99 protein-coding genes (2 of these 99 only partly in view) are annotated in these 113,908 nt (G+C 67.1%); 58 read left to right on the forward strand and 41 right to left on the reverse strand.

From position 1 onward, the window contains the following. The 9 genes in view from ACEN9G_RS09025 to ACEN9G_RS09065 are tightly spaced (at most 51 nt apart) and all read left to right on the forward strand, a layout consistent with a single transcriptional unit that may run on beyond the window. A protein-coding gene (locus tag ACEN9G_RS09025; RefSeq protein ID WP_483126585.1) for a WxcM-like domain-containing protein crosses the window boundary here: on the forward strand, positions 1-296 show its 3' portion. It extends 601 nt beyond the left edge of the window; 296 of the gene's 897 nt are visible here — the last part of the coding sequence; its start codon lies off the left edge, out of view; the stop codon is at positions 294-296. Further along, entirely contained in the window at positions 293-1,402 is a 1,110-nt protein-coding gene (locus ACEN9G_RS09030) for a DegT/DnrJ/EryC1/StrS family aminotransferase (RefSeq protein WP_413339397.1), read from the forward strand. The genes ACEN9G_RS09025 and ACEN9G_RS09030 overlap by 4 nt, the downstream gene beginning before the upstream one ends. 51 nt (positions 1,403-1,453) lie before the next feature. Continuing rightward, a complete protein-coding gene (locus tag ACEN9G_RS09035) occupies positions 1,454-2,332 on the forward strand; it encodes a glycosyltransferase family 2 protein (protein ID WP_413339399.1) in 879 nt (292 codons plus the stop codon). Continuing rightward, positions 2,329-3,093, forward strand: a complete 765-nt coding sequence (locus ACEN9G_RS09040; RefSeq protein WP_413339401.1) for a hypothetical protein — start codon at positions 2,329-2,331, stop codon at positions 3,091-3,093. Before ACEN9G_RS09035 ends, ACEN9G_RS09040 begins: the two co-directional genes overlap by 4 nt. A gap of 17 nt (positions 3,094-3,110) precedes the next feature. Continuing rightward, the gene (rfbF, locus tag ACEN9G_RS09045) at positions 3,111-3,884 is read left to right on the forward strand and encodes a glucose-1-phosphate cytidylyltransferase (RefSeq protein ID WP_413339402.1); all 774 of its coding nucleotides are present in this window, start codon (positions 3,111-3,113) and stop codon (positions 3,882-3,884) included. Continuing rightward, on the forward strand, positions 3,845-4,987 hold the full coding sequence (gene rfbG / locus ACEN9G_RS09050; protein ID WP_413386427.1) for a CDP-glucose 4,6-dehydratase: 1,143 nt from the start codon (positions 3,845-3,847) through the stop codon (positions 4,985-4,987). Before rfbF ends, rfbG begins: the two co-directional genes overlap by 40 nt. Then, positions 4,975-5,391: a polysaccharide biosynthesis C-terminal domain-containing protein gene (locus tag ACEN9G_RS09055; protein WP_413339406.1), complete on the forward strand. Its 417-nt coding sequence runs from the start codon at positions 4,975-4,977 to the stop codon at positions 5,389-5,391. Before rfbG ends, ACEN9G_RS09055 begins: the two co-directional genes overlap by 13 nt. Beyond that, positions 5,388-6,266, forward strand: a complete 879-nt coding sequence (locus tag ACEN9G_RS09060; protein WP_413339409.1) for an SDR family oxidoreductase — start codon at positions 5,388-5,390, stop codon at positions 6,264-6,266. The genes ACEN9G_RS09055 and ACEN9G_RS09060 overlap by 4 nt, the downstream gene beginning before the upstream one ends. A 1-nt stretch (position 6,267) precedes the next feature. Next, positions 6,268-7,530: a protoporphyrinogen/coproporphyrinogen oxidase gene (locus ACEN9G_RS09065; protein ID WP_413339411.1), complete on the forward strand. Its 1,263-nt coding sequence runs from the start codon at positions 6,268-6,270 to the stop codon at positions 7,528-7,530. A gap of 24 nt (positions 7,531-7,554) precedes the next feature. Here ACEN9G_RS09065 and ACEN9G_RS09070 read toward each other — a convergent pair whose 3' ends face one another. From ACEN9G_RS09070 to ACEN9G_RS09080, 3 genes are all read right to left on the reverse strand, one after another. Beyond that, on the reverse strand, positions 7,555-8,886 hold the full coding sequence (locus ACEN9G_RS09070) for an HlyD family type I secretion periplasmic adaptor subunit (protein ID WP_413339413.1): 1,332 nt from the start codon (positions 8,884-8,886) through the stop codon (positions 7,555-7,557). Further along, a complete protein-coding gene (locus tag ACEN9G_RS09075; protein ID WP_413339415.1) occupies positions 8,883-11,018 on the reverse strand; it encodes a peptidase domain-containing ABC transporter in 2,136 nt (711 codons plus the stop codon). Before ACEN9G_RS09075 ends, ACEN9G_RS09070 begins: the two co-directional genes overlap by 4 nt. Positions 11,019-11,226: 208 nt before the next feature. Beyond that, positions 11,227-18,597 carry a beta strand repeat-containing protein gene (locus ACEN9G_RS09080; RefSeq protein WP_483126586.1) on the reverse strand — a complete coding sequence of 2,457 codons (7,371 nt, stop codon included), beginning with the start codon at positions 18,595-18,597 and terminating at the stop codon, positions 11,227-11,229. Between the two features lie 520 nt (positions 18,598-19,117). Between ACEN9G_RS09080 and ACEN9G_RS09085 the strand changes: the two genes are divergently transcribed. After that, entirely contained in the window at positions 19,118-19,687 is a 570-nt protein-coding gene (locus ACEN9G_RS09085; protein WP_413344374.1) for a lipocalin family protein, read from the forward strand. Positions 19,688-19,780: 93 nt separating this feature from the next. Next, positions 19,781-20,686 carry a helix-turn-helix domain-containing protein gene (locus ACEN9G_RS09090; RefSeq protein WP_413344376.1) on the forward strand — a complete coding sequence of 302 codons (906 nt, stop codon included), beginning with the start codon at positions 19,781-19,783 and terminating at the stop codon, positions 20,684-20,686. Here ACEN9G_RS09090 and ACEN9G_RS09095 read toward each other — a convergent pair whose 3' ends face one another. The 3 genes from ACEN9G_RS09095 to ACEN9G_RS09105 form a co-directional block, all read right to left on the reverse strand. Next, positions 20,687-21,235 (reverse strand): DUF2058 domain-containing protein, encoded by a 549-nt coding sequence (locus ACEN9G_RS09095; RefSeq protein ID WP_413344378.1) that lies wholly within the window; start codon positions 21,233-21,235, stop codon positions 20,687-20,689. Positions 21,236-21,305: 70 nt separating this feature from the next. Then, positions 21,306-22,469, reverse strand: a complete 1,164-nt coding sequence (locus tag ACEN9G_RS09100; protein WP_483126587.1) for an extracellular catalytic domain type 1 short-chain-length polyhydroxyalkanoate depolymerase — start codon at positions 22,467-22,469, stop codon at positions 21,306-21,308. A gap of 8 nt (positions 22,470-22,477) precedes the next feature. Next, entirely contained in the window at positions 22,478-22,894 is a 417-nt protein-coding gene (locus ACEN9G_RS09105; protein ID WP_413346532.1) for a CopG family transcriptional regulator, read from the reverse strand. 174 nt (positions 22,895-23,068) lie between these two features. On the opposite strand from ACEN9G_RS09105, the gene infA reads away from it, so the two are divergent. Beyond that, positions 23,069-23,332, forward strand: coding sequence for a translation initiation factor IF-1 (gene infA / locus ACEN9G_RS09110; RefSeq protein WP_413345493.1), 264 nt, complete (start codon positions 23,069-23,071; stop codon positions 23,330-23,332). 2 nt (positions 23,333-23,334) lie between these two features. Here the strand turns inward: infA and ACEN9G_RS09115 are convergent, their stop codons facing one another. The 4 genes from ACEN9G_RS09115 to ACEN9G_RS09130 form a co-directional block, all read right to left on the reverse strand. Continuing rightward, the gene (locus tag ACEN9G_RS09115; RefSeq protein WP_413345494.1) at positions 23,335-24,621 is read right to left on the reverse strand and encodes an MFS transporter; all 1,287 of its coding nucleotides are present in this window, start codon (positions 24,619-24,621) and stop codon (positions 23,335-23,337) included. Further along, the gene (locus tag ACEN9G_RS09120) at positions 24,614-27,025 is read right to left on the reverse strand and encodes a family 20 glycosylhydrolase (protein WP_483126588.1); all 2,412 of its coding nucleotides are present in this window, start codon (positions 27,023-27,025) and stop codon (positions 24,614-24,616) included. Before ACEN9G_RS09120 ends, ACEN9G_RS09115 begins: the two co-directional genes overlap by 8 nt. Before the next feature lie 2 nt (positions 27,026-27,027). Then, the gene (locus tag ACEN9G_RS09125; protein ID WP_413342776.1) at positions 27,028-29,661 is read right to left on the reverse strand and encodes a TonB-dependent receptor; all 2,634 of its coding nucleotides are present in this window, start codon (positions 29,659-29,661) and stop codon (positions 27,028-27,030) included. A gap of 132 nt (positions 29,662-29,793) precedes the next feature. Next, positions 29,794-29,994: a DUF2905 domain-containing protein gene (locus tag ACEN9G_RS09130; RefSeq protein WP_371765055.1), complete on the reverse strand. Its 201-nt coding sequence runs from the start codon at positions 29,992-29,994 to the stop codon at positions 29,794-29,796. A 115-nt stretch (positions 29,995-30,109) separates the two neighbouring features. On the opposite strand from ACEN9G_RS09130, the gene ACEN9G_RS09135 reads away from it, so the two are divergent. Next, a complete protein-coding gene (locus ACEN9G_RS09135; protein WP_413342779.1) occupies positions 30,110-30,577 on the forward strand; it encodes a host attachment protein in 468 nt (155 codons plus the stop codon). A 1-nt stretch (position 30,578) separates the two neighbouring features. On the opposite strand, the gene ACEN9G_RS09140 is transcribed toward ACEN9G_RS09135, so the two are convergent. Together ACEN9G_RS09140 and ACEN9G_RS09145 are read right to left on the reverse strand one after the other, a co-directional pair. After that, the gene (locus ACEN9G_RS09140; protein ID WP_413342781.1) at positions 30,579-32,186 is read right to left on the reverse strand and encodes a methyl-accepting chemotaxis protein; all 1,608 of its coding nucleotides are present in this window, start codon (positions 32,184-32,186) and stop codon (positions 30,579-30,581) included. A 260-nt stretch (positions 32,187-32,446) separates the two neighbouring features. Beyond that, complete coding sequence (locus tag ACEN9G_RS09145) at positions 32,447-34,084, reverse strand: methyl-accepting chemotaxis protein (RefSeq protein WP_483126589.1); 1,638 nt, start codon at positions 34,082-34,084, stop codon at positions 32,447-32,449. A 264-nt stretch (positions 34,085-34,348) separates the two neighbouring features. Here ACEN9G_RS09145 and ACEN9G_RS09150 point away from each other — a divergent pair, with 264 nt between their 5' ends. The 3 genes from ACEN9G_RS09150 (at position 34,349) to uvsE (ending at position 39,018) form a co-directional block, all read left to right on the forward strand. Continuing rightward, positions 34,349-35,554 carry an ABC transporter substrate-binding protein gene (locus ACEN9G_RS09150; protein ID WP_413345329.1) on the forward strand — a complete coding sequence of 402 codons (1,206 nt, stop codon included), beginning with the start codon at positions 34,349-34,351 and terminating at the stop codon, positions 35,552-35,554. A 1-nt stretch (position 35,555) separates the two neighbouring features. Beyond that, positions 35,556-38,015, forward strand: a complete 2,460-nt coding sequence (locus tag ACEN9G_RS09155) for an ATP-binding protein (RefSeq protein ID WP_483126590.1) — start codon at positions 35,556-35,558, stop codon at positions 38,013-38,015. Positions 38,016-38,100: 85 nt separating this feature from the next. Further along, entirely contained in the window at positions 38,101-39,018 is a 918-nt protein-coding gene (gene uvsE / locus ACEN9G_RS09160) for a UV DNA damage repair endonuclease UvsE (RefSeq protein WP_413340896.1), read from the forward strand. A 68-nt stretch (positions 39,019-39,086) separates the two neighbouring features. On the opposite strand, the gene ACEN9G_RS09165 is transcribed toward uvsE, so the two are convergent. Beyond that, positions 39,087-40,076, reverse strand: coding sequence for an aldo/keto reductase (locus ACEN9G_RS09165; protein WP_413340897.1), 990 nt, complete (start codon positions 40,074-40,076; stop codon positions 39,087-39,089). A gap of 202 nt (positions 40,077-40,278) precedes the next feature. Between ACEN9G_RS09165 and ACEN9G_RS09170 the strand changes: the two genes are divergently transcribed. Further along, entirely contained in the window at positions 40,279-41,208 is a 930-nt protein-coding gene (locus tag ACEN9G_RS09170) for a bestrophin family protein (RefSeq protein ID WP_413340898.1), read from the forward strand. A gap of 29 nt (positions 41,209-41,237) precedes the next feature. Continuing rightward, positions 41,238-42,740, forward strand: coding sequence for a succinyl-CoA:acetate CoA-transferase ScpC (scpC, locus tag ACEN9G_RS09175; RefSeq protein WP_413340900.1), 1,503 nt, complete (start codon positions 41,238-41,240; stop codon positions 42,738-42,740). Positions 42,741-42,744: 4 nt separating this feature from the next. On the opposite strand, the gene ACEN9G_RS09180 is transcribed toward scpC, so the two are convergent. The 3 genes from ACEN9G_RS09180 to ACEN9G_RS09190 form a co-directional block, all read right to left on the reverse strand. Further along, entirely contained in the window at positions 42,745-44,712 is a 1,968-nt protein-coding gene (locus ACEN9G_RS09180; protein WP_413340902.1) for a sialate O-acetylesterase, read from the reverse strand. A gap of 139 nt (positions 44,713-44,851) precedes the next feature. Further along, positions 44,852-45,496, reverse strand: coding sequence for a hypothetical protein (locus ACEN9G_RS09185; RefSeq protein ID WP_483126591.1), 645 nt, complete (start codon positions 45,494-45,496; stop codon positions 44,852-44,854). A gap of 131 nt (positions 45,497-45,627) precedes the next feature. Continuing rightward, positions 45,628-46,827 (reverse strand): serine hydrolase domain-containing protein, encoded by a 1,200-nt coding sequence (locus ACEN9G_RS09190; protein WP_413340905.1) that lies wholly within the window; start codon positions 46,825-46,827, stop codon positions 45,628-45,630. 115 nt (positions 46,828-46,942) lie between these two features. Here ACEN9G_RS09190 and ACEN9G_RS09195 point away from each other — a divergent pair, with 115 nt between their 5' ends. Together ACEN9G_RS09195 and ACEN9G_RS09200 are read left to right on the forward strand one after the other, a co-directional pair. Then, entirely contained in the window at positions 46,943-47,959 is a 1,017-nt protein-coding gene (locus ACEN9G_RS09195) for an LLM class flavin-dependent oxidoreductase (protein ID WP_413340907.1), read from the forward strand. Between the two features lie 58 nt (positions 47,960-48,017). After that, on the forward strand, positions 48,018-48,284 hold the full coding sequence (locus ACEN9G_RS09200) for a hypothetical protein (protein ID WP_413340909.1): 267 nt from the start codon (positions 48,018-48,020) through the stop codon (positions 48,282-48,284). Positions 48,285-48,391: 107 nt separating this feature from the next. On the opposite strand, the gene ACEN9G_RS09205 is transcribed toward ACEN9G_RS09200, so the two are convergent. Further along, positions 48,392-48,982, reverse strand: coding sequence for an isochorismatase family protein (locus tag ACEN9G_RS09205; protein ID WP_413338860.1), 591 nt, complete (start codon positions 48,980-48,982; stop codon positions 48,392-48,394). Between the two features lie 81 nt (positions 48,983-49,063). On the opposite strand from ACEN9G_RS09205, the gene ACEN9G_RS09210 reads away from it, so the two are divergent. Continuing rightward, on the forward strand, positions 49,064-50,770 hold the full coding sequence (locus ACEN9G_RS09210) for a M1 family metallopeptidase (protein WP_413338862.1): 1,707 nt from the start codon (positions 49,064-49,066) through the stop codon (positions 50,768-50,770). Here ACEN9G_RS09210 and ACEN9G_RS09215 read toward each other — a convergent pair. Beyond that, complete coding sequence (locus ACEN9G_RS09215) at positions 50,762-53,521, reverse strand: M16 family metallopeptidase (protein WP_413338864.1); 2,760 nt, start codon at positions 53,519-53,521, stop codon at positions 50,762-50,764. The genes ACEN9G_RS09210 and ACEN9G_RS09215 overlap by 9 nt on opposite strands. A 155-nt stretch (positions 53,522-53,676) precedes the next feature. Between ACEN9G_RS09215 and mepK the strand changes: the two genes are divergently transcribed. The 21 genes from mepK (at position 53,677) to ACEN9G_RS09320 (ending at position 70,567) form a co-directional block, all read left to right on the forward strand. Then, complete coding sequence (gene mepK / locus ACEN9G_RS09220) at positions 53,677-54,240, forward strand: peptidoglycan L,D-endopeptidase MepK (RefSeq protein WP_413338866.1); 564 nt, start codon at positions 53,677-53,679, stop codon at positions 54,238-54,240. A gap of 2 nt (positions 54,241-54,242) precedes the next feature. Beyond that, complete coding sequence (locus tag ACEN9G_RS09225) at positions 54,243-55,055, forward strand: hypothetical protein (protein WP_413338868.1); 813 nt, start codon at positions 54,243-54,245, stop codon at positions 55,053-55,055. Then, positions 55,052-55,363 (forward strand): hypothetical protein, encoded by a 312-nt coding sequence (locus ACEN9G_RS09230; protein ID WP_413338870.1) that lies wholly within the window; start codon positions 55,052-55,054, stop codon positions 55,361-55,363. Before ACEN9G_RS09225 ends, ACEN9G_RS09230 begins: the two co-directional genes overlap by 4 nt. 66 nt (positions 55,364-55,429) lie before the next feature. Beyond that, positions 55,430-56,164: a GntR family transcriptional regulator gene (locus tag ACEN9G_RS09235; RefSeq protein ID WP_413338872.1), complete on the forward strand. Its 735-nt coding sequence runs from the start codon at positions 55,430-55,432 to the stop codon at positions 56,162-56,164. 243 nt (positions 56,165-56,407) lie between these two features. Next, on the forward strand, positions 56,408-58,144 hold the full coding sequence (locus ACEN9G_RS09240) for a fumarate reductase/succinate dehydrogenase flavoprotein subunit (protein WP_413338874.1): 1,737 nt from the start codon (positions 56,408-56,410) through the stop codon (positions 58,142-58,144). Positions 58,145-58,165: 21 nt separating this feature from the next. Beyond that, entirely contained in the window at positions 58,166-58,399 is a 234-nt protein-coding gene (locus ACEN9G_RS09245; protein ID WP_056448502.1) for a 4Fe-4S dicluster domain-containing protein, read from the forward strand. Between the two features lie 10 nt (positions 58,400-58,409). After that, positions 58,410-59,360 (forward strand): HEAT repeat domain-containing protein, encoded by a 951-nt coding sequence (locus ACEN9G_RS09250; RefSeq protein ID WP_483126592.1) that lies wholly within the window; start codon positions 58,410-58,412, stop codon positions 59,358-59,360. Continuing rightward, positions 59,357-59,686 carry a ferredoxin FdxA gene (gene fdxA, locus ACEN9G_RS09255; protein WP_413338879.1) on the forward strand — a complete coding sequence of 110 codons (330 nt, stop codon included), beginning with the start codon at positions 59,357-59,359 and terminating at the stop codon, positions 59,684-59,686. The genes ACEN9G_RS09250 and fdxA overlap by 4 nt, the downstream gene beginning before the upstream one ends. 53 nt (positions 59,687-59,739) lie before the next feature. Further along, a complete protein-coding gene (locus ACEN9G_RS09260; RefSeq protein WP_413338881.1) occupies positions 59,740-61,155 on the forward strand; it encodes an ABC transporter substrate-binding protein in 1,416 nt (471 codons plus the stop codon). Positions 61,156-61,157: 2 nt separating this feature from the next. Beyond that, complete coding sequence (locus tag ACEN9G_RS09265) at positions 61,158-62,102, forward strand: ABC transporter permease (protein WP_413338883.1); 945 nt, start codon at positions 61,158-61,160, stop codon at positions 62,100-62,102. Beyond that, a complete protein-coding gene (locus tag ACEN9G_RS09270; RefSeq protein ID WP_413338886.1) occupies positions 62,099-62,971 on the forward strand; it encodes an ABC transporter ATP-binding protein in 873 nt (290 codons plus the stop codon). The genes ACEN9G_RS09265 and ACEN9G_RS09270 overlap by 4 nt, the downstream gene beginning before the upstream one ends. Then, positions 62,961-63,311, forward strand: coding sequence for a DUF971 domain-containing protein (locus tag ACEN9G_RS09275; RefSeq protein ID WP_413338888.1), 351 nt, complete (start codon positions 62,961-62,963; stop codon positions 63,309-63,311). The genes ACEN9G_RS09270 and ACEN9G_RS09275 overlap by 11 nt, the downstream gene beginning before the upstream one ends. Continuing rightward, on the forward strand, positions 63,304-64,077 hold the full coding sequence (locus tag ACEN9G_RS09280; RefSeq protein ID WP_413338890.1) for a ferredoxin--NADP reductase: 774 nt from the start codon (positions 63,304-63,306) through the stop codon (positions 64,075-64,077). Before ACEN9G_RS09275 ends, ACEN9G_RS09280 begins: the two co-directional genes overlap by 8 nt. A gap of 11 nt (positions 64,078-64,088) precedes the next feature. After that, positions 64,089-64,838: an electron transfer flavoprotein subunit beta/FixA family protein gene (locus tag ACEN9G_RS09285; RefSeq protein WP_413338892.1), complete on the forward strand. Its 750-nt coding sequence runs from the start codon at positions 64,089-64,091 to the stop codon at positions 64,836-64,838. 17 nt (positions 64,839-64,855) lie between these two features. After that, positions 64,856-65,821: an electron transfer flavoprotein subunit alpha/FixB family protein gene (locus tag ACEN9G_RS09290; RefSeq protein ID WP_483126593.1), complete on the forward strand. Its 966-nt coding sequence runs from the start codon at positions 64,856-64,858 to the stop codon at positions 65,819-65,821. 13 nt (positions 65,822-65,834) lie between these two features. Further along, complete coding sequence (locus ACEN9G_RS09295) at positions 65,835-66,587, forward strand: sulfite exporter TauE/SafE family protein (RefSeq protein WP_413344601.1); 753 nt, start codon at positions 65,835-65,837, stop codon at positions 66,585-66,587. A gap of 43 nt (positions 66,588-66,630) precedes the next feature. After that, complete coding sequence (locus ACEN9G_RS09300; RefSeq protein WP_413344602.1) at positions 66,631-67,932, forward strand: M20/M25/M40 family metallo-hydrolase; 1,302 nt, start codon at positions 66,631-66,633, stop codon at positions 67,930-67,932. Positions 67,933-67,987: 55 nt separating this feature from the next. Beyond that, positions 67,988-68,431 carry a thioesterase family protein gene (locus ACEN9G_RS09305; RefSeq protein ID WP_413344604.1) on the forward strand — a complete coding sequence of 148 codons (444 nt, stop codon included), beginning with the start codon at positions 67,988-67,990 and terminating at the stop codon, positions 68,429-68,431. Positions 68,432-68,495: 64 nt separating this feature from the next. Further along, positions 68,496-69,071 carry an RNA polymerase sigma factor gene (locus ACEN9G_RS09310; protein WP_483126594.1) on the forward strand — a complete coding sequence of 192 codons (576 nt, stop codon included), beginning with the start codon at positions 68,496-68,498 and terminating at the stop codon, positions 69,069-69,071. A gap of 13 nt (positions 69,072-69,084) precedes the next feature. Further along, positions 69,085-69,567: a hypothetical protein gene (locus tag ACEN9G_RS09315; RefSeq protein WP_483126595.1), complete on the forward strand. Its 483-nt coding sequence runs from the start codon at positions 69,085-69,087 to the stop codon at positions 69,565-69,567. Between the two features lie 13 nt (positions 69,568-69,580). Continuing rightward, positions 69,581-70,567, forward strand: coding sequence for a hypothetical protein (locus tag ACEN9G_RS09320; protein ID WP_413343827.1), 987 nt, complete (start codon positions 69,581-69,583; stop codon positions 70,565-70,567). A gap of 31 nt (positions 70,568-70,598) precedes the next feature. Here ACEN9G_RS09320 and ACEN9G_RS09325 read toward each other — a convergent pair whose 3' ends face one another. Further along, on the reverse strand, positions 70,599-71,096 hold the full coding sequence (locus ACEN9G_RS09325; RefSeq protein WP_413343828.1) for a DUF3016 domain-containing protein: 498 nt from the start codon (positions 71,094-71,096) through the stop codon (positions 70,599-70,601). 182 nt (positions 71,097-71,278) lie between these two features. Here ACEN9G_RS09325 and ACEN9G_RS09330 point away from each other — a divergent pair, with 182 nt between their 5' ends. From ACEN9G_RS09330 to ACEN9G_RS09340, 3 genes are all read left to right on the forward strand, one after another. Further along, positions 71,279-72,016, forward strand: a complete 738-nt coding sequence (locus ACEN9G_RS09330) for a DNA-formamidopyrimidine glycosylase family protein (protein ID WP_413343830.1) — start codon at positions 71,279-71,281, stop codon at positions 72,014-72,016. A 146-nt stretch (positions 72,017-72,162) separates the two neighbouring features. Then, complete coding sequence (locus tag ACEN9G_RS09335; protein ID WP_413343832.1) at positions 72,163-73,668, forward strand: HD domain-containing phosphohydrolase; 1,506 nt, start codon at positions 72,163-72,165, stop codon at positions 73,666-73,668. Positions 73,669-73,756: 88 nt separating this feature from the next. Then, on the forward strand, positions 73,757-75,961 hold the full coding sequence (locus tag ACEN9G_RS09340) for a hybrid sensor histidine kinase/response regulator (RefSeq protein WP_483126596.1): 2,205 nt from the start codon (positions 73,757-73,759) through the stop codon (positions 75,959-75,961). A 3-nt stretch (positions 75,962-75,964) separates the two neighbouring features. Here ACEN9G_RS09340 and ACEN9G_RS09345 read toward each other — a convergent pair whose 3' ends face one another. Then, on the reverse strand, positions 75,965-76,297 hold the full coding sequence (locus ACEN9G_RS09345; protein WP_413338774.1) for a hypothetical protein: 333 nt from the start codon (positions 76,295-76,297) through the stop codon (positions 75,965-75,967). A gap of 212 nt (positions 76,298-76,509) precedes the next feature. On the opposite strand from ACEN9G_RS09345, the gene ACEN9G_RS09350 reads away from it, so the two are divergent. Both ACEN9G_RS09350 and ACEN9G_RS09355 read left to right on the forward strand, forming a co-directional pair. Next, positions 76,510-76,902: a PPC domain-containing DNA-binding protein gene (locus ACEN9G_RS09350; RefSeq protein WP_413338775.1), complete on the forward strand. Its 393-nt coding sequence runs from the start codon at positions 76,510-76,512 to the stop codon at positions 76,900-76,902. Positions 76,903-76,974: 72 nt separating this feature from the next. After that, positions 76,975-78,783, forward strand: coding sequence for an ABC transporter ATP-binding protein/permease (locus ACEN9G_RS09355; RefSeq protein ID WP_413338777.1), 1,809 nt, complete (start codon positions 76,975-76,977; stop codon positions 78,781-78,783). A gap of 3 nt (positions 78,784-78,786) precedes the next feature. On the opposite strand, the gene ACEN9G_RS09360 is transcribed toward ACEN9G_RS09355, so the two are convergent. Then, entirely contained in the window at positions 78,787-80,187 is a 1,401-nt protein-coding gene (locus ACEN9G_RS09360; RefSeq protein WP_413338779.1) for an aminotransferase-like domain-containing protein, read from the reverse strand. Between the two features lie 71 nt (positions 80,188-80,258). Here ACEN9G_RS09360 and ACEN9G_RS09365 point away from each other — a divergent pair, with 71 nt between their 5' ends. Together ACEN9G_RS09365 and ACEN9G_RS09370 are read left to right on the forward strand one after the other, a co-directional pair. Continuing rightward, entirely contained in the window at positions 80,259-80,495 is a 237-nt protein-coding gene (locus ACEN9G_RS09365; protein ID WP_413338781.1) for a hypothetical protein, read from the forward strand. Between the two features lie 57 nt (positions 80,496-80,552). Beyond that, positions 80,553-81,665 (forward strand): DegT/DnrJ/EryC1/StrS family aminotransferase, encoded by a 1,113-nt coding sequence (locus tag ACEN9G_RS09370; protein WP_413338782.1) that lies wholly within the window; start codon positions 80,553-80,555, stop codon positions 81,663-81,665. Here the strand turns inward: ACEN9G_RS09370 and ACEN9G_RS09375 are convergent, their stop codons facing one another. From ACEN9G_RS09375 to ACEN9G_RS09420, 10 genes are all read right to left on the reverse strand, one after another. After that, complete coding sequence (locus ACEN9G_RS09375) at positions 81,666-83,621, reverse strand: GAF domain-containing sensor histidine kinase (RefSeq protein WP_413338784.1); 1,956 nt, start codon at positions 83,619-83,621, stop codon at positions 81,666-81,668. Between the two features lie 86 nt (positions 83,622-83,707). Then, a complete protein-coding gene (locus ACEN9G_RS09380) occupies positions 83,708-84,199 on the reverse strand; it encodes a hypothetical protein (protein WP_056126817.1) in 492 nt (163 codons plus the stop codon). 87 nt (positions 84,200-84,286) lie between these two features. Then, positions 84,287-84,466, reverse strand: coding sequence for a hypothetical protein (locus ACEN9G_RS09385; RefSeq protein ID WP_413338786.1), 180 nt, complete (start codon positions 84,464-84,466; stop codon positions 84,287-84,289). An 85-nt stretch (positions 84,467-84,551) separates the two neighbouring features. Then, entirely contained in the window at positions 84,552-85,778 is a 1,227-nt protein-coding gene (gene glcF / locus ACEN9G_RS09390; protein WP_413338788.1) for a glycolate oxidase subunit GlcF, read from the reverse strand. A 2-nt stretch (positions 85,779-85,780) separates the two neighbouring features. Beyond that, positions 85,781-86,839 (reverse strand): glycolate oxidase subunit GlcE, encoded by a 1,059-nt coding sequence (gene glcE, locus ACEN9G_RS09395; protein ID WP_483126597.1) that lies wholly within the window; start codon positions 86,837-86,839, stop codon positions 85,781-85,783. A 12-nt stretch (positions 86,840-86,851) separates the two neighbouring features. Then, positions 86,852-88,351, reverse strand: coding sequence for an FAD-linked oxidase C-terminal domain-containing protein (locus tag ACEN9G_RS09400; protein ID WP_413338790.1), 1,500 nt, complete (start codon positions 88,349-88,351; stop codon positions 86,852-86,854). Continuing rightward, positions 88,348-90,003 carry an L-lactate permease gene (locus ACEN9G_RS09405; RefSeq protein ID WP_413338792.1) on the reverse strand — a complete coding sequence of 552 codons (1,656 nt, stop codon included), beginning with the start codon at positions 90,001-90,003 and terminating at the stop codon, positions 88,348-88,350. The genes ACEN9G_RS09400 and ACEN9G_RS09405 overlap by 4 nt, the downstream gene beginning before the upstream one ends. A 26-nt stretch (positions 90,004-90,029) precedes the next feature. After that, positions 90,030-91,475 (reverse strand): LutB/LldF family L-lactate oxidation iron-sulfur protein, encoded by a 1,446-nt coding sequence (locus tag ACEN9G_RS09410; protein ID WP_413338794.1) that lies wholly within the window; start codon positions 91,473-91,475, stop codon positions 90,030-90,032. Next, positions 91,472-92,149 (reverse strand): LutC/YkgG family protein, encoded by a 678-nt coding sequence (locus tag ACEN9G_RS09415; RefSeq protein WP_483126598.1) that lies wholly within the window; start codon positions 92,147-92,149, stop codon positions 91,472-91,474. Before ACEN9G_RS09415 ends, ACEN9G_RS09410 begins: the two co-directional genes overlap by 4 nt. After that, entirely contained in the window at positions 92,146-92,901 is a 756-nt protein-coding gene (locus ACEN9G_RS09420; protein ID WP_413342199.1) for a (Fe-S)-binding protein, read from the reverse strand. Before ACEN9G_RS09420 ends, ACEN9G_RS09415 begins: the two co-directional genes overlap by 4 nt. A 100-nt stretch (positions 92,902-93,001) precedes the next feature. Here ACEN9G_RS09420 and ACEN9G_RS09425 point away from each other — a divergent pair, with 100 nt between their 5' ends. Continuing rightward, positions 93,002-93,694, forward strand: a complete 693-nt coding sequence (locus ACEN9G_RS09425; protein WP_413342197.1) for a FadR/GntR family transcriptional regulator — start codon at positions 93,002-93,004, stop codon at positions 93,692-93,694. 145 nt (positions 93,695-93,839) lie between these two features. Then, positions 93,840-94,211: a hypothetical protein gene (locus ACEN9G_RS09430; RefSeq protein WP_413342195.1), complete on the forward strand. Its 372-nt coding sequence runs from the start codon at positions 93,840-93,842 to the stop codon at positions 94,209-94,211. Here the strand turns inward: ACEN9G_RS09430 and ACEN9G_RS09435 are convergent, their stop codons facing one another. Further along, positions 94,212-94,955 (reverse strand): metallophosphoesterase family protein, encoded by a 744-nt coding sequence (locus ACEN9G_RS09435; RefSeq protein ID WP_413342194.1) that lies wholly within the window; start codon positions 94,953-94,955, stop codon positions 94,212-94,214. It abuts the gene before it with no gap. Position 94,956: 1 nt separating this feature from the next. Beyond that, positions 94,957-95,670, reverse strand: coding sequence for a 7-cyano-7-deazaguanine synthase QueC (queC, locus tag ACEN9G_RS09440; RefSeq protein WP_413342192.1), 714 nt, complete (start codon positions 95,668-95,670; stop codon positions 94,957-94,959). A gap of 94 nt (positions 95,671-95,764) precedes the next feature. Here queC and ACEN9G_RS09445 point away from each other — a divergent pair, with 94 nt between their 5' ends. From ACEN9G_RS09445 to ACEN9G_RS09455, 3 genes are all read left to right on the forward strand, one after another. Then, positions 95,765-97,657, forward strand: coding sequence for an autotransporter assembly complex protein TamA (locus ACEN9G_RS09445; RefSeq protein WP_413342190.1), 1,893 nt, complete (start codon positions 95,765-95,767; stop codon positions 97,655-97,657). After that, positions 97,657-102,129: a translocation/assembly module TamB domain-containing protein gene (locus ACEN9G_RS09450; RefSeq protein WP_483126599.1), complete on the forward strand. Its 4,473-nt coding sequence runs from the start codon at positions 97,657-97,659 to the stop codon at positions 102,127-102,129. Before ACEN9G_RS09445 ends, ACEN9G_RS09450 begins: the two co-directional genes overlap by 1 nt. A 200-nt stretch (positions 102,130-102,329) precedes the next feature. After that, positions 102,330-103,469: an IS4 family transposase gene (locus tag ACEN9G_RS09455; RefSeq protein ID WP_413346176.1), complete on the forward strand. Its 1,140-nt coding sequence runs from the start codon at positions 102,330-102,332 to the stop codon at positions 103,467-103,469. 90 nt (positions 103,470-103,559) lie between these two features. On the opposite strand, the gene ACEN9G_RS09460 is transcribed toward ACEN9G_RS09455, so the two are convergent. The 4 genes from ACEN9G_RS09460 to ACEN9G_RS09475 all read right to left on the reverse strand — a co-directional run bounded on the left by ACEN9G_RS09460 (position 103,560) and on the right by ACEN9G_RS09475 (position 105,778). After that, the gene (locus ACEN9G_RS09460) at positions 103,560-103,976 is read right to left on the reverse strand and encodes a DUF1801 domain-containing protein (protein WP_413346082.1); all 417 of its coding nucleotides are present in this window, start codon (positions 103,974-103,976) and stop codon (positions 103,560-103,562) included. A gap of 15 nt (positions 103,977-103,991) precedes the next feature. After that, positions 103,992-104,405 (reverse strand): SRPBCC family protein, encoded by a 414-nt coding sequence (locus ACEN9G_RS09465; RefSeq protein ID WP_056126802.1) that lies wholly within the window; start codon positions 104,403-104,405, stop codon positions 103,992-103,994. Further along, positions 104,402-104,725 (reverse strand): ArsR/SmtB family transcription factor, encoded by a 324-nt coding sequence (locus tag ACEN9G_RS09470; RefSeq protein ID WP_025511203.1) that lies wholly within the window; start codon positions 104,723-104,725, stop codon positions 104,402-104,404. Before ACEN9G_RS09470 ends, ACEN9G_RS09465 begins: the two co-directional genes overlap by 4 nt. A gap of 69 nt (positions 104,726-104,794) precedes the next feature. Continuing rightward, positions 104,795-105,778 (reverse strand): quinone oxidoreductase family protein, encoded by a 984-nt coding sequence (locus tag ACEN9G_RS09475; RefSeq protein ID WP_483126600.1) that lies wholly within the window; start codon positions 105,776-105,778, stop codon positions 104,795-104,797. Between the two features lie 77 nt (positions 105,779-105,855). Here ACEN9G_RS09475 and ACEN9G_RS09480 point away from each other — a divergent pair, with 77 nt between their 5' ends. Beyond that, complete coding sequence (locus ACEN9G_RS09480) at positions 105,856-106,737, forward strand: LysR family transcriptional regulator (protein WP_413341094.1); 882 nt, start codon at positions 105,856-105,858, stop codon at positions 106,735-106,737. On the opposite strand, the gene ACEN9G_RS09485 is transcribed toward ACEN9G_RS09480, so the two are convergent. Next, positions 106,734-106,922 carry a hypothetical protein gene (locus ACEN9G_RS09485; RefSeq protein WP_413341096.1) on the reverse strand — a complete coding sequence of 63 codons (189 nt, stop codon included), beginning with the start codon at positions 106,920-106,922 and terminating at the stop codon, positions 106,734-106,736. The two genes, ACEN9G_RS09480 and ACEN9G_RS09485, sit on opposite strands and share 4 nt — an antisense overlap. Positions 106,923-107,026: 104 nt before the next feature. Here ACEN9G_RS09485 and ACEN9G_RS09490 point away from each other — a divergent pair, with 104 nt between their 5' ends. From ACEN9G_RS09490 to ACEN9G_RS09500, 3 genes are all read left to right on the forward strand, one after another. Further along, positions 107,027-107,530 (forward strand): CcdC protein domain-containing protein, encoded by a 504-nt coding sequence (locus ACEN9G_RS09490; RefSeq protein ID WP_413341097.1) that lies wholly within the window; start codon positions 107,027-107,029, stop codon positions 107,528-107,530. 10 nt (positions 107,531-107,540) lie between these two features. Continuing rightward, positions 107,541-108,053, forward strand: a complete 513-nt coding sequence (locus ACEN9G_RS09495) for a CcdC protein domain-containing protein (RefSeq protein ID WP_413341098.1) — start codon at positions 107,541-107,543, stop codon at positions 108,051-108,053. Between the two features lie 112 nt (positions 108,054-108,165). Continuing rightward, on the forward strand, positions 108,166-109,152 hold the full coding sequence (locus tag ACEN9G_RS09500) for a DUF535 family protein (protein WP_413341100.1): 987 nt from the start codon (positions 108,166-108,168) through the stop codon (positions 109,150-109,152). A gap of 8 nt (positions 109,153-109,160) precedes the next feature. Here the strand turns inward: ACEN9G_RS09500 and ACEN9G_RS09505 are convergent, their stop codons facing one another. The 3 genes in view from ACEN9G_RS09505 to ACEN9G_RS09515 are tightly spaced (at most 9 nt apart) and all read right to left on the reverse strand, a layout consistent with a single transcriptional unit that may run on beyond the window. Beyond that, complete coding sequence (locus ACEN9G_RS09505) at positions 109,161-111,989, reverse strand: ATP-binding protein (protein ID WP_413341102.1); 2,829 nt, start codon at positions 111,987-111,989, stop codon at positions 109,161-109,163. Positions 111,990-111,998: 9 nt separating this feature from the next. Next, on the reverse strand, positions 111,999-112,700 hold the full coding sequence (locus tag ACEN9G_RS09510) for a hypothetical protein (RefSeq protein ID WP_413341104.1): 702 nt from the start codon (positions 112,698-112,700) through the stop codon (positions 111,999-112,001). Then, positions 112,693-113,908: the 3' portion of a hypothetical protein gene (locus ACEN9G_RS09515; RefSeq protein ID WP_413341106.1), read on the reverse strand. Its footprint extends 170 nt past the window's final position; 1,216 of the gene's 1,386 nt are visible here — the last part of the coding sequence; its start codon lies off the right edge, out of view; it ends in the stop codon at positions 112,693-112,695. The genes ACEN9G_RS09510 and ACEN9G_RS09515 overlap by 8 nt, the downstream gene beginning before the upstream one ends.

A 113,908-nucleotide genomic window follows, 5' to 3' on the forward strand; every position in this document is an offset into this window, starting at 1 on the left:
GCGAACACGCGCACTACAAGTGCCACCAGTTCCTGGTCTGCGTTAAAGGCAGCTGTTCGGTGGTCGTCGACGACGTGGCATCCCGCTGCGAAGTGCGCCTCGACGCGCCGGACATCGGCCTGTACCTGCCGCCGATGACCTGGGGCATCCAGTACAAGTATTCGAGCGACGCCGTGATGATGGTGTTCGCGTCGGATTATTACGAAGCGGAAGACTACATCCGCGACTATGACGAATTCGTCGCCGCCAAACGCCGCATGGGCGACAGCGGCGCCCTTCCTGTGGAGCACGCATGAGTATTCCCTTCCTCGACCTGAAGGCCATCAACCTCGAGCAGGAAGACGCCATCGAACAGGCCATGCGGCGCGTGCTGCGGTCCGGCTGGTACGTCCTCGGCAAGGAAGTGGAAGCGTTCGAGCAAGCCTATGCCGCCTGGTGCGGTACGCGCCATGCCATCGGCGTGGCCAACGGGCTGGATGCGATCTTCCTCGTGCTCAAGGCATGGGGGGTGGGCCCGGGCGATGAAGTCATCGTTCCCAGCAATACCTATATCGCCACCTGGCTGGCCGCCTCGCATTGCGGCGCCACGCCGGTCCCGGTGGAGCCGGTGGCGGGCACGTACAACCTCGATCCGGCCCGCGTGGAAGCGGCCATCACGGCGCGTACCAGGGCCATCGTGCCGGTCCACCTGTACGGCCAGTGCGCCGACATGGAGCCGCTGATGGACATCGCACGCCGTCACCACCTGAAGGTCGTCGAGGACGGCGCCCAGGCGCACGGCGCGCGCTATCGCGGCCGGCGCGCCGGTACGCTGGCGCACGCCGCCGCGTTCAGCTTCTATCCCGGCAAGAACCTGGGCGCGCTGGGCGACGGCGGCGCGATCACGACCGACGACGACGCACTGGCACGGCAACTGCGCGCGCTGCGCAACTACGGCTCCCAGAAGAAATACCACAACGAATCCATCGGCTTCAATTCGCGCCTGGACGAGCTGCAGGCGGCGATCCTGTCGGCCAAGTTGCCCGTGCTGGACGACCAGAACGCCCGGCGGCGCGCGCTGGCGGCGATCTACGATGCCGAGCTGGCCGGCATCCCCGGCCTCGTCCTTCCCGTCGTGCCCGAGTGGGCCGAACCGGTGTGGCACCTGTACGTCGTGCGCCATGCACAGCGCGACGCGCTGGCCAAGGGGCTGGCCGAGGCCGGCATCGGCACGCTGGTGCATTACCCGATCGCACCGCACCTGCAGCCCGCCTACGCCGATCTCGGCATGACCGAGGGCCGGTTCCCGATCGCCGAGGCCATCCATCGCGAGGTGCTCAGCCTCCCGATGGGCCCGACGATGACGGCGGCGCAGGCGGTCGAGGTCGCGCAGGCGGTACGGCGCATCGCCGCGGCGCTGTGAACGGCGCCATCCCGTACTTTTTCTCACGAACGACAACGAACTCCGATCTCCATGACGCTTCCCAAAGTCAGCATCGTCATCCCGTCGTACAAGCCGGAGCACTTCGAACAATGCCTGCGCTCGGCCGTCGGCCAGACCTACCCGAATATCGAAATCCTCGTCAGCGACAATTGCCCGACCGAGCAAATCCGCGATATCTGCGCACGCTTTCCCGAAGTAATCTACCAGCGCTGCTCGGTGATCCGCGGCGATAACATCCACGCCGCCTTCTTCTCGGGCAAGGGCACGTACATCAAGCCGCTGTTCGACGACGACATCCTGCATCCGTTCTGCGTCGAGCGCATGGTGGCCGCGATGACTGCGCATCCGCGCGTGCAGATGACGTTCTCGGCCTCGCAGGTCATCGACGCCAACAACCTGCGCGTGGAAACCCGCCGTGCGTTCGAGGCCAGCGGTTCGATGACGGGCCTGGAACTGCACCGCAGCATGGTCCTCGGCATGCGTAATTTCGTCGGCGAATTCTCCACGGTGATGTTCACCCGTCAGAAGCTGTGGGAAATCGGCCACCACCGGCTGTTCGCGCTGGCCGGCCACGACTGCACCCGCGGGCTGTCCGACGTGTCCGCGTACTGCAACCTGGTCGAGGGCGGCGACGTGTTCTACCTCGACGAGGAACTGAGCTACTTCCGCCGCGATCCGCGCCTGCAGTCGGAATCGAATCCGGCCGTGAACAAGAATTTCGGCTACTGCTTCTCCGACTACTTCGACCTGCTGCTCGCGTCGCATCGCCTGGGCGTCGTCGGCACGCAGGAGCTGCTGGACAAGCGCGACCAGGTGCACACCGCCTACCTGCAGCTGCGCGGGGTCTTCTTCCAGATCGAGGAAGCCTGGCAGCGCTACGCCGCCTACACGGAGAGCCTGACCGCATGACGTCCCTGCCCCCCTTCTATTGCATCAGCCACAAGGACCCGGGCTGGCCCCTGCCGCCGTTCCTGACGCTCGTCGGCACCGGGGGCTACGTGCCGGAGCGCGGCATCGGCATGAGCGTGCACGCGCCGCAGCTGGCCTACAAGAACATGAAGCTGGGCGAATACGCGGCACTCTTCATGATCCGCCGCCTGCTGGAAGAAGCGCATGCCGACGGCTTCGTCGGCGTCTGCCATTACCGCCGCTACGCCCTGGTCGCCGAGATCGGCGAGCTGCGCGGTTTCAACTACCACGCGCACCCGAGCGAACTGCAGGACCTGCCCATCGAAGCGTTCATCGGCGACGGCACGACCCCGATCATCTCGGCGCCCATCAATTTTCCCGGCACGGTCATGCAGCAGTACTCGGCGAACGCGGTCGGGCGCGACCTGCTGATGTTCTTCGGCGACGCGGTCGACTGCGGCGTGATCGACAGCGACGAGGCGATCAACTTCCTGTCCGGCACCAGCTTCATCACGGCGGGCAACGTGGGCTACATGCCGGTCGCGTGGTTCGTCGAGACCATGCGCCAGCTCGAAGGCGTCGTGGCACGCTTCGCCCACAACCATTACGTCCGGCGCGAAGGCTACGAAGAACGTACGATGGGCTTGTGCTGCGAACGGCTGCATGGCCTGCTGCTGCGCAAGAAGGCATTGGAATACGGTGCGGACAAGGTGATCACGCGTCCCCTGACGGTGCTGACCGAGACCGGTCGGCTGAACTGAAACGGCAAGGAGATCGGATGAAAGCAGTCATCCTCGCGGGCGGCCTCGGCACCCGCATCAGCGAAGAAACCTCGGTCAAACCGAAACCGATGGTGGAGATCGGCGGCAAGCCCATCCTCTGGCACATCATGAAGGGCTATTCCACGCACGGCGTGAACGATTTCGTGATCTGCTGCGGCTACAAGGGCTACGTGATCAAGGAATACTTCGCCAACTATTTCCTGCACACGTCCGACGTCACCTTCGACATGCAGAACAACCGCATGGAAGTGCACACGCGCAGCGCCGAGCCGTGGAAGGTGACCCTGGTGGACACCGGCGACGACACCCTGACCGGCGGCCGCCTGAAGCGCGTGCGCGACTACGTGCGCGACGAAGAGGCGTTCTGCTTCACTTACGGCGACGGCGTCTCGAACGTAAACATCACGGAACTGATCGATTTCCACCGCGCCCACGGCAAGCTGGCCACGCTGACGTCCGTCCAGCCGCCGGGCCGCTTCGGTGCCCTCAACCTGCAGGGCGACGAGATCACCAGCTTCCAGGAAAAACCGCAGGGCGACGGCGCCTGGATCAACGGCGGCTTCTTCGTGCTCTCGCCGCAGGCCATCGACTACATCGACGGCGACGCCACCACGTGGGAGAAGCAGCCGATGGAAGGACTGGCGCGCGACGGCCAGATGCGGGCCTTCTTCCACCACGATTTCTGGCAGCCGATGGACACCTTGCGCGACAAGATGCACCTCGAAGAGCTGTGGAAATCCGGCCGCGCGCCCTGGAAGACCTGGGAGTGATCATGTTCGGCGACATCTACCGCAACAAGAAGGTCCTGGTCACGGGCCATACGGGCTTCAAGGGTTCCTGGCTCGTCATGTGGCTGCTCAAGCTGGGCGCGCGCGTCGCCGGCCTGTCCGACGGCATCCCGACCCAGCCGTCCATCTTCGAGGAGACCGGCCTGGCCGGGCATATCGAGCACCACCTGGGCGACGTGCGCGACCTGGCCGCCGTCCGGCGGGTCCTCGCCGATTTCCAGCCCGACTTCGTGTTCCACCTGGCCGCGCAGCCGATCGTCTCGACGTCGTACAGCGATCCCGTGGACACGATCACGACCAACGTCATCGGCACCACCAACGTGCTGGAAGCCCTGCGCCTGCACGACCGCCCCTGCGTCGCCGTGATGATCACGTCCGACAAGTGCTACGAGAACGTCGAGTGGCTGTGGGGCTACCGCGAGACCGACCATATCGGCGGGCGCGACATCTACAGCGGCTCGAAGGGCGCGGCCGAGGTGGTCATCCACGCGTACTACTGGTCGTTCTTCCGCGCGCCCGATTGCAAGGTGAGGCTGGCCAGCGGCCGCGCGGGCAACGTGATCGGCGGCGGCGACTGGGCCAAGGACCGCATCGTCGTCGACTGCATGCGCAACTGGTCGGAAGGCCGCAAGGTCGAGATCCGCAGCCCGCAGGCGACGCGGCCATGGCAGCACGTGCTGGAGCCGCTGTCGGGCTATCTCGCCCTGGGCGCGGCGCTGCACGAACGCCCGGAACTGTCGGGCGAAGCCTTCAACTTCGGACCGCGCGCGGAACAGAACCGCACCGTGCTGGAGCTGCTGGGCGACCTGTCGCGCCACTGGCAGTTCGCGAGTCCCGAACAGGCGTACGAGGTCACCGGCAATATCCCGTTCCACGAGGCGGGGCTGCTCAAGCTGAACTGCGACAAGGCCCTGTTCCACCTGCGCTGGGAAGCGAACCTGAACTACGAGACCTGCGTGCGCCTCGTCAGCGAATGGTATTACCGCTACTACCGCGAGCAGGCCGACATGCACGCGCTGACGCTCGCCCAGATCGGCGAATACGAAGCGCTGGCCGCGGCGCGGGGGCTGGCATGGACGCGCTGACGCCCTGCACGCTCACGCCGCTGGCGCGTATCGCCCACCCCAAAGGCGACGTGTACCACGCGATGAAGGCGACCGACCCGGGCTTCGCCGGCTTCGGCGAGGTCTATTTCACCACCGTGCATCCGGGCGTGACGAAAGGCTGGAAGCAGCATACGCGCATGACCATGAACCTCGTCGTCGTCGCGGGCAGCGTCACGTTCCACCTGCACGATGCCGGCACCGGCCGCACGGCCTCGCACACGCTGGGCGACGCCAGCTATGGCAGGCTCACGGTGCCGCCGGGCTGGTGGATGGCGTTCACCGGCACCGGGGACGGGACGAACCTGGTCTGCAACATGGCCAGCATCCCACACGATCCGGCCGAGGCAGTCAACGTCGACCTGGCCGCGTACCCGCTCGCATGAAGATCCTGCTGACCGGCGCCCGCGGACTCCTGGGAACGGCCATCGGCAAGGCGGCCGCCGCGCGCGGCTGGCACTGCGCGCCGCTGGCACGTCCCGCGCTGCCGGACGCCCCGGCCTACCTGCCCGCCGAACTCGCCGCCGGCTGGGATCTCGTGATCCATGCCGCCGCCAACACGAACGTCGAGCAGTGCGAGCTCGACCCGTCCACCTGCTACCGCGACAACCTGCTGCTGACCGAACTGATCGCCACCGCGTGCGCGCGCGCCGGCACGAAGCTGCTGTTCGTCTCCAGCACCGGCGTGTACGGCGCCCACGGCACCGCGCCCTGGCGCGAATACGACGCCGTGCGGCCGACCACGCACCACCACCGCAGCAAGATGCTGGCCGAGGAACGCGTGCTGGCCGCGAGCCCGGACAACCTCGTCGTCCGCACCGGCTGGCTGTTCGGCGGCGCGCCGGACATCCCGAAGAATTTCGTCGCCCGCCGCATCGACGAGGCCCGCGCCGCGCTGGCGAACGGCGCGACGATGCGTTCGAACGTCCAGCAGCGGGGCGTGCCCTGCTTCAGCGGCGACGTCGCGGCGCGCATGCTCGACCTGGGCGCGAGCGGCCTCGCGGGCGTCTTCAATTGCGTGAACGGCGGCTCGGCGTCGCGCCACGAGTACGTGCAGGCGATCGTGCGCCTGGCCGGCTTCGATCTCGAGGTCGGTCCCGCCGACGCCGCATCGTTCAACCGCAAGGCCAACGTCTCCGACAACGAAATGGCGGACAACTGGAAATGCGACCAGCTGGACTGGCCGGCCATGCGCGACTGGCGCGCCGCCCTCGCCGCCTATCTCGAGGGCGAACTCGCCCCTTACCTCGCAGCGAACTGACATGGAAACCATCGATATCGTCATCCTGGGCGCGGGCATCGCGGGCCTGGGCGCCGCGCTGCGCGCGCGCGAATTGAACCGCCAGGCCGTCGTCTTCGAGGCGCGCGACCGCGCCGGCGGCCTGCTCGACAACTTCACGGTCGACGGCTTCCGTTTCGACCACGCCGTGCACCTGTCGTTCGCGAACGAACCGGAAGTACGCGCGATCTTCGACCGCACGCCGTATCTCACGCACCCGGCCGATTCGTATTGCTGGGATGACGGCTACTGGCTCAAGCACCCGGTGCAGAACAACCTGTATCCGCTGCCGCCGGAACAGCGCGTGGCCCTGATCAAGTCCTTCCTCGCGCGTCCCGACACGCTCGCGCACGACGATTACGAAAGCTGGCTGCGCCACCAGTACGGCGACGCGATCGCCGAACGGTACCCGCTGCGCTACACGCAGAAATACTGGGCGGTGCCGGCCCGCGCATTGTCCACGACGTGGATCGGCAACCGCATGCGCCGCGCGGAACTGGACGAGATCCTGTTCGGCGCCCTGACGGGCGATACGCCGAACACGTATTACACCAAGGAGATGCGCTACCCCGTCGCGGGAGGCTACAAGGCGTTCATCCAGCCGCTGCTCGATGCCGCCGAGATCCGCACGGGCCACGCCGCGACAGGCATCGACACCGCGGCGCGCACCGTGACGTTCGCGAACGGCGCGACGGTGCGTTACCGGCAGCTCGTCAGCACGCTGCCGCTGCCGGTGCTCGTGCGCCTGGCCGGTGACGTCCCGGACGACGTGCGCGCGGCCGGCGCCGGCCTGCACGCCACGTCGATCGACCTGGTCTCCGTCGGGTTCGACAAGCCGCTCGTGAAGGACCTGTGGTTCTACATCTACGACGAGGACATCGCCGCCAGCCGCGCCTATTCGCCGTCCGTGAAATCGCCGGACAACGCGCCGCCCGGCTGCAGCTCGCTCCAGTTCGAGATCTACAACTACGACACGGGCAGCGCCCATGCGCCCGACGCGCTCAAGGAGAACACGGTCTACGCGCTGCGCAAGATGGGCATCGCGACGGCGGACGACATCGTCGTGCTCGACCATCGCCGCCTCGCCTACGGCAACGTCATCTTCGAGCAGGGAATGGAAGAACGGCGCGCCCGTGTGCGCGCCTGGGCGGGCGCGGCGGGCATCGCCACGTGCGGCCGGTTCGGCGAGTGGGATTATTTGTGGAGCAACCAGTCGCTCCTGAGCGGCTACCGCGCCCTGCCTTGAGGACAGGCGCGCGGCGCCGGGCGATCACGGTTCCCGGATCGCTTCGTCCAGCCCCTTCGTCAGGGGCCACAGCAGATACGACAACACGGTCCGCTTGCCGACCACGATCTCCGCGGTCAGGGTCATGCCCGGCAGCAGGCGCGCGTGCGGGTCCATGTTCTTCAGCTTCCCGCCGCCCAGGTCGATGCGGCTGACGTAGTAGGCATCCGTGCCCGATTCCGCGTTCGCCGTGTCGCGCTTGAACGCGTCCTCGGACAGGGTGCGCACCTTGGCTTCCAGGGTGCCGTGCTTCTGGAACGGGAACGCGTCGAGCTTGATGTGGGCGACGTCGCCCGGCTTCACGTGGCCGACGTCGAGCGAATCGATCTGCACTTCGGCGTCCAGCGCGGTCCCCAGCGGCACGAGCGTGAACATCTTTTCGGCGGCCTGCGCGACGGAACCCTGCGACAGCTTGGCGATGTCCTGCACCATGGCATCGGCCGGCGCGGTCAGGATCACCTTGTCGCGGCGCAGCGTGCCCTTCTTGATCTGCTCGGCCGTCGCGTCGCGCTCGCGCGTTAGGTTCAGCAGGTCTTCCATGATCTTCTGGCGCCAGCCGTTCACGAACGCGCGCTTCTCCGCCTCCAGGCCGGCCAGCGCGCGGCGGATCTCCGGCTCCTGGTTCTTCGCGAGCGTGTAGTCGCGCTCCACTTCCATGCGCTTGTTGCGTGCGTCCAGCAGGTTGACCTTGGCGCCGAATTTCTGGTCGACGAGGCGTTCCTGCATCGTCTCCACCTCGCGCAGCGATTTCGTCCTGTCGCCCAGCACCTGCTGGTCGCGCACGTTCGTGTCGAGCGAGGCGCGCGTCTTGGCGATGTTCTCGTCCAGGCGCGCCATCTGCGCGGCGAAGTTGGCGCGGCGTTCTCCCGCCAGCTTGTCCTGCAGTTGCGTGTCGGCCGACACCTTGCCCGTCTCGGCCAGGGTCCCGCGGCCGGCCAGTTCGGCCTCGAGGCGTTTCACCTGCGTGTCCAGGCTGTCGAACTTCAGGCGGAGTTGCGCCTGGTCGGCGTCGGCGTCCGTCGGGTCCAGGGTGGCGAGGCGCTCGCCCTTCTTGACGACCTGGCCGATGCGCACGTCGATCGAGCGGATGATCGACGTCTCGATCGGCTGCACCACGATATTCGACAACGGGGTGGTCAGCCTGCCCTGCGCCTTCACCACCTCGTCGATCTCGGCGATGCTGGCCCAGCCGAGGAAGCACACGAGCATCGCCGCCAGTGCGTGCACGGTGATGCGCGCGTACGGCGGCAGCGGACGGCGCTCGATCTCGTCGGCGTCCGGCAGGAACTCGATGTCGGTCGGATCGAGCGCGGTCACAGATGACTTGTTTGCTGGTTCCATAATTGAATGTAAGTAGAGCAGCGCGTCAGGAGTTCTTCATGGCGGCCCGCGTCCATCAGCTGGCCGCGCTGCATGACCAGGATCGAATCGGCGTTGACGAGCGTCGACAGGCGGTGCGACACCATGATCACGGTGCGGCCGACGGCGATGCGCGACAGGTTGTTGATGAAGATCGCTTCGCTTTCGGGGTCGAGCGCGCTCGCGGCTTCGTCCAGCACGAGGATGCGCGGCTTGGCCAGCAGCGCTCTAGCGATCGACAGGCGCTGTTTCTGGCCGCCGGACAGGTTCGACGCATTCTCTTCCAGCATCGTGTCGTAGCCCTGCGGCATGCGCTCGATGAATTCGTCGGCGCCGGCAGCACGTGCCGCCTCGACGATGTCCTCGAAGCTGGCCTCGGGCATCGTCGCGGCGATGTTCTCGCGCACCGTGCCGTGGAACAGGAAGTTCTCCTGCAGGACGACGCCCACCTGGCGGCGCAGGTGCGGCAGGTCGATCTCGCGGGCGTCGTAGCCGTCGAAGCGGACGAGGCCCTCCTGGATGCGGTACAGGCCGTGGATGACCTTCGTGATCGTCGTCTTGCCCGAGCCGCTGCGGCCCACGATGCCGATCACGCTGCCTTCCTTGATCTCGAAGGTGGCGCGGTCGAGCGCGTTGTTCTGCGCGCCGGGATAGCGGAACACGACGCCGTCGAATGTGATGTTGCCGCGCAGTTCGGGACGCAGGCCGCCGGTGCGGCCTTCCGGCGCGCGGTTCATGACCTCGCCCAGCATGCGGATCGACAGCGCCGTTTCCTGGTATTCGTTGACGAGGCCCACCAGGGCGATCAGCGGCCCGCTGACGCGGCCGGACAGCATCTGGAAGGCGATCAGGGCGCCGACGGACAGCGTCTGGTCGAACACGTCCTGGGCGCCGATCACGATGATCACGACGGGCAGCAGCTTGCCGAGGAAGTCGGTGATGGCATTGCCCGTGATGGAGATCTGGCCCACGCGGAAGTGCTGGTTCAGCGCATTGGCCGAGCGCTGGTCCCAGGCGCGGCGCTGCATCGGCTCGATGGCCAGCGCCTTCACCGTGCGCATGCCGTGGATCGTTTCCACCATCAGCGCCTGGCGCTGGCCTTCGGCCGTGTACAGATCGTTCAGGCGGCGCTGGAACGTGGGCACGAGCACCGCGACGATGCCGCTGATGAGCAGCGTAAACAGCAGCACGATCATCGCCAGCTTGACGGAATAGCTGAACAGGATCGGCAGCAGGATGAACAGCGCGGTCAGGTCGAGCGCCGTGAAGAACATGCGGCCCGTGAGGAAGCCGCGGATCTTTTCCATCTGCTGCATGTGGCGCACGACCACGCCCGCGGACGTGGTCTCGAAATAATCGATGGGCAGCGACAGCAGGTGCGCGAACGTGCGCCGCGTGAGGCGGATGTCGATCTTGTTCGTGGCCCACAGGGTCAGGATCTGGCGCATGAAGCCGAACGTCGATTCGAACAGCAGCGCGATGCCGATGCCGGCCGCCAGCACCCACAGGGTCGAGACGCTATGGTGCACGAGCACCTTGTCGATCACGAGCTGGAAGAAGATCGGCGACGCGAGGCCGAGGATGTTCATGGCCATCGCGGCGATGGCGATGTCGCGGAACGCGGCCTTCTGCTGCAGGATCTCGGGAATGAACCAGCGCAGGCCGAACGGCTGGCGCGTGTCGGACAGCTTCGACGTGCGCTTGAGGAACAGGACTTCGCCGCTCCACAGCGACTGGAATGCGGCCGGATCGAGCATCTTGACGGTCCCGAGGTCGCCCAGCGGATCGAGTACCGCGAGCACGCCGCCGTCGTCGCTGCGCGCGCCCACGACGATCATGCTGTTGCCGTCTTTCAGACGCGCGAGCAGCGGGAACACGCCCTTCTGCCCCAGCAGCTTGTCGACCGTCAGCTGGCGCAGCTTGGCCTTCAGCCCGATGCTCGAGGCCATCCCCAGCAGCATGGACGACGAGGGCTCCTCCGCGTTCAACGCGTAGTCGTGGATCAGGCGCTCCGGATTCACTTGCAGGCCGTGATGCTGCGCGATGGCAGTCAGGCATTGCAGAGTTGTATGAGGGAATTTGTCGGCCATTAGGGAACTAATAGAAGCGAAGTGCGGCAGACCGAGAGATTACCTTGTTGTTGACCAGAATTGTTGCTGAACAGCACTGTGTTACGCCCCTTATTCTTGGTTTGTCGCAATTTGGACGCAAAAAAAGGCAAGACCGATAACGGTCTTGCCTTTTTGCTGTCAAAGCGGGCCGGCGCGAACCGGCCCCATGCTAGCGCGTTACGGCTCTTTATTTGCGGCTGCCGGTGGTGAGGAAGCCCGAGTCGTGCGGCGTCGTCACCGACTTGGCCAGCGATTCGGCCGTCGACGTCATCGCCGCGTTCGCACCGCTCACCTTGTTGCCGTTGGCGTCGAACTGCTTCATCACGTCGACCATCGTGCCGACCGAAGCCAGCAGGCCGGTCTGCGCGCCCGCCAGGTTCGGCAGGGTCAGGCCGCCGGCCGCCACGCCCGCATCGCCGGCGTTGAAGGCCGTCATCGCCTGGACCATGCTGCCGACCTTGCTGCTCAGCGAGGTCGCGGTCGCCGCGGCTTCCGCGGCCGACTTGTCGGTCGTGAACCACACGTCGCCCGTGGCGGCCGTGGAGCCGTCGGTCTTCGTGAAGGTCGACTGCATGCCGATCCAGTTGCCGTTGTCCTTCGCCGCGGTCTTGTCGCCGTTGACGTTGATGCTTGCCACGTTCAGCGATGCCAGGCTCTTCAGCTCGCCCGATTCGCTGACGCCGTCGCCGTTCGCGTCGACCCACACCTTCAGGTTGCTGTAAGCAGCATCCTTCGAGTCGATCACGCCGTCGCCGTTCGCGTCCAGCTGGGCCAGTGCTTCGTAGCCGTTGGAGGCGTTCTGGCCGCTCGCCAGCTTCGTCGACGTACCGAACAGCTCGCTACCGTCGTCGATCGAACCGTTGCCGTTGCGATCCAGTGCCAGCAGGCCGTCGGTCGCATCCGCCCAGCCCGTCGTGACCTTGCTGCCGGTCGCGAACAGGTCGAACTGCACGCCCTGGGCGATGCTCTTCGTGTGGATGCCGTCGCCGTTCAGGTCCAGCACGATCGGGCTGCCGACCTTGAGCTGCTGGATCTGTGCCGTCGTCATCGAGCCCACCTGGGCCGACGTCAGCGCATGCACCTGGCCGGTCGTCAGCGCGGCAACCTGCGTCGTCGTCAGACCGTTCTGGATCTGGTTCGTCGTCAGTGCCTGGATCTGGTTCGTCTTCAGCACGGCGATGTCGCGGGTTTCGAGCGTCGAGATCTGGCTGGTCGTCAGCGACGACAACTGGCCGGTCGTCAGCGCCTGCACCTGGCTGGTGGACAGCGCGACGATCTGGTTCGTCGTCAGGCCGTTTGCCACCTGGCTCGTCGTCAGCGCGCCGATCTGCGCCGTCGTCAGCGAGGACAGCTGGTTCGTCGACAGGCCGGCCGAGATCTGCGCGGTGGTCAGCGCCGAGATCTGGCTGGTCTTCAGCGCGATCAGGTCGCGGGTCTCCAGCGCGGCGACCTGGTTCGTCGTCAGCGCACCCAGCTGGGCCGTCGTCAGGGCGGCGGCATCGGCCGACGTCAGGGCGACGATCTGGTTCGTCGTCAGGCCTGCCTGCACCTGGGTCGTCGTCAGCGCGGCGATCTGGTTCGTCTTCAGCGCGGCGACGTCGGCGGTTTCCATCGCGGCGACCTGGTTCGTCGTCAGCGCGGCGACCTGGGCCGTCGTCAGCGCGCTGGCCTGGACCGTCGTCAGCGCGACGATCTGGTTCGTCGTCAGGCCTGCCTGCACCTGGCTGGTCGTCAGGGCCGCGATCTGGGCGGTCGTCAGCGAAGCCAGTTGCGAGGTCTTCAGACCGGCCGAGATCTGGTTCGTCGTCAGTGCCTGGACCTGGTTGGTCTTCAGCGCGGCGAGGTCGGCGGTTTCCATCGCAGCCACCTGGTTCGTCGTCAGGTTACCGACCTGGGCCGTCGTCAGCGCGGCAGCCTGGGACGTCGTCAGCGCGACGATCTGGTTCGTCGTCAGGCCTGCCGAGATCTGGTTCGTCGTCAGCGCGGCGATCTGGCTCGTCTTGAACGCGGCGAGGTCACGGGTTTCCAGCGCGGCGACCTGGTTCGTGCTCAAGGCGGCGGACTGCGCGGTGGTCAGCGCGCCAGCCTGGGCCGTGGTCAGGGCAACGATCTGGTTCGTGGTCAGGCCTGCGGACACCTGGTTCGTCGACAGCGCGGCGATCTGGGCCGTCGTCATCGACGACAGTTGTGCCGTGGTCAGGCCGGCCGAGATCTGGTTCGTCGTCAGCGCCTGCACCTGGCTCGTCTTGAACGCGGCGAGGTCGCGGGTTTCCAGCGCGGCGACCTGGTTGGTCGTCAGCGCGGCGGTCTGGCCGTTGGTCAGTGCGGCGGCTTGGGCCGTGGTCAGGGCGACGATCTGGTTCGTCGTCAGGCCGGCGGACACCTGGTTCGTCGTCAGGGCGGCGATCTGGCTCGTCTTCATGGCGGCCAGGTCGTTCGTTTCCATCGCGGCCACCTGGTTCGTGGTCAACGCGGCGGTCTGGGCCGTCGTCAGGGCACCTGCCTGGTTCGTGGTCAGGGCGACGATCTGGTTCGTCGTCAGGCCAGCCGACACCTGGTTCGTCGTCAGCGCGGCGATCTGGGCGGTCGTCATCGACGACAGTTGTGCCGTGGTCAGGCCGGCCGAGATCTGGTTCGTCGTCAGCGCGGCAACCTGGTTCGTCTTGAATGCGGCGAGGTCGGCGGTCTGCAGTGCGGCGACCTGGTTCGTCGTCAGCGCGGCGGACTGCGCAGTCGTCAGCGCGCCAGCCTGGGACGTGGTCAGGGCGACGATCTGGTTCGTCGTCAGGCCAGCCGACACCTGGTTCGTCGTCAGCGCGGCGATCTGGTTCGTCTTCATGGCGGCCAGGTCGGCCGTTTCCAGCGCGACGATCTGGTTCGTCGTAAGCGCTGCCATCTGGCCGGTCGTCAGGGCACCCGCCTGGTTCGTGGTCAGGGCGACGATCTGGTTCGTCGTCAGGCCGGCGGCCACCTGGCTCGTCGTCAGCGCGGCGACCTGGGCCGTCGTCATCGACGACAGTTGTGCCGTGGTCAGGCCGGCCGAGATCTGGTTCGTCGTCAGGGCGGCAATCTGGCTCGTCTTGAACGCGGCGAGGTCGGCGGTTTGCAGCGCGGCGACCTGGTTGGTCGTCAGGGCGGCGGACTGCGCGGTCGTCAGCGCGGCAGCCTGCGACGTGGTCAGCGCGACGATCTGGTTCGTCGTCAGGCCGGCGGCAACCTGGCTCGTCTTCAGGGCGGCGATCTGGCTGGTCTTCAGCGAAGCGAGATCGGTCGTTTCGATCGCGGCGACCTGGTTCGTCGTCAGCGCGCCGATCTGGCCGGTCGTCAGGGCACCTGCCTGGTTCGTGGTCAGGGCAACGATCTGGTTCGTCGTCAGGCCGGCGGCCACCTGGTTCGTCGTCAGCGCGGCGATCTGGGCCGTCGTCATCGACGACAGTTGTGCCGTGGTCAGGCCGGCCGAGATCTGGTTCGTCGTCAGCGCGGCGACCTGGCTCGTCTTGAACGCGGCGAGGTCAGCGGTTTGCAGCGCGGCGACCTGGTTGGTCGTCAGTGCGGCGGACTGCGCGGTGGTCAGCGCGCCAGCCTGGGCCGTGGTCAGGGCGACGATCTGGTTCGTCGTCAGGCCTGCGGACACCTGGTTCGTCGACAGCGCGGCGATCTGGGCCGTCGTCATCGACGACAGTTGTGCCGTGGTCAGGCCGGCCGAGATCTGGTTCGTCGTCAGCGCGGCGACCTGGCTCGTCTTGAACGCGGCGAGGTCGGCGGTTTGCAGCGCGGCGACCTGGTTGGTCGTCAGTGCGGCGGTCTGCGCGGTGGTCAGCGCGCCTGCCTGCGAGGTGGTCAGGGCGACGATCTGGTTCGTCGTCAGGCCGGCCGACACCTGGTTCGTCGTCAGCGCGGCGATCTGGTTCGTCTTCATGGCGGCCAGATCGGCCGTCTCGATCGCGGCGACCTGATTCGTCGTCAGTGCGCCCATCTGGCCGGTCGTCAGGGCACCCGCCTGGTTCGTGGTCAGGGCAACGATCTGGTTCGTCGTCAGGCCCGCGGCCACCTGGCTCGTCGAGAACGCGGCGATCTGGGCCGTCGTCATCGACGACAGTTGTGCCGTGGTCAGGCCGGCCGAGATCTGGTTCGTCGTCAGCGCCTGCACCTGGCTCGTCTTGAACGCGGCGAGGTCGGCGGTTTGCAGAGCTGCAACCTGGTTCGTCGTCAGCGCGGCGGTCTGCGCGGTCGTCAGCGCGCCTGCCTGCGAGGTGGTCAGCGCGACGATCTGGTTCGTCGTCAGGCCGGCGGACACCTGGTTAGTCGTCAGCGCGGCGATCTGGTTCGTCTTCATGGCGGCCAGGTCGGCCGTCTCGATCGCGGCGACCTGGTTCGTCGTCAGTGCGCCCATCTGGCCGGTCGTCAGGGCACCCGCCTGGTTCGTGGTCAGGGCAACGATCTGGTTCGTCGTCAGGCCGGCGGCCACCTGGCTCGTCGTCAGCGCGGCGATCTGGGCCGTCGTCATCGACGACAGTTGTGCCGTGGTCAGGCCGGCCGAGATCTGGTTCGTCGTCAGCGCGGCGACCTGGTTCGTCTTGAATGCGGCGAGGTCACGGGTTTCCAGCGCGGCGACCTGGTTGGTCGTCAGGGCGGCGGACTGCGCGGTCGTCAGCGCGCCTGCCTGCGAGGTGGTCAGCGCGACGATCTGGTTCGTCGTCAGGCCGGCGGCAACCTGGCTCGTCTTCAGGGCGGCGATCTGGCTGGTCTTCAGCGAAGCGAGATCGGTCGTTTCGATCGCGGCGACCTGGTTCGTCGTCAGCGCGCCGATCTGGCCGGTCGTCAGGGCACCCGCCTGGTTCGTGGTCAGGGCAACGATCTGGTTCGTCGTCAGGCCGGCGGCCACCTGGTTCGTCGTCAGCGCGGCGATCTGGGCCGTCGTCATCGACGACAGTTGTGCCGTGGTCAGGCCGGCCGAGATCTGGTTCGTCGTCAGCGCGGCGACCTGGCTCGTCTTGAACGCCGCGAGGTCAGCGGTTTGCAGCGCGGCGACCTGGTTGGTCGTCAGTGCGGCGGACTGCGCGGTGGTCAGCGCGCCAGCCTGGGCCGTGGTCAGTGCAACGATCTGGTTCGTCGTCAGGCCGGCGGACACCTGGTTCGTCGACAGCGCGGCGATCTGGGCCGTCGTCATCGACGACAGTTGTGCCGTGGTCAGGCCGGCCGAGATCTGGTTCGTCGTCAGCGCCTGCACCTGGCTCGTCTTGAACGCGGCGAGGTCGGCGGTTTGCAGCGCGGCGACCTGGTTGGTCGTCAGTGCGGCGGTCTGCGCGGTGGTCAGCGCGCCTGCCTGCGAGGTGGTCAGCGCGACGATCTGGTTCGTCGTCAGGCCGGCCGACACCTGGTTCGTCGTCAGCGCGGCGATCTGGTTCGTCTTCATGGCGGCCAGATCGGCCGTCTCGATCGCGGCGACCTGATTCGTCGTCAGTGCGCCCATCTGGCCGGTCGTCAGGGCACCCGCCTGGTTCGTGGTCAGGGCGACGATCTGGTTCGTCGTCAAGCCCGCGGCCACCTGGCTCGTCGAGAACGCGGCGATCTGGGCCGTCGTCATCGACGACAGTTGTGCCGTGGTCAGGCCGGCCGAGATCTGGTTCGTCGTCAGGGCGGCAACCTGGCTCGTCTTGAATGCGGCGAGGTCACGGGTTTCCAGCGCGGCGACCTGGTTCGTCGTCAGCGCGGCGGTCTGCGCGGTCGTCAGCGCGCCAGCCTGCGAGGTGGTCAGCGCGACGATCTGGTTCGTCGTCAGGCCGGCCGACACCTGGTTCGTCGTCAGCGCGGCGATCTGGTTCGTCTTCATGGCGGCCAGGTCGGCCGTCTCGATCGCGGCGACCTGGTTCGTCGTCAGTGCGCCCATCTGGCCGGTCGTCAGGGCACCCGCCTGGTTCGTGGTCAGGGCGACGATCTGGTTCGTCGTCAGGCCGGCGGCCACCTGGCTCGTCGTCAGCGCGGCGATCTGGGCCGTCGTCATCGACGACAGTTGTGCCGTGGTCAGGCCGGCCGAGATCTGGTTCGTCGTCAGCGCGGCGACCTGGTTCGTCTTGAATGCGGCGAGGTCACGGGTTTCCAGCGCGGCGACCTGGTTCGTGCTCAAGGCGGCGGACTGCGCCGTGGTCAGCGCGCCTGCCTGGGCCGTGGTCAGGGCAACGATCTGGTTCGTCGTCAGGCCTGCGGACACCTGGTTCGTCGACAGCGCGGCGATCTGGGCCGTCGTCATCGACGACAGCTGGTTCGTCGTCAGGCCGGCCGAGATCTGGTTCGTCGTCAGCGCCTGCACCTGGCTCGTCTTGAACGCGGCGAGGTCGCGGGTTTCCAGCGCGGCGACCTGGTTGGTCGTCAGCGCGGCGGTCTGGCCGTTGGTCAGTGCGGCGGCTTGGGCCGTGGTCAGGGCGACGATCTGGTTCGTCGTCAGGCCGGCGGACACCTGGTTCGTCGTCAGGGCGGCGATCTGGCTCGTCTTCATGGCGGCCAGGTCGGCCGTCTGCAGCGCGGCGACCTGGTTCGTGGTCAGCGCGGCGGTCTGGGCCGTCGTCAGGGCACCTGCCTGGTTCGTGGTCAGGGCGACGATCTGGTTCGTCGTCAGGCCAGCCGACACCTGGTTCGTCGACAGCGCGGCGATCTGGGCCGTCGTCATCGACGACAGCTGGTTCGTCGTCAGGCCGGCCGAGATCTGGTTCGTCGTCAGGGCGGCAACCTGGCTCGTCTTGAATGCGGCGAGGTCACGGGTTTCCAGCGCGGCGACCTGGTTCGTCGTCAGCGCGGCGGACTGCGCGGTCGTCAGCGCGCCTGCCTGCGAGGTGGTCAGCGCGACGATCTGGTTCGTCGTCAGGCCGGCCGACACCTGGTTCGTCGTCAGCGCGGCGATCTGGTTCGTCTTCATGGCGGCCAGATCGGCCGTCTCGATCGCGGCGACCTGGTTCGTCGTCAGTGCGCCCATCTGGCCGGTCGTCAGCGCGCCTGCCTGAGCCGTGGTCAGGGCGACGATCTGGTTCGTCGTCAGGCCAGCGGACACCTGGGCGGTCGTCAGCGCGGCGATCTGCGTGGTCACCATCGACGCCAGCTGGTTCGTGGACAGGCCGGCCGAGATCTGGTTCGTGGTCAGCGCGGCAACCTGGCTCGTCTTGAACGCGGCGAGGTCGGCGGTCTGCAGTGCGGCAACCTGGTTCGTGGTCAGCGCGGCGGTCTGCGCGGTGCTCAGTGCGCCTGCCTGCGAGGTGGTCAGCGCGACGATCTGGTTCGTCGTCAGGCCGGCGGACACCTGGTTCGTCGTCAGCGCGGCGATCTGGTTCGTCTTCATGGCGGCCAGATCGGCCGTCTCGATCGCGGCGACCTGGTTCGTCGTCAGGGCGCCGACCTGGCCGGTCGTCAGGGCGCCCGCCTGGTTCGTCGTCAGGGCGGCGATCTGCGTGGTCGTGAGGCCGGCCGAGATCTGGGTCGTGGTCAGGACAGCCAGGTCACGGGTTTCGATGGCCTGCAATTGGTTGGTCGTCAACGCACCAAGCTGCGTCGTCGAAAACGCAGTCATGTCGGAGGTCGCGAGAGCGACGATTTGGGAAGTAGTCAGCGCCTGTATCTGGGCGGTGCTCATTCCGGTGATAACTGATGCCATGGTCGATGAACCTTTAATATATTGAACGTTGTCCGAATGATCGCCGCCCGATGCGCGATATCAGTGAAAGACTATTTCCCTAAGGATACATTTTATTGGTGCGCTTACGAATGCTTTACGGCAACAAACCGGCCAACTTGAGGCATTTTCGGTTGTTTTTTCTCCACAACGCTCTCTCAACCACGCTTTTTATCCCTTCGATAATTCATCCGGATCGGCTTTTCCAGCCAAGCGGCGCTTGACGTTTCTTGCGTTGCCGTTAGGAAATTGCTTTCGGCAGAAGAGAAAGGCGACAGCCGAACGCCTGCCATTAAGTCCGCAGGGCAACTTTCTTGCAATTCAATGGAGTTGGCAAATTAATAATCGATTGGCGACGGGCGACGGCTCGGGCGAGGTTGTCGTACGATAGACACAGTCCCGTTCAACCACGTATCCCATGCTCCCGAATACTCGCCTGATCCTCTTGCTGCTCGGCCTGCTCGGCGCCAGTGCGACGCTGCTCGCCGCCGAACGCGGCGCCCGTTCCGCGCCCGTGACGCCGGTTCCCAGCCTCGACGTGCCGCGCTACATGGGCGCCTGGTATGAAATTGCAAAATACCCGAACAGGTTTCAGAAACAATGTGCCAGTAACACGACGGCGCATTACAGCCTGCAGCCGGACAAGACCGTGCAAGTCATCAACCGCTGCCGCCGCGCGGACGGCACCATCGACGAGGCGGTGGGCACGGCGCGCCAGCTGGGCGGCCCCACGTCGCCCACGCTGAAGGTCCGGTTCGCGCCCGCCTGGCTGTCGTTCCTGCCGATGGTGTGGGGCGACTACTGGGTGATCGACCTCGACCCGAACTACCAGCTCGCCGCCGTCAGCGAGCCGGGGCGGGACTATCTGTGGATCCTGGCGCGCACCCCGACCGTGTCGCGCCAGGCGTACGGCGCCCTGCTCGAGCGGCTGGAGCGGCAGGGGTTCGATTTGAGCAAGCTGGAGATGACGCCCCAGGCGGCGTACTGACAACACTCGGCGGCGGCAGCAGCGGTAAACGCTTGCCAACGGCATGTTATTTACGGAAACTAGTTATTTCAATTTTGTAAATGACTGCCGTTGATGTCGAAGACCGCCGCGCGCGTGTCGCGCCTGTATGAAGTGATGGACCTGATGCTGGACTCGGTCGGCGATCCGCTCGCACTGAAATCGCTGGCGGCGTCGGCCAGTTATTCGTCGTTCCACTTCGACCGCATCTTCCGCGAGCTGACGGGTTTCTCGGCCGTCGAATACCAGCGCAAGCGCCGCCTGCGCCGCGCCGCCCACCTGCTGCGTCACGAGCCGGACGTCCCGATCGTGCGCATCGCCCAGGATTGCGGCTTCCCGTCGAACGCGGCGTTCGCCAAGGCGTTCAGGCAGCAGTTCGCGATGTCGGCCAAGGCGTGGCGCGAGGGAGGATGGCGCGACTACATGGACCAGCAGGTCGGCCGCGAGAGCGACGTCAGCTTCTTCGTCGCCGAGCCGGACGACCTGGAAGCGATCCTGGCGCCGTACTGCCCACCCGAACCGGGCACGATCGCCGCGCGCATCGCCGTGCGTAACCTGCCGGCGCTGACCTTGCGCTACCAGCGCTTCTTCGGCCAGTCCGGCGCGGCGCTGTCGTTCGCCTGCCACGACTTCATCCAGGAACGCGAGAAGGCCGACGGCCTGCCCGCCAGCACCCCGTGGTACGGCGTGTTCGACGAAGACCCGGGTTTTACGGGCGAACGGGAATACTGCTACGACTTCGGGTGCGCGGACGATACCGTGCTCGATCCCGGCCTGGGATTACGCGTCCTGCCGGCCGGCACCTACGCCTGCCTCGACTTCGACGACGAATGGCCGCGCTTCCGCTCCATGTACGAGGACTGGCTCGACAAGCAGGCCGTCTGGCGCCTGGACAGCACCCGGCCGCACATCCAGAAGGTCGAACGCACGCCCGAGGGCCGCTGGCGCGGCTGGCTGGCGCTCCCGGTCAAGAAACGCTGATCACCAGTCGAAGTCGTCGGGGATCTTGAAGTCTTTATACGGATCGTCCTCGCCCGCCGCGACGGCTTCGGCCGCCTTGTTGACGCGCACGACGCGCTCCGGCGCACGTTCCGCGATCTTGTCCGCGATCACGCGCGGCACCAGCTCGAAGCCGCCCGCGTGGGCGACGATGGACAGGCGCCCCGCCACCAGGTGGTCGCGCACGAGGCTGGAGACGTGGATGCGCTCGATCTTGGTGCCGATCGTGAAGTTGTAGACGACGTCCAGGTTGCCCTTGCCCTTGGGCTGGCGGTTCACCTGGATCATCTGCGCGATCTGCGCTTCCACCGCCTTCGCGGCGGCGGCCGCATCGCGCTCGGCATTCAGGGCACGCGCGCGCTCGGCCTGCTGGCGCTGGGCCTCGAGCACCGCCTCCTTCGTCTCGTTGACGCTCTGCACGCCCGTGCGGCGCTCGATCTTCTGCTGCTTGGCTTTTTCCTGGTTGACGACCTTGACCTTCTTCTTGTCGACCAGCCCGGCCTTCATCAGCTGCTCCTGCAGGGAAACCATCCTTGACTCCATCAACGAACGTGGGAATCCTCCAGCATAGCAAACCTGACGGCTTCGCAACAGCGGTCGATCAGCCCGCCGGCTGGGCCAGGAAGAAGCGCAGCATCTCGGCCGACGCGTTCGGCCCGGACGCATCCGTGTACGAGCCGGCCGGATCGCCGCCCGCCCAGGCGTGACCGGCACCGTGCACGACCCAATGTTCCGCCACCGCGCGGCCGTCGTCGTCCAGCGCCGTCGTGCGCGTGTGGCCGCGGCCCGAACCGGCCGTGCCGCGCTCCTCGATCTCGCGCACGGTCCCCTCGCCCAGGAACTGGCGGACCAGCACCTCACCGTTGGACGGATGGACGACGGCGTCCTGGTCGCCATGGAACACGATCAGCGGCACGCGGCGGCGCAGCGTCCGGCTCGCGCCGTGCAGGTGCTTGCCCTTCATCGCGTTCAGCCCCGACATCAAGTCGCGCGCGGCGCCGACCGGCAGGCCGGAATGCACGCCGACGGCCGCATACAGCTCGGGATACGCGGCGCCCATGACGGCCGCCATCGCGCCGCCCGCCGACAGGCCGGCCACATAGACGCGGCGCGGGTCGGCGCCGTATTCGTCCACGATCTTGCGCGTCATGCCTGCGAGCACGGACGGCTCGCCCTGCTCGCGCGCCTGGTGCGCGGCGTCGAACCAGTTCCAGCAATTCGAACTGTTGGCGCCGCGCTCCTGGTCCGGGTACAGCACCAGGCAACCGTGTTCTTCCGCGAGCCGGTTCATCGCGGTGCCGGCCGCGAAATCGGCGGCGTGCTGCTGGCAGCCGTGCAGCATGACGACGAGCGGCCGCGGCCCGGATGCCGCTTTCTCCGGCACATACAGGCGGTAGCGGCGCGTGCCCGCTGCGTTGCTGAACGAGCCTTCGAGAAATTGACCAGGTGCGTCAGGCGTCACCGGTCGCGGACTCTTCCGCAAGCCGTCGAAGCGCGCACGCCAGTCGACGGACGGCGAGGTGCCTTTCGCGGTGGCCGGACGGCGCAGCCAGTCCGGCACGCCGTTCAGGTCGGCGAACGGCGCACGCGCGCCCGGTTGCTCGGCAAAAGGCGGCGTGAACGGCGTACCCGCTTGCGCCCCCGGCATCAGCCCGGCGGTGCGCAGCGCGTCCTGGATCAGCGCGGTGGCCGCGGCCGGATCCTTGCCCTGGCCCGAGCGCACGGCGCCCAGGATGTTTTCAACAAATTGTTCATATGGTTTCATGGTGTTCCTCAGGAATGGATGCGGTCCGCGAGCGCGGACTTGACGGCGGCCGGCGCGAAAAATGCGCCGAGCACCTGGATGGAGGCGATCGCCGCACGCGCCAGCTCGGGCGTGACGTCGTCGTCGATGGTGGCGAGGCCCAGCACGTGGATGTCGAGCTGCTCGCCGGCGGCGACGCCCGCTTCCAGTTCCGCCTTCGTGTAGCGCTGCATGCCCATCACGAAGCGCTTGCGCGTGACGGTCTGGCGGATCGCTTCGCCGTGCTGCTGCAACTGGTTGCGGATGGCCGTGCGGACGAAATCGGTACGGTTCGTATAAAAACCTTCGGCCACGAGCAGGTCCATCTGCGCCAGGTCGACGAGGCCCAGATTGATGGTGACCTTGTCCGTATCGGGAAATTTGGGTTTGGTGTCGACGAGCTTCATGGTGTCTCCGCAGTGTTTATACGCCCAATATACTCCAACCGGAGTATTAACGGAGTATAACTGCGAATCATCGAAGTGCGGTATAATATTCCTTCCGGATATAAAGCCGGCCCACTCCTTCCCTCCCACCCCCACGCCCGGCAATCGCCGCGCGCCCCGCCCCCAAGGACCCCCATGGCCAAAGAAGAACTCATCGAAATGGACGGCATCGTCCAGGAAATCCTGCCGGACTCGCGCTTTCGCGTCGACCTGGACAATGGACACAAACTGATCGCCTACACGTCGGGCAAGATGCGCCAGCACCATATCCGCATCCTCGCGGGCGACCGCGTGACGCTGGAGATGTCCGCGTACGACCTGAGCAAGGGTCGCATCACGTTCCGCCATATCGAGAAGCGCAACGCGCCGCCGGCGCGCCGTCCGGCCTACCGCCGCTGACGTCAGTCCTGCGCGGCCGGCGCCATGTTCACGAACCGCGTGAGTACGAGCACCGGCAGCGCCGACAACACCACCCACAGGAAGAAGTGACGGTAGCCCAGCGCATGCTGGATGTCGCCGCTGACCACCTTCGACAGCACGAAGCCCAGCTGCATGAACCCGGACCCCAGCGCGTAGTGCGCGGTCTGGTAGCGGCCGGGCGCGATCACCTGCATGATGAACAGGATCATGCCCACGAAGCCGAACCCGTAGCCGAACATCTCGGTCGACAATGCCGCCATGACGAGGCCCAGGTGCGACGGTTGCGCCGCGCTCAGGTACCAGAACACGAGGTTCGGCACGTTCATCGCGAGGATCAGCACGAGCATCGCGCGCTTCAGGCCCACGCGCGCCGTGAACCAGCCGCCGAGGATGCTGCCGACCAGGAAGGCCGCCGTGCCGGCCGTGCCGTAGATGGCGCCCACTTCCTGCGTCGACAGGCCAAGGCCGCCGACCGCGCGCGCATCGCGCAGGAACAGTGGGCCGATCGTCTGCACCTGCCCTTCCGCGAGACGGAACAGCAGGATGAACACGATGCCCATCCAGATGCCCGGCTTGGCGAAGAATGCGCGCACGACGTCCACCAATACGTCCACGCTGCCACGCATCGACGCGCCGGCGCCCGTCCTCACGGTCTCGGGCAACGCCCACACGTGATACAGCCCGAGCCCCGCCAGCAAGGCGCCCAGCACCCCGAACACGGTGGCCCACGCGGCCGGGGGACCGATGCGCTGTTCGAGGAAACCGGCCAGGATCACGAGCCCGCCCAGCGACAGGAACTTGGCACCGTTGAAGAACGCGCCCTGCCAGCCGGCGTACGCGCATTGCTGGCGCTCGGACAGGTTCGCGATATATAGACCGTCGGCCGCGATGTCGTGCGTGCTGGACGCGAACGACACGATGGCCAGCAGCCCGATCGCCAGCCCGAACCACGCGGGCAGCTGCAGCGCGAGGGCCAGCGCCGCGAGCGCGATGCCGCCCGTGACCTGCAGCACGACGACGACCCGCTTCTTGCTCGCCGCGAGTTCCAGAAATGGACTCCACAATGCCTTGAACACCCACGCGAGGCCGAGGACGCCGGTCCAGCGTGCGATCTGCTCGTTGGGCACGCCCATGCTCTTGAACATCAGCCCCGCCACGAGGGCGACGCTGAAGAACGGCAGGCCCTGCGCGAGGTACAGCGTGGGCACCCACGCGAGCGGGTGCCGGTGCGCCTGGGGTGTCAGGTGGTCGGGACGGATGCTATCCATGGGAATCCAGTGCGATGACGACGGTTGCGCTCTTGCGGCCGCGCGTGTCGAAGGTGGCGACCTTGAACACGGCGGCGCCCTGCCCTGCCGCAACCGGTCCGGTGTAGCGCGGGCTGGCGGCATCGGGCTCGCTGCCGTCCAGAGTGTAATGCAGCGCGAGGCCCGGCAGGGCCACGTTCGCGTGGAACGTCCGGCCATCGGCGACGGCGCCCGGCGGCGGCAACCGGTAGCCGTAGGCCAGCGGCGCGCGGTCGAGCCGTGCCAGCTCGCGCTGGCCGAGGCGGTTGGCGAATTCGTTCCACGCGTCGTCCATGGCGCGTGTACGCTCCCCGGCATCGTCGATCGCGCACCAGCCGGGATCCGGCGCCCACGCCCGCTCCGCCAGCGCCACGAGGCGCGGCGCGGCCAGGTATTCGATGCGGTCGCGCGAGCGGGCATTCTCTCCCCACAGCTGTCCCTGCAGGCCATTGACGCGGCGCCGGCCCTCGGCCGTCAGGCGCGTCATCGCGGCCAGCCGCCCGGGCGGCACGCTTCTCCCCATCGGGTCGGCGGCCGCGCTGACGATCATGTCCAGCGGGCAGAAGCCAAACGCATGGCGCGTCTCCACGAAGCCGGCCCAGTAATAACCCGGCTCCTGCGGATCCTTCGCATACGCGAGGTCGAAATACAGGTTCGCGGCATTCGCCAGCACGACGTCATAACCCGCATTGGCGAGACGGTACGCGACGTCTTCCTTGCCCGAGCCCCACGCGTTGTTCCATGCATAGACCTGGAAACCGGGGCCGCCGTCCTCGTACACGAGCGCCGTCTCTTCCCAGCCCGCGAACGCGAGGCCGTGGCGTGCGAGGATCGCGCGGCAGCGGTCGACGAAATCCGCCTGCAGCTGCGCGATACGGGTCCAGCCGCGCTCGCGCATCAGCGCCCGGCACCGCGGCGAGCCTTCCCACGCGCCCAGCGGCACCTCGTCGCCGCCCGTGTGGATCGTCCTGAGCGGCACGCCGGCCTCGCGGTACAGCGCCGCGACGTGGGCGACGACGGTGTCGATGAAGCGGTCGACGGACGGCAGCGCGATGCAGATCACGTTGTCGCGCCACAGCTGCACGGATTCGTAGACGGAGGCATCGTACGGGTCGCTCAGCAGGTAGCGCTCCGCGCCTTCGATATCGCCCTGCGCGCGCAGGCGGTCGTGGCGCGCGCGCATCGCCAGCACGGCCGCGCGCGCGTGGCCCGGCATGTTGAATTCCGGGATGACCTCGATGTGGCGTGCGTGCGCATGGCGCAGGATGCCGATGAAGTCGTCCGCGTCGTAATAGCCGGTGCCGGACGATGTGTCCACGTCCGCGCCCGAGCCAAAGGATGGCGGCAGCGTGTGGCCGCAGGCCGCGCCCCGTTTGCCGCCGATCTCCGTCAGCTCCGGCAGCGCGTCGATCCGCAAGCGCCAGCCTTCGTCGTCCGTCAGGTGCAGGTGCAGCCGGTTCAGTTTATAGCGCGCCATGCAGTCGAGCAGGCGCTTGACCGTGGCCACCGAAGCAAAATGGCGCGCCACGTCGAGCATCATGCCGCGGTAGCCGAAGCGCGGCGCATCGAGCACGCGGCCGCACGGCAGACAGCCGTCCGCATCCAGCAACTGGGCCAGCGTCTGGATGCCGTTGAACACGCCGTGCGCGCCGGCGCCGCGTATCAGGATCGTGTCGGGGCCGATGTCGAGGCGGTAGGCCTCCGGCCCGTCCGCGGCCACGCTGCCGATCTCCAGCAGGATGCGCGCGCCGTCGCCGTCCTGCAGGTCGTCCAGCAGCGCGCGCAGCAACGCCGCTTCGCCGACCAGCGCGGCGCCGGCCATGATCTCGCTGGACGCCGACAACCGGCTGCGCACCGCCGTGAACCGGGCCGAGACGGGCGTCGGCGTGATGCGCCCGACGTCGTCATCCGGCAGCAGGCGCAGGCCGCTGTTCTCGCGCCAGCGCCAGGCCGCGTCGGCCGGCGGCAGCACGTCGCGCGCATGGCGCTGGAGCTGTTCCGGCCGCGCGAACGGCGCGACGTCCGCGTCGCCCAGGTCGACCGTGCGCCCGTCCGCTTCGACGAGATAGAAGCCGAGCGGCGCGTCCGTCAGGCTGATGGCCCAGAACTGCGCCTCGTAGCGCACGTCCAGCATCTCGCCGGGCTGCCACGGCGACGGCGCCGTGCGGCGCAGCGCGAACAGGTCGCCGTTCACGTGCTCCAGGTCGAAGCCCGCGCTCACGCTGCCGGCCAGCACGCGCCGGCACGCGTTGAAGTACACGGTCCATCCCGCCGCGATCGGCGCGCCCGACACGTTGGTGAGCGTCAGGCGCGCCGCGAACACGTCGTCCGCGACGAGGTTGGACACGCACGCCCACGTCACGACGACCTTCTCCCTTGGCGACACGATCAGAGCTTGCCGCGCAGGCCGAGGTAGAAGGTGCGGCCGTTCGAGTAGAACGCGCGCGGCTGGTCCTTGTTCTCGGCGTACATCTTGATCGTCTCGTTGGTGAGGTTCAGCGCGTCGAACGTGACCGTCAGGTGCTCGTTGATCTTGAAGTTCACCGAGGCCGCCAGCGACGGCATCGAGTCCACGTGCTGGCTCGCGCCGCGGTCGACGCCCGCCTTGTACGAGGAGCGGTAGCTGTACGCGAGGCGCGCGGAGAAACGGTCGTTCTCGTAGTAGCCCGTCACGTTGTACGTGTTCTTCGACGCGTTGAGCATCTCGCCGCCGCCATCCAGTTCGCCGTCCGCCCACGTGTAGTTGGTGAGCAGGCCGAAGTTGTTCCACAACGGCTGCTGCCAGGAGAGCTCGATGCCCTTGTTGGTGGCGCTCGTGTTGTACGGCGACGTGATCTGGTAGTCCGTGAACGCGCCGCGCTTGTTGTTGTAGTAGCTGCCGGTGCTCGTGCCCTGCGCGACGATGGAGCTGAAGTCCATGTAGAACAGGCCCGCCGACAGCATCGCCTTCGGCATGTAGTACCACTCGGCCGACAGGTCGTAGTTGACGGAGCGGATCGGGTCCAGCTTGACGTTGCCGCCGCTGCCCGACAGCGCATCGTCGTTCAGCGACACGGAGCCGCCCAGCGCGCTGTAGTCGGGACGCGCCATCGTCTTGGCGATGCCGGCGCGGACGACGAGGCTTGACGACACGTCGAACTTCACGTTCGCGCTCGGCAGCCAGTCGCGGTATTTGCGCTCATACGTCGTCGGCGTGTACGGACCGAACGCGGAACCCGTGACCGGATTCTGGCCGCCCGGCAGGTTCACGACGGTCGTCTGGCGCGTCTCGACGGCGCGCAGGCCGAAGTTGCCGCTCCAGTTGTCGCCGCCGATGTCGGCCATGCCGTAGACGGCCGCCGTCTTCTCGCCCACCTTGAATTCGTCGAGCCAGTTGTGGCGCAACGTGAAGTCCAGCAGGCGGTTGCCCGGCACCGCGCCCCAGGCGCCGAGGGCCGGTCCGCTGTACTTGAAGTAGTTGTTGAAAACGCTGCCGCCGAGGTCCGAGCCGAAGTCGCCCGGGTACATCTCGCCGTTCCACACTGGACCCGGATTGCTGAAGCCGTTCGGGCCCGGGCGCGTTTCCAGCGGGTGCTCGGCGGTGCGCCTGTGGTCCGTCCAGCGCGCGCCGAAGCGGACGCCCTGCAGCCACGGGTTGTCGCGCACGCGCCAGGTGCCGTCGACCTGCGCATACTTTTCCTTGTCCACGGACTGCGCTTCGCCGCCGCCCGCCCACGCCGTCGATCCCGGCTTCGTCGTGTTCCCGCCCGGGTAGCTGACGGTCGCCGGCGTCATGCCGTTCAGCGCGTACATCATGCCGCCGTCGACGTTGTTCTGGTAGTAGACGTCGCCATGGTCCCAGCCGATGCCGTGCGTACGGCCGATCTTGCCCGTGAAGCTCAGGTCCTCGTTGACGCGCCAGCGGCCGTTCAGGTCGATGTACCACGATTCGCCGCCCGCATCCGGACGGTAGATGTTGTCGACCTCGCCCGAGTTGCTGGAGAACGTCGCGCCGACGAGCGTTCCATTGCGGATCGCGGGGCTCGCCGGGACCAGGTTCGCGCTGTTGATCGAATTCGCGGGCGCGGCCAGCCAGTTGGTGTTCTGGTGCGGCGCGCTCAGTTTCGAATAGAAGCCGTTCAGGTCGACGCCGATGTCGCGCGTGGGTTTCGCCTCGATGTCGAAGGCGCCGCCTTCACGCTTCTTCTTTTGCTCGAAGAATGCGGCGCCGATAAAGGTCGGGACCTTCACGCCGGAAAGCGCAGGATTCGCGATGGCGGCGGCGCTCGTCGCGCTGATCGGCGTGTAGCCGAGGATCTCCTGGCCGTCGCGGCGCACGCTCTGCTTTTCCGAAAAGCCCTGCAGCAGCACGCCGAACGTATTGGTCGCGTTCTTCCAGCTCACGAGGGCCGACACCTGCGGCTCGGTCTTTTTCGCGAGGTCGTTGTAGTTGGCCTGCACGGACGCTTCCACCGTCAGGGGCTGGCGGAAGTCGAGCGGACGGCGCGTGATCACGTTGATGGCGCCCGACACGCCGCCTTCGACGAGATCGGCGGTGGCGCTCTTCTGCACGACGATGGAACCGACGAGTTCCGAAGGCAGCAGCGAAAAGCTCGACGAGCGGCCCACGTTGCCGCCGTACTGGTTCAGCACGAACCAGTCGCCCGTGCTGATCGCGTGGCCGTTGAACAGCGTCTGCTGCAGGCTGGGGCTCGTGCCGCGCAGGCTGACGCGGTCGTTCTCGCCGAAGCCGCCCTCGCCGCCCGCGGACGATTGCGTGTTCACGCCCGGCAGGCGCTGGATCGCGTCGGCCACGTTCTTGTCGGGCATCTTGCCGATGTCCTCGGCCGTCACCACCTCGACGACGGCGTCCGCGTTGCGCTTCTGGCGCAGCGACTGTTCCAGTGCCGCGCGCACGCCCGTCACGATCACGGTCTGCGCGTCCGGCGTGCCGCCGCCCTGTGCGCGCGCCTGTGCCGCGATGCCCATTACCAATATCGTCACCGCGCCCGCGATCGCGGTCCGTCCCATCGACTGTCTCATGTGCTCTCCCAAAACTGTGGTAATCAAAGAACCTTGCCAGTTTCGAATTCGTGGACGCTGCAGCGTCTCTCGTCTTCGTATGGGGCGCATTGTCTCGTTGAAATTCCGACCGTGTTTGTCAAATCTTGCTAATCAGCGGCGGAAGAACCACAGCACGATCGAGACGACGATCGAGATGACGAGGCAGGTAACGATGGGGAAGTTGAAGGAGAAACCCTCGCGGACGACGTGGATGTCGCCGGGGAGGCGGCCGAACGGGAACCGGCGCAGCCAGGGCCAGAGGAGCCCTGCGGCGAGCAGCACGAGGCCGAGAACGATGAGGAGTTTTTGCATGGCGCCAGTCTAGCGTACCTCGTGAAAATCCTGGTTGCGCTAGACTTCCCCTCAGCCTGTATGGCCCCGGTGGGGCCTACACCTTCAAATTTATTTTTGGAAAAAGGGGGAAAGCATGCCTACCACCTGGATCGTATCCGCCGACGCGGGCCGCGCCCGCATCTTCGCCGAATCGGACCCCAAGCAACCTTACATCGAAGTCGAGGACATGGTCAGCGCCAACGCGCGCCTGCGCGACATCGACATCAACACCGACCGGCTCGGTCCGACCTCGGCCGGCCAGAGCATCCACAATACGGGCGGCGCCACGCCGAACAAGCAGTACCAGCCGGCGCAGACGCCGGAACAGCACGACGCCGAGTTCTTTGCGAAGGACATCTGCAAGTACCTGCTGAAGGGCTGGCAGGAACAGCGGTTCCAGAAACTGGAACTGGTGGCCGAGCCGAAGTTCCTCGGCGTGCTGCGCGGCCAGCTGGACAACCAGCTCAAGCCGCTCGTCGACCTGGAACTGAACAAGGACTACAGCCACTTCAACGCGCACCAGCTGCGCGAACAGCTGCAGGCGCAGAAGGCCAAGTTCTGATTCACGCCCGTGCCAGTGCCGGACGCGGCTGAGCGTCCGCTACTGGCCGCGCGGCCTGCGCCGGCCGCGGGGCCACACGGAACACGCCGACCGACGCCGCCAGGCGCTGTGCCTGTTCGTGCATCGTGCCGGCCGCCGCGGCGGCTTCCTCGACCAGCGCGGCGTTCTGCTGCGTGACCTGGTCCATCTGCGCCACCGCGACGTTGATCTGGCCGATGCCGGCCGTCTGTTCGGCGCTGGCCGACGTGATCTCGCCCATGATGTCCGTCACCCGGCGCACGCTGTCGACGATCTCGCGCATTGTCGCGCCGGCCTGACCCACGAGGCGTCCACCCGTCTCCACGCGCTCGACCGAACTCTCGATGAGTCCCTTGATCTCCTTCGCCGCGCCGGCCGAGCGCTGGGCGAGGTTGCGCACCTCGGACGCCACGACGGCGAACCCGCGGCCCTGCTCGCCCGCGCGCGCCGCTTCCACGGCCGCGTTCAGCGCCAGGATATTCGTCTGGAACGCGATGCCGTCGATGACGCCGATGATCTCCGCGATGCGGCGCGACGCGTCGCTGATCTCGCCCATCGTGCCGACCACGTCGTCGATCACGGCGCCGCCGCGTTCGGCCACACCTTTCGCCGCTTCCGCCAGCGCATTGGCCTGGCGCGCGTTGTCCGCGTTGTGCTTCACGGCCGACGTCAGCTCTTCCATCGACGCGGCCGTCTCTTCCAGCGACGACGCCTGCTGCTCGGTGCGCGCCGACAGGTCCTGGTTGCCGGCCGCGATCTGGCGCGAGGCCGTCGCGATCGTATCGGTGCCGCCGCGGACTTCGCCGACGATGTCCGCCAGCGATGCGTTCATGGCGCGCAGCGCGCCGAGCAGCTCGCCGATCTCGTCGCTACGCTCGATGTGTACGGTTTGCGTGAGATCGCCGGCCGCCACGCTGCGTGCCACGCGCAAGGCTTCGGCCAGCGATGCGCCGATGCCGCGGATCAGCCATGCGGCGACGCAGGCACCGGCGAGCGCGCCGATGACGACCAGGGCGATCGAGAGATTGCGCGTGCGTTCGTAGCGTGCCAGCGCGGCGTCGTATTGCGCTTTCGCCACGTCCAGCTGCAATTGCACGAGCGCCTGCATGTTCTTTTGCGCCGGCAGATAGCGCGACGCGAGCGGCCCCTTGACGAGCTTCCGGACCTCGTCCGCATCGTTGGCACGCAGCGCGGCCATGGTCGGCTTGAGGCCTTCCCGAACGAACGTCAGGCGGCTCTCGATGAACGTCCGCGCCAGGACTTTTTCTTCCGGCGTCAGGTAGGTTGCCTTGTACCGGTCCCACAGCGTACTGATTTCCTGGATGCGTGCTTCGACTTCCGCGATCACGGGACCGTTGTCCGGCTCGGCCGCCAGTGCGGCACTCGACAGGGCGTTCTGGTTCTGCTGCATCAGCGACAAGATATGGCTGAGCTGGCTGAGGGGTACCAGCCGGTCGTTGTAGACGGTACCCAGCGCGGCATTCGTGACGCCCTGGTTGACGAGGCCGACGACGCCCACGACGATGGAAACCGCACTCAACAGTACGGTCAGGAAGATGAGACGGGTCTTGATACTGAGATGTTTGAACATGGCAATGGCAGGCAAAAGCGCCTGTTTGTAAGTATGGTGGCGCTACCAAACTGTAGAGCAGTTCAGAGGCCGCCGGTACTCATTTGTTGCCATCTATCCACAAAATCACGCGATCCTCAGCCATCTGCACCGAATTGGAGCCAATATCCCTATTTCAGTGCAGCAATACGCACCAGCATAGTGCAAAATACACACCCGTAAACGGCGACGCCCGCCGCTGCCGGAAGGCAGAGCGGCGGGCGCGAGGCCAGCGTTGTCGCTTAAAAGCCCTTGGCGCCGGCGGCTGTCGGACGACGTGCGGCAAGTGCCGGCTGCGGCCGGGACGGCGCACGGGATGCAGCCGCGGCCGCGTGGTCCAGCTTGAACACGCTGACCGCCTCGGCCAGGCTGCGCGCCTGTTCCTGCATGGATTCCGTGGCCGCGGCGGCCTCCTCGACCAATGCCGCGTTCTGCTGCGTCACCTGGTCCATCTGCTGGATCGCGGTGCCGACCTGTTCGATGCCGGCGCTCTGCTCGCCCGACGCGGCCGAGATCTCGGCCATGATGTCCGAGACGCGGCGCACGCTGGCGACGACTTCCTGGATCGTCGTGCCGGCCTCGCCCACCAGGCGCGAACCGGCCGCGACCTTCTCGACGGAGTCGCCGATGAGTTCCTTGATCTCCTTCGCCGCCGCGGCCGAGCGCTGGGCCAGCGTACGCACCTCGCTCGCGACGACGGCAAAGCCGCGGCCCTGCTCGCCCGCGCGCGCCGCTTCCACGGCCGCGTTCAGGGCCAGGATATTCGTCTGGAACGCGATGCCGTCGATGACGCCGATGATGTCGACGATCTTCTTGGACGACGCGTCGATCGCGCCCATGGTGTCGACCACCTGCGCGACGACGTCGCCGCCACGCACGGCCACGCTTGATGCCGACGCGGCCATCTGGTTGCCCTGCCGGGCATTCTCCGCGTTCTGGCGCACGGTGCCCGTCAATTCTTCCATCGACGCCGCGCTTTCCTCCAGCGCGCTGGCCTGCTCCTCGGTGCGCGCCGACAGGTCGTGGTTGCCGGTGGCCACCTCGACGGCGGCGGTGGCGATGGTGTCGGCGCCGCTGCGCACGCGCGTCACCAGCGCGTTCAGGTTCGCGTTCATCGTCTGCAGCGCGATCATCAGTTCGCCCGTCTCGTCGCGGCTCGCGACGTCGATGCGCGTCGTCAGATCGCCCTGCGCGACGGCGTTGGCGACGGTGACCGCGCGACGCAGCGGGCCGGTGATGCTGCGCGCAAGCCACCACGCCAGCGCCGCGCCCAGCAGCACGACCGCGATGCCGACGCCCACCAGCAGCAGGCGTCCGCTCGCCGCCATGTCCTCGACGCGCGCCTTGGCGTCGTCGAAGCCCTGCTTCTGGTGCTCGGCCAGGTCGGCCGCCGCCGCTTCGTACGCCGCAAGCGCCGGATTCATGCCGGCATCGGCCGCGCGCTCGATGGCGGCCGCGTCGACGGTGCCGCTTTCCTTGAGTGCGAACAGCTTCTTGCGCGCCGCCGTGTACGTCTTGCGTCGCTCGTTGAGGGTCGCGAACAACCGCTTCCCTTCCTTGCTCGCAACGAGGCGCTGCAATTGTTCGTCGATGCGGTTGATCTCTTCGCTGTTCGCCTTCATCCTGACGTTGATCCGCTCCTGGTCCGGCGCATCCACCGCACGCAGGCGCGCTTCGGTCAGTGCACGGTTGATGCGGGTACTGGCCAGCCAGCGGTCGGCCAGGCGGGTCTTGCTGATCGACGCGTCCATGTCCGCGGTCGCGTCGACCACCTGCTGCAGGCGCAGCACGCCGACCACGGTCAGCATGGCCGACAGTGCAAGCACGGCGGCGAACGCGAGCCCGAGCCGGGCTCCGATTTTGAGATTCTGGATATGCATGTGTACCTCGACGGAAACGGTAATGCTGCGGATGCGCGCGGCGGGTCGTGGCGGCGGGCCGGCGCGGTGAAAGGGCGAGGATGGGGCCCGCACGTGCCGCGCCTGCGTGGGCGGGGCCGTGTCACGATTTAATGATACACGCCATATTTATCCACGGAACATTAAGTTGCGACACCGCAACGCTATTTCGTCGCAGAATGAGGTAAAGCCTGCCGCTATAACGTTAGAATTCCAGATTCCGCTCTGTCACATCAGCGATTGCCAATGTCCGCATCCAATTACCCTTCGTCGTCCCGCCGCCGGTTCCTCGCTGCCCTGCCGTTGTCCGGGCTGCTGCTGCCGACGGCCCGCGCGGCCGCGCCGCTGCCCGTGCTGCTGGGGATCGACGGCGAATTCGGACTGGACAATTCGACATCGGCCCAGGCCGTCGAACTGGGCATGCGCGCGGCCATCGCCGAGATCAACGCGGCGGGCGGCGTGCTGCACGGCCGGCCTTTGCAGGTCGTGACGAAAGATCATCGGTCGATCCCGGCGCGCGGCATCCGCAACATCCAGGAGTTCGCGGCGATGCCCGATCTCGTGGCGGTGTTCGGCGGCCGCTTCAGCCCCGTCGTCATCGAGGAACTGCCGACCCTTCGGTCGACGCACACCTTGTTCATGGCGCCGTGGTCGTCGGCCGACATCATCGTCGACAACGAGATGCGTCCGAACTACGTGTACCGCCTGTCGCTGCGCGATTCGCTGGCCATGCCGAAGCTGTTGCAGACGGCGCACCGGCGCGGCCTCGACCGCATCGGCCTGCTGCTGACCAACACGTCCTGGGGCCGCAGCAATGCCCAGGCGGCGGCCCGCGCGGCCGAGAAGCTGCCCGCGCTGAAGCTCGTCGGCACGTCGTGGTACAACTGGCGCGACACGAGCCTCGTCGACAACTACCAGCACCTGCGCGCGGCCGGCGCCCAGGCCATCGTCCTCGTCGCCAACGACGACGAGGCAGCGATCCTCGTGCGCGAAGTGGCCGCGCTGCCGAAAGCGCAACGCCTGCCGATCCTGAGCCACTGGGGCGTGACGGGCGGCGAATTCGCGGCCCAGGCGGGACCGGCGCTGCAGCAGGTCGACTTTTCCGTGATCCAGACCTTCAGCTTCTTCCGCGCCGACCCGGCGCGCGTCGAGCGCTTCCTCGCCAGCGCGGCGCAGGTGTCGAAGGTGCGCCGCATCGAGGACATCAAGGGTCCCGTGGGCGCCGCGCACGCCTACGACCTCACGCACATCCTGGCGCTCGCGATCGACCGCGCCGGCAGCACCGACCGCAAGGCCGTGCGCGACGCGCTCGAGCGTCTCGGCACGGTCCGCGGCCTCGTCAAGACGTATGCGCCGCCGTTCACGCCTGCCCGTCACGAAGCGCTCGGCCCGGACGACCTGCTGCTTGCGCGCTACCGCGCGGACGGCGTCCTGGTGCCGGCGGATGACTGACATGATCGACGCCTCCGCCCCGGCCAGCCTGGCGCGCCGCTTCGCGAACGCGGCCGCGATCCTGACGGCGGCGGCCGTGCTGCTCATCGCCGGCGTCTCGTTCTGGCTGATCGACCACCAGCGCGCGCAGGCCAACGCCCTGCTGCAGGAGCGCGAGGTCGCATTCCACGCCACGACCGTCGGCCACAACCTGGAAGCGGTCGTCACGCGCCTGCACGAAGTGGGGGCGAGCCCGATCCTGGCCACGGCGCTCGTCGACAGCGCCGGCAAGGAAACCTACCTGACGCCGTTCCTGCACGGCCTGCGCCAGATGAACGGCATTCCGCTGCGCCTGCTGTTCACGGATTTCGAGGGCAAGGAAATCGCGGACAACGGCGTGCCCGGCTTCACGGACGCCGACATGGCGTGGCTGCGCGCGCGTCTGGAAAACGGCGACGAACGGGCCATCTTGCAGACCGGTCCCGACGGCGGGGAGCTGCTCGGCGTCGTGCTGCTGCGCTACCAGCGCACGCGCACGCCGGAAGGCGCCCTGGTGTACAAGGTACGGCTGGCCGACCTGAAGCCCACGTCCTGGGCCGTGCTCGCGCCCGCGTCCGCGGACAAGGCGGCGGGGCCGCACGAGATCGCGGCACCCGTGCCGCTGCCGCCGCGCCTGGCCCACGTCGGCCTCGTGCTGCGCGAGGACGAGCGCCGCCTGCCGCTGCCGCTCGAGACGTCGGGGCCGCAGTATCTCCTGATCCTGATCGTCGCCTGCCTGCTCGCGCTGGTGGTGTTCATCCTCGCGGCGCGGCTGGCGCACGGCCTCACGCGCGACCTGCGCCGCCTCGAGACGTTCTCCGCCAGCCTGGGCGACGACATCGGCACCCAGCGCGCGCCGCTCGAGGGCTCGCGCGAAGTCGTCAGCCTGGCGCGCGCGCTCAACCGCATGCTCGACCGCCTGTACGAACAGCGCGCGCACCTGGAGGAAGAACGCCGCAAGTTCCTGCAGCTCGCGAACAACATCCCGCAACTCGTGTGGATGGCCGACCCGGAAGGCAACATCGTCTGGTTCAACGACCGCTGGCATGAATTCACGGGCAGCCCGCCGGGAACCACCGGCGCCGACGAGTGGCACCGCTACCACGACCCCGAAGTGCTGCCGCAGGTGATGCGGCGCTGGAAGGAAGCCCTCGCCAGCGGCAACATGGCGCAGATGACCTTCCCGCTGCGCGGCGCCGACGGCCGCTACCGCAGCTTCTTCACGTCGGTGGCGCCGCTGCGCGACGAGGCCGGCCAGATCGTCCAGTGGTTCGGCACCTGCACCGACGTCACCCCGCTGGAACGGGCGGAACGCGCCGTGCGCTACAGCGAGGAGCGCCTGCAGCAGGGCCTCGTCGCCGCGCGCATGGCCGTGTGGGAGCGCGATCCGCACAGCGGCCAGGTCACCTTCTCGGCCAACCTGCACAGCGTGTTCGGCAAGAACTGGCACAACATCGCCGAGCTGCAGAAGCTCGTCCATCCGGACGACCGCAAGCCCCTGCGCGACACGGTCGAACAGGCCATCCGCGCCGGCGGCGAATACCGCGCCACGCCGCGCGTGCGCCGCGCCGACGACGGCCGGCTCGCCTGGATCGACATGCGCGGCCGCCTCGGCCTCGGCGCCGACGGCCGCAGCACCGTCGTGCACGTCGTCGCGATCGACATCACGGAGCGCAAGCGCGCGGAAGAAGCGCTGCAGCTCGCGGACCGGCGCAAGGACGAATTCCTCGCCATGCTGGCGCACGAACTGCGCAACCCGCTGGCGCCGATCTCCAGTGCGGCCGACATGCTGCGCCTGGCCTATACGGGCGAGCCGCGCGTGAAGCAGATCAGCGACATCATCGCGCGCCAGGTCGCGCACATGCGCCACATCGTGAACGACCTGCTGGACGTCTCGCGCGTCACGCGCGGCCTCGTCGCCGTGGCCAGGCGGCCGATCGACCTGCGCCGCGTCGTCGCGGAGGCCGCCGAACAGGTCCGCCCGCTTGTCGACGCGCGCCGCCACCGCCTCGACGTCGCGCTCGGCGCAGCGCCCGTGATGGTGGACGGCGACCACACGCGCCTCGTGCAGGTGGTCGCGAACCTGCTGACCAACGCGGCCAAGTACACGCCGGAGGGCGGCCATATCGAGGTCGAACTGGAAGCCGCCGATGGCCAGGCCTTCCTGGCCGTGCGCGACAACGGCAACGGCATCGGCCCCGACCTGCTGCCGGTCGTGTTCGACCTGTTCACGCAAGCCTCGCGCACGCTCGACCGCGCCCAGGGCGGCCTGGGCCTGGGCCTCGCCCTGGTGCGCAAGCTCGTCGAACTGCACGGCGGCCAGGTCGACGCCGCCAGCGCCGGCCCGGGGCGCGGCAGCACGTTCACGGTGACGCTGCCTTTGCTGGACGTCAAACCGGGGTCAGAGCCCGTTTTTGAGAAATTGCCCGAAACCGGGCTCTGACCCCGGTGTTTCTGCGCCGCATTGGTTTGACGGCATGGGTGGATCGGGGGACGATGGCGCCAACGTCAACGCTCCCGCTTCGTCCATGCCCGTCTCGTCCCCGCCCCAGCTCGGCCTGGTCTGCATCACCGTCTCGAAGGACATCCGCTACCGCACCGTCACGCGCAAGCGCCTGCTGGAGCAGTCGGACGACGGCCAGCGCAAGCTGCTCGACGACATCTACCGCGACAACCTGCAGACGCTGGACGGTGCGCTGCACTACTGCCGCCGCAACGGCATCCGCCTGTACCGCATGCCGTCGTCGATCTTCCCGTTCTTCGACGAGGACATCGGCCGCGCCGTGATGCAGCCCCTCGCACCCGCGCTCGCGCGCACGGGCCGGCGCGCGACGGAACTCGGCCTGCGCCTCGTGATGCATCCGGACCAGTTCGTCGTGCTCAGTTCCGACTCGCCCGACGTCGTCGCCAACAGCGTCAAGATCCTGCGGATGCACGCCGACATCATGGACCTGCTGGAGCAACCGCGCTCGCCGTGGGCGCTGCTCGAGATCCACGGCGGCAAGGCGAACCGCAGCGACGCGCTCGTCGAGCGCATCCATGCGCTGCCCGACGCGATCCGCCTGCGCCTGTGCCTGGAGAACGATGAATACGCGTACGGCGCGGACGAGATCCACGACGTGTGCATGCGCGCCGGCGTGCCGATGGTGTTCGACGCGCACCACCACATCGTGCACGACAAGCTGGCCAGCTACGACGACCCGAGCGTGGCCGCGATGCTCGCCGCGGCACGCGCGACGTGGCCCGTGCCGGCGCACCAGGTCGTCCACATCTCGAACGGGCGCGACGGGTTCAACGATCGCCAGCACGCGGACCTGATCACGACGATGCCGGCGGCGTATGTGGAGGCGCCGTGGATCGAGATCGAGGCGAAGTTCAAGGAAGAGGCGATCGATGGGTTGAGGGGATGGCTCCAACCCGTCGCCCCCGCGAAGGCGGGGGTCTAATTGTTCATGAGCTGTCGAAACGCATGCAAACTTGGGTCCCCGCCTCCGCGAGGACGACGTTGTATTGCTTAGCGGTTGACCGCCCCCATCGCCCCTTCCGGATACCGCGTCCCCACCGCCGCCCCGCGCGGAAAGATCGCTTCCAGCTCCGTCAACTGCGCCGGCCCGAGGTCGATGTCGACGGCATCCACGTTCTCGTCGAGGTAGTTGCGGCGCTTGGTGCCGGGAATCGGCACGATGTCCGGCCCCTGCGCCAGCACCCACGCGAGCGCCAGCTGGCCCGGCGTGCAGCCCGCCTCGCGCGCCAGTTCGCGCACCTTGTCGACGAGCGCGATATTCTGCGCGAAGTTCGCGCCCTGGAAACGCGGGCTGTTGCGGCGGTAGTCGTCCGGCGCGAAATCGTCCGGCGTACGGATCTCGCCCGTGAGGAACCCGCGGCCCAGCGGACTGTATGGCACGAAGCCGATGCCGTGGCGGCGGCACGCATCGAGCACGCCATCCTCGGGATCGCGCGTCCACAACGAGTACTCGCTCTGCAGCGCCGTCACCGGATGCACCTTCACGGCACGCTCGATCGTCTGTACGGACGCCTCGGACAAGCCCACGTAGCGCACCTTCCCGGCGCGGACGAGGTCCGCCAACGCGCCCATCGTGTCCTCGATGGGCGTGGCCGGGTCCACGCGGTGCTGGTAATACAGGTCGATCGTGTCGATGCCGAGCCGCTTGAGGCTTCCCTCGCAGGCGGCGCGTACGTACTCGGGGCGGCCGGAGACGCCGAAATCGCCCGGATTTCCGGGTGTTCGCTTGACGCCGAACTTGGTGGCGATGACGAGTCCCTCGCGCCGCCCGCGGATCGCGCGGCCCAGCAAGACCTCGTTCGTGTGCGGGCCGTACATGTCGGCCGTGTCGAACAGCGTGACGCCCAGGTCGATGGCGCGCTGGATCGTCGCGATGGATTCGGCGTCGTCGCGGTTGGCGTAGAAATCGCTCATGCCCATGCAGCCCAGGCCGATGGCCGAGACGTGCAATCCCTCATTGCCCAGCTGACGTATCTTCATGATGGTCTCCGGTGCGATCGATGGGCGTGACGATAGCCGTTTCGCGGCGACGGCGGCACACGACAGGTTTATGATCATGCAAGCATTCACATCGTTCATGACGGACATGGGAAATGTGAATTGGGAGTTTCCGAGTGCGAAGTCCAGAATGGACGACCATGCTTCTCATGCACACCATGGATGACCGGGCCTGGAGGCGGACATGATCGTCCGCGACCGCCCATCGGCCCTGCGGCTGTTCTTCATCATGCGCGGTTCGATCCTGCCGCGCATCTGGATGCACCTCGCGGTCAGTACGCTGCTGGCGGTGATCGTCACCTGGACCGACGGCCAGTTCGGCCACCACAAGCTGCATTTCACGACGACGCCGTTCACGCTGATGGGGCTTCCCCTCGCGATCTTCCTTGGCTTCCGTAACAACGCGGCCTACGACCGCTACTGGGAAGGCCGCAAGCAGTGGGGGGAACTGATACTGCGCAGCCGCAGCCTCGCGCGCCAGTGCCTGTCGCTCGTCGCGCCCGGCCATCCGACCGCGGACGATCCCCACCTGCGCATCATTCGCCGCGCCATCGCGTATGCACACGCGCTGCGCCACCGGCTGCGCGGCGACACCGACGGCAATGCCGACGTCGCGCCGTGGATCGCACCAGCCGAATGGGAACGCGTGCGCACGCAATCGAACGTCCCGTACGCGCTGATGCTGGAGATGGGCGCCGACCTCGGGGAATGCCTGCGCACGGGCCGCCTGGACGCCTGCCTCGCACCGTCCATCGATGCGAGCTTCTCGGCGATGACGGCGGTGGCCGCATCCTGCGAACGTATCCGCGGCACGCCGATCCCGTTTTCGTACACCCTGCTCCTGCACCGCACGGCGTACCTGTATTGCTTCCTGCTGCCGTTCGGCCTCGTGGACACGATCGGCTACCTGACGCCCCTCGTGTCCGCCATCGTGGCCTACACCTTCTTCGGCCTGGACGCCCTCGGCGACGAGCTCGAGGAACCCTTTCGCGCCTCCGACAACGGCCTGCCGCTCGAGGCCCTGTGCCGCACGATCGAGATCGACCTGCGCACCGCCCTGGGCGACCGCGACCTGCCTCCTCCCCTGCTGCCGGAGAACTACCGGCTCAGCTAGTTCCATCCCGAAGTCGACCCGAGAAAGACATGAAGACAGAATACCTGGACCGTATCCGCTGCGCCTCGCTGCGCGGCCGCGTCACCAGTGCGCACGAGGCCGCGCGCTGGATCAAGGACGGCATGACCGTCGGCATGAGCGGCTTCACCCGCGCCGGCGACGTCAAGCTCGTGCCGGCCGCGCTGGCCGAGCGGGCCCGCACGGAGCCTTTGAAGATCACGCTGATGACGGGCGCCTCGCTCGGCAACGACACCGACAAACGCCTCACCGAAGCGGGCGCACTGGCGCGCCGCATGCCGTTCCAGGTGGACCCCGTGCTGCGCGCGGCGATCAACCGAGGCGAGGTGATGTACATCGACCAGCACCTGTCCGAGACCGTCGAACAGCTGCGCAGCCGCCACATCGCGCCGGTCGACGTGGCCATCGTGGAAGCGGTGGCGATCACGGAAGACGGCGCCGTCGTGCCCACGACCTCCGTCGGCAACAGCGCCAGCTTCGCGATCCTGGCCGACAAGGTGATCGTCGAGATCAACCTCGCCCAGCCGGCCGGCCTGGAAGGCCTGCACGACATCTGGATTCCGAAGAAGCGCCCGTTGCGCGAACCGATCCCGATCATGTCGGCGGACGACCGCGCCGGCACGCCGTGGATCGCCATCCCGCCCGAGAAGATCGTCGCGATCGTGTTGTCCGACCAGCCGGATTCGACGTCGTCCGTGCTGCCGGCCGATCGCGAGACGGCCGCCATCGCGGGCCACCTGATCCGCTTCTTCGAACGGGAAATCGAGGCTGGCCGCCTGGCGAGGGAATTGCTGCCGCTGCAGGCCGGCATCGGCACGATCGCCAACGCGGTGCTGGCAGGCTTTGCCGACAGCCCGTTCGACCGCCTGACGATGTATTCGGAAGTGCTGCAGGATTCGACGTTCGACCTGTTCGACGCGGGCAAGCTGAATTTCGCGTCCGGCTCGTCGATCACGCTGTCGCCGGAAAAGAGCCGGCAAGTGTTCCGCGACTTCGACCGCTACCGCGACAAGCTCGTGCTGCGTCCGCAGGAAGTGTCCAACCACCCGGAAGTGATTCGCCGCCTCGGCATCATCGCCATCAACACGGCCCTGGAAGCGGACATCTACGGGAACATCAATTCGACGCACGTGCTGGGCACGCACATGATGAACGGGATCGGCGGCTCGGGCGACTTCGCGCGCAACGCCTACCTGTCGATCTTCGCGACCAAGGCCACGGCCAAGGGCGGCAAGGTCTCGTCGATCGTGCCGATGGTGACGCACGTCGACCACACGGAGCACGACGTCGACATCATCGTCACGGAACAGGGCCTCGCCGACCTGCGCGGCCTCGCGCCACGCGAACGGGCCGAGGTCATCATCGAACAGTGCACGGCCGAGCCGTACAAATCGATGCTGCGCGCGTACGTGCGGGAAGCGCGGCGGCGCGGCGGCCAGACGCCGCACGTGCTGGAGCAGGCGTACGCGTGGCACACCCGCTACAGCGAGACGGGCTCGATGCTCGAACCCTGAACCTTCAGCGCACCTCCAGCTGGAACGGCGCGGCCGGCAGGTCGTCCGCGCCGAACAGGTTCACGAACGGCGCGTCGGCCCACGCGTAGCGCACGCGCGTGACGTCCGGCGTGCCGGCGCCGGGCAGGACGATGCTGTCACTCTCCTTGCCGGCCACGCGCGCCTCCGCGTAACGGCACACCGTGCCCGCGCACACCTCGAACGCGTTGGCGCGGTCGGACGAATACGTCGCCAGGCCGCCGCCCGTGTCCTTGAACGTCACGACGATGTCGCCGCCCTTGCGCTGCGCCGACACGGCCGTCGGGCTGCCGGGGATCGTCTTCTCGCCATACGCGACGGCGCGCGCCGCGCGCGCGAGGCGTTCGCCGACGACCGTCTTCTGGGTCGGGTGGATGTCGAAACGGTCGCCCACGTCGATCGTGACGGCCAGGCCCGCGTGCGGGTCGTTCGCCACCGCGGCCGCCTGTGCGTCGCGCAGCTCGGCCCAGCCGGACTGGCCCGGCGTTTTCGCCGGCGAACCGTACGACGTCAGTTGCACGACGAAGAACGGGAGCGCCGGCTGGCCGAAGCGCTGGCGCCAGTCGCGCATCAACAGCGGCAGCAAGGTGCGGTATTCCTGCGCCGCGCCGGCGTTCGATTCGCCCTGGTACCACGCGGCCAGCTTGAATTTATAGCCGACCAGCGGCGCGATCATGCCGTTGTACAGCGTGGTCAGGCTCGTCGGCACGGACCACGGCGCCGGCGGCACCGACTGGCCTTTCATGGCGCCGCCGCGCTGGACCTTCCACGCGGCCGGCAGCGGGATCGCCTGGCCGTCCGCGAGACCGATGCTGCGCTTGTCCACCGGCCCGGACAGGCCGCCGCCCTGCCCGCCGCTCAGCACGCGCATGGCGATCACGTTGCGGCCCGGCTTGAACACGCCGGCCGGCACATCGTAGTCGCGCCACATCCATCCCGTGCTGATGCCGCCCACGCGCACGCCGTTGACCCACGTCGTGTCGTAGGTGTCGACGGGGCCCAGGTGCACCGCGTTCGCGGCCTTGGCCTGCGCTTCCGTCAGGGTGATCGTCGTGCGGTACCAAGCGACGCCGTCGAAGTCCTTGAAGCCGGCCACGCCGCTGTCCTTCCACGATCCGGTCGGCGTGACGGTGGGCCATGCGCTGTCGTCGAAATCGGGTGCGATCCACGCACGCTGCGCGGCAGCCGCCGGGTCGTGCGCCGTCCACCAGGCCTCGTTGCGGGCATCCTCGGCGCGCATGCCGGCAACCGGGTCGGCACCGTACTGTTTGACGGCGTCGACGCCGGCCGTGTAGTCGCGGACGGTGCGCAGCGACTCGCCACCGATCCAGCCCTGGATCGTCGTGCCGCCCCAGCTGGCGTTGACGAAGCCGACCGGCACCTTGTAGCTGCCCTGCAGCGAGCGCGCCATGTAGTAGCAGACGGCGGACGCATCGCCGATGGTGTCCGGCCCCGCGATCTTCCACGCGACCGGGCCCTTGAGCTCATCCTGCGGCGCCGCCGTGCTGTTCTTTTCCACGTTCAGGAAGCGGATCCTGTCGTTGGCCGCCATCATCGTCGTCGACCACGCGTTGGTCGAATTGTGCACGGCGAATTCCATGTTCGACTGGCCCGAACACAGGTAGACGTCGCCGACCAGGATGTCGGCGCGGCTGACGCTCTGGCCGCCCGCGGCGACCGTGAGCGTGTAGGGTCCGCCCGCCGGCTGCGGCGGCAGTTGCGCCTTCCACTTGCCGCGCGCGTCCGCGGTGCCGGTCACGGTGCGTCCGCCCAGGGTGACGCTCACCTTGCTGCCGGCGCCGGCCGTGCCCCACACGGCAATCGGCTGGTCGCGCTGCAGGACCGCGTGGTCGGCAAAAATACGGGCCAGGCCCAGGTCGGCCGCCTGCCCCGGCAGGCAGGCGCTTGCCGCCGCGAGCGCCAGCAGGCGTGCGGCCATCTTCGTAGTCTCCATCGAATCTCCTCGTCGTTAGTGGCGCAGATGTTTGCGCTTTTCATTTTTTCTTAATAAATGATGTTATACCAACAGCGAGGCGAAGGCAGCAAAAAAAACGCCAGCCCGCAGGCTGGCGCTTCATTGCGGAGCGGAGCGGTCAGTAGCCGCGGCTGCCCGTGCCCTGGCTGCCACTGGTGGTGCTGGAGCTGGTGCCGGTGCCCGCCGCGCCCGTGCCGGTCGCGCTGGTGCCCGTGCCCGAACCGGAGCCCGTGCCGCTCATGCCGCTCGAACCGGACAGGCCGGTGCCGCTGGCGCCGGTGCTGCCGCTCATGCCGCTGGTGCCCGACGAGCCGGAACCGGTGGTGCCGGTTGCGCCGCTCGAACCCGAGGAGCCGGTGCCGGTGCCGGTCGGAGGCGTGGTCGTGCCGCTGCCCGTGCCCATGCTGCCGCCGGTGCCGGTACCCGTGCCGCCCGACGTGCCGCTGCCGCCGCTGGTGCCGGTGCCGGTGCCGGTGCCCATGCTACCCGACGAACCCGAGGTGCCCTGGGTATCCTGGCTGCCGCTCGACGACGAACCGCTGCTGGAGGAACCGCCGCTGCCGCTCGAACCGCTGCTCGAGCTGCTCTTCTTATGATGTTTTTTCTTCGTGTGTTTCTTGGTGGTCGAGCTGCCCGACGTCGACTGATCCTGCGCGGTCGCGCTGCTGCCCGTCGACGAACCGGTCTGCGCCTGCGCGTTGACCGTACCGAACATCGCCACCGTGACGGCAGCACCCAGCAGGCCCTTCAGTAACTTATTCATTTTCATATCGCTCTCCTCAGAGAATGGATTTGGGGCAAAAAAAACTCTGCAATATCAAGAAGATACTGTGGAGGCGGAGTTTAAAGAGATCGCCGTGAAGGGTGCGCGCGTTAGCCTCGCGGAAACAAAAATCAGTACGCCCCGGCCGCCTGCGCCGCAAGCGTGCCCATCCGCGTGTACAGGTCGAGGATGTTGCTCTTGTCGTCCGGATAGACGCGGTTCGACAGGAACACGTAGAACGACTTCGACTGCGGATCGACCCACAGGATGCAGCCCGTGAAGCCGGTGTGGCCATAGCTGCCGACCGGGTACACGGTGCCGCGCGGGCGCTTCGCGTACGGCGAGTCGATGTCCATGCCGAGGCCGCGCCCGGCCAGGCCGGGAGGCGATTGCACGGTCGTCAGCAGGCGGACGCTGTCCGGGCTCAGGATGCGCACGCCGTCCAGCACCCCGCCCGCCAGCAGCATGCGGGCGTAGCGCGCCACGTCGCCGACGGTCGTGAATACGCCGGCCGAGCCCGCCACACCGCCCATGCGGCGCACCGTCGGGTCGTGCACGACGCCGCGCAGGAGCTCGCCCGGCGCGAGGTCGCCATGCGCGCCTTTCCCGTCCGCGCTGCCGACCTGGGTCGGCGCGATCGTCTCGACGTCGGTCCGGCGCAGCGGCAGGTAACCCGTGTTGCGCATCCCCAGCGGCGCGTAGATGTGCGACTGCGCGTAATCGTCCAGCGGCGTGCCCGTGACCTTTTCGACGACCTGGCCCAGCAGCACGTAATTGACGTCGGAATAGCGGAAGAACGTACCGGGCGGGTGCGTAACAACCTGGGCACACGCGAGCTGGTGCGCGGCCACGCGGCCTTTCCATGCAGGGAGGGCCGGCAGCCCGGCGGGCAAGCCCGAACTGTGCGTGAGCAATTGCCGGATCGTGATCGTTTCCTTGCCGCCGGTCCCGCATTCGGGGAAGTATTTGACGAGTTTGTCGTCGAGCCCGATACGTCCCTGCTCGGCCAGGATCAGCACGGACGGCGCCGTCGCCAGCACTTTCGTCAGCGAGGCGGCATCGAAGGTGGTCGCCGTCGTGACCGGAGCCGCATCCGGTTCATAGGTCAGGCGGCCGTAGGCGCGTTCGTAGACGGCGTCCTCGTGCTCCAGGTGGAACACGGCGCCGGGCAACTTGTGCGCGTCGATGGCGCCCTCGATGGCGGCGTCGATCTGGGGAAAGCGGCGCACGTCCAGCCGGGGGACATCGGCCGCGGGCACGCTCGGTACACGGGCAGGCAAGGTGCAGCCGGCAGCGAGCACGGCGATGCAAGGAAGCAGGTAAATACGCATGTTGAGCAAACGGAGATGCCGTGGAGACATTGTTCAACAGGCCATCATATGCCGTTCCGGACCGTGGCGCACGCGAAAAATTCGATCGGCGTATCATGGGACGATGAATGCACCAATGATTCCTTTCTCGATACTCGACCTCGCCCCAATCACCGAAGGCAGCGACGCTGCCGAATCGTTCCGCCGCTCGCTCGACCTCGCGCAGCACGGCGAACGCTGGGGTTACCACCGCTTCTGGCTCGCCGAACACCACGGCATGCCGGGCATCGCCAGCGCGGCGACGGCGGTGCTGATCGCCCACGTGGGCAACGGCACCTCCACCATCCGCCTCGGCGCCGGCGGCATCATGCTGCCGAACCATTCCCCGCTCGTCATTGCCGAACAGTTCGGCACGCTCGAATCGCTGTTCCCGGGCCGCATCGACCTGGGCCTCGGCCGCGCGCCCGGTTCCGACCACGCGACGGCCCGCGCGCTGCGCCGCAATCTCGCGTCCGACGCGGACGAATTCCCGCAGGACGTCGTGGAACTGATGGATTATTTCGCGGACGCCCCGCGCCGCCACGTGCGCGCCGTCCCCGGCGCCGGCCTCAAGGTGCCCGTGTGGATCCTCGGCTCCAGCCTGTTCGGCGCGCAGCTGGCGGCAATGCTGGGCCTGCCGTACGCGTTCGCGTCGCACTTCGCGCCGCAGATGATGATGCAGGCCATCGAGATCTACCGCGCCAGCTTCCGCCCCTCGGCCCAGCTCGACAAGCCGTACGTGATGCTCGGCTTTAACGTGTTCGCCGCCGAGACGGATGCGGAAGCCCAATGGCGCGCGACGTCCATGCAGCAGGCGTTCGTCAACCTGCGCAGCGGCCATCCGACGCGTTTGAAACCGCCCGTCGAAGGTTATCTCGACCTGCTCGGCCCGGCGGAACGCGGCATGCTCGACGGCGTGCTGTCGTGCTCGGCGATCGGCTCGCCCGAGACCGTCGAACGGCAGCTCAGGGACTTCATCGCGCGCACGGGCGCGGACGAGCTGATGATCACGTCGCAGATCTACGACCACGCGGCGCGGTTGCGCTCGTACGAGATCGCGGCGGAGATCCGGCGCAACGGTGATCTGGCGAACATTCAACCGGCGCGGCCTTAGCCACACTTGTCATCCATGGACGGCACCGGGCCGTTGATTGCATAACCATGGAGGACCTATGAACACTCGACTGATCGCCGCAACCCTGATGCTCTCGCTCGCCTCGACGGGCGCCGCCTATGCCAAACCCAGCTGCGCGAAAGGCGCCATCGTCGGCGGCGTCGGCGGGCACGTGGCGGGCAAACACGGCTTGCTCGGCGCTGCCGCCGGCTGCGCCATCGGCCACCACATGGCCAAGAAGCAGGAGAAGGAGCAGCAGCGGCAGGCGCAGGCGCAAGCACGGCAGCAGGCCGCCAACAGCCAGCAGCCGGCACCGCGCAAATAACCCCCCCCGTCGTTCCCGCGCAGGCGGGAACCCAAGTTTGTCGGCAGATCGCGAAAATTGGGTCCCCGCCTTCGCGGGGACGACGTATATGCGCTAACCAATCGACATCAAGCGTCCCCCGTCCCCGCCTGCAACGCGTCGATCACATGACGCGTCGAGCGCACCTTGCCCATGACGGGAAAGATGTGCCCGCAGGCGAACTCGTGCGCGTCCGCCGCCATGCTGCTCATCGCATCCTCGACGAAGACGAGCTCGTAGCCGCGGTCGAACGCGGCGCGCGCCGTCGACTCGACGCCGAAGTTGGTGGCGATGCCGCCGAGGACGATCGTCTTGATGTGGCGCCGGCGCAGCAACTGGTCCAGTTCCGTGCCGTAGAACGCGCCCCACTGGCGCTTCGTCACGACGATGTCCTGCGCCTGCACCTGCGCGTCCGGCGCCAGCAGCGACGCGTCCGGCGGTGGCGCGGGCGTGCCGGGTTTGCGCAGCGGCGCATCGGCCGGCGGCAGCTGCAACTGGTCGACGAGCACGCGCACGAAGATCACCATGCCGCCGCGGTCGCGCATTTCGCCCGACAGCAGCACGCAATTGCCCACCACCTGCTCGGCCGTGTACGGGGCCAGGTCGCGTTTCACATTACTGTTCTGCAAATCGATCAGCACCAGGGCGGTGCGGCCGATATCGATGTCCAGGTCGCTCATGTAAGATCCTCCTCGCCGCGCAGTATCCGCCGGCAGACGATTTGGTGGCGCCGGTTTCCGCTGTGCTAAATTTCCGGCATCATGCAAAGAACCGCCATCGCCGCCTTGTGCGTCCTGCTGGCAGGCTGCGCCAGCCAGCCCGCCCTCACCGACTACACCGTCAACTCGGGCGCGCAGCGTAGTAGCGCGCAGCAGGCGCTGTCGTTCGACCATGCCGACCTGAGCCTGCGCATCGACCCGGACAGCCGCAGCCTGCGCGGCGACGCGACGCTCACGTTCAGCACCGGGGCGCCGCTGGACAGCATCGAGCTCGACCTGGACCGCAACCTGCCCATCGACACCATCACGGTCGACGGCCAGCCGCTCGCGGCCGACCGGTGGCGCAACCCGGACGGCAAGCTGACCATCGATCTGCCGCAGCGCTTGGAGCCGGGCCGCCAGATCAAGGTGCGCGTGACGTACCACGGCGAGCCGCACGTGGCGAAACGGGCGCCATGGGACGGCGGCTTCGTGTGGGCGCGCACGCCGGACGGCAAGCCGTGGGTCGCGAGCGCCGTCGAAGGCGAAGGCTGCGACCTGTTCTGGCCCTGCATCGACCATCCGATGGGCAAGCCGAAGGTCGTCGACGAACACATCACCGTGCCCGCGCCACTCGTGGCCGCGGGCAATGGCGTGGCCACGGGCATGACGGAAGCGAACGGCTGGCGCACATGGCACTGGCGCGCAAAGAGCCCGAGCACGTACGGCATCGCCATCAACGTGGGGCCGTACGAGGTGCTGTCCGGCGAGTACCGCAGCCGCTACGGCAATACGATCCCGCTGCGGTTCTGGTACCTGCCGCAGAACAAGGCGCATGCGCAAGACCTGTTCTCGGAATTCCCGAACATGCTGGATTTCTTCGAATCGACGATCGGTCCCTACCCGTTCGCCGACGAGAAAATGGGCGTCGTCGAAACGCCGCACAAGGGCATGGAACACCAGACCATCAATGCCTACGGCAACAAATACGTCAAGACGCCATACGGCTACGACGACCTGCTGCAGCACGAATTCGCCCACGAATGGTTCGGCAACCAGCTCACGAATGCCGACTGGGACGACATGTGGCTGCACGAGGGCCTCGCCTCCTACATGCAGCCGCTGTACATGCAATACCTGCACGGCGACCAGGAATATTTCGCCGCGCTGATGCAGCAACGCGCGGGCATCCGCAACAAGGCGCCGCTCGTGTCCGGCAAGCACAAGCGCGAGGAAGACGTCTACGACCTCAAGCGCGGCGGTCCCGGCGGCGACATTTATGCGAAAGGCTCGCTCGTGTTGCACACGTTGCGCGGCCTGATCGGCGACGGCGCCTTTTTCCGCGCCGTGCGCGAACTCGTGTACGGCACACCTGACCCGCGCCCGGGGAATTTCTCGCCGCGCTATGCGACGACGCCGGACTTCATCGCCATCGTCCAGCGCGCGAGCGGACGCGACCTCGGCTGGTTCTTCCAGGCCTATATGTACCAGGCCGCGCTGCCCGAGCTCATGGCCACGCGCCGCGGCGACACGCTGGACCTCGCCTGGAAGACGGCCGCCAACACGCCGTTCCCGATGCCGCTCGACGTGCGCGTGGACGGGCGCACCGTCACCCTGCCGATGACGGACGGCCGCGGCAGCATCGCGCTGCCGCCGCACGCGACGGTCACGTTCGATCCGCATTCGAAGATCCTGCGGCGCGAGAGGCGGTTCGAGGTGTTCCAGCGCTATCAGGAACAGATGCCGAAGCAGGCGAAACCGCTAGGGTAATGCCTTGCCATCGACGTCGATCCGGCGCACTTGCCCCAGGTTCAGGGCACGGATCGGCGCCTCGATCTTGCTCATGTCGCCGACGACGATCCACACCGGCTGCCGCGGCAGCACGACGCGCGCCGCCAGCGCATTCAACTGCGCGGGCGTGACGGCCAGCGCCGTCGCCGTGTACGTGTTGTAGTAATCCTCGGGCAAGCCGTATTGCAGGATCGTTGCGTAGGCATTGCTGAGCTGGCTGACCGTCTCGAACGAGCCGGGCAGGCCCAGCGTCTCGTTCGCCTGCGCATCCTGCAGTTCGCGCGGCGTGACGGGACGTGCGCTGCCCAGCTCGGCATATTGGCGCGCCAGTTCGCGCAGCGCATCGGCCGTCTTGTCGGTCTGGACCGGCGAATCGCTGACCAGGATGCGCTGCCCGCGCGCCGCGACGAGCGACGAGCCGACGCCGTACGACCAGTGTTTATCTTCCCGCAGATCCATGTTCAGGCGCGAACTGAACGTGCCGCCGAACACGTCGTTGAGCAGGTTCAGCGCGACGGCATCCGGCGTGTTGCGCGGCGGCGCCAGCTGGGCGCCCACGATATTGCTCTGCAGCGCACCGGGACGGTCGATCAGGTAGATCGTCGTGCCGGCCGGCTGGTCGACCTTGGCGATCTCGTGCGCCGGCAGGGTGCCGGCCTTCCACGCGCCGAACGCGCGTTCCAGCAGCGGCGCCAGTTCGGCCAGGGTCGTGTCGCCGACGACGAGCAGGGTCGCATTGTTCGGCTTGAACCACGTGCCGTGATAGCCCACGAGATCGGCGCGCGTCATGCGGGAGACCGCGGCTTCCGTGCCGGTACCGGTCAGCGGCAGGGAATACGGATGGCCGGGGCCGTACAGCAGCGGCGGCAGCACGCGCAAGGCCATCAGGCGCGGCACCGTCTGCTCGCGCTGGATCGCGGCCAGCCGCGTCTTGCGCACGCGTTCGAAGTCCGCCTGCGGAAAGGCCGGACGCAACGCGAGGTCGGCGTACAGGCCCAGCGCCTGCGCCAGCGTGGGCTTGAGCACGTTCATGTTGACGAAGGCGCCGTCCAGGTTGATCGACGTGCCGAACGAGGCGCCCAGCGCTTCCAGTTCGCGGCTGATCTGCAGGGCGCTGCGCGACGTCGTCCCCTCTTCCAGCATGCGCAGGGTGAGGCTCGCGAGGCCGGGCAGCGCCTGCGAATCGGACGCGAAGCCGCCACCGAGCATCAGCGACAGGTTGATCACGGGCGCGCCGTGGCGCTCGGCCAGCACGACCTGCATGCCATTGGACAGCGTCGTCTTCTGCATGGGCGGCAGGGTCAAGGTTTCCGGATGGCCGGCCGGCGGGCCCTTGCCGCGGTCCACCGTGGACGCCCCCGCCGCGAGCCCGGTCGGGAATGGATCGACTTCCAGCACGTAGTCGCCGTCGGCCAGCCAGTCGAGCATGGCTTTGCGCACCGCCGCCGGCGTCGCGTCCTTGATGCGCTGCAAATAGAGCTTGTAGCAGTCCGGATTGCCCGTGTACGTGGCGCAGCGCGCCAGCACGTCGCTCTTGCCGCCGAAGCCGCCCACACGCTCGACGGCGCGCGCGTGCTGCGCGAGGATCGTCGTCTGCGCAAGCCGCAGCTCGGCGGCCGTCGGGCCGGTCTTCATCAGCGCGCGCAATTCCTCGTCGGCCAGGGTTTCCATGCGCGTGACGTCGGCCGCAGGTGCGCCCGGCTTCGCGGTCAGGTTGATGCCGAACTGGCCGGCGATTTCGTTCGAATCGTTGCCGGTGCCGACCGACGTCGCCAACTGTTCCTTGACGACGAGGCGCTGGTACAACCGCGACGTCTTGCCCCCGCCCAGCACCTGCGCGGCGAGGTCGAGCAGCGGTTCTTCGGGCGTGTCGGCGCCCGGCACGTTCCACAGGCGATAGATGCGCGCCTGCGGCACGCGGTCCTGGACCTGCCCCCGGTGCGTGCCGCTGCGCTTCGCGACCCACGCCTGCTGGTGGGCCTGCGGCGGGCCCGGAGGAATATCGCCGTAGTATTTTTCGACCTTTTCGCGGGCCTGCTGCGGCGTGATGTCGCCGGCCAGCACGAGCACCACGTTGTTCGGGCCATAGTGCCCTTTGAACCAGTCGGTGACGTCCGTCATCGACGCGGCATCGAGGTCGGCCATGGCTCCGATCACGGTCCATGAATACGGGTGGTTGGCCGGCCACGTATTCTCCGTGACGACCTGCTCGACGATGCCGTACGGCTGGTTCTCGCGCTGGCGCTTTTCGTTCTGGACGACACCCCGCTGCAGGTCGAGTTTCTTCTGGTCGAGCACACCCAGCAGATGACCCATGCGGTCGCTCTCGGCGAACAGCGCGTAGTCGAGCATGGACGTGGGGACCGTCTCGAAGTAATTCGTGCGGTCCTTGTTCGTCGTGCCGTTCAGGTCCGTCGCGCCAATGCCTTCCAGTGCCGACAGGAATGTCTTGTCGAAGTTGGCGCTGCCGGAAAACATGAGGTGTTCGAACAGGTGCGCAAAGCCCGTCTTGCCGGGTTTCTCGTTCTTGGAACCCACGTGATACCACGTGTTGACGGCCACGACGGGCGATTTATGGTCTTCGTGCACGATCACCGTCAGGCCATTCTTCAGAACAAATTTCGTGTACGGAATATCGGGGATGGGGATGTCGATGCCGGCATCGCGTGCGGGCGCCGGCGCGGCCAGGGCCAGCATCAAGACAAACGATGACACAAGGGCAAAGCGCATGCTGGGTCTCCTCACGTGGATGATCGGCCGCGCTCATTCTAAGAAATATTGCCCAGGCTTGTCGTCCTGGACTGACAAGCAGGCCGGACACCGTCCGCTGCAAGAATCATGCATGGGGCGTATCATTGAGGCTGGCAATCAGCAAGGAGAAGCTCATGAATCAACGACGCTCTTTCCTCAAAAGTTCCGCCGTCCTCGCATCGGTGCTCGGTGCCCCCGCCATCCGGACCAGCGCCAAGACCCTGCCGGATGCGCCCGTCTCCCCTGTCGCGCCGAACGAGCGCATCGTGCGCCTGTACAACACGCACACGGGCGAAAGCCTGCGCACCATTTTCTGGGCCGAAGGCGAATTCATTCCCGAAGCCTTGCAGGACATTAATAAACTGCTGCGCGACCACCGCAACAACAAGATCTCGGCCATCGATCCGAAACTGCTCGTCTTGCTGGACCGCATCAGCGCCCAGTACGGCAGCCACCCGACCGTGCACGTGATCTCGGGTTATCGCTCGCCGGAAACGAACGAGATGCTGCACGAAAAGACGGGCGGCGTGGCGAAGCACAGCCTGCACATGGAAGGCAAGGCCATCGACGTGCGCATTCCCGGCCAGGACCTGGCCAAGCTGCACAAGATCGTGATGGCGCAGAAGGCGGGCGGGGTCGGCTATTACCCGGACTCGCAGTTCGTGCACATGGACGTCGGCCGCGTACGGTACTGGTGACCATGCACCGGGCCGTCGCGTGGGTGTTGTCGACGCTGCTGGGCGCATCCGCGGCGGGGCTGGCGCACGCCCAGGCGGCGCCCGACGACCAAGGCATCCAGACGGTCACCGTCACGTACACGCGCGACCCCGTCGACAAGTCCTACCGCAAAATGATCCGCGGCATGGAGCGGTTCCAGCGCGAGCATGCGCTGGCGCCGCAGGCCACGTTGCGCTTCCGCCTGCTGCCCCGGTCGCCGACCGTCGACATGCACGGCATCACCCTGCGCGTCATCGGCGACCACATCGCGGTGCCCGTCCCCGTCGCGCCCGACAACAGTTTTACGCTGCCACGCAACGAACAGGCGCTGAAAGAGGATGCGGCCGTCGTCGCCAACCGCAAGACGACGAGCATGACGTGGCGCGCGCAAGTCATGACGCCCGGCCTGCCGCCCGGCACGCGCCGGCTGGGCGACTTGCGCCTAGAGTGTCTCGTCGGCATGGAAGCCGGGCTCGTGTCGAACAGCTCGCCGCTGTTCGGCTGGATCTCGAACGCTCTCACGAGTCCCGAACAGGTGTGCAACAGTCCCGACGGCAATTTCCTCTTCTTCAACGAGCGCCCCGTGTTCGCCGTGACCCTGCGCGCGGGCGAGCGCACGGAAATCCTGCCGTTCCGCTTCCTGTACGCGGGCGGCGAGCAGACGCGCGACATGCTGCCGTTCTGCGACTGCCAGGTGCTGCTCGACCGCACGTACTACGCGCCGATCTGGGACCGCAGCTGGCCGGACGACACGCTCGTCAGCTTCGCCACCATGGACGACGAGGCGGCGCCATGAACCTGCGCCCCATCCTGCTGGTCACCGCCCTGCTGTCCGGTTGCGCCACGCGCGCGCCGGGACCCGGCACGAGCGTGGCCGAGTCCCGCTTCGACCAGCTCGTCGTCCCCGGCCGCACCACGCGTGCCGAGCTGCTGGCCGCGTTCGGGCCCACGAAGACGATCGTCTTCGATTCCGGCATGGAGACGTGGTTGTACACCGCCCCGGCGGCCGGCGGGCACATGGAACTGGTGCTGCTGCTGGGCCGCGACGGCATCGTGCGCAAGATGCGCAAGCGGCCCCCGTATCCGACCGATCCCGCGCCCTGACGGCGAGGTACCGGCCGTGCAGGCTCGCTATATAATGGGCCGTCCCCATTGCGTTGCGCGGCCGCCTTGAAAATCCAACTCCCACGTTCGTCGACCGTCCCGTTGTACACCCAGATCAAGGAAGCGATCCGCGCCAAGATCATCGACGGCACCTACGTCGGGCACCAGCAACTGCCGTCGGAAAACGAGATGATCGCGGCGTTCGGCGTCAGCCGCATCACGGTGCGGCAGGCGGTGAACGACTTGCAGAAGGAAGGCTTGCTGTTCAAGGTACACGGCAAGGGCACCTTCGTCGCCTTGCCCAACGTCTCCCAGGAGTTGACGCACCTGCAGGGCTTCGGCGAAGCGATGCACCGTCTCGGCCACGAAACCTTCTCGGATGTATTCGGGCTGGAAACCGTCAAGGCGTCCGGCATCGCCCACGCCAAGCTGCAGATCGAAGACGGCAGCCCGGTGACGGAGGTCCGGCGCGTACGCTATTTGAACAGGGAGCCGGTCTCGATCGACTACTCCTGGGTCAGGCATGACGTGGGGTCGCGTCTCACCGAGAGAAACCTGCGCGAGAAAGACCTGTTTTTCCTGCTCGAAAACGAGTTGCACCAGCGGCTCCATTCCGCCGACGTGGAAATCGATGCGACGTCGGCGACGAACGACGTTGCGACTCGCCTGAAGGTCGCACCGGGCTCGCCGATCCTGCGCATCGAGCGCCTGACCTACGCGCAGGGCGAAAAACCGCTCGTGTTCGAATACCTGCATTACCGCGCCGAGACCTTCAAATACAAGATGAAGGTATTGCGCTAGTAACGCCAACATATCGCACAGGTCACGCGTGGGCACGGGTGCCCCACCCTACGCCCTGTTTTGGCCGTTCCCTCCCCACAACGGCCACCTGCCGCACCGCACGCGCACCGTTCCTGATCATTCTTCCCTCCCGATCCCGCGAAACACGGGGAATTCGACTGGCACGCAATTTGCACAACTCGTTATTACGAGTTATGACGAGGTGCGCACGGTGCCGCAAGGCGACTTTACTGAAAGGGTGACATGAAAACCATTGAACTGGAATACGACCTGGTAATCGTTGGCGGCGGTACGGGCGGGCCGATGGCCGCGGTGAAAGCCAAGGAAAAGAATCCGAAGTTGCGCGTGCTGGTGCTGGAAAAGGCCAACGTCAAGCGCAGCGGCGCCATCTCCATGGGCATGGACGGGTTGAACAACGCGGTCATTCCCGGCCATGCGACGCCGGAACAGTATACGAAGGAGATCACGGTCGCGAACGACGGCATCGTCGACCAGAAAGGGGTGTACGCCTACGCGAGCAACAGCTACGCGATGATCGAGGAGCTCGATCGCTGGGGCGTCAAGTTCGAGAAGGACGAAACGGGCGACTACGCCGTGCGCAAGGTGCACCACCTCGGCAGCTACGTCCTGCCGATGCCGGAAGGGCACCACATGAAGAAGGTGCTGTACCGCCAGCTGAAACGCCAGCGCGTCGACATCACCAACCGCGTGGTCGCCACGCGCCTGATCACGGGCGTGAACGGCGAGATCGCCGGCGTCATGGGCTTCGATTGCCGCACCGCCGACTTTTATGTGATCAAGGCAAAGGCGGTCGTGCTGTGCACGGGCGCGGCGGGGCGTCTCGGCCTGCCCGCATCCGGCTATATGTTCGGCACGTACGAGAACCCGACCAACAGCGGCGAAGGCCACGTCATGGCCTATCACGCCGGCGCGGAACTGACGAACCTGGAATGCTTCCAGGTCAATCCGCTGATCAAGGATTACAACGGTCCCGCGTGCGCCTACGTCACCGGCCCGTTCGGCGGCTTCACCGCGAACTCCACCGGCGCGCGCTTCATCGAATGCGACTACTGGAGCGGCCAGATGATGCTGGAGTTCTACAACGAGCTGGAAGGCGGCCGCGGTCCGGTGTTCCTGAAGCTCGATCACCTGGCGGAAGAAACGATCGCGGAGATCGAGCACATCCTGCACACCAACGAACGCCCGAGCCGCGGCCGCTTCCACGAACGGCGCGGCAACGACTACCGCCAGAAGGCGATCGAGATGCACATCTCGGAAATCGGCTTTTGCAGTGGCCACAGCGCCTCCGGGATCTGGACCAACGAAAAAGGCGAGTGCTCCCTCCCCGGCCTGTACGCGGCAGGCGATTGCGCCAGCATCCCGCACAACTACATGCTCGGGGCGTTCGTGTACGGCAAATTCTGCGGCGAGAACGCGGCCGACTACATCGCCGGCAAGTCTGCGACCGTGATCAACACCGACATGGTGGAAGCGGAGCGCCGGCGCATCATGGCGCCGCTGGCGCGCAGCGAGGGCCTGACGCCGTTCCAGGTCGAGTACAAGACGCGCCGCATCGTGAACGATTACCTGCAGCCGCCGAAGGTCACGCGCAAGATGGAAATTGCGCTCGAGCGCTTTGGCGAGATCAAGGACGACCTCGAGGAACTCGGCGCCGTCAACCCGCACGAACTGATGCGGGCGATGGAGGCGCACACGATCCGCGACTGCGCGGAACTCGCGGCGCGTTCTTCCCTGTTTCGCAAGGAAAGCCGCTGGGGCCTGTACCACCTGTGCGTGGATCACCCCGAGAAGGACGACGAGAACTGGTTCTGCCACACCAACGTCAGCAAGGGCGCGGACGGGAAGACGGTCTTCCGCAAGCGCGAGATCGAGCCCTACATCGTCGAACTGAATGCCGAAGAAAAAGCCGCCTACCAGCGCCTGCGCGTGGCCGGCACCAAAACCGCCATCGCCGTATAACCGAACCGGAAAGGAAAGAACATGACCATCGCAACCACCCGCACGCAAGCCCCGGTCGTCGTCGACCAGTCGAAGTGCATCGCCGAGAAAGGCTGCACCGTATGCGTCGACGTCTGTCCCCTGGACGTGCTGGCGATCGACATCGTCTCCAACAAGGCGTTCATGAAATTCGACGAATGCTGGTACTGCATGCCGTGCGAACAGGACTGCCCGACCGGCGCCGTGCACGTCAACATCCCCTATCTCGTGCGCTGAGGTGGCTCCCATGATGGCAACCACACTCCACGAACGGCTGCACAGCAGCGACCCGGGCGTGCGCCGCGTCGCAGTGCTGGATCTCCCCTACTCCGACGAGGAAGACGACATCGTGCCGCTGCTCGTCGCCGCGCTGGCCGACCCCGACGCGAGCGTGCGGCTGGAAGCGGCCAGGGCGATCGAAGGCTACGAAGATCCCGAGGTGCTGGAAGCGCTCGTGCCGCTGCTGAAGGACGCCGACCCGGAGGTGCGGCGCGCGGCGGCGACCACGCTGGCCGAACTGAAGGAACCGGCGTCGGCACCGTACCTGCTGCCCTACCTGGGCGACGAAGAAGCCTCGGTCAGGATCGCCGCCCTGCACGCGATCCGCGCCCTGCGCGTGGACGCGGCCTTCGAACCCGCGCTGCGGGCACTGGGCGACGTCGATGCCGGCGTGCGGCGCGAAGCGGTGGGCGTGCTCGGCTACCTGAAAAAGCCGGAAGCGATCGGCGCGCTGACGAATGCGGCGGCCACCGACCCGGACCAGGAAGTGCGCCGCATCGCCGTGGGTGCGCTCGGTTACGCGTCGGCAGTCAGCATCCAGCCGACGCTCAGCCGCGTCCTCGCCGATCCGGCCTGGCAGGTGCGCGAGGAAGCGGCGACGACGATGGGCAAGCTCGGGCTGGCGCTCGGCGTGCCGGACCTGGTGCGCGCGATGGACGACGAGTTCTGGCAGGTGCGGGTAAAAGCGGCGCGCAGCCTCGGCAAGCTGAAGGCGAAGACCGCGGTGCAGGCGCTATGCGAAGCGTTGCGGCATCCGATGAGCAACCTGCGCAAGGAAGCGGTCATCGCGCTGGGCGAGATCGGCGACACGCGCGCCATCGCGCACCTGGAGCTGGCGCTGAAGGACGTCGATTCGGACGTGCGCAAGCTGTCGAAGCTGGCGCTGACGACCATACAACTGAACGGAGGTGCGTCATGACACACGTTGTCGGCGAATCGTGCATCGGCTGCAAGTACACCGACTGCGTCTCGGTGTGCCCGGTCGAGTGCTTCCATGAAGGCCCGAATTTCCTCGTGATCGATCCGGAAGTCTGCATCGACTGCGGCGTATGCGTGGCGGAGTGCCCCGTCGAGGCGATCTACGACGAAAAGGACCTGCCGGACGGGCAGAAGGACTACGTCGCGCTGAACGCCAGGCTGGCGGCCCGCTGGCCGCTGATCACGCAATCGACTGAACCGCTGCCGGAGGCCGACGCATGGGCGTCCCGGCAGGACAAGCGCGACCAGCTGGTGGAGGTGGCCTAGCAACGTGGGCCGCGTCGTTTTTCATCCTGTGACTCATTCTGGAAGGATTCAACATGACACTTCGGTTCCTCATCCGTATTGCCGCGCTCTCCGCCGCTGTCCTGTTCGCGCCGGTGTTGCAGGCGAAAGAGGTCGTCACGATCGGCATCGGCACGCAGAACACCACCACCAACACCGTCACCGGCGGCATCGTCATCAAGGAGCTGGGCCTGCTCGACAAATACCTGCCGAAGACGGGCAGGTACGCCAACATCGATTTCAGGGTCGACTGGCAGAACTTCACCTCCGGCCCGCCCGTCACCAACGGCATGATGGCCAACAAGATCCAGATCGGCATGATGGGCGACTACCCGCTGCTGGTGAACGGCGCCAACGGCCAGCAAAGCAGGGGCAACGAAACGCAGCTGGTCGCCGTGATCGCCTATAACGCCTTCGGCGCCGGCAATGGCGTGGTGGTCAACAAGGACAGCCCGTATTACCAGCTGGCCGACCTGAAGGGCAAGAACGTGTCCGTGCCGTTCGGCTCGGCGGCGCACGGCATGCTGCTGCAGGCGATGCAGGCGCGCGGCTGGTCGGACGATTTCTGGAACCTCGTCAGCCAGACGCCGGAAATCGGCACCAGCAACCTGCGCGAAAAGAAGATCGACGGCCACGCCGATTTCGTCCCCTTCGGCGAGCTGCTGCCGTACCGGGGCTTCGCCCGCAAGATCTTCGACGGCGCCCAGACCGGGATTCCAACCTTCCACGGCATCGTCGTGCGCAAGGATTTTGCGGACAAGTATCCGGAAGTCGTCGTCGCCTACATCCGCGCCATGATGGATGCCGACGACTGGGTCCGCAAGAACCCGCGGCTGGCGGCCGAGAAGATCGCCGCATGGACCAGGATCGAGAAAGAGGTCGTCTACATCTTCCTCGGCCCCGACGGCATCCACACGCTGGACCCGACGATCAAGCCCCTGCTCGTGAACTCGGTCAAGACCAGCTACGGCGTGCTGCAAAAGCTGGGCAAGGTGAAGGAATTCAATGTCGATGCGTGGGTCAACGAAAGCTATCTGCGCGCGGCCTTCAAACAGCGCGGCCTCGACTACGACGCGCAGAAGCGCACCTTGGCCAACTACGACATCCAGGGCAAGGACCCGGTCTGCGGCAAGGCGGTGACGCGTCCGAAGGAAGCGGGTGAGATCTGGATCGAGGGCGGCGACATCGTGCCCCTCAGCTCTCCGGCCTGCACCTTCATGGGGATCAAAAAGTACCAGGACGCTGGCAAGAAAATTGCTGTGGTCTATTTGTTCGATCAAGGACTCGGCATCAAGGTATTTGCCGACAGAGCCTTCTATGCGGTCAACGGCATCGGCGCGAAACTGGATGTCGTGCCGTTCCTGCTGAAGAAGGACGCGGAGACCAGCGCAGCAAAATCCGGAGGCACCGTCGCAACCTACGAGCAAGTGCTCGCCAAGATGGAGAAATGATCATGGCTCTGATGGACCGTCACCCAATCGCACCGCCGCCAGCGGCGCCGCCGCCCCACCCCGCCACTGCCAAGCCGATACGGCAGCCCAGACTGGAAGCCATCGAAGGCGGTGCGGGCAGCGCGCCCGCACCGGACATCCCGTTCTCGCTGAAGCGCTGGCTAGAGTCGGGCATCGGAGGGGCGCTGCTCGGCACCCTGTCGATCGGCGCCGTGCTGCTGGCCTGGCATCTGGCGACATATTACAAGCTCGACGTCTACATCCGCTTCGGGAACATCCCGACGCCGGTGGATGTGTGGCACAGCATCCTCGACGTCACGCGTTCGGACAAATTCGCGGTGAACATCGGGATCAGCGTGCGGCGCGTGCTGCTCGGCTTTTCCGGCGCGGCGATCGTCGGCACGCTCCTCGGGGTCATGGTCGGCCGCTACCGGATCTTCCGTTCGCTGGCGCTGCCGGCGATGGAATTGTTCCGTCCGATCCCCGCGATCGCCTGGGTGCCGATGGCCATCATGCTGTGGCCCAGCAACGAGGTCAGCATCGCGTTCATCACGTTCCTGGGGGCGTTCTTCCCCATCCTGATCAACACCATCCACGGGGTGGAGAGCGTCGACGGCGTGCTGCTGCGCGCCGCGCACAGTCTCGGTGCGAAAGAGAAGGATGTGATCCTGTATGTCGTGATCCCCGGCGCACTCCCGCATATCTTCACGGGCCTTGCGGTCGGCATGGGCGTCGCGTGGGTGTCGCTGATTGCGGCGGAAATGATTTCCGGCCAATTCGGCATCGGCTACTTCACCTGGGAAGCGTATTCGCTGATTTCGTATCCCGACATCGCGCTCGGCATGATCACGATCGGCGTGCTCGGCCTCTTGTGCAGCAAGGCGATCGACCTGTGTTCCAGGTTCGCCATGCCGTGGACGGGCGCGGCGGCGGGAGCGGGAAAATGAGTGCGTCCTCCATGAACGGCCAGGGCGGCCATATCGAGGTGCGTGACCTCGACATCAGTTTCAGGGCGCGCGGCGCGACCGTGCAAGCCGTCAAGTCGGTATCGCTGGACGTGCGGCCGGGCGAATTCGTGTCGCTGATCGGTCCCTCCGGTTGCGGCAAATCCACGCTGATGAACGCGGTCGCCGGTTTCACCGCGGCCGACAGGGGCGCGCTGACCCTGGATGGCCGGCCCATCACCGGGCCCGGTTCGGACCGCGGCGTCGTGTTCCAGCAGTATTCGCTGTTCCCGTGGATGACGGTACGCAAGAACGTCGAGTTCGGACTGAAGATGAAGGACATGCCGCCGGCGCAGCGCGAAACGCAGGCGCGCACCCTGCTCGGCCTCGCCGGTTTGCTGGCCTTTGAAAACCATTATCCGGCGCAGCTGTCGGGCGGGATGAAGCAACGCGTCGGTATCGTGCGCGCGCTGGCGACCAGTCCGCAGGTGCTGCTGATGGACGAACCGTTCGGCGCGCTCGATTCGCAGACCCGCTCCGTCATGCAGGAGATCCTGACGAACATGTGGCAACGGCTGCGCCTGTCCGTGCTGTTCATCACGCACGACATCGACGAAGCGATCTTCCTGTCCGACCGCATCTATGTGATGACGGCCAGGCCCGGACGGATCAAGGCCGACATCAAGGTCCCGCTGCCGCGCCCCCGCACGCCGGACATGATGGACACGCCGGAATTCGCGGGGCTGGTCCGCGCGATCAAGAAGCTGATTCGCGAGGAAAGCCTGGCCGCGATGGGCGGCGAGTTGCGCGACGGCGGCTATGCCGGGCTCAGCACGGAGATCGGACCGGAGGGGGTGGCCAATGTCCTTTGACGAAGCGGCCTGGCCCGACGCCATCACCCTGAACGGCAAGGCGCGCGCACTGGAGCTGGCGTGGAGCGGCAGGCATGCAGTGTTGTCGTACCGCGCGTTGCGCCGTTCCTGCCGCTGCAGCGTATGCGAGCAGATGCGCAGGTCGACGTGCAGCGTCCTGCCCGTTGCCGCCGACGTGGTCCTGTTGAAGATCGAACCAGTGGGCGCGACGGCCATGCAACTGGTTTTCTCGGATGGCCACGCGCGGGGGATCTATCCCTGGACGTATCTCAAACAGATGGCATTCGGCCCGACGGACGGGCTTCCCGAATCTTTGACGAAAGGATGGCGTGATGAGTAATTTCTACGAGGCGGAGGTGTTGTCCGTGCGTCATTGGACGGACCGCCTGTTTTCCTTTACCACGACGCGCGAATCGAGCTTCCGCTACCAGAGCGGGCAGTTCGCGATGATCGGACTCGAAGTGGACGGCCGGCCGCTGATGCGCGCCTACAGCATGGTGAGCCCGCATTACGAAGAACGGCTCGAATTCCTCAGCATCAAGGTGCCGGATGGTCCCCTGACCTCGCGCCTGCAGGACATCCAGGTCGGCGATTCGATCCTGGTCGGCCGCAAGGCGTCCGGCACGCTGCTGAGCCAGAACCTGTTGCCGGGCAAGCACCTGTACCTGCTCGGCACGGGCACCGGCCTGGCGCCGTTCATGAGCATCGTGCAGGACCCCGACGTCTACGACCGGTTCGACAAGGTGATCCTCGTGCACGGCTGCCGCCACGTCAACGAACTCGCGTACCAGGAACGCATCGCGGCCGACCTGCCGAACCACGAATTCCTGGGCGACCTGGTGGCCGACCGTTTGATCTATTACCCGACCGTCACCCGCGAGCCGTTCGAAAACCAGGGGCGCATTCCCGACCTGCTGCAAAGCGCACGGTTCTACGCCAGGCTCGGCCTGCCGCCGCTGGACATCGCCCACGACCGCTTCATGCTGTGCGGCAGTCCCGCCATGCTGAAGGACACCGTGGAGGTGCTTACCGGGCATGGTCTGAGGGAAGGCAACATGAGCCATCCCGGCCATTACGTCATCGAGCGCGCATTCGTCGACAAGTGAAAGGAACCGACATGAAGATCATGGTCCCGGTGAAACGGGTGGTCGATGCGAACGTCAAGGTGCGCGTGAAGCCGGACCGCTCCGGTGTCGACCTGGCCAACGTGGAAATGGCCATCAATCCCTTCGACGAGATCGCCGTGGAGGAAGCCGTGCGGCTGAAGGAAGCGGGCCACGCGGAGGAAGTCGTCGCGGTGTCCTGCGGCGTCGACGCCTGCCAGGATGTGCTGCGCACCGCGCTGGCCGCCGGTGCCGACCGCGCCATCCTGGTGCGGACGGACGCCGCGTTGCAGCCGCTCGCCGTCGCCAGGCTGCTGGCCGCGATCGCCAGGCGCGAAGTCCCGCAACTCGTCATCCTGGGCAAGCAGGCCATCGACGACGATTGCAACCAGACCGGCCAGATGCTGGCGGCCATGCTGGGCTGGCCGCAGGCCACGTTCGCATCGTCAGTGCGGGTCGAGGGCGGCGGCCTGGCGGTCGCGCGCGACGTCGATGGCGGCATCGAAACCGTGCACCTGGCGCTGCCGGCCGTCGTGACGGCGGACCTGCGCCTGAACGAACCGCGCTTCGTCAGCCTGCCCAACCTGATGAAGTCGAAAAAGAAGCGGCTGGACGTGGTGCCCGCCGAAACCCTCGGCGCCGATCTCTCCCCGCGCTGGAGGACGCTGGCCGTCGACCCGCCCCCGCAACGCCAACCCGGTGTGCGCGTGCAGGATGCGGCCGAACTGGTCCGCCGTTTGCGGCACGAAACAAACGTCATTTAATCATTCGAGGAGCCATCATGACGGTACTGGTCATCGCTGAACACGACAACGTTTCACTGCACGCCGCCACGCGCCATGCGGTCGGCGCGGCCCGCCTGTGCGGCGGCGACGTGCACCTGCTCGTCGCGGGACACGATTGCGTCCCCGCGGCGCGCGCGGCCAGCCGCGTTGCCGGCGTGGCGAAGGTGTGGCTCGCCTCGGCCCCGCAGCTCGCGCACGGTCTCGCGGAAAACGTCGCCGCCCAGGCGCTGGAACTGCTGGCGCAGGAGCCTTGTACCCACGTGCTGGCCGCCGCCGGCACGTTCGGCAAGAGCGTCATGCCGCGCATCGCGGCCGGACTGGATGCGGGGCAGATCTCGGAAGTCACACGCATCGTCGCGCCCGACATCTTCGAACGTCCGATTTATGCGGGCAACGCGATCGCGACCGTCCAGGCACTGGACGCCATCAAGGTGCTGACCGTGCGCGCCACCAGTTTCGACGCCGCGCCCCTGGGCGATGCCGAAGCGGTCATCGAGGACATGACGCCGGTGGACGATGCCGGCACCGCGCGCGTCGTCGCAGTCGAGCGGACGGTGTCGGGACGGGCGGAGCTGACCGCGGCGCGCGTCGTGGTCGCGGGCGGGCGCGGCCTCGGTTCCGCCGCCGGTTTCGGCACGCTGGAGCCGCTGGCGGACGCGCTGGGCGCCGCGATCGGCGCGTCGCGCGCGGCGGTCGACGCCGGCTTTGCCAGCAACACATTGCAGATCGGCCAGACCGGCAAGGTGGTCGCGCCCGCGCTGTACATCGCGGTCGGCATTTCGGGGGCCATCCAGCACCTGGCCGGCATCGGTGATGCGAAGGTCATCGTGGCCATCAACAAGGATGCGGAAGCGCCGATTTTCGGCGTGGCGGATTACGGCATCGTCGGCGACCTGTTCGACGTCGTGCCTGCGCTCGTCACCGCATTGCAGGAGGACGAACAAAAACAGCTGGCCGCCTAGAGGATCGGGCACCATGCTGACACACGCCGGCCTCGTACTGGTCTCCATTGCCATCGGCGTCCTGATCGGCGCGGCCGGCGTCGGCGGTTTTTTCATGCCGCCCGCACTGATGCTGCTGATGAACATGGACATTCACCAGGGCATGGCGTTGTCCCTGTTCACTTTCATCTTTACCGGCGCAGCGGGCGCGCTCTACTTCCACAGGAAAGGCAGTCTGGACTGGACGCTGGTGCGGCCGGTGTGCCTCGGCGCGGCGGCGACGGGCTATGCCGGCGCATGGACCGGCCATCATCTCGCCACCGCGTCGCTGTCGACGGCGCTGGCCGCCGTGATCCTCGTCGTCGGCATGACCATGTCGGGCGCCGGCGGCCAGGCGGTGCTTGCCTTGCCGGCCGGCCCGCGTCAGCGCCGGCTGATCCTCGCGGCGATCGGTGCCCTCACGGGGTTCTTTTCCGGTCTCACCGGCATCGGCGGGCAGGTGCTGTCCGTGCCGCTGATGGTCTTGTGCGGCTATCCCGTGCTGACCGCGATCGGCGTCGGGCAGATGCTGCAAACCATCGGCGCGTTGTCCGGTTCGCTCGCGAACCTGCGTTACGCCAGCATCGACTATGGCCTGGCCGCCTTCATCGTCGTGTTTGAAATTGCCGGGGTACTGGCCGGCGCCATCCTCGTCCACCGTGTCGACGGCGCGTTCGTCAAGCGCGTGGTCGGCGGACTGTGCATGGTGGCCGGTTGCGGGTTCATCCTGCGCAGCTTGCAGGCCTGAATCGGTGTACAGTTGAGCATCTTTGTTTTTGGAAAAAATAACGATGCGCAAGATCACCGGGGCGCTGCTGGCGCTGACAGCACTGGCGTGCGTACAGACGGCGCGGGCCGACGGGCTCGACCCGGCCGAGCAGCAAATCGTCGCGGAGATCAAGGCGCATGCGCCGCAAGCGCTCGCCCTGCTCGAGCAGAGCGTCCTCATCAACAGCGGCACGATGAATACCCGCGGCGTGCGCGACGTGGGCGCGCTGTTCCGCAAGCAGTTCGACGCGCTCGGCTTTACCACGCGCTGGATCGAGCTGCCGCCCGAGATGCGCCGCGCCGGCCACCTCGTCGCCACGCGCGACGGCAACCGCGGCAAGCGCCTGCTGCTGCTCGGTCACCTCGACACCGTGTTCGAGCCCGGTTCCGACGTGCCCATGTGGAAGCGCGATGGCGACAAGGTCCGCGGCCAGGGCGTTTCCGACATGAAGGGCGGCGACGTGATCGTCATCGAAGCCTTGCGCGCGCTGCACCGCGTGGGCGCCCTCGACGGCACGCGCATCGCCGTCATGTTCACGGGCGACGAGGAAGAAGCGGGAAATCCGAAGAGCGTGTCGCGCGGCGACATGGTGGAGCTCGCCAGGCGCAGCGACGTCGCCCTCAGCTTCGAGGGCAGCATCCTCGACAAGAATGGCCAGGCGACCGCCACCGTGGGCCGGCGCGCGACGGCCACGTGGGAGCTGGACGTCAAGGCGCGCCAGGGCCATTCGATGGCCGTGTTCGGCGCCAACGGCTATGGCGCCGTGTACGAGACGGCGCGCATCCTGGACGCCTTCCGCCAGCAGGTGACCGAGCCTGGCCTCACGTTCAATCCGGGCGTGATCCTGGGGGGCACCGAGGTCGCGTTCGACGACGCGACCTCGCGCGGCACCGCATTCGGCAAGACCAACGTGATCGCCAATACGGCCACCGTGAAGGCCGACCTGCGCTACCTGGACTACCCGCAACGCGACCGCGCACAGGCACGCATGCGCGCCATCGTCGCGCAGAACCTGCCCGGCACCAGCGCCACCATCACGTTCCACGATTCGTATCCGCCGATGGCCGTGACACCCGGCAACCTGAAAGTGCTGGACCTGTATTCGCGCGCCAGCCAGGATGCCGGGCTTGGGACGATCGCGCCCTTGCCGGCGGAAGCGCGCGGCGCGGGCGACATCCAGTTCGTGGCACCGCTCCTCGACAGCCTCGACGGCCTCGGCGCGAGCGGCAACGGCGCCCACTCGCCGAACGAAGACCTGGACGTGGGCTCGATCGAACGGAGTGCCGTGCGCGCGGCATTGCTGATCTATCGTTTGACGCGTTGACGCTCGTCGAATTTCTTCAACTGGACACGCTACCCGAACCGGGTAATATGCACACATGGCACGACTGATACTTACCTTCCCCGAAGACCAGTACTACTACACGACCTTGCTGACGGTGCGCGTCACCGACATCAACGCCGGCAACCACCTGGGCAACGACTCGATGATCTCGATGATCTCCGAGGCACGGGCCCGCTTCCTGTTCGAATACGGCGTCTCGGAAACGGAGGGCGACGGCACGGGCATCATCGTGACGGACCTCGCGACGACCTACCGCGCCGAAGCGCATGCGCGCGACCAGCTGCTGTTCGAAGTGGGCGTCATGGACTTCAATAAATATGGTGGCGACATCATCTTCCGGGTCACCCGTCCGAAGGACAAGACCCTCATCGCGATGGCCAAGCAGGGCTTCGTCTTCTTCAATTACAAGACGAGCCAGGTCGTCGCCATGCCGGAAGACTTCCGCGGCAAGTTCGACCGGGTGAACTGGATCGACTGAACGCGCGCGAAATAGCTGGAACTTTCTCCCCCTCCCGCTGGAATATGGGTAAAGACAATGACCCATGACCACACCACCCACTGACACCGACCTGCTGCGCCAGACGCGCAGCGGCGCCGCCGACGCCTTCGCGGCCTTGTACCGGCGCCACCAGGGTCCGCTGTACCGCTTCGCGCTGCTGCGCTGCGGCTCGGCGGACACGGCCGCCGACGTGGTCCAGGAAACGTTCATGGGCCTGCTGACGGATCGGTTCCGCTTCGATCCGCTGCGCGGACAGCTGCAGCACTTCCTGTTCGGCGTGGCGCGCAACCTGATCCTGAAAAACGAGACGGCACACCAGCGCCACGTGGTGCTGGACGGCGGCGACGACGGCGACGACGGGTTGCCGGACGACGCGGCCTGTCCGCTGGCGCGCCTGCTGGACAACGAGGCCGCCGAGGAAGTGCGGCGCGCGCTGGCGCTGCTGGCCCCGCACTACCGCGACGCCGTCATCCTGTACGAGATGCACGACTTGTCGTACGCCGAGATCGCCGACATCTGCCAGGTCGACATCGGCACCGTGCGTTCGCGCCTGTCGCGCGGCCGGGCGGCGCTCGCCAAGCGCCTGGCCGGCTGGCGCGCCACGGCTGGCGCAGCATGAAAGGATAGTCATCATGGACATTCGAAACACGACGGACCGCGATCCCCTGCTCGACGCCCTGCGCGCGGAGGTGGGACGGCTGGACGCCCCGCGCGGCGTCGAGAAGGAATTGCTGCAGGCGTTCGCGAAACTGCACCCGCCGAAGCGCCGCTGGTATCACAGGCTGGCCGTGCGTCCCTTGGCGCTGGCCGGGGGCGTCGTGGCCGGGGCGTTCGTGCTGGCGTTCGCCGTGCGCGCGCCGCACCCGGTCGAGGACGGCCGCGCCGGCGCGCTCGTCGCGCTCGACGGCAACGGCGTGTTCATCGCACTGGATTCGGCCGAGCGCATCGCCGCGGAACCGGCGCCGCGCATGGTCGCCACCGACGTGCCGCGCACGAGCCTGGCCGCGCTGGGCGTGCCGCTGACGCCGGAAAACGCGGGCGATTCCGTCCGGGCCGAGATGCTCGTCGCGGCCGACGGCCAGCCGCTTGCCCTGCGCCTGAGCGCGCTTCAATGACAAAGAGGATGCCATGACCACCAAACATGTTGTGATCGCCGCCCTGCTGGCCGGCCTGTTCGCCCCGGCGCTGGCCGAGGATACCCAGGGCCGCGCGTCCGACGGCGCCATGACGTTTCACTTCGATAAGATGGAGTTCGATGCGCGCAGCGGTGCCGCCGTGATGCGCTCGAACATCGTCAAAAGCGCACCCTACAGTGCGCAGATGGTGACGGAGTTCGCGCAGGCGCTACCCGACGGCAACCAGATCGCCACGCGCCGCACCACGATGACGTACCGCGACAGCGCCGGCCGCACCCGCCAGGAAATCCGCGACGACAAGGGCGACGTCGCCACGGTCACGATCAACGATCCGGTGAGCGGCACGAACCTGGTCCTGCACCCACGGAACCGCTCGGCCGTCAGGATCAATCCGGGAGCCACGGCGCGCGCCGCGGCCGATGCGGCGCGGGCGAAAGTCGACCAGATGCGCAAGGACGGCACACTGCCCGCCGGCAGCGAGGAGATCATCGTCAAGCGCGTGCAGGGCATCGACGACGCCGAACGGCAGCGCATCCAGCGCGACGTGCGCATCCAGGTCTCGAGGGCGCTGGCGGAGAGCGGCACGGCGCAGCGCGACGCGCAGATGCGGGTGGCGCCGCTGATGAACGGCGCGTTCGCCGACGTCAAATGGTCGACGAAGGCGACGACGAAGGACCTGGGCACGCGCGATTTCGGCGGCATCAAGGCCGAGGGCAGGCTGCGCAGCTACGAGATCCCGGCCGGGGCGATCGGCAACCGCAACGCGATCGTCGTGTCGGACGAGACGTGGACGGCACCCGACCTGCAGGTGACGGTCTACACGAAGCACAGCGACCCGCGCAGCGGCGACGTCGTGTTCCGGCTCGAGAACATCAAGCGCGAGGAACCCGCGCCCGCGCTGTTCACCGTGCCGGCCGACTACACGGTGCGCGAAGCGGGCGGCCGCTGGCGCGACAAGGCAGGCCGCGCGGACAAGTAAACGAACGCCGCTCCCTGAGCGGCGCGAAGCCTCAGCGCCGCTTCTTCCGGATCGGCGCGATGGTCTTGTCGAACCAGTCGTCGATCATCTGCTTCTCGTAGCGATACGGCTCCGAATCGAAGTAGTGGCTGAACGTCTGCTGGTAATTCATGTCCTGCAGCTGCGACTGGCCGTTCTTGATCACCTGCCCGTTCTGCTCGATCGCATAATTCAGCTCCATGCGCGGCCAGTCCGCCCGCCCGGTCATCACGCGCAGGTCGCGGCCCAGCCGGGTACTCGGAATGAGGCGGCCGGCCGGGTCGAAATCCGTGATCTCGATGCGCAGGTCCTCGCCCGGCGGCAGGTTCGCGCCCAGCTTCACGAAGTGGTCGGTGATCTGGTCCAGCATCTCCTTGCGCTCCCAGCCCGGGAACGGCAGGTCGTGGAAATTCTCGGGATGCACCCACGTGACGTTGACCGCGGCCGACGCACTGCCTGCTGCCAGCGCCAGCAGGCCCGCCAGGGCCATCGTTTTCATGAACGCTTTCATGATGTTCTTCCTTTCGTCGTCGAATACAGCATCTGTTAATACCTCATTCTTATACGCCGGTTTCCATGCCGGGTCCGTTATCGATTCGTCTTAGTTTGTATCGAAATGTTAGTCCGCGCACAGGTGTCCCGGGCTCTTGCACAGCACAATCCAGAACGGGACAACGCAAGCGAGGAAGCATCATGCCGGAAGGCCCGTCGCTGGTCATCTTGAAAGAGCAGACGGCCCCGTTCGTGGGCCAGGAAATCGTGCGTGCCGAGGGCAATACCTGGGCCATCGACACGGCGCGCCTCGTCGGCCAGCCCGTCGTCGCGCTGCGCACGTGGGGCAAGCATTTCCTCATCCAGGTGCCGACGATGGTCGTGCGGGTCCATTTTCTCCTGTTCGGCACGTACCGCGTGAACGAACGGCGCGACAAGCCACCGCGCCTGTCGCTCGGCTTCGCGGACGGCGGCGAGCTCAACTTCTACGCCTGCTCGGTCAAGGAGATCGACTGCGACATCGACGCGTACTACGACTGGGCCGCGGACGTCATGTCGGATGCATGGGATCCGGCGTTGGCGCGCAAGAAGCTCAGGGGCGCACCCGACACGCTCGCCTGCGACGCCCTGCTCGACCAGGACATCTTCGCCGGCGTCGGCAACATCATCAAGAACGAGGTGCTGTTCCGCATCCGGATCGATCCCCGGTCCAGGGTCGGCGCGCTGCCGCCGGCCAAGCTGCGCGCCCTCGTGCAGGAAGCGCGCCAGTACAGCTTCGACTTCCTCGAGTGGAAAAAAGCGTTCACACTCAAGAAACACTGGCTCGCGCACAACCAGAAAATCTGCCCCCGCTGCCATATCCCTTTTCACAAAGCGAATCTCGGCAAGACGAACCGCCGCAGCTTCTGGTGCGAGCGCTGCCAAAAGCTGCATGAATAAGGCGGAAACAATAGGGAAACGACACGTTGCGACATTGTGACTTTTTGCACTGCGTCATTAATATTTCTTGTTGTTAATGGTCACTGCTCATACTACAATCATTTCGGACCGTGCAGCCTTACCTCAAAACCTCGTGAGATCGTCAAATGTCCTTCCTGTCATCCGCCGCGCCGAAGCTTGCACCATGGAAAGTACTGCTCGTCGACGACGAACCGGACATCCATGACATCACCAAGCTGACGCTGTCCCGTTTCCGCCTCGACGGCCGCAGCCTCTCGTTCCTGCACGCCTACAGCGGCGCCGAGGCGAAGGACATCCTGGCGCGCGAGAAGGACGTCGCGCTGGTGTTCCTCGACGTCGTCATGGAGCGCGAGGACAGCGGCCTGGAAGTGGCGCGCTGGATGCGCCAGGAGCTGGACAACCAGTTCACCCGCATCGTGCTGCGCACGGGCCAGCCGGGCCAGGCACCCGAGGAACGCGTGATCGTCGACTACGACATCAACGACTACAAGGAAAAGACGGAACTCGACCGCACCAAGCTGTTCACGACGACGTTCGCCGCCCTGCGCGCCTACCGCGACATCATGAAAGTCGAGGACGCCCGCCGCGTCCAGCAGAATTACCGCGAAGGCCTGGAGCGCGTGATCTCCGCGTCCACGCATCTGTTCAGGCAGCGCAACCTGAAGGATTTCGCCAGCGGCCTGCTGCAGCAGGTCGTCGCCCTGCTGCGCCTGGAGCAGAGCATGCTGCTGCGCGTGACCGGCGCCAGCGTGATCACCGGCGAGAGCCAGTACGAAATCCTCGCGCGCATCGGCGACGTCGGCGACCACGACATCGGCCCGGAACTGATCGCCCAGCTGGACGAGGCACGCCACAACCGCATCTCCAAGCTGCATGGCGACACTTATGTCGGCTACTTCCCGAACAGCAGCGGCAAGGCGTCTCTGCTCGTGCTCAAGGGCGTGGAAGAAATCGACGAGATCGATGTGCAATTGCTCGACGTGTTTTGCTCGGGCGTCGCCATCGCCTTCGACAACATCCTGCTGAACCAGGAAATCACGGACACCCAGGCCGAGCTGATCCTGCGCCTGGGCGACGTCGTCGAATCGCGCTCGAACGAAGCCGGCAACCACGTGCGCCGCATGGCCCAGGTGTGTCATCTGCTGGCCCAGGAATCGGGCATGTCCGACGACGAGACGGCCGTGCTGATGCATGCGGCGCCGATGCACGACGTGGGCAAGATCGCGACGCCGGACGCCGTCCTGTTGAAACCGGGGCGCCTCACGCCCGAGGAATGGGACATCATGAAGCAGCACCCGACCATCGGCCTGCAGATCCTCGACGGCTCGCAGCGCCCGATCCTGAAGGCGGCCGCCGTGATCGCCCACCAGCACCACGAGAAATGGGACGGCAGCGGTTATCCGCAGGGCCTGCAGGGCGAAGACATCCACCCGTATGCCCGCATCGTGGCCGTGGCCGACGTGTTCGATGCCCTCACGCACGAGCGCGTGTACAAGAAGGCGTGGCCGATCGACCAGGTGCGCGACTACCTGCGCGACGTGGCGGGCCAGCACCTCGATCCGCACTACGTCGACATCCTCATCAGGAACCTCGACAAGGCCACCGAGATCAACGAACGCTGGCCGGACTGAAATCGATATCGCGGGCCGGGACAAGGGAGACAGAGTCAGGTAGTATGCAGAGCTTCGCGGCAATACTGTCCCGACCGCCATCCGGCCCATGCGTATCCGAACCCGACTGCTGCTCCTGATCCTGGCCATCCTGGTCCCTGCCCTCCTCGCGGCGGTCCTGGCCGTCGGGTATGTCTATCAGGAAGAGCGGCGCGCCCAGGAAACGAGCGTCAAGGAAGCGGTGCGCGCCTTCACCCTCCTCGTCGACAACGAACTGGAGATCAGGGAAGGCATCCTGCGCACGCTGGCGAATTCCCCCGCGCTGGCCCGCGGCGATCTCGAGACCTTCTTTCACCACGCCCATTCGGTGGCGCCGCGCGGCGAGACGGCGATCCTGCTGCTCGACCGGGACGGCCACCAGTTGCTCAACACGCGGGTCGCGCCGGGCGCGCCGCTGCCGCCCGGCCGCGCGTCGAACCTCGACGCGCTGATGCAACGGGACGGCGCCGACCGCACCCTCGTCTCCGACCTGTTCGTCTCCTCGATCAGCCAGCGCCATGCGGTCGCCATCCAGGTGCCGGTGCACGTGGACGGCACCCTGCGCTACTTCCTCGCCATGAGCATGAACGCCGCCCAGCTGCAGGCGCTGCTGGGTGAACAGCGCTTCCCACCCGACTGGCAGGCCGCCATCGTCGACCGCACCGGCCGGCTGATCGCGCGCTCGATCGACCCGGACCAGTACCGGGGCCGCTCGGTCAGCGAGGTGGCGCTGGCCCAGTTCGCCGCCCACCGCGAAGGCGTGTTCTCGAACAGGAACCTGGCCGGCATTCCCGTGCAGGCCTTCTTCAGCACCGTGCCCTCGTCGAACTGGAAAGTCCTCGTCAGCATTCCGACGGAAGACCTGCGCCGCGTGCCCCTGCATGCGGCGGCCTTCCTGGCGGCCATCATGGCCGTCATGCTCGTGCTGGCATCGGTGGCCGCGCGCTGGTTCGCGCGCCGCGCCGCGATCCCGATCGAATACCTGGGCCGCAGCGCCGCGGACCTGGGCGCCGGCCGCGAAGTGCATTACCGGCCGCAGGGCATCGTCGAGATCGACGCCGTGGCGCAGCGCATGGCCGACGCGAGCCGCCAGATCCTGACCGCGCAGGCCGACCTGGAGCAGCGCGTGGCGGAGGCCGTGGCGGCCAGCGAGCGCGCCCAGAGCGCCCTCGTGCGCGGCCAGAAGCTGGAAGCCCTCGGCCGCCTCACGGGCGGCATCGCGCACGAATTCAACAACCTGCTGCAGACGCTGACGACCGCGCTGCAGCTCGCGTCCCTGACGGCGAACCAGCCCAAGGTGCTGAGCCTGATCGACACATGCAAGCGCACCGTCAGCCGCGCCACCGCGCTGACGACCCGCCTGGGGTCGTTCGGCCGCGTGCAGGATGCGCGTTTGCTGACGGTCGACCCGGGCGAGCAGGTGCGCGGGTCTGTCCAGCTGCTGCGCGGCGTGCTGCGCCAGGGCACGCGCATGGAAGTGCATTGCGAGGACGACCTGTGGCCCGTCACCGTCGACCCCGTACAATTCGACCTGGCCCTGTTGAACCTGGCGATCAATGCGCGCGACGCCATGCCGGACGGCGGCCGGCTCGGCGTCGGCGTGCGCAACTGCTCCCTCGAACCGACCATGGAACGCACGGGCGGCGACTACGTGTGCGTGAGCGTGACGGACACGGGCATCGGCATGCCGCCCGACGTGCAGGCGCGCGCGCTCGACCCGTTCTTCACGACGAAACCGCCGGGCCAGGGCTCCGGCCTCGGGCTGCCCCAGGCCTACGCATTCGCCACGCAGTCGCGCGGCTGGCTGACCCTGGCGAGCACGGTCGGCGCCGGCACCACCATCGAGATCTACCTGCCGCGCTCGCTGCAACCGTTGTCGGCCACGGCGGCGCGCACTGACAGCCAGGCGCCGGGACACGGCAGCGGGCGCGTGCTGTTCGTCGAAGACGATCCGCTCGTGCGCGAAGCGGTCGTGCGCGGCCTGGAAGACTGCGGCTTCGACGTGATGGTGGCGCCGGACGGCGACAAGGCGCTCGCCATGCTCGACGCCGGCCTCGACGCCGACGTCGTGTTTTCCGACATCGTCATGCCCGGCAAGGTCAGCGGCATCGACCTGGCCGGCATCCTGCACGAGCGCCGCCCCGGCCTGCCGGTCGTCCTCGCCACGGGCTACACCGACCAGCGCGCCGTCATCCCGGGCGTGCAGGTCCTCGCCAAACCGTACGAGATCGACCAGCTGGTCGAACTGCTGGCCAACCTCTCCGGCAACCGCTGACCTTTACAGTGTCAGCGTGACCTGCTCGCCGGCCACGGCGACCGTGCATCTGGTCGCGCCCGCCGTACGGCCCGGTGCCGTGCTGCAGTCGGCGCTGACCTGCTTGCCCTGCCAGGTGCCGTCGAACTTGCCGTCGCCGTGCAACAGCGACACGTGGTCGTCGATGACCTTGTCGCCGTTGACGAAGATGCGCACGCCGGAGCAGTCGATCAGCGCGCCCTGGATATCCAGCTTGCCGTCGCGGCTCGTGTAGTGATTTCCGGTTACCGGCGATAGCGCCGCGCAGCCGGACATTGTGACGGCCAGCGCGGCCGCGATCATGAACTTTGTTGACATTTTTGTGTAATCTCCGCTTATCTGCGCGGTTCTCTTCAGGAAACCTTGAAATCATAACCGTATTTACTGAAAGATTAATATTCAAAAATTGCAATAAGCATGCTTTTTTTTGCAATGCAAACTGGATGTTTTTACTCGTATTGCAATTTCCATATGGAAACTATTGGTTGCAGCCAGGCTGGCGTAGAATGGACCGCATCAAGGAGACGATCATGCAGACTCTGCCCCTGAGAATCGGCGCCGGCCAGGACCTGCGCGCCGTGCTCGACGCCCTCGTCGCGCAACACCACGTGGACGCCGCGTTCGTCCTGCAAGGCATCGGCAGCCTGGCGGTCGCCCGGTTGCGCTTCGCGGGCCGGCCGGAATTCACGGAACTGCGCGGCGACCTGGAAATCCTCACGCTGGGCGGGTCGTTGTCGCCGGACGGTCCGCACCTGCACGCGAGCGTGGCCGACGACGGCGGCCGCGTCATCGGCGGCCACCTCGGCCCCGGCTGCATCGTGCGCACGACGGCCGAGGTGCTCGTGGCGCTGCTGCCGCGCCACCGCTTCCGCCGCGAATTCGATCCGGCCACGGGGTTCGACGAGTTGTTCGTGAAGGCCTAATGTCCGTTTCCGCACTGAACGATCCAGTGCGCGGCCGTACTCTGGCGGTAAATACTTCCGCAGAGACCGATCATGACCACGCACATTCCGGACGAAGATCCGACCCAGCCCAAGCCCGCCCCCCTGTCGCTCGCCGCGTGGAAACACTTCGTCAACGTCGCCAGGCCCTACTGGCTGGGCGATGAAAAAAGCAGGGCCTGGACCCTGCTGCTGCTGTTGATCGTGCTGATGCTGGTCGACACCAAGCTCGCGGTCATGCTGAACAACCAGACCGGAGAATTGACGTCGGCGCTGGCCGGCAAGGACGCCGGCCGCTTCTGGACCTCGGTGCGCGCCTGCCTGTTCATCCTCGCGTTCGCCGTGCCGACCTACGCCTTTTACTACTACATGCGCGACGTGTTCGCGAACCAGTGGCGGCGCTGGCTCACCGGCCGCTTCCTCGACGGCTATCTGCAGGACCGCAAATACTACGCGCTGGGCGCCGGTAACGAGATCGACAATCCGGACCAGCGCATCAGCGAGGACATCAACACGTTCACGGGCCGGTCGATCAATTTTCTGCTGATTTTCCTCGGCTCGGCCATGCAACTGGTCGCGTTCAGCACCGTGCTGTGGTCGATCTCGCACCTGCTCGTCGCCGTACTGGTGGCCTATGCGGTGATGGGCAATATCGTCGCCCTGTACTTCTTCGGCAGTCCGCTGATCCAGCTGAATTTCTGGCAGTTGCGGCGCGAGGCCGACTTCCGCTTCAGCCTGATGCGCCTGCGCGAGAATGCCGAGTCGATCGCGTTCTACCGGGGTGAAGCGCAGGAGCGCACGCACATCGACAGCCGCTTCGACAAGGTCATCCGCAACTTTGCGCGGCTGATCAGGAAACAGCGCGCGCTGAATTTCTTCCAGCGCACGTTCAGCCAGCTCACCGTGGTGCTGCCCTACGTGCTGCTGGCCGGCGGCGTGCTGTCGGGCGAGCTGGAAGTGGGCGCCGCGACGCGCGCCGCCGGCGCCTTTACGGCCGTGCTCGGTGCGGTGGGCGTCATCGTCGACAACTTCGAGAGCCTCAGCCGTTTCGTGGCAGGCATCGGCCGCCTGCAAGCCCTGTCCAACCTCGTGCTGCCCGGTGCGCAGCCTGCCGCCGAAGACCGACACCCGCGCATCGCGATGCGGCCCGGCACGCACTTCGCGCTGGAAGCCGTGACCTTGCATCCGCCGCAATCGGACCGCGTCCTCATCAAGGAACTGAGCCTCGTGCTGAAGCCCGGCGACGCTTTGTTGATCACCGGCGCCAGCGGCTGCGGCAAGAGTTCGCTGCTGCGCGCGATCGCGGGGCTGTGGCGCACGGGCAGCGGCACGATCCAGCATCCGCCGCTGGAAGACGTGTTCTTCCTGCCGCAGCAGCCGTATCTGCAGCCCGGCACCCTGCGCAGCCAGCTCATCTATCCCAGCGTGCACCGCGACCTGAGCGACGAGCAGCTGCTCGACATCCTGCAACAGGTGCACCTGCCCGCACTGGCCGACCGCGTGGGCGGCCTCGATGCCGTGCACGACTGGAGCAAGCTGCTGTCGGTCGGCGAGCAGCAGCGTCTCGCCTTCGGCCGCGTGCTGGTGCACGCGCCGCGGATCGTCATCCTGGACGAGGCGACGAGCGCGCTCGACAGCGCCAATGAAACCGCGCTGTACGCGCGCCTGCGCGCCAGCGGCGCGACCCTCGTCAGCATCGCCCACCGCGAAGCCGTGCTGCGTCACCACACGCACGTGCTGAAGCTGGCGGGCGACGGGTCGTGGGAAGTCAGCGAAGCCGGCGGATTCGAGTTCGACCAGCCCGTGGCCGACGCCGGGCCGGCACCGGTGCGGCCAGCGGCCGTCGCGACGTTCGTCGGCTAGACTTCACACCACGGCGGCGCCGACCGGCTCGGGCCGCCGCGCAAGCAGGTGGGACAGCCGCTGCAGACCCGCCTGCAAGCGTCCGCGGTCCTTGATGCTGCCCAGGGAGATCCGGATGGCATTCGCCGACCCGGCGCCGGTTGCGAATGCCTCCGCCGGCGTGACCGCGATGCCCTCGCGCTCGGCCGCACGCGCCAGCTGCGCGGCGGTCCAGTACGCCGGCAACTCGAGCCATACATGCAGGCCGTCTCCGGCCCCGCTGTACCGCCCCGCCAGGATATCGCGGGCCATCCGGTGGCGCAGGCGGGCCTCGTTGCGGACGCCTTCCATCAACCGGTCCGCCGAACCGTCGAGGATCCACTGCGTGGCCAGTGCGGCCGTCAGTGGCGCGACCATCAGCGCAAATGACCTGAGTGCGGCCAGGAACCGTTCGCGTACGTGCGGGTCGCGTACGAGCACGAAGGCGACCCGCAAGCCGGGCGTCAGGCATTTCGACAGGGTCGAGATGTAGACCACCTGGTCCGGGGCAAACGTGGCAACGGGTGGCGGCGGGGCGGCGGCAAGGCGCCAGTACGGATCGTCCTCGACGATGCGGACATCGCAGCGCTGCGCGATCCCGGCGAGCGCCTTGCGCCGGCGTTCCGGCATGGTGACGGCGGTCGGGTTCTGCAAGGTCGGATTGAGGTAGACCAGCCCGGGCTTGTGCCGGCGGCACGCCTCCTCGAGCATCTCGGGCACCATCCCGTGCCGGTCCGCTTCCACCGCGATGACCTGCCGGCCGAACTGGGTGGCCGCGGCCAGCAGGCCGGGATACGTCGTCGGCTCCGCCAGGATGACATCGCCGGGCGCCGTCAGCGCAAGGATCAACGCGGCGATCGCCGCCTGCGCACCCGGACAGACGACGACGTGCCCCGCATCCGGATGGCCGAACATCGGTGCGAGCCATGTGGCGCCGGCCTTGCGGTCGGAGTCGCTGCCCCCGCCCAGGTGGTAATTCATCAGCGCTGTGTTATCGGCCCGCATCAGGACTTGCGACAGACCCTGTTTCAACATGTCGTCGAAGTCCACGCCATCCGGCGGCGGCGGGGTGTTCATGCTCAGGTCGAGGACAGCGGTCAATTCGACTTTCGGCGCCGCGACATACGTGCCGCGGGCGCCGCGGCCCTCCAGCAGGTTGCGGCGCCTCGCTTCGTCGTAGGCGCGCGTGACCGTCGTCAGGTCGACGTCCAGCTGTGCCGCCAGCCGGCGCTGCGGAGGCAGCCGGTCGCCCGGCCTCAGCGAACCGTCCGCCACCGCCGCCTGCAATGCCTCCGCAATCTGCAGGAAACGCGGCCCGCCATGCGCGGCCAGGCGCGGCAACCAGGTGGGCAAATCGTCATCTTGTATGGATTTCAACTGGGACATTTTGTCTCGATGTATGGAGATTGCTTTTGCGTAGTATGTGGGTATTCGACGATGGTTCAAACACAAAAATCATGGAATGGATCCCGGTAGTCTTCGTTGTGTTCAAGTTTCTCGTGTTAGCCACGGGGATGTTCTTCGCCATCAAGTGGCATTACGACCAGGGGAAGAAGGGAAAAGTGCAAGAGCGGCGCGCGGTGCTGCGCGCGAGCGGCAAGGTGGCCGCACTCTTCGTGGTGATACTCGTGGGCCTCGGGCTCGTCACCTTCGCCCTTGCCAGGGTGCTCGGCCTGGACCTGGGCTACCCGTGATGCCGCCCCGCCGCGCAGACTAGAATACCTGTCCGACAACGCACCCGAAGGACGCCCATGACCCTGCTGAACTTTTCCCAACCGGCGCTCGACGACGCCACCCTCGCCGCCGTGACCGACACGATGAAGACCGGCTGGATCGCCAGCGGCCCGCGCGTCCTGGCATTCGAGCGCGCGCTGTCCGGGACCTTTGGCGGCCGTCCCACACGCACGCTGACGTCGGCCACGGGGGCGATGGAACTGGCGCTGCTGGCGTGCGGCATTGGTTCCGGCGACGAGGTGATCACGTCCACGCAAAGCTTTTTCTCGACGATGAACATGATCGTCAAGGTCGGCGCCCGCCCCGTGTTCGTCGACTGCGACCTCGTCACGCGCGCGATCGACCTCGACCAGGTGGCGGCCGCCATCACGCCGCGCACGAAGGCAATCGTGCCCACGCACTTCCCCGGCGCCCTGGGCGACATGGACGCGCTGTACGCGCTGGCCCGGCGCCACGGCCTGCGGGTGATCGAGGACGCGGCCCTCGTGCAGGGCTCGACGTGGAAGGGACAGCCCATCGGCAGCTTCGGCGACATCGCCACGTTCTCCTTCCACCCGAATAAAAACATGACGACGATCGAGGGCGGCGCCATCGTCGTGCCCGACGACGAGACTGCAAAGCGCATCGAGGTGCTGCGCTTCCACGGCATCGAGCGCCTGGCGGACGATACGCGCGACGTCGAGGTCGCGAGCGGCAAGTACAACATGTCGGACGTGTCGGCCGCGATCGGCCTCGCGCAGCTCGCGCAACTGCCCGCCTTCCTGGCGCAGCGCCAGCGGCTGGCCGAGCGTTATTTCGACGTGTTCCCGGACATCGACGGCGCCGTGCTGCCGCCGCGCGGCGTGCCGGGCCAGAGCTGGAACATGTTCTGCGTGCTGCTGCCGTACGAGGCGCTCGGCACGACGCGGCAACGCTTCCGCGCCGCACTGCGCGAACGGGAGATCGCGACGGGCCTGTCGTACGAACCGTCGCACCTGACGACGCTCGGCCGCAGCCTCGGCTGGCGCGAAGGCCAGTTCCCGAACGCGGAACGGATCGGCCGGGAGACCGTCACGATCCCCCTGCACTGCGGGATGAACGAAGCCGACGTGGACCGCGTGTGCGCGGCCATCGCCGACAGCTTGACCTGATCAGGCAGCCTTCAGCCCGGGCCGGGCGGTCTTGCGCGGAAAGCGCAGGTGGTAGCGCAGGCCCTGCCCCGGGCTGCTCTCCACGCGCAGCGAGCCTTGCAGCACGTTCGTCGCGAGGTTGTACAGGATGTGGCCACCGAGACCGCTGCCGCCGCTGCCGCGCTTCGTCGTGAAGAACGGGTCGAACAGCTTGGCGAGCGTCTCCGCATCCATGCCCACGCCGTCGTCGGCGTAGTCGAACACGACGTGGTCGCCGTCGAGCGCCGCGTGGAGCGTGATGTGGCCGGGCTGGTCGCGCTCGAAGCCGTGCATCAGCGAGTTGACGACCATGTTGGTGACGATCTGCGACACCGCGCCCGGAAAACTCTCCAGCAGCAGGTCCTTCGGGCAGTCGACCGCGACTTCCAGCGGCCGGCCCTTCAGCTTCGGCTGCAGCGACAGCAGCACTTCGTTCAGGTACGTGCCGAGATTGAAGGTGCGGATATCGTCCGAAGACTGGTCCACCGCGACCTGCTTGAAACTGCGCACGAGGGCCGCGGCGCGCTGCGTGTTGGTGGTCAGGATGCGCAGGGACTGGTCGACGATGTCGAAGAACGCCTCCAGGCTGTCCTGGGTCATGTCCCCCGCCGCCAGCTCCTCGCGCGTGAGCTTGAGTTCCTGCACGAGGTGGCTCGTGGCCGTCACGCAGATGCCCAGCGGCGTGTTGATCTCGTGCGCGACGCCGGCCACCATCTGGCCCAGCGACGCGAGCTTTTCCTTGCGCACCAGTTCCGTTTGCGCTTCCTGCAACTGGTGCAGCGCCTGTTCGAGCGCGGCGTTCTGCTGTTCCAGGCGCTCCTTGGCCTTGCGGATGGCGCGGTCGGCCTGCATGCGCGCGATCGCCACCGCCACGTGGCTGGAGATGAAGGCCATCAGGTCCAGGTCCGCCTTCGTGTAGACGACGGTCGGGTCATAGCTCTGCACGACCAGCACGCCGTACGCCTTGTCGTTGACGAGCATCGGCGCGCCGATCCAGCTCGCGATGTCCGTGCTCCCCAGCGGGTGCTTCACCTTGCCCGCCGCGTGCAGGCGCGCGAAGCTGCCGGCGTCGTGGAGCTGCGCCTGCTTCGTCTGCAGCACGTACGACACCATGCCCATCCCGAACGGGAAGCGCTGCTGCGGCGGCACGTCGTCCTTTTCGTCGGCAAAGTACGGGATGCTGATCTCGCCCGTGTCCGGATGCGTGAGCGCGATGATGAAGTTCTTCGCCATCATCAGTTCGCCGATGATGGCGTGCAGGCTGGCCGCCAGCACGTCGGTCTCGATGGCGGAGGCCGACAGGTCCGCGATCTGGTACAGCGCATGCTGCACCTGTTCCGCGCGGCGGCGCTCGGCCACCTCGCGCGCCAGCGCGCGCGTGCGCTCCTGCACGGCGCGCTCGAGGCGGTCCATGCTCTGCAGGCCCTGCAGCGCGTTCGACACGTGGTTGGCGATCAGCGCGAACAGCGCCTGGTCTTCCTCGCTGTACGTGTACTCGGGCAGGTAGCTCTGGATGACGATGGCGCCCACGGCCTCGTGCTGCTGGTCGAGCAGCGGGCAGCCCATCCAGTGCTCGGCGATGCTGCCCGTGCCCCAGACGCCGCCATTCTCGCGCGCCCGCATTTCCTCGCCCGTCACCACGAGGGGTTGCTTGTTGAGCATGACCCACGCCGTCGGCGATTCGTCGGGCGACGCCAGCGTCACACGCTCGTCGGGGCCCGGCCCCGCGTCGCGCGAGTCGACGAAATAGACGAACCGGACCGTGTCGTCTTCCCGCTCGGCCAACGTGACGTAGAAGTTCTCCGCATACATGATGCGGCCCAGCGCGCGGTGCACGGCGCCGATGAACTCGGTGACGTCGGTACAGCTGGCGGACAGGTGCCCGATGCCCAGCAGCATGGCCTGGACCGTTTCCAGGCGGGCGAGACGGTCTTCCATCGATTCCCCTTGTCGAACAAAAAGTTACGCTCGGGAAATCTTATCAGTTCAGGCCGTCTCTGCGGGGGTTGTGTCGCGAAAATGCCTTACCGGGGCGCGCGAAACTCGTTCTCGACCCAGGTGGATGCGGAAGACGGCGACAACTTGAAATCGGGACGCACGCGCACCTGCGCCACGCGCTCGCCCATCTCGTCGAACGCGCTCAGCAGCGCATACGGATTGTCCTCGTCCGGGACGATGTCCAGCGTCACCTTCAGCTCGCCGTCGGCGGTCGAGACGACGGTGCTCTTGTGCAATTGCGCGTGCAGCTGCTGCTCGTGGCGGCGGATGACTTCGGACGCCGTCTTGACGAGCGTGTGGAAAGCCGGCGTATCGAGCGGCTTCGGGTTTTTCTTGTCGCGGCCCATGGTCCAGGGGCCGACGAGGGCCGGCTCGGATTCGCCGTCCTTGTACATGGCCACGGCCCAGCCGTCGTCGTCTTCGTTCTTGATGACGCGTGCGGTCCAGCCGTTGCCCTGCCACAGACGGGGCTCCTGCACGGGAGCATCATCGTCGTGGTCTGGGATGTCGTCGTTCATTCTTGCTTTCTCGGTCGTGCGGGCATGCGCCCAGAAGCAAGATCATAGGCGTTCGCGGCGCACTGGACAAGCGCCGCTTCCGTACCGCTAGATGATGCGCAGGTCGGGGCCGCGGGGCGGCACGATGGGTGGGCCGGGCGGCGTGCTGCGCGGGTCGATCGCCGGCGAGGGGATCTGGCTCTTGAACGGATTGATGATGATCGGTGGAATCGCCGGCGGTGCCGATGGCGGATTCTTGTGGCCGGCGGCGTACTGGATACACTGCATGGAAAGCCTCCTGCAAACAGAGCAGGCTGTCAGTATAGACCTCGAGTCCAGCATTGCAAGGCTTGATTTCCGGCCACTTTTTGCCTTACTGCAGCGCGCGGTCGAGCAGTTCGACCCAGTGCTCCACCGGCACGTCCGTCCCCGACTGCAGGTGCGTGATGCAGCCGATGTTGGCGGACACGATGCGCTCCGGCGCCGTCGCTTCCAGCCGCGCCAGCTTGTCGTCGCGCAGCCGCAGCGACACCTCCTTGTGCAGCACCGAATACGTGCCGGCCGAGCCGCAGCACAGGTGGCTGTCCGCGCACAGCCGCACGTCGACGCCCGCCGCGCGCAGCAGGTCCTCGACCTTGCCGCGGATTTTCTGGCCATGCTGCAAGGTGCACGGCGGGTGGTACGCGACCCGCTCGCCCTTCTCCCGCGTTCCGAGCTTCGCCCGCAACTTGGCCTCGAACTCGGGCAGCACTTCGCTGACGTCCTTCGCCGCGGCCGAGACGCGCGCCGCCTTGTCGGCATATGCCGGATCGCCGGCCAGCGCATGGCCGTATTCCTTGATCATCGCGCCGCAGCCGGACGCGTTGATCAGGATGGTGTCGATGCCCTGCTCCAGATACGGCCACCACGCGTCGATATTGCGGCGCATGTCGGCGCGGCCGCCATCCGCATCGTTCATGTGCCAGCGGATGGCGCCGCAGCACCCGGCCCGGCTGGCCGCGACGATCTGCACGCCGACGGCATCGAACACGCGTGCCGTCGCCGCGTTGATGTTCGGCGACATCGCCGGCTGCACGCAGCCTTCCAGGAACAGCATCTTGTGCGTGTGCCCGGTGCGCGGCCACACGCCGGCGCTTTGCCGCGCGGGCACCTTGTCCTTCAACGCCTGCGGCAGCAGCGGCCGTACCGCCTGCCCCGCCTTCATGGCCGGCGTGAACAGCCAGCGGCGCGGCAGGGTTTCCTTCAGCAGCGTGCGCAGCATGCGCTGGCGCGCGGGCCGCGCGACCTGCTGCTCGACGACGCGCCGGCCGATGTCGGCCAGCCGTCCGTACTGCACGCCGGACGGACAGGTCGATTCGCAGTTGCGGCACGTGAGGCAGTGGTCCAGGTGCGCCTGGGTTTTATCGGTGGCGGGCCGGCCTTCGAGCACCTGCTTGATCAGGTAGATGCGGCCGCGCGGGCCTTCCAGCTCGTCGCCGGACAGTTGATAGGTCGGGCACGTGGCGGTACAGAAGCCGCAATGCACGCATTTGCGCAGAATCGCGTCGGCCTCGTCGCCGTCGCGCGTGCCCCGGATGAAATCGGCGAGATTGGTTTGCACGGCTAGAAATCCTTGTACATGCGGCCGCGGTTGAGCACCCCGGCCGGGTCGAACACATTTTTGAGTTGGTGGTGGATCGCGAGGACGGCGGGCGCCAGCGGCTGGAACACCCCGACACTCCCATCGCCGCCGCGGAACAGCGTCGCGTGGCCGCCGGCCTTGCCCGCGGCGGCGCGCACCGTGGCCGCATCGGCATCGGTGCGGAGCCAGCGCTGCGCCCCGCCCCATTCGATCAGTTGCGGTCCTTGCAGCGCCAGCGGCGGCGCAACCGTCGGCAGGGACAGGCGCCACATGCTGTCGGCGTCCGCGAAGAACGCGCCGTCATGCTCGCGCAGCGCGCGCCACCAGCCGTCGGCATCGTCCAGCAGTTCGCCACCGATGCGCTTGCGCGCCGCGTCGACGGCCGACCGCGCGCCGGACAGGCGCACCGTCAGCACGTCGTCGTGCCAGCTGGAGGCGGAGACCGGCAACGGCTGGCCGCCCCATTCGTTCAGCCGGCGCAGCGCCTCGTCCTCGTTCATGTGCAGCCGCACCGTGCATTCGGCGACGGGCTGCGGCAGCACCTTCAGCGACACCTCGGCGATCAGGCCGAACACGCCCAGCGATCCGGCCAGCAGGCGCGACACGTCGTAGCCCGCCACGTTCTTCATCACCTTGCCGCCGAAGTGCAGCGTCTCTCCCTTCCCGTCCACCAGCACGGCGCCGAGCACGAAATCGCGCACGGCGCCCGCGGCCTGGCGGCGCGGTCCGGACAAGCCGGCGGCCACGGTGCCGCCGATCGTCGCGCCGGGACCGAAGTGCGGCGGCTCGAACGCGAGCATCTGGCCGTGCTGCGCCAGGTGCGCCTCGATCTCGGCCAGCGGCGTGCCGCAGCGGGCCGTGATCACGAGTTCGGTCGGCTCGTAGTCCGTGATGCCGCGATACGTCGTCGTGTCGAGCACCGTGCCCTGCACGTCCTGCCCGTACCAGTCCTTGCTGCCGCCGCCGCGGATGCACAGCGGAGACCTGGTGGCGGTGGCATGGCCGATCCTGTCGGCGAAGTCTTGTAAGGTCGTATTCATCCTAAAAAGCGATCAGAAGCGCGGCAGGTTGGGAAACGGCATCCGCCCGTGGCGCACGTGCATGCGGCCGTATTCGGCGCAGCGGTGCAGGGTCGGAATCGCCTTGTCGGGATTGAGGATGCCGGCCGGATCGAAGGCGCGCTTGACGGCCAGGAACGCATCCAGCTCGGCGCGCGAGAACTGCACGCACATCGAATTGATCTTCTCGATGCCGACGCCATGTTCTCCCGTGATCGTGCCGCCCACCTCGACGCACAGTTCGAGGATGTCGGCGCCGAACTGCTCCGCGCGGTGGAATTCGCCCGGCACGTTCGCGTCGAACATGATCAGCGGGTGCAGGTTGCCGTCGCCGGCGTGGAACACGTTCGCGCAGCGCAGGCCATACTTCTGTTCCATGGCCTCGATCCGCTGCAGCACGTGGGCGAGGTGCTTGCGCGGGATCGTGCCGTCCATGCAGTAATAGTCCGGCGAGATGCGGCCGACGGCCGGGAACGCGTTCTTGCGGCCGGACCAGAAACGCAGGCGTTCCGCCTCGTCCCGCGACACGGCCAGCGCCGTCGCGCCGCACTCGCTCAGCACCTCGCTCATGCGCGCGATCTCTTCCTCGACTTCCTCGGCGATGCCGTCGGATTCGCACAGCAGCACGGCGGCGGCCCGCGTGTCGTAGCCGGCGTGCACGAATTCCTCCGCGACCTGCGTCGACAGCCGGTCCATCATCTCCAGGCCGGCCGGGATGATGCCCGCCGCGATCACGTTGGCGACCGCGTCGCCGGCCTTCACGATGTCGTCGAACGACGCCATCACGACGCGCGCCACGCGCGGCTTCGGCACCAGTTTCACCGTCACCTCGGTCACGACGCCGAGCATGCCTTCCGACCCGATGGCGACCGCGAGCAGGTCGAGCCCCGGCGCGTCCAGCGCCTCGCTGCCCAGTTCGACGATCTCGCCCTCAGTCGTCACCATCCGCACACGCAGCACGTTGTGCACGGTGAGACCGTATTTCAGGCAGTGCACGCCGCCGGAGTTCTCGGCGACGTTGCCGCCGATCGTGCACGCGATCTGCGACGACGGATCGGGCGCGTAATACAGCCCGTGCGGCGCGGCCGCTTCCGAGATCGCGAGATTGCGCACGCCGGGCTGCACGACGGCCGTGCGGGCGTACGGATCGAGTTTCACGATCCGGTTCAGGCGCGCCGTCGACAGCACGACACCGCCGGCGATCGGCATCGCGCCGCCGGACAGGCCGGTGCCGGCCCCGCGCGGCACGATCGGCAGGTTCAATTGCCGGCACACGGCGATGGCGGCCATGATCTGCGCCTCGTTCTCGGGCAGCAGCACGATCATCGGCATCTGGCGGTAGGCGGCGAGGCCGTCGCATTCGTACGGGCGCGTTTCCTCGGGGTCGGAGCGCACGCAGCGGTCCGGCAGGACGGCCAGAAGCGCGGCCAGCGGCGCGGCCGCAGCCTCGCGCTGGCTGACGGCCCGGGTTTCGGGAGAGACGGGAGCATTCATCGGACCACCATCAACGTGAACGGCCACACGTACGCCTGCAGCGTGACCAGGACACCGACCAGCACGGCCAGTGCGAGAGAATGGAAGAAGACGAAGCGCAGGATGTCGCCTTCGTGGTTGATCCAGCGCGTGGCCGTGGAGGCGACGACGATGGATTGGGCATCGATCATCTTGCCCATGACGCCGCCGGAACTGTTCGCGGCGCCCATCAGGTTCGGCGCGAGGCCCAGCTGCTCCGCCGCCACCTTCTGCATGCCGCCGAACAGCACGTTCGACGCGGTGTCGGAACCCGTCATCGCCACGCCCAGCCAGCCCATGAGGGTGCCGAAGAACGGGTACAGCGCGCCCGTGTTGGCGAAGGCGAGGCCCAGCGTGGTATCGGTGCCGGAGTAGCGCGTGAGCGTGCCCAGGGCCAGCATCAGCACGATGGTCAGCAGCGAGTAGCGCACGAGCCACAGCGTACGGAAGAACGTGCGCACGATGGCACCCAGGCTGTAGTGCATGAACAGCGCGCCGGCGATGGCGGACAGCAGGATGCCGGTGCCCGTCGCCGACAACAGGTTGAACACGTAGATCGCGGATTCCGGCTCGGCGTGCGGCACCACCGGCGGCACGCGCATCACCAGGTTATGCAGGCCGTCCATCGGGAATTTCGGCGCGAACAGCGTGTTGAAATACGCCTTCACCGGCGGCAGGCCCCAGATGAAGACGAACACGGTCAGGATGAGCCACGGCGTCCAGGCGCGCACGATCTCCGCCCGCGAATACTTCTCGACGGTCGCCGCGGGCCGCGCGGTCTCCGCCTCGCGGCCCTTGAGGCTGGCCGACGTCCACACGGTCTTCGGCTGCCACACGCGCAGGAACAGGATCAGCGACGCCATCGACACGAGGGCCGCGATGATGTCCACCAGTTCCGGGCCGATGAAGTTCGACACGAGGAATTGCGGGATCGCGAACGACAGGCCCGTCACGAGGATCGCGGGCCAGATGTCCCACATCGCCTTGCGGCCGGCGAACGCCCAGATCAGCCAGAACGGCACGAGCAGCGAGAAGAACGGCAGCTGGCGGCCGATCATGGCCGTCACTTCCATCAGGTCGTAGCCGTGCACCTTGGCCAGGGTGATCACGGGCGAACCGAGCGCGCCGAAGGCGACCGGCGCCGTGTTCGCGATCAGCGACAGGCCGGACGCGGCTAGCGGCGAGAACCCGAGCCCGATCAGGATGCCGGCCGTGACCGCGACCGGCGTGCCGAAGCCCGCCGCGCCCTCGAAGAACGCGCCGAAGCAGAACGCGATCAGGAGCAGTTGCAGGCGGCGGTCGTTCGTGATGCCGGACAGCGATGCCTGCAGCACCTTGAAGCTGCCGTTCTGTTCGCACAACTGCTGCAGGAAGATGATGTTCAGGACGATCCAGCCGATGGGCAGCAGGCCCGTGAAACCGCCCAGCAGCGCGGCCTTGCCGGCCATCGCGGCCGGCATCGAGTAGGCGAAGACGGCCACGCAGAACGCCGCGGCGAGGCCGAGCGCGGCCGCGATGTGCGCCTTGATGTGGAAGAAGCCGAGCGCGGCGAGCATCACCACCACGGGGATCGCGGCCAGCAGGGTCGATAGGGCCATGCTGCCGAACGGATCATAAACCTGTTGCCATACCATCTACGTCTCCTTGATTGATTGAATTCTTATTGGGGCTGATTCTTGTCGCGCAGCAGGTCGGCCAGGCTGCGCGGTGCGGGCTTGAGGGGGGTTCTGTATTTTGTCCAGCCCAGTTGCTGCGTCGGCGCCAGCACACGCAGCCGTGTGGCCGCCCAGCGGAACATGCGGTACACGCCGGGCCGGCCGAACGCGCCGCGCCAGAAGCGCCAGACGAGGCGCTCGCCGCGGCTGTACCTGGCGCCCTGCCCGCGCAGCGGATGTTCGACCTCGGCGTCGGGATTGCGGTTCGCTTCCGTGCGCAGGCGCACGAGCAGTTGCGGGATCGGGATGCGCACGGGGCAGACGTCGCCGCACGCGCCGCACAGGCTCGACGCCGTGGCCAGATCTGCCGTCGACTCCAGGCCCAGCAGGTGCGGCGACAGGATCGCGCCGATCGGCCCCGGATACGTCGTGCCGTACGCATGGCCGCCGATGCGGCCGTAGACGGGGCAATGGTTCATGCACGCGCCGCAGCGGATGCATTGCAGCGTGGCCCGCAGCTCCTCGTCGGCATAGGCCTGGGTGCGGCCGTTGTCGAGCAGGACGAGGTGCAGTTCGCGCGGGCCGTCCAGCTCACCGGCGCGGCGCGGGCCCGAAATCAAATTGAAATACGTGGTGACGGCCTGCCCCGTCGCGGAGCGCGTCAGCAGGCTCGCGAGCGGCACGATGTGCTCCAGCTTTTCCACGACCTTCTCGATGCCCATGATGGCGATGTGCACGTCCGGCACGGTGGTCGACAGGCGGCCGTTGCCCTCGTTCTCGACGAGCCACAGGGTGCCCGTGTCGGCCGCGGCGAAGTTCACGCCGGACAGGCCGATGTCGGCCTCGACGAACGCATTGCGCAACGTATGGCGTCCGGTCTGGATCAGGCGGTCGACGTCTTCCGTGTACTCCGTGTCCGGAATGTGCTCGGCGAACAGCGCGCCGATGTCGGCGCGGGTCTTGTGAATCGCCGGCATCACGATGTGCGACGGCTTTTCGCCCGCCAGCTGGACGATGTATTCGCCCATGTCGGACTCCAGGCACTTGATGCCGCGCGCTTCGAGGTAGTGATTCAGCTCGATCTCCTCGCTCGCCATCGACTTGCCCTTGACGATGCTCTGCGCGCCGCGCGCGGTGGCGATGCCGTGGATGATCGCATTCGCTTCCTCGGGCGATGCCGCCCAGTGGACCGTCGCGCCGGCCGCCGTCAGCTTCGCTTCCAGCCGTTCCAGCAGCGCGGGCAGTTTTGCAAGCGCGTTCTTGCGCACCGCTTCGCCGAGGTCGCGCAGGCGCTGGAGCTCGTCGTCGTCGCCGAACTGGCTGCGGCGCTTGTCCTGCAGGAAGGTCATCGCGCCCTTGAAACTCTGGCGCAGCTGGGCATCGTCCAGCGCCGCGCGGCTGCGGGCGTGGAAATCCTGGGACGGGACGAACTGCAAGGGGGACGTGGTCATGCGCTCTCCCCGGTGACGATGACGACCCACGTCCAGCGCGGACCGTGCGCGCCGAAGGCCAGGGTCTGCTGGATGTCGGACGTGCGGGATGGCCCCGTCGCGAGCACGAGGTTGGTCGGCATGCCGTCCTGCCAGCGCTCCGCGTGCAGCGCCTGGTGCAGGTCGGCGTGCAGGGTGTGCGCGTGGACGAGCGCGATGTGCAGCGGCGGCACCAGCGACATGGTGCGGGGAGACGCCGCATCCGGCGCCAGCACCAGCGTGCCGGTGGCGGCGATGCCGGAACGGGCGACCGTGAAGCCGGCATCGACGGTGCCGAACAGTTCTCCTTTCCAGTCTTCCAGCGGACGGTCGAAGGCGAGCGCTTCGACGCTCGGCGGCAGCGCGGCACGCAGGGCGCGGCCTTCGGCGCTCGCGCTGTCGACGAGGATGCGGCGCACGCCCGCGTCGGCGATGCGTTGCGCCAGCAGCGCGGGCCATTCGTCGGCCCGGGCGCACCACGCCTGCGCGCGCACGGCCTCCAGCGCGGCCTGCATGCGCTGCGCGAGAACGTGTGGCGACGCGTCGCCGCGGCGCGCGTCAAAATGGGCGTCGATGCGGAGTTCGAGATCGTTGATGTCCGCCCCGTGCGGAGCGGCCGCGCGCAGGCGGCCCAGGATGCGGTCGCGTGCGCTCATGCCTGTTCTCCCGCGCCACCAATTCGGCGCCACAGGAAGCTGGCCAGATGCTCGACGGCGAGCGGCGCGCCCTGGTGCTGCGCGGCGTGGCCGATGTTGAGCAGGCAGGCGCAATCGGCCGACACGACGCGGCGGCAGCCCGTCGCGCGCATGGACGCGATCTTGTCCGTGACCATGGCGCCGGAAATGTCCGCATGCTTGATCGAGAACGAGCCGCCGAAACCGCAGCATTCGGATTCGTGCTCGTGCTCCACGCGCGTCACGCCGGGCACCGCGTCGACCAGCGCCACGCCATGGGCCCGCGTGCCCATCTCGCGCCGCGCGGAACAGGAGGTGTGCAGGACGACGTCCTCCGGCACCACGGGCGCCCCGGCCGGCAGCTTCCACTCCAGGACGTGCAGCAGGAACGCGCCGAACTCGACCACGCGTGCCGCCACGGCCTGAGCCTGCGGGCTCAGGGCCGGGTCGGCGCGGAACAGCTCGGGCCAGTGCTTGCGCATCATGCCCGCGCACGAGCCGGAGGGGACGATGATGGGCCAGGGTTCGGGAAACAGGTCCAGCTGGGCGCGCGCGACGGCCCGGGCCTCGTCCGGGTTACCGCTGCTCCAGGCGGGCTGTCCGCAGCAGCTCTGGCCGCGTGGGTAGTGAACGGTGACGCCGGCCGCTTCCAGCACGCGCACGGCGTCGAGCCCGGCCTGCGGCATGAACAGGTCGATCACACACGTACCGAACAGATACACGTTGCGAGTCATGCAATGTCTCCAAAAGGGATTGTGTTTTTTCTTTTAGTTGTCAGATCTTTCCAGTATTCTCAGGGCATCACAAACTGGTTGGGCCAGAGCAGGAGAAGTCGTGGGACAAGTCAAGTCGGTCACCAGCAAACTTGAAGAGGCATTGCTTGAAGGCACTTTCCCGGCCAACTCGAAGCTGCCGTCGGAGCGCGAGCTGGCCGAACGTTACGGGGTATCGCGCAACACGGTGCGCGAGGCGATCCAGCAACTGGGGGCGCGCGGGCTCGTGCGCATCCGCCCGCGCAGCGGGGTGTTCGTGTCGGACCAGTTGCGCACGGGCGCGACGTCGCCGTGGGGCCAGCTGATCGCCGACAGCCCCGCGCGGCGCGAAGACATCCTGGAATTCCGGCGCGTGCTGGAAGGCGCCACCGCCTATTTCGCCGCCCTGCGCGGCACGGACGACGACCTGGAACGCATCCGCGGCGCGATGGCGCGGCTCGACCAGGCGCGCCGGGACAGCAACCATGCCGCCGAATCGCGCATCGACGTCGAACTGCACGAGGCGATCGCCCAGGCCTCGGGCAATAGCATGTTCCTGCACCTGCACAGCAGCGTCACGAAGATGATGCGCGAGCACATCATCCGCAACGTCGACGGCTTGCGCGAGCTGAATCAATCGGTGTCGGAAATCCTGGCGCTGCAGCACCGCACGATCTGCGACGCGATCTGCGCGCGGCGCCCGGAAGAAGCGCGCACGGCGATGCAGACGCACATCGACTACGTGCGCAGCCGGTTCGACGCGGACGAGGGATAGCCGACGCTGGTTGGGCCAGCGCCGTTCGTCCGCCTTTGCAACGCTCCGCCCCCCGAAAAATGCAGTTTGTCGCAGTCAGATGGAGCGCATCGGGACGTATGGATACAGTACGACCATCCGATCAACGACACCCCGAGGACCCATCATGAAAAAGACCGCCGCCATCATCATCCTGTTCCTGTTCGCCCTGCTCGTCTGGAACGTCTTCACGTTCGGCGACAGCGTCGTCACGATCGGCGACGAGGACATCGGCGGGCCGCTGGGCGCCGTGCTGGCGACGGTCTTCGCGGGCGGCGGCATGCTGCTGGCCGGATTGATCATGCTGTTCGTGGGCGCCGTGCTCGCCGTGGTGTTCGCCGGCGTGGGCGTCCTGGTCATCGGCGGCCTGGCCCTGGGTGCCTGCGTGCTGGCCCTGCTGATTTCGCCGCTGCTGCTGCCGCTGCTGGTGCCGCTGGCGATCGTGTGGTTCTTCGTGAGCCGCTCGCGCAAGCACCGCATCATGCAGCAGGCGGTGTAATCAGATCCCTTCGATTAATCTCATCGCGAACACGATCGGCAACCCGGCCGCGATCACCTTCCGCGCGGCCGCGCCGTGGTCGTACGGCACCCTGAAATACTGGATTTCACGCGCGACATCGTCGAACAACGCATAGCACGCCGCGTTGTTCTGGTCGCGCGGCTGGCCCACGGCGCCGGGGAGCACGAGGTACTGGTGCTGCGGCTGCAGCGGGATCACCTCCCCGGCCTGCGGCACGTGGCGGCCCATGCGGCCATCGTCGGCGCGGCGGTACAGCGCGGGCGCATGCACGTGGCCGGAAAACACGATGCGGCTGCCGCTGGCGCGGATGCTGCGTTCGGCCTCCTCGATCCCAGTCACGTATTCCCACCGCTCGGGCGCATGCGCGCTCGCATGCACGAAGCACGCGTTCCCGTGCCGTTGGACGAGGGGCAGCGCGGCCAGGAACGCCAGCTGCCCGGCTTCCAGCTGGCCGCCCGTCCAGGCGATGACTTCGCGCGCTTCCGCATGCATGCGCGGATTCAACGGCCGCGTGACGGCAACATCGTGATTGCCCTGCACCGCGACGGCGCCCCGCTCAACGTACTCCATCACGGTGCGCACGACCCAGGCCGGATCGGCGCCGTAGCCGACGAAGTCGCCCGTGAACGCATATTGGTCGACGTGCTGGCGTTCCGCGTGCGCGAGGCAGGCCTCGACGGCTTCGCGGTTCGCGTGCAGGTCGGTCAGCAGCGCGAGGCGCATGTCAGCTACCCAGGCGCTCCCGCGCGTACTGCTCGTAGCCGCGTGCACGCAGCTCGCACGCCGGGCACTTGCCGCAGCCATGGCCCCACGCGTGCGCGGCGCCCCGTTCGCCCAGGTAGCAGGTGTGGGTGTCGAAGCGGATCAGGTCGACGAGCGCCTCGCCGCCGCACTGCTCCGCCAGTTGCCACGTCTGCTTCTTGTCGATCCACATCAGCGGCGTCTCGACCTTCAGGCGCGTGGCCATGCCCAGGTTCAGCGCGACCTGCAGCGCCTTCATCGTGTCGTCGCGACAGTCCGGGTAGCCGGAGAAATCCGTCTCGCACATCCCGCCCACGAGCACAGTCAGGCCGCGGCGGTACGCCACGGTCGCCGCCACCGTCATGAACAGCAGGTTGCGGCCGGGAACGAAGGTGTTCGGCAAGCCGTTGGCCTGCATCTGGATCTCGACGTTGCTGGTCAGCGCCGTGTCGGAAATGCGCGAGATCAGCGACAGGTCGATCAGGTGATCCTCGCCCAGGCGCTGGTCCCAGGTGGCCGACAGCGCGCGCATCTTCGCGAGCACGGGCGCGCGCACGTCGAGTTCGATCGCATGGCGCTGGCCGTAGTCGAAGCCGATGGTTTCCACGTGCTCGTAGCGTTGCAGCGCCCACGCGAGACAGGTGGTGGAATCCTGTCCTCCGCTGAACAGGACGAGGGCGGTATCGGGTTGGTGCATGATGGGTTCCTGTAATGACGTCGTCGCTGAGTCGTCCGCCATCTTATTTGACAATCAGTTAAGATGTGCCCGGCAAATTGACGAATGGAGCGACATGATTTCCGCACGACCCGACCCATGCACGGCGATGGCGCCGGCGCGACCACGAATTTTGGCACAAATCGTGCTGGCCGTGAACGCGCTGTGTGTCGTCCCGGTCGCGGCCGCGCAGGATCAACCTCCCCCCGAAGCACCCTCTCGAGCCATCGACTACGACGTGCGCATCGACGCGCCGCGCCAGCTGCGCGACCTGCTGGAAAACAACCTCGACCTGATGCGCTGGCGCGGCAACCCGCGCCTCGACATGGAGCAGCTGCTGCGCCTCGTACGCACGACGCCCGAGCAGATCAAGACCCTCGTCGCCACCGAAGGCTATTACACGCCGAAGGTGTCCGCCGACCTCGACACGTCGGGCGCCAAGCCGCGCGCGCTCGTCGACGTCGAACCGGGCGAGCCGGTCGTCGTGGGCGACGTCGACATCGAGTTGCGCGGCTTCGTCCCGTTCGACAAGGGCAGCGCCCCGATCGACGCGGCCGCCCTCCGTAACCGCTGGACTCTGCCCGTCGGCGCGCGCTTCCGCACGGCGGACTGGGAAGCGGCCAAGCGCGGCCTCGTGCGCCAGGTGGCGCAATCGCGCTTCCCGCGCGCGCAACTGCTCGATTCTTCCGCCACCGTCGATCCGGACACGCACCGCGCACTGCTGAAGGTGGTCATCGACAGCGGCCCGGACGCCCGCTTCGGCGGACTCAAGATCGAGGGCCTGCAGCGCTATCCGGCCAGCGTGATCACGAACCTGAACACGATCCGCCCCGGCGACGAATACAACGAGGCTGTGCTGCAGGCGCTGCAGGGCCGCCTGCAGGACACGAGTTATTTCGCCAGCGTGGAAGTGAGCGCCGACATGTCGTCCGTGATCGCGTCGCAAGTGCGGGACCTCAAGGAAAACGAGGGCGCGACGCCGCAGCCGCCGTCCGGGCCCGCGACCTTGCCCGCGACGTTGCCCGTCCTTGTGCGCGTCACCGAGAACAAGCGCAAGAACGTGGCGCTCGGCGTCGGTTTCTCGACCAACACGGGCGCCCGCACGCAGGCCGAGTACGACGACCTGAACGTGTTCGGCAAGCGCATGAAGAGCAACGTGCTGTACGAACAGAAGCACCAGGCCGCGAAGGCCGAGTTCTACCTGCCGACGACGACGGGCGGCTACAACAACAGCTTCGGCGCCGGCTACGACCGCCTCGACGCCAACGGCCAGATCACGCGCACGACGAGCATCCACGCCAAGCGCGCGTGGGGCTCGCCGCTGCTGGAAAAGACGCTCACGCTGGAAGCGCTGACGGAACAGGTGACCATCGACGACCTGCCGACCACGCGTGTAAAAAGCGTGCCGCTGACGTTCTCGATCACCAGGCGGAAGCTGGACAGCCTCGTGCAGCCGTCGCGCGGCTATATCGTCAACGCGCAGGTCGGCGGCGCCTTCCTGCCCGTGCTGACGGACGAGAAATTCGTGCGCATCTACACACGCGGCCTCGTCTACAAGCCCGTCGGCGAGTCCGGGACGCTGATCATGCGCGGCGAATTCGGCGCGGTCGGCTCGAAGGACAAGAACGGCGTGCCGTCGACATTCCTGTTCCGCGCCGGCGGCGACCAGTCCGTGCGCGGCTACGGCTACCAGCAGCTGGGCGTGCCGGTCGGGTCCGCCATCACGGGCGGCCGCTACCTGCTCACCGGCAGCGCCGAATACGATTACTGGTTCAAGCCGCCGTGGGGCGCGGCCGTGTTCTACGACGTCGGCAACGCGGGCGACAATTTTCATGACCTGAAACCGAAGGTCGGCTACGGCGTCGGCGCGCGCTGGCGCAGCCCCGTCGGCCCGATCAACGTCGACGTCGCCTACGGCAAGGCGGTCCATAAAGTCCGCCTGCATTTCTCACTGGGATTCACGTTCTGATGGAAGCCGATCAACAAACGCCCCAAACCCCGGCGCCAGTGCGCCGCTGGCCGCGCCGCGTCGGCATCGGCGTGGTCGTCGTCGGCGTCGTGCTGGGCGGCGCCGTCTGGTACCTGGGCCGCGAGACCACCCTGCAAATGATCGCCCAGCGCGTCGCCAACGCGAGCGGCGGCAAGCTGACCCTGTCCGGCGTCTCCGGTTCGCTGTACGGCCACATGCACATCGGCCACGTCGTGTTCCGCAGCGAGACGTCCGTGACGACCGCGGACGACATCGACATCGACTGGAAGCCCTGGCAATACCTGTCGCGCGGCGTGGAGATCGACAAGCTGTACGCGCGCGTGGTACGCGTGGAAACGCTGAAGGAATCGACGGAACCGACGACGATGCCCACGCGCCTCGCGCCGCCCTTCAAGATCGCGGTGGAAGATGCGCGCCTGGCGAAAGCCATCTTCGTGAACAAGGGCGCGACGACGGAAATCGACGACATCCGCGTGCGCGTGCACGGCGACAAGGCGCAGTGGAAGCTCGACTACGCGTCCGCGAACACGCCGTGGGGCCAGGTCGCGGCCAAGGGCAGCATCGCGAACACGCTGCCGTATAAACTCGATGCGGATGCAAGCCTGACGCAGTCGCAGCCGGCGGCGCCGGCGCAGACCGAGGCGCCGCCGAGCCTGGGCGCGCAGCTGAAACTGCACGCGTCGGGCGACCTGCAGAAGACCGTCATCGACGCCACCGGCCAGGCCGCGCGCGCACAGGGCAAGGCGCAGATCGTGATGTCTCCGTTCGCGGACATCCCGCTGCAGGCGTTCACGCTCGACGCGCACAACATCGACCCCGGGTTCTTCAGCCCGACGCTGCCGAGCGCGGACCTGAACCTGGCCGTGGCGGTCCGGCTCGACCCGAACCGCAACATCGCCGGCACCGTGAACCTGACGAACGACGGCGCCGTCGGCACGCTCGACCAGCAACGCCTGCCACTGCGGGCGATGCGCGGCCAGCTGGGTGGCAGCCTGACGTCGATGCGCATCACCGACGTGCTGATCGACGTGGGCAGCGCCGGCCGTTTCACGGGCAGTGGCAGCGTGCAGCGCGGTCCGGACGAACAAGGCCTCGGCACGGCCGAATTCGCACTGCACACGGACCGCTTCGACCTGCACGACGTCTACGGCAGCATGAAGCCGACGCAGATCGCGGGCGATATCAAGGTCGCCAACACGAAGGACACGCAGACGCTGGACGTCAACCTGTCGGACGCGGGCCTGCGCCTCGCCGCCCAGGCCGCGCTGGCCGACAACGTGCTCACCGTGCGCGACGCGCGCCTGTCCGCGGGCAAGAGCAGCGTGCGCGTGACGGGCAATGCGAACCTCAAGGACAGCAAGCCGTTCAAGGCGAATGCGGTGGTGAGCCGCTTCAACCCGGCCGACTTCGGCAAGTTCCCGCAGGCGGACATCAATGCCGAGATCAACGCGGCCGGCGCGCTCGCCCCGCAGTGGAAGGTCGCGGCCGATTTCGCCGTGCGTCCGAGCCGGCTGTTCGACCAGCCGCTGTCCGGCCGCGGCAAGCTCGATGCGGATGCCACGCACGTGCACGACGTCGATGCGGCGCTGGCGCTGGGCCAGAACACGGTCGACTTGCGCGGTGCGTTCGGCAAGCCGGGAGAACGGCTGACGTGGAAGGTCGACGGCAGGCAGCTGTCCGCCCTGCGCAGCGACCTGTATGGCGCCGTGCTCGCGAGCGGCGTCGTCACCGGCACGATGGCCGCGCCGCGCACGACGTTCGAGGTCGATGCGCGCAACCTGGGCTGGGTGCCGCGCGAACGGAAAAACGACAACGGCTCCGTCCATGCGAGCGGCGAGGCCTGGCTGTCCGGGAAAGAAGGCGCGCGCAGCGTCGAAGTCACGGCCAAGGGCGACATGCAGCGCCTGAACCCGGCCGCCTTCGGCTCGCCGCTGGCCGGCAGCATCAACGGCGGTTTTACCGCCAGCGGCCGCACGGGCGCGAACATGGGCGGCGCCGTCGACCTGGCGCTGCAGGATTCCACCTTGTCGAAATCGCCGCTGTGGGGCCACGCCAGGCTTGCGGCAGACAAGCGCCATGTGTCGAACGCCGACGTCGACCTGCACCTGGGCGGCAACGTCGTCGCCGCGAAGGGCGCGTTCGGCAGCGGGCGCGATACGCTGAACTGGCGCATCGACGCGCCGCAGCTGGCCGCGCTGGGCCCGGACTTCGGCGGCGCGCTGCGCGGGTCCGGCACCTTGTCCGGCACGATGGACACGCCGTCGCTGACGGCCGCCATCGAGGGCCAGAACATCCGCGCGATGGGCACGCAGTCGGTCAAGGCACTGAAGGCCACGGCGAACCTGGGCGCGGGCCGCGGTGCCGCCGATCCGCTCGCGCTCGACGTGTCGGTGACGGATTACGCGAGCACGACGACGGACAAGCTGGGCAACGTCAGCGAAACGAAGATCGCTTCCGCGCGCCTGACGTCGACGGGTACGCGCGGCGCGCACACGATTTCCGCCGCCGCCCGGGGCGACAGCTTCGACGCCGCGCTGGCCGTGCGCGGCGGCCTGACGGGCAATACGTGGAACGGCACGGTCGACGCGCTGAAGAACAGCGGGCGCTACGCCATGACGCTGGCCGCGCCCACGCCGCTGCGCATCGCCGGTGCGCCCGGCAGCGGCCTCGCGGGCCTCGCTAAACCGGAGCAGATCGCGCTCAGCGGCGCGACGATCCGGCTGCCGGCGGGCTCCGTCACGATCGACTCGCTGGCCAAGATCGGCCCGCGCTGGAACACGCGCGGCAGCGCCACCGGGGTGCCGATGAACTATCTGGCGCAGGCGTCGGACGCGATGCGCCAGAACGTGCGCGGCGACCTGACGCTCGGCGCGCAATGGGCGATCGACCTGCGCGCGCCCACCGCGGCCGGCGCCGTGCCGCAGCTCGCGGGCAGCGTGCACGTGTTCCGCGAAAAGGGAGATTTGATCGCGGGCGACATCTCGCCGATCGCGCTGGGCCTGCGCCAACTGGACCTGCGCGCGGACGTCGCCGGCGGCGCGCTGCGCAGCCAGTTCGCGCTGGACGGCACGCGCATCGGCACGGCCAATGTGGACGCCACCGCGCAGTTGCTGCAGGGCCGCGTCGACAACGACAGCCCCTTGAAACTGACGGCCAATGCGAGCCTCGCGTCGCTGTCGTGGGTATCGCCGCTGCTCGGCCAGCCGGGCCTGGAAGTGGACGGCGCGCTGCGCCTCGCGATCAACGGCACGGGCACCGTCGGCGCGCCGACCCTGAACGGCAATATCGAAGGCGACGGCCTCGCCGTGCGTTGGCCGGACCAGGGCGTCCGCCTGCGCAACGGCCAGCTGCGCGCGCAACTCGCGGGCGACCAGCTGCAGCTGCAGCGCCTGACCCTGGAAGGCAACAGCGGCCGCGCGACGGCGGACGGCTTCGTGCGCTTTGCCGGCGGCGCAGCGACGATGAACCTGAAACTCGTCGCGGACAAGCTGGAAGCGCTGTCGCGCCCGGACCGCACCGTCGTCCTCAGCGGCCAGGCCAGCGTCGTGCGCGACGCGCACCAGTTCCGGGTCGAAGGCAGCTTCAAGGCCGACCGCGCGCTCGTCGAACTGGCGCCGCAGGACCGGCCGACGATCTCGGACGACGTCATCGTCCTGGGCCGCGGCAATGCGGCACCGACGACGGCGAAGAAGGAAGGCGCGGTACCGCTGACGATCGACCTGACGGCCGACCTGGGCGACGACTTCCACCTGCGCGGCATGGGCGCCGACGCCTACCTGGCCGGCAGCGTGCACGTGCTGAAGGTGGGCGACCGCCCGCCCCGCGTCAACGGCACCGTGCGCACCGCCAACGGCACGTATGCCGCTTACGGCCAGCGCCTGGCGATCGAGCGCGGCGTGATCACGTTCAGCGGCCCGTACGACAACCCGTCGCTGGACATCCTCGCCGTGCGCAAGCGTCCCGACGGGGAACAGCTGAGCGAGACGAACGTGGAAGCGGGCGTGCAGGTGCGCGGCACGGCGCTGGCGCCGACGGCGAAGCTCGTGTCGACGCCGAACGTGTCCGACAGCGACAAACTGTCGTGGCTCGTGCTGGGCCACGGCATGGAAGCGACGACGGGCAGCGAGGCCGACGTGCTGAGCGCCGCCGCCGGCGCCCTGCTGGGCGGAAAAGGCGGCACGGGCGGCATCACGAGCAAGCTGGCGAACTCGCTGGGCGTGGACGAACTGGGCGTGCGCCAGGGCGCGGGCCAGGCGTCCGGCCTGGAAAACACGGTGGTCACGGTCGGCAAGCGCATCTCGTCGCGCCTGTACCTGAGCTTCGAACAGGGCGCCGCGACCGCATCGAGCGTCGTGCGGGTGCGCTACAAGATCAACCCGCGCATCACCCTGCAGCTGCAGACCGGGACCAACACGGCGCTGGACGTGCTGTACTCCTGGGCGTTCGACTAACACCGGGGTCAGAGCCTGAGCCTTCCCCTCAAATTTTTGTTGTAAACAGCTTGGGAAGCTGTTAACTTTCAATCCCAAAAACGGCGCATGCATGGCTGTGTTAGCCCTTTCGTTCGTAGCTACCAACTGCGAACAAAGGGGAACAGGCCATGCATGCACAGCGGATCATACAGGAGTTACTTCAAGCGCAGTGCCCATCCATGCACGCCAAGCGACGCGAGTGTTTGGCGGCGATGACTGATGCTGCGGCCCGTGGCGGTCTCGGTGTGGTGAAGATGGGCAAGGCGATCACTGGCCAGACTAGTTTGCGTCATCGCATAAAGCGCTGCGATCGATTGCTGAGTAATCCGCAACTAGCTTCTGAGCGCCTGTTAGCGTATCGAGCGCTGGCCCGACGCGCCTTGCACGAGCAGGTGCGTGTTTGCATCATCGTCGACTGGTCCAATTTGCTGAATGACGTAAGCCAGCACGTTCTGCGTGCCGCATTGATCGTTCGTGGACGAGCCTTGGTCATCTACGAGGAAGTGCATCCGACCGAGCTGTATGGCGCCGCTTCGGTTCACCGGGCTTTCATGAAGAATTTGCGCTCGGTGCTTCCGCCTGGGTGCCAGCCCATCATCATTAGCGACGCAGGTTTTCGGGCCACATGGTTCAAGATGCTGAATGAGCTTGGCTATGCGTGGGTCGGCCGCATCCGCAACCGCGACATGGTGAAAAAGAGCGGCTCATGTACTTGGCGCAGATGCAAACAGCTTTATGCCGACACCAAGGGAAAGGCACGCGACCTGGGAGATTTTCTTTATGTCCGCTCCAATCCAGTGGCGTGCCGTCTCGTGCTCATTAAGCAGCCGCGCAAGGGGCGTCAGCGCAAGACCGCCTTTGGCAAAAAGGCGCGCAGCCGTCACAGTATCAAGAATCAGGCCTCGCAACGCGAACCGTGGCTGCTGGCTTCCTCACCATCGCTATCCCGGCTAAGCGCCGACTCCGTGGTCGACTTGTACAGGTGCCGCATGCAGATCGAACAGACTTTCCGGGATCTCAAGAATGCGCAATGGGGTATGGGACTGACTACTGCACAAACGCGAAAACCTCGACGTTTGGCTGCGTTACTGCTCATCGCGGCGTTACTTGGCTTTGCTCTGTGGTTGATTGGCTTGGCCGTCAGGTGCGCCGGGTACCGCATTGAATACGGCAGCCGTAAAAAGGCAGCAACCACGCTGTCAATCCTGTCGTTGGCACGCCATTGGCTGATCGAGCCTCACGCAACCAAGCTGACACGAAGTCAGCTTGCCGACGCATCGTCAGAGCTGACTTCCATGATGCTTACCTATGACATCTGAGCAAAATTTGAGGGGAAGGCTCAGGGTCAGAGCCCGAATTTAGGTAATGTCCCGGACGACATTTCCAAAAGCCGGGCTCTGACCCCGGTTTCAGGCAACTTTTGCGCGCTTCGGTTTTGCTTTGGCGGCGTTGAGCGCCGCCGCGGCGCGGATGAGCGCACGGAATGCGGCCGGGTCCAGCTCGTCGCCTTCGTGGATGTCGATGGCGCGTCGGGCGTTGCCGTCCAGGCTCGAGTTGAACAGGCCGGACGGGTCGTCCAGCGACGCGCCCTTCAGGAAGGTCAGCTTCACGTGCGACTTGTACGACTCGCCCGTGCAGAGAATGCCGCCGCTGGACCATACGGGCGTCCCCATCCACTTCCATTCTTCCACGACGCCGGGCACCGCTTCGTGGATCAGCGCGCGCACCCGGGCCAGCGCCGCGCCGCGCCAGTCGCCCAGGTCGGCGATGCGGCGGTCGATCAGTGCGGACGCCGCCAGGTCCGTGGATGCATTCTCCTGCTTCATGTCGCCTCCTTTGGTTCAGTCGTCGAGCTTCGCCAGCACCTCGTCGAGGGCGGCCGTGAATTTGTTCCAGCCGTACTTCGCACCATTGTAGGCCGCATCCTGGCCGGGCTGGAAGCCGGTCTGCTCCATTTTCAGGTGCGTGCCCGCGCCGGCCGGGGTCAGGGTCCAGGTGACGACGCTGTCCAGGCCCATCGCGGCCCACGTGTACGACAGCGAGCGGTTCGGTTCGATCTCCAGCACCTCGCAGTCGACGGCGCCCCAGTCGGCGCTGAGCTTGAAGCGGTGATGCAGGGCGGGCACGAAATCGTTCTTCATGAGCCACGCTTCGATCAGGTGCGGCTGCGTGAGTGCGCGCCAGAGCTTTTCCGGCGGATGCGCGAATTCGCGTTCGACGGTGACGGTGCGCGTGTGGAGCGAGGTATCGTTCATTGGTCCATCCTTTTCAAGAGGTCTTCCAGGTCATCGAACCGGCTCTCCCAGAACCGGGCCATTTGATTCGTCCAGTCGGCCAGCGGCGCCAATGCCTGCAGCTGGGCGGTGTAGTGCGTCTGGCGTCCTTCATGCCGGTCGCGCACGAGCCCCGCCTGCTTCAAGAGCCCCAGGTGCTTGGACACGGCCGGCTGCGAGATGCCGGCCCGGGCCGTGAGGGCCCCGACCGTCTGCTCGCCGTCGCGGCACAGCGATTCGAAGATGGCGCGCCGCGTGGGGTCGCCGAGTGTCCGGAAAAGAATATCGTGGGTGTCTGTCATGGCAATTAATAACCGGCTGGCTATGAATCAAATCATAACCAGCCGGTTATTGGTTGGTCAAGCACTTTTTTAGCGGGGCCGCAGCAGCACCGCGCCGCTCGTCTGCCCTGCCTCCAGCGCGGCATGCGCCTCGGCCGCGCGCGCCAGCGGCAGGTCCAGCCCGACCGGCACGCGCAGGCCCGCCGCCAGCCGCGCCAGCGTGGCCTGCGCGCCTTCCTGGTACAGGCCGGGGATCGTCATGAACTGCATCACGCTCGGCCGCGCAAACGCGATGCCGCGCGGTTTGCCGATCTGCAGCAGGTCGACCGGTTCCATGCGGCCGCCGGCCTGGCCCACACTGGCCGCCATGCCGTAGGGACGCACGGCGTCGAAGGTGCGCAGCAGGGTCGCGCCGCCGATGCCGTCGATCGCGAAGTCGACGCCGCGCCCGCCACTGAACTCGCGCGCCGCCGCGACGAAGTCCTCGTCGCGGTACAGGACGACGCGTTCGGCGCCGTGCGCGAGCGCCAGCGCGGCCTTGTCGCGGTTGCCGGCCGTGCCGATGACGCGCGCGCCGAGCGCACTCGCCCACTGCGTCAGCACGAGCCCGAGACCGCCGGCGGCCGCGTGCACGAGGACCGTATCGCCAGGACGGAGCGGGCGCACGTGCGCGAACAGCATGTGCGCCGTCAGGCCGCGCAGCAGGCCGCCGGCGACGGCATCCAGGGAGACGGCGTCCGGCACCGCCACGAGGCGATCGGCCGGCACATTGCGCACCGCCGCATAGCCGCCGAGCAGTCCCGTGTACGCGACGCGCTGGCCCGGTTCGAAGCCGGTCACCCCGGGGCCGAGCGCCTCGACGACGCCGGCGCCTTCGACACCGGGCGTGGCCGGCAGGTGCGGCAGCGGATAGGTGCCGCTACGGTGATACACGTCGAGGAAGTTCACGCCGATGGCCAGCTGGCGCACCCGCACCTCGCCGGCCGCCGGCGGCGCGACGGCGAGCCGCCCGGTTTCCAGTTGGTCCGCGCCGCCCTGGCGGTGGATGCGCACGTGTTCGATCAATTCGTCCATGTCATTCTCCTGTTGATGGGAGCCTCATGGTAGATTGATCAAAAATCGTCCGAAATCCCAAAAAATCGCCTTTGACCGTGCAAAAATCGATAAGTCAACCACTCGACTGGGACGACATTCGCTACTTCGTCGAACTGGCCCGCCAGGGCAAGCTGAGCGCGACGGCGCGCGTGCTGGACGTCGAGCATTCGACCGTCGCGCGCCGCATCGGCATGCTCGAAGCGAGACTGGGGGTGCGCCTGTTCGACCGGTTGCCGAAGCACTGGGCGCTGACCGTGGAAGGCGAGGAATTATTGACGCAGGCGCGCCGGGTGGAAGACGAAGCGATGGCCTTCGCGCGCGCCGGGGCGGGTGCGTCCGCCCTGCGCGGCGTCGTGCGGCTGTCCGCGCCGCCCACGTTCGCGAGCAGCTTCCTCGTGCCGCACCTGGGCGCGTTGCGCGCGCGCTGGCCCGCGCTCACGCTGGAAATCATCGGCGAAATCCGCCAGGCCGACCTGTACCGGAGAGAGGCCGACCTCGCGCTGCGCATGGCGCGTCCCGGGCAGCCGGGACTGGCCGCGCGACCGCTGGCGCAGATGGGTTACGGACTGTATGCGGCGCCCGGCTGGTTCGAGCGTCCGCCCGACGAATGGGAGTTCATCGGGTATGGCGAAGCGATGAAGGACACGCCGCAGCAGGCCTGGCTCGCGAAATTCGCTGCCGGACGCGCGTACGCGTTCTGGACCAATGACGCGGCCGCGATGGTGGCCGCGTGCCGCGCCGGCCTCGGCGTCGCAGTGCTGCCGCATTTCCTCGGCCGCGGCGATCCGCTGCTGGTGCTGCACCCGGACCACGGCCACGTGCTGAGCCGCCCGCTGTGGCTGGCGGTGCATCCGGACGTGCGCCGCTCGCCGCGCGTGACGTTGATGGCGGACCTGCTGGCCGACCTGCTGCAGGAACACGCGGCGCTGCTGGCCTAGTGGAACGTTACGCTCGGATTCGGATCGACCGGCGGCTCGTCGTTCTGCGGCGTGCGGATGGGCGGCTGGTGCGGGTCGGCGGGCTCGAACGGGTCCGGCGGCGGTTCTTCGATCGGCGCGGGATCGGGCGCCCGGTGCGCGTGCTGCCCGATCGTATGCCGCCTCGCGGTCAGGTCTGGGATCATGTGAGGCTCCTGCTAAAGATGCCAAAACATTACCATGGGCAGCGGTTTGCCGACGCGCGCCTGGATTACAATGGCGGATTCGACAGAAAATTCCGAGGAATCCCATGTTGCCGACTCCCGTCGTTGCCGCCGTGCTCGCGCCCTTCGTGCTGTGGCGCATGGTCAGCCGCATCAAGCGCCTGACGACCCGCCAGCGTTCGAAGACGTGGCGCCACCGCACGACGCTCGTGTTCTTCCCGATCCTGCTGCTGCTCCTGACCGCCGTCAGCATCAAGACGAACCCGTTCGCCCTCGCGGGCCTCGCGGCCGGGCTGCCGGTCGGCGCCGTGCTGGGCCGCATCGCGATCGGCAGGACGCGCTTCGAACAGGTCGGCGACGATTTCTTTTTCACCCCGCACGCGCCGATCGGCATCGCGGTGGCCCTGCTGTTCATGGCCCGCATGGCCTGGCGCGCGTACGAGTTTTTCGCGCTGGGCTCGCTTGCCCACCACGAGTTCGTGTCGAGCCCGCTGACCCTCGTCATCTTCGGCGTACTGGCCGGCTATTACATGAGCTATGCGTTCGGCCTGCTGTCCTGGCGCAAGCGCACCGCCCCCGTCTCACCTTGAGTTTTAACGCATGAGTCTTACCACCCTCGCCCTCATCGCCCTCGTTCCCCTGCTGATCTGGCGCATTCATTCGCGCCTGAAACACCAGATGACCCGGCAGCGCTCGATCCTGTCGCGCCACTACACGGGCCTGTTCGTCTTCGTCGTCATGATCCTCATCCCGGCATCGGAACTCGGCGACCGCCCGTTCCAGCTGGCCGCGCTGGCCGCCGGCGCCATCGGCGGCATCGCGCTGGGCAGCTACGGCCTGCGCCGCACCCGCTTCGAAGACACGCCCGAAGGCTATTTCTTCACGCCGCCATCGCGCATGGGCATCCTCGTCGCCATGCTGCTGGTGGCGCGCGTGGTCTACCTCGGCATCGAGATCTACATGAACCAGGGCAGCAGCCGCCCGAACCCGCGCTTCACGGACAGCCCCATCACGATGCTGTGCCTGGGCTTGACGGCCGCCTATTTCGCGACGTTCTCCGCGGCCCTGATGCGCTGGCGCCAGCGCATGCGCAAGGAAATCGGCGACGCTTGATTCGCTTGATACAGCCCAATGCGTCATGCATAGCCCTACGGAGAATGGCCGCAGGGGCTATTTGATGTATTGACAACCGTGTCGTGGCTCCAGTCGTTTGCCTGGAGCACGCATGGTCTTTTCCCTCCTCACCCGCCATTGGCTGGCCCGGCGCCACTACCCGTTCGCGTCCTGGGCAGCCTGCATCATGCGCAGCCTGCGCGTGCTGCTGTTCCGCCGTGCCCACGTGGAATTGCTGGCGATGGACGTCTACCGCAACTACGTGACGCAGGTGCACGACGACGTGTTCCACCACCTGAGCCACCGCAACTATCTCGCCAGGGGATTGTCGCTGCGCCAGCGCGTGCGCTGCGTGCTGACGCATTACCGCTTCGAGGACGCCACGTTCGACGCCGCCTACAAGCACGCCGTCTACCGCGACGGCGGACTCGTGCTGTGGCAGCACGAGGCGGACGGCAGCAAGGTCGAGATCCGCCTCGGCATGGCGCAGCGCCTGAACGCGGAAGGCGATCTCACCCTGACCCTGCTGGCGAACGGCAGGCGTGTCCACCGCCTGTCGTTCAGCTGGGTCGACGAGCGCTTCGCCGGCCTGGCCGGGCTCGGCGCGGCCGGCATCCTGCCGTTCATCGCCCGCAACCAGGGGTACCGTGCCGACGAGGCCGACGCCGTCGATGCGTTCCGGCGCGCCTTCCCGCCAGACTCCCCGCTGGTCACGACGCCCGGCTTTTTCTGCTGCGCCGCCCTGCAGGGCATCGCGCAAGCGCTGGGCATGGGCCACGTGGTGGCCGTCAAGTCGGCCTGGCACTGCGCCTGGCTGCCGTCCGACGACAAGCATTTCGCCACGGCCTATGACAGCGTATGGCGCAGCCTCGGCGGCACCGACATGCCGGGCCGCGCGTGGTGCATCGCCCTGCCGTTCGAGGCCAGGCCGCTGGCGGCGATACCGTCCAGGCACCGCAAGCGCGCGGCGCGGCGACGCGCGTACTGGCAGGGCATCGGCGACGCGGCACGCGAGGTGCTGTCGCGCCATCTGACGGCGCAGGCACACAAGCAAAACGGCCGGCGTCCCCAGGAACGCCGGCCGCTGCAGCCATCATGACAATGCGGTCAGGCCGCGTGCGCTTCTTCCCCTTCGCGCCGTCTCTGCAGCACGAAGATGGGCTGCGCCCACTGCGTGTCCTTCTTCTTCTTGCTCGTGATGAGCGTGAGGTCGGAAGGATCGTAGACGTCCGTGTTGTGCGTCAGCGGCGTCGTCATCAGGTATTGCGCGTCGGTGTTTTTCAGGAACTCGCCGACCAGCTGGATGTTGCGGATGTCCAGGTGGGCGAACGGTTCGTCGATGAACACGAAGCCGCCGGAACCCTCTTCCGATTTCAGCAGGCCAATCAGCAGCACGAGCGATTTCATGACCTGCTGGCCGCCCGACGCCTCGCCGTCGTTCATGCCGATCTGGCCCTTGCCGTCGAACTTGAAGCGCACGTGCAGGCCGGCCTGGGCCAGTTGCACGTCGTCGTTCTCCAGGCGGACCGGGTCGACCGAGACGTCGATGTTCGCCAGCTCGCCCAGTTCGCGGATGTTCTTCGAATAGGTCTTGATCGTGTAGCGCAGGCGCTCAATGTAGGCGCCGCGCGCATTGTCCGTCGCCTCGATCGCGCGGTTGTTCTGGTAGCGGCGTTCTTCCGTCTCCACCTGGCGGCCCGAGAGCTGGTCGTTCAGGCGCGCGTACTGGTCGATGACGGTCGGGTCCTGTTCCCAGTCCGCGCGCGCGAGCGACGCGTCGAGGGAGTTCATGCGCAGCTTGACCTGGTGCGCGTTCTGGTGCGTCGCGACGAGGGCCGCACGCTGCTGCGCGCTGCGCCACGACTTCGGCACGTGGCGCCACGCGCGGCGCAACGTCAGCAGCTCGCGCGCATGCTCGCTGCGCTGCTCGATCACGCGGCGGTTGTTCAGGCGCATGCCCGCTTCCGCTTCCGACAGCGCCATGCGGGCGTTCTGCCAGACGGTGTCGGCGCGCGTGCGCGTGACGGTCGCGTTCTTGATCAGGACCTGCAGCTCGCCCAGGCGCGCCCCCACCTGCAGGCGCTCGGCCTTCAGCGGTTCCAGCGCACGCGTGGCTTCTTCGAATTCGGCCTGGCGCGCCGACAGCTCCTTCGCGGCGTCCACGCCGGCGATGCGCACGCGCAGCGCGGACACTTCCGCCGCCAGCTTGCTGATCGCGAGCGTCAACGTGTCTTCCTGCGCTTCCAGCGCCGGCAGCGAGCGCTGGATGGCTTCCAGGCGCTGCGTCTTGCCGGCCGCACCGAAACGGTAGCGCGACGGCTCGACGAACAGCGAGCGGCCGCCGCGCCGTTCCCTGTGATACGCGTCCGGCGTGATCCATTCGTCGGCGTCACTCTTGAAACCGTCGTCGACGGAATCCACGCGCTCGATGCGTTCCAGCTGGTCGATCAGCCAGGACGGCGCCTTCGACGAGAAACGCACGACGGACAGCAGCGTATCGTCCTTGACGACCGGCGCGTCGACGCAATCCGGCACGATGAAGTGGCGATAGCGCTCCTTCTCCGCCAGTTTATAGGCGGCCGACGCATCCTTCGCGCGCTCCAGCAGCACGACGGACGCGTAGCCACCGAGCACACCCTCGACGGCGCCTTGCCACTTCGGATCCGTCACTTCGACGATGTCAGACAGCATGGCGTGCGGGATGCCCGCATCGCGCAGCGCGCGGCGCATCTGGCGCTGGGCTTCCGGCTCGGGCATCGTCGTCTTGCCCTGCAGCGCGCTGATCGTCGCCATCTCGCCCGCGATTTTCGTGGCCAGCGCTTCGCGTTCGGCCTTCTTCTTCGCGAGTTCCGCTTCCTTCGCTTCGAGCTGGGTCGCGACTTCCGCGATGTCGGCGCCGGCATCCGCCGCCAGCTTGTTCAGGCGTTCCTTCTGTTCGAGCAGGCTTTCCAGCGGTTTCAGTTTCGCGTTCACCTGCGTCAGGCGCGTCGCGAGTTCGTTCGCTTCCTGTTCGAGCTTCACCTCCTGCTGCTGCGCTTCGGTCAGCGCGCGCTGCTGGGCGGCGAGTGCGTTGCGCTTTTCCGTCAGCAGGCTGTCGGCCTGCATCAGCGGCTTCTTCGCCTCGCGCAGCGCGCGGCTCACGTTCGCGGCCTTTTCGCGCGCTTCGTGGTATTCCAGGCTCGGCAGCACTTCCTCGACGAGGGCGCGGCGTTCCTTTTGCAGGTCTTCCCACTGGTGGTAGTTCGCAACGCGCAGGCGCAGGCCTTCGAGGTTGATGCGCGACGTCTCCAGCTCGGCCTCGAAGCGCTTCAGCTCCGACTCGGTGTCGCGCTGGTGGCGCTTCGCCTCGTCGTACGCGTCCAGCACTTCCTTGTCGCCGAACACCTGGAACACGAGGTCCAGCAGCTGGCGCGGCGCGTATTCGCACAGTTTATCGGTCTCGCCCTGCTCCAGCGCGAGCACCTTCGACATCGCGGGCGACAGGCCGGCCGACGCGAGGCGCTTGCGGTAGTTCTCGACGCCGAGCCAGTCGGTGGCTTCCGTCACTTCCTCGATCTGGATATTCCCCGGCCGCATGAGGTACTGGCGCTTCCAGTCGCCGCCGTTCTTCTGCACCTGGCAGAACAGCGTGACTTCGTCGTCGCTGAAGAAGCCGCTATGCCGGAACGGGCGGTTCGACAGCTGGCGGCCGGACGGTTTGTTGTCGACGACGGCGCGCAGCCAGGCACTCTGCTGGCCCGAATGGCGCGCGTAGTGTTTATAGGTCCGGCCCATCGAGCAATCGAGGCCGAACAGCGTGCGCAGCGCGTCGAGCAGCGTCGTCTTGCCGGAGCCGTTCTGGCCGGCGATGGTGATGATCTTGGCGTCGAGCGGGATGTTCTTGATGCGCTGCCAGTAGTCCCAGTGGACCAGCTCGAGGGATTTAATGTGGAACATGCGTGCCTCTTAAGCTTGTGGCGTTTCGGTGTCGACCGGTTCGTCGTTCGCGGCTTCGCTGACGTGACGGCGCGGTGCGGCCGCCACCGGTGCGCGCTTGAACACGTCGGCCAGCGCGCCGTTGATGATGCGTTCCTTCAGCACGTCGGTATCCATCAGGAGGTCCAGCAGCGGACCTTCCAGGATCACGTCGCCGCGGCGCTCGATGAAGCCGAGCTTCGACAACAGGCCCAGGTTCATGTCCATGCGGGTCTTCTTGCCCAGCTTCTCGCCGAAGTCCGCGAGCAGCGTCGTGTACGAGATGCCGATCGACGTATCTTCCGCGCGCGGGATCGGGTTGTCCTTGTCGAACATGTCGGACTGGTCGATGTCGATGGCCTGGTGCGTTTCCTGGCGCTGGCGCTTGGGCAGGATGATCTGCGCCCACAGCACGACGAGCAGCGCCACGCCGTCGCGCGTGAGGCCGAAGTTATTGTTCTGCCAGATGTCCTTGGCGCCGAAGATCTTCGGTTCGACGTTACGGTGCAGGGCCAGCGTGACGTGGTCCGCGTACACGTTGTCGAGAAGCTTCAGGCCGCATTCGAGCAGGCGCTTGTCGATCTCGGCGCGGAACTGGTCGTCGGACAGCGCGCGCTTGACCATCTTGTCGTCGCGGCGCAGGGTCTGGTGCGTGAGCAGTCGCGCGATCAGGATTTGGGCGTCGTCATTCATCTTGCGTCTTGCTTTCCGGGGTGCTCGGTAGATCGAGATTCAGTGAGAGGGTCGCGCGCGAGATGGCCGCGATGTGCGGGTCGTCCAGCGGGATCATTTCGTCGGCCGAATCGAAGCGCACCGGCAGGCGCGCCAGTTCGGCGGTCGGGCCCTGCAGGTTGGCCTCGGCCGGATCGCCCAGCAGCGGCAGCAGCGAGGCGCGGTACGATGCGACGGCAAAGCTGGCCGGCAGCAGCGATTCCTGGATCGGCACGCTCTTCGGTGCCCCCTCCGCCATGATGGGGAAGTTGTCCAGGTTGGCGAAATCGGCAAGGCGGCGGATCCAGTCGTCCAGTTCCGCCTGCATCGCCGGGTTGTCGTTGATCGTCATGGCCGCGTCCTCGCCGTTCGGCAGGCCGCCCGGCGCCATGGGCGCGACGCGTTCCATCATGAGTTCCGTCTCGGCCACGTCGATCATCTCGGCCGGCGTCGTGAACAGCGGGACGACCGGGCGGTCGATCGCGTCCTCGGCCAGGCTGGCGAGGTCGTCGTGCGCCAGCAGCCAGCGCTTGATGTCCGTCGTCGACAGGCCCGACTGGCCCAGGTGCACGCGCTGGCGCTCGATCTGGTTCAGCGCGCGCGAGAACATCCCCTGCATGTTCAGGAGCTGCGACTGGGCGCGGCCGATCGCCTGCGCGGCGCGGTGCGTGGCGGAGTCGGCGCGCTCGTCGGACGTGATGGCGCGCAGGATCACGGAGCCCTTCTCGACCCAGTCGCACGCCATGTGCCACTTCGCCTGCGACGCGCGCAGGCGGAATTCGGAACCGGACGCGATCGCGTCGCGGAATTCCTCGTGCAGCTCGACGAGGCGGCCCAGCAAATGCTTCAGCTGGTCGACGGTGATGCCGCCGACGGCCTGCGCACCGGCCACCTGCGACAGCAGGAAGCCCATCTCGGCCTCGTCCTCTTCCGGCTTGCCGAGGGCGAGCAAGGTGTCGAGCGCGGCCAGCACGTTGCGCGCGAGCGGCGTGATGCGGTAGACGGCGGCCGGGTTGTCCCACGCGAGCAGGCCGTGCGTACGCAGGCGGCCCAGCACCGTTTCCAGGCTTTCCGGGATCAGGTAGGCGAACTTCGTGTTGATGTCGGCGCGCGAGAAGGCGGAATCCATCGCGTCGGACGCGAGCTCGCGCAGCACGAGCAGGCGCACGATGACGCCGTCCTGCGAGCCG

This window comes from Massilia sp. Masssp94 (assembly GCF_059491305.1).

Bases quoted from the DNA above. Each gene is read 5' to 3' on its own strand.
- ACEN9G_RS09495 (WP_413341098.1), top strand. From the start codon at position 107,541: ATGAGTCTTACCACCCTCGCCCTCATCGCCCTCGTTCCCCTGCTGATC.
- ACEN9G_RS09400 (WP_413338790.1), bottom strand. From the start codon at position 88,351: ATGAATGCTCCCGTCTCTCCCGAAACCCGGGCCGTCAGCCAGCGCGAG.
- ACEN9G_RS09195 (WP_413340907.1), top strand. From the start codon at position 46,943: ATGATTCCTTTCTCGATACTCGACCTCGCCCCAATCACCGAAGGCAGC.
- ACEN9G_RS09130 (WP_371765055.1), bottom strand. From the start codon at position 29,994: ATGCAAAAACTCCTCATCGTTCTCGGCCTCGTGCTGCTCGCCGCAGGG.
- ACEN9G_RS09275 (WP_413338888.1), top strand. From the start codon at position 62,961: ATGTCCTTTGACGAAGCGGCCTGGCCCGACGCCATCACCCTGAACGGC.
- ACEN9G_RS09295 (WP_413344601.1), top strand. From the start codon at position 65,835: ATGCTGACACACGCCGGCCTCGTACTGGTCTCCATTGCCATCGGCGTC.
- ACEN9G_RS09315 (WP_483126595.1), top strand. From the start codon at position 69,085: ATGGACATTCGAAACACGACGGACCGCGATCCCCTGCTCGACGCCCTG.
- ACEN9G_RS09455 (WP_413346176.1), top strand. From the start codon at position 102,330: ATGCACGCCAAGCGACGCGAGTGTTTGGCGGCGATGACTGATGCTGCG.
- ACEN9G_RS09165 (WP_413340897.1), bottom strand. From the start codon at position 40,076: ATGAAGATACGTCAGCTGGGCAATGAGGGATTGCACGTCTCGGCCATC.
- fdxA (WP_413338879.1), top strand. From the start codon at position 59,357: ATGACACACGTTGTCGGCGAATCGTGCATCGGCTGCAAGTACACCGAC.
- ACEN9G_RS09185 (WP_483126591.1), bottom strand. From the start codon at position 45,496: ATGAATAAGTTACTGAAGGGCCTGCTGGGTGCTGCCGTCACGGTGGCG.
- ACEN9G_RS09450 (WP_483126599.1), top strand. From the start codon at position 97,657: ATGGAAGCCGATCAACAAACGCCCCAAACCCCGGCGCCAGTGCGCCGC.
- ACEN9G_RS09435 (WP_413342194.1), bottom strand. From the start codon at position 94,955: ATGCGCCTCGCGCTGCTGACCGACCTGCACGCGAACCGCGAAGCCGTC.
- ACEN9G_RS09445 (WP_413342190.1), top strand. From the start codon at position 95,765: ATGATTTCCGCACGACCCGACCCATGCACGGCGATGGCGCCGGCGCGA.
- ACEN9G_RS09035 (WP_413339399.1), top strand. From the start codon at position 1,454: ATGACGCTTCCCAAAGTCAGCATCGTCATCCCGTCGTACAAGCCGGAG.
- ACEN9G_RS09265 (WP_413338883.1), top strand. From the start codon at position 61,158: ATGGCTCTGATGGACCGTCACCCAATCGCACCGCCGCCAGCGGCGCCG.
- ACEN9G_RS09230 (WP_413338870.1), top strand. From the start codon at position 55,052: ATGAACCTGCGCCCCATCCTGCTGGTCACCGCCCTGCTGTCCGGTTGC.
- ACEN9G_RS09510 (WP_413341104.1), bottom strand. From the start codon at position 112,700: ATGAATGACGACGCCCAAATCCTGATCGCGCGACTGCTCACGCACCAG.
- ACEN9G_RS09280 (WP_413338890.1), top strand. From the start codon at position 63,304: ATGAGTAATTTCTACGAGGCGGAGGTGTTGTCCGTGCGTCATTGGACG.
- ACEN9G_RS09085 (WP_413344374.1), top strand. From the start codon at position 19,118: ATGCTCCCGAATACTCGCCTGATCCTCTTGCTGCTCGGCCTGCTCGGC.
- ACEN9G_RS09215 (WP_413338864.1), bottom strand. From the start codon at position 53,521: ATGCGCTTTGCCCTTGTGTCATCGTTTGTCTTGATGCTGGCCCTGGCC.
- ACEN9G_RS09200 (WP_413340909.1), top strand. From the start codon at position 48,018: ATGAACACTCGACTGATCGCCGCAACCCTGATGCTCTCGCTCGCCTCG.
- ACEN9G_RS09490 (WP_413341097.1), top strand. From the start codon at position 107,027: ATGTTGCCGACTCCCGTCGTTGCCGCCGTGCTCGCGCCCTTCGTGCTG.
- ACEN9G_RS09320 (WP_413343827.1), top strand. From the start codon at position 69,581: ATGACCACCAAACATGTTGTGATCGCCGCCCTGCTGGCCGGCCTGTTC.
- ACEN9G_RS09370 (WP_413338782.1), top strand. From the start codon at position 80,553: ATGACCCTGCTGAACTTTTCCCAACCGGCGCTCGACGACGCCACCCTC.
- ACEN9G_RS09260 (WP_413338881.1), top strand. From the start codon at position 59,740: ATGACACTTCGGTTCCTCATCCGTATTGCCGCGCTCTCCGCCGCTGTC.
- ACEN9G_RS09310 (WP_483126594.1), top strand. From the start codon at position 68,496: ATGACCACACCACCCACTGACACCGACCTGCTGCGCCAGACGCGCAGC.
- ACEN9G_RS09465 (WP_056126802.1), bottom strand. From the start codon at position 104,405: ATGAACGATACCTCGCTCCACACGCGCACCGTCACCGTCGAACGCGAA.
- ACEN9G_RS09360 (WP_413338779.1), bottom strand. From the start codon at position 80,187: ATGTCCCAGTTGAAATCCATACAAGATGACGATTTGCCCACCTGGTTG.
- ACEN9G_RS09305 (WP_413344604.1), top strand. From the start codon at position 67,988: ATGGCACGACTGATACTTACCTTCCCCGAAGACCAGTACTACTACACG.
- ACEN9G_RS09105 (WP_413346532.1), bottom strand. From the start codon at position 22,894: ATGAAGCTCGTCGACACCAAACCCAAATTTCCCGATACGGACAAGGTC.
- ACEN9G_RS09250 (WP_483126592.1), top strand. From the start codon at position 58,410: ATGATGGCAACCACACTCCACGAACGGCTGCACAGCAGCGACCCGGGC.
- ACEN9G_RS09150 (WP_413345329.1), top strand. From the start codon at position 34,349: ATGTCCGCATCCAATTACCCTTCGTCGTCCCGCCGCCGGTTCCTCGCT.
- ACEN9G_RS09040 (WP_413339401.1), top strand. From the start codon at position 2,329: ATGACGTCCCTGCCCCCCTTCTATTGCATCAGCCACAAGGACCCGGGC.
- ACEN9G_RS09500 (WP_413341100.1), top strand. From the start codon at position 108,166: ATGGTCTTTTCCCTCCTCACCCGCCATTGGCTGGCCCGGCGCCACTAC.
- ACEN9G_RS09470 (WP_025511203.1), bottom strand. From the start codon at position 104,725: ATGACAGACACCCACGATATTCTTTTCCGGACACTCGGCGACCCCACG.
- ACEN9G_RS09420 (WP_413342199.1), bottom strand. From the start codon at position 92,901: ATGACTCGCAACGTGTATCTGTTCGGTACGTGTGTGATCGACCTGTTC.
- ACEN9G_RS09225 (WP_413338868.1), top strand. From the start codon at position 54,243: ATGCACCGGGCCGTCGCGTGGGTGTTGTCGACGCTGCTGGGCGCATCC.
- ACEN9G_RS09325 (WP_413343828.1), bottom strand. From the start codon at position 71,096: ATGAAAGCGTTCATGAAAACGATGGCCCTGGCGGGCCTGCTGGCGCTG.
- ACEN9G_RS09380 (WP_056126817.1), bottom strand. From the start codon at position 84,199: ATGAACGACGACATCCCAGACCACGACGATGATGCTCCCGTGCAGGAG.
- ACEN9G_RS09485 (WP_413341096.1), bottom strand. From the start codon at position 106,922: ATGATCCCAGACCTGACCGCGAGGCGGCATACGATCGGGCAGCACGCG.
- ACEN9G_RS09460 (WP_413346082.1), bottom strand. From the start codon at position 103,976: ATGAAGCAGGAGAATGCATCCACGGACCTGGCGGCGTCCGCACTGATC.
- ACEN9G_RS09100 (WP_483126587.1), bottom strand. From the start codon at position 22,469: ATGAAACCATATGAACAATTTGTTGAAAACATCCTGGGCGCCGTGCGC.
- ACEN9G_RS09095 (WP_413344378.1), bottom strand. From the start codon at position 21,235: ATGGTTTCCCTGCAGGAGCAGCTGATGAAGGCCGGGCTGGTCGACAAG.
- ACEN9G_RS09115 (WP_413345494.1), bottom strand. From the start codon at position 24,621: ATGGATAGCATCCGTCCCGACCACCTGACACCCCAGGCGCACCGGCAC.
- ACEN9G_RS09135 (WP_413342779.1), top strand. From the start codon at position 30,110: ATGCCTACCACCTGGATCGTATCCGCCGACGCGGGCCGCGCCCGCATC.
- scpC (WP_413340900.1), top strand. From the start codon at position 41,238: ATGAAGACAGAATACCTGGACCGTATCCGCTGCGCCTCGCTGCGCGGC.
- ACEN9G_RS09270 (WP_413338886.1), top strand. From the start codon at position 62,099: ATGAGTGCGTCCTCCATGAACGGCCAGGGCGGCCATATCGAGGTGCGT.
- mepK (WP_413338866.1), top strand. From the start codon at position 53,677: ATGAATCAACGACGCTCTTTCCTCAAAAGTTCCGCCGTCCTCGCATCG.
- ACEN9G_RS09340 (WP_483126596.1), top strand. From the start codon at position 73,757: ATGCGTATCCGAACCCGACTGCTGCTCCTGATCCTGGCCATCCTGGTC.
- ACEN9G_RS09075 (WP_413339415.1), bottom strand. From the start codon at position 11,018: ATGGCCGACAAATTCCCTCATACAACTCTGCAATGCCTGACTGCCATC.
- ACEN9G_RS09365 (WP_413338781.1), top strand. From the start codon at position 80,259: ATGGAATGGATCCCGGTAGTCTTCGTTGTGTTCAAGTTTCTCGTGTTA.
- ACEN9G_RS09300 (WP_413344602.1), top strand. From the start codon at position 66,631: ATGCGCAAGATCACCGGGGCGCTGCTGGCGCTGACAGCACTGGCGTGC.
- ACEN9G_RS09205 (WP_413338860.1), bottom strand. From the start codon at position 48,982: ATGAGCGACCTGGACATCGATATCGGCCGCACCGCCCTGGTGCTGATC.
- infA (WP_413345493.1), top strand. From the start codon at position 23,069: ATGGCCAAAGAAGAACTCATCGAAATGGACGGCATCGTCCAGGAAATC.
- ACEN9G_RS09170 (WP_413340898.1), top strand. From the start codon at position 40,279: ATGATCGTCCGCGACCGCCCATCGGCCCTGCGGCTGTTCTTCATCATG.
- ACEN9G_RS09155 (WP_483126590.1), top strand. From the start codon at position 35,556: ATGATCGACGCCTCCGCCCCGGCCAGCCTGGCGCGCCGCTTCGCGAAC.
- ACEN9G_RS09375 (WP_413338784.1), bottom strand. From the start codon at position 83,621: ATGGAAGACCGTCTCGCCCGCCTGGAAACGGTCCAGGCCATGCTGCTG.
- ACEN9G_RS09505 (WP_413341102.1), bottom strand. From the start codon at position 111,989: ATGTTCCACATTAAATCCCTCGAGCTGGTCCACTGGGACTACTGGCAG.
- ACEN9G_RS09245 (WP_056448502.1), top strand. From the start codon at position 58,166: ATGACCATCGCAACCACCCGCACGCAAGCCCCGGTCGTCGTCGACCAG.
- ACEN9G_RS09345 (WP_413338774.1), bottom strand. From the start codon at position 76,297: ATGTCAACAAAGTTCATGATCGCGGCCGCGCTGGCCGTCACAATGTCC.
- ACEN9G_RS09330 (WP_413343830.1), top strand. From the start codon at position 71,279: ATGCCGGAAGGCCCGTCGCTGGTCATCTTGAAAGAGCAGACGGCCCCG.
- ACEN9G_RS09355 (WP_413338777.1), top strand. From the start codon at position 76,975: ATGACCACGCACATTCCGGACGAAGATCCGACCCAGCCCAAGCCCGCC.
- uvsE (WP_413340896.1), top strand. From the start codon at position 38,101: ATGCCCGTCTCGTCCCCGCCCCAGCTCGGCCTGGTCTGCATCACCGTC.
- ACEN9G_RS09475 (WP_483126600.1), bottom strand. From the start codon at position 105,778: ATGGACGAATTGATCGAACACGTGCGCATCCACCGCCAGGGCGGCGCG.
- ACEN9G_RS09080 (WP_483126586.1), bottom strand. From the start codon at position 18,597: ATGACTGCGTTTTCGACGACGCAGCTTGGTGCGTTGACGACCAACCAA.
- ACEN9G_RS09030 (WP_413339397.1), top strand. From the start codon at position 293: ATGAGTATTCCCTTCCTCGACCTGAAGGCCATCAACCTCGAGCAGGAA.
- ACEN9G_RS09240 (WP_413338874.1), top strand. From the start codon at position 56,408: ATGAAAACCATTGAACTGGAATACGACCTGGTAATCGTTGGCGGCGGT.
- ACEN9G_RS09090 (WP_413344376.1), top strand. From the start codon at position 19,781: ATGTCGAAGACCGCCGCGCGCGTGTCGCGCCTGTATGAAGTGATGGAC.
- ACEN9G_RS09335 (WP_413343832.1), top strand. From the start codon at position 72,163: ATGTCCTTCCTGTCATCCGCCGCGCCGAAGCTTGCACCATGGAAAGTA.
- ACEN9G_RS09180 (WP_413340902.1), bottom strand. From the start codon at position 44,712: ATGGAGACTACGAAGATGGCCGCACGCCTGCTGGCGCTCGCGGCGGCA.
- ACEN9G_RS09350 (WP_413338775.1), top strand. From the start codon at position 76,510: ATGCAGACTCTGCCCCTGAGAATCGGCGCCGGCCAGGACCTGCGCGCC.
- queC (WP_413342192.1), bottom strand. From the start codon at position 95,670: ATGCACCAACCCGATACCGCCCTCGTCCTGTTCAGCGGAGGACAGGAT.
- ACEN9G_RS09125 (WP_413342776.1), bottom strand. From the start codon at position 29,661: ATGAGACAGTCGATGGGACGGACCGCGATCGCGGGCGCGGTGACGATA.
- ACEN9G_RS09145 (WP_483126589.1), bottom strand. From the start codon at position 34,084: ATGCATATCCAGAATCTCAAAATCGGAGCCCGGCTCGGGCTCGCGTTC.
- ACEN9G_RS09055 (WP_413339406.1), top strand. From the start codon at position 4,975: ATGGACGCGCTGACGCCCTGCACGCTCACGCCGCTGGCGCGTATCGCC.
- glcE (WP_483126597.1), bottom strand. From the start codon at position 86,839: ATGAATACGACCTTACAAGACTTCGCCGACAGGATCGGCCATGCCACC.
- ACEN9G_RS09405 (WP_413338792.1), bottom strand. From the start codon at position 90,003: ATGGTATGGCAACAGGTTTATGATCCGTTCGGCAGCATGGCCCTATCG.
- ACEN9G_RS09065 (WP_413339411.1), top strand. From the start codon at position 6,268: ATGGAAACCATCGATATCGTCATCCTGGGCGCGGGCATCGCGGGCCTG.
- ACEN9G_RS09290 (WP_483126593.1), top strand. From the start codon at position 64,856: ATGACGGTACTGGTCATCGCTGAACACGACAACGTTTCACTGCACGCC.
- ACEN9G_RS09140 (WP_413342781.1), bottom strand. From the start codon at position 32,186: ATGTTCAAACATCTCAGTATCAAGACCCGTCTCATCTTCCTGACCGTA.
- rfbF (WP_413339402.1), top strand. From the start codon at position 3,111: ATGAAAGCAGTCATCCTCGCGGGCGGCCTCGGCACCCGCATCAGCGAA.
- ACEN9G_RS09210 (WP_413338862.1), top strand. From the start codon at position 49,064: ATGCAAAGAACCGCCATCGCCGCCTTGTGCGTCCTGCTGGCAGGCTGC.
- ACEN9G_RS09285 (WP_413338892.1), top strand. From the start codon at position 64,089: ATGAAGATCATGGTCCCGGTGAAACGGGTGGTCGATGCGAACGTCAAG.
- ACEN9G_RS09415 (WP_483126598.1), bottom strand. From the start codon at position 92,149: ATGAGCGCACGCGACCGCATCCTGGGCCGCCTGCGCGCGGCCGCTCCG.
- ACEN9G_RS09410 (WP_413338794.1), bottom strand. From the start codon at position 91,475: ATGACCACGTCCCCCTTGCAGTTCGTCCCGTCCCAGGATTTCCACGCC.
- ACEN9G_RS09060 (WP_413339409.1), top strand. From the start codon at position 5,388: ATGAAGATCCTGCTGACCGGCGCCCGCGGACTCCTGGGAACGGCCATC.
- ACEN9G_RS09190 (WP_413340905.1), bottom strand. From the start codon at position 46,827: ATGCGTATTTACCTGCTTCCTTGCATCGCCGTGCTCGCTGCCGGCTGC.
- ACEN9G_RS09385 (WP_413338786.1), bottom strand. From the start codon at position 84,466: ATGCAGTGTATCCAGTACGCCGCCGGCCACAAGAATCCGCCATCGGCA.
- ACEN9G_RS09430 (WP_413342195.1), top strand. From the start codon at position 93,840: ATGAAAAAGACCGCCGCCATCATCATCCTGTTCCTGTTCGCCCTGCTC.